Raw genomic sequence first — 115,343 nt, 5'->3', positions numbered from 1 at the left:
TCTCCAGCCGGCCGAATATCCGGGCGATGACCGGCCAGTTCGAAGTGTCGATATCGAACCGGCGGTTGTTCCAGACCTGAGCGTAGAGACAAATATCGGCGAGACCTGGCGTGTCCCCGTGGCAGAAATCGCCGGTCTGATCCTCCGACGACAGTCTCTTTTCAAAGGCATCGAATGTGGTCGCGACCCAATGCGTGAACCACTCTTTCCGGGCGGTTTCATCTGCGCCGAAGCGCTCCGCCAGATAAGCGAGCACCCGGAGATTGTTGAGGGGATGAATTTCGCAGGCGATCATCAACGCAAGGGACCTGACCCGCGCCCGTTCATCCGGGCCGAAGGGCAGGAGCGGAGGTTGCGGATGCGTCTCCTCCAGCCACTCGATGATGGCAAGCGACTGGGTGAGGCATGTGCCGTCCTCCCGCTCCAGCGTCGGGACCAGACCGGCCGGGTTCATCGCCAGATAATCCGGCATGCGCGTATCGCCGCGGCGAAGCACATAAGGCACATAGGCGTAGTCCAGCCCCTTGAGATTGAGCGCGATCCGCAGGCGCGTCGAGGTGGAGGAGCGAAAGAAGTTGTGCAATATCAGGCTCATCGTCACACCCGCGGGCCGATTTCGGTACGGATCTCGCCCAGTCCCTCGATGCTGACGACGCAGACGTCGCCCGGTACCAAGGGCCCGACACCGGCCGGCGTGCCCGTCATGATCAGATCTCCCGGTGCCAGCGCAATGGAACGGGACAGGATCGATATGATTTCCGGCACGGCCCAGATCAGTTCCGAGAGGTCCGCATCCTGCCTGGTTTCGCCGTTTACGGTGAGCCTGATCGCTCCCTTGCCGGGATGGCCAACCTCCGAGACCGGATGGACGGGACCGATCACCGCGGAACGGTCGAAGGCCTTGCCGAAGTCCCAGGGCCGGCCCTTGTCGCGCGCCGCAAGCTGCAGGTCGCGGCGGGTGAGATCGTTGCCGACGGCATAGCCCCACACATGGCCGAGCGCATCCGCTTCGGTGATGTCGCGCCCGCCGGTGCCGATCACCACGACAAGCTCCGCCTCATAGTGAAAGTTCTCGGTCTCCGGCGGATAGGCGACCGTTTCGCCAGAATTCACAACCGCGTCCGCGGGCTTGGTGAAGAAGAAGGGCGGATCACGGTCCGGATCCTTGCCCATCTCGCGTGCATGCGCGGCATAATTGCGCCCCACGCAGAAAATGCGGCGCACCGGCAGGCGGTCGCTCGTGCCGGCGACCGCCACGGCCGAAACAGGCGGGGCAGGGAATACATACGACATTTGTGTCTCCTTGTTGATGAAGCTGTTCGGCGGGGCCAGGCTTGCTAGTTCTTGACACCGGCCGCCATGAGTTGCGTGTCAGTCGCCCGGCTACGCCCGGACAACCAGAGCACTGCCAGGCAGACCATCCCCGCCCCATTGATCCAAAGGGCAGCCCCCTCAAGCATGTCCGGCGGCAGCAGGAGGGCGACGCCCGCCCCGCCGATCAACGCCCGGCGGAGAGGTCCGACCGGGCCATGCAGCCAGCCGACGAAGGCGCTGGAAATGGCATAGACGCCCAGAATGGCCGTCACGACCGCCAGCACGATTTCGAGCGGATCCCCGATCAGCAGCAGGGCAGGCGAGAACACGAAGAGGAACGGCACGATATAGGCCGTCCAGCCGAAGCGCATGGCTTCGAAGGACGTCGCCATCGGCGGCGCCTTGGCGATCGAGGCGGCGAAGAAGGCGCCGATACCGATGGGCGGGGTCACCATGGACATCATGCCCAGGTAGAAGATGAACAGGTGGGCTGCGATCGGCTCGACTCCGGTTTCGATCAGCGACGGGGCAATGAGAACCGCAAGCAGCAGGTAAACGCCCACGGTCGGCATGCCCATGCCGAGCACAAGGCAGACGGCAGCGGCGATCAGGAGCAGCAAGAGCAGGCTGCCCTGGCCGAGATCGACCAGAGCGAAGGTGACCGCAAAACCGAGGCCGGTCACGTTCAGAACGCCGATGATGAAACCGGCGGCGGCGGAGATCATGACGATATCGATGATCGACTGGCCGCTTTCCACCGCAGCTTCCCACAGATCGGCCACGGACATGCGGGTGCTGCCGTAGCCCATCAGGAGCCCGATCAGGAGCGCAGCCCCGCCCCCCAGAGCGCCGCGGTCTCCGCCCGCTGATTGAACCAGAACAGGGCGGCAACGATGGCGGTGAAGGGCAGGGCAAACACCCAGCCGCGCGACATGACACGCCCGACGGGCGGGATCTCCTCGCCCTCGACCGGCCTGATGTCGTGCTTGGCCGCCTGGAGGTCTGCCTGCACGTACAGAGAGACATAATAGAGCAGGGCGGGCACGATGGCGGCAATGACGATCTCCGAGTAGGGCTTTTGCAGGATGTCCGCCATCAGAAACGCGACGGCGCCCATGACAGGCGGCGCGATCTGCCCGCCCGTGGAGGCGACGGCCTCGACCGCGGCCGCGGTGGTCCGGCGGAAGCCGGCATTGATCATCAGCCGGATGGTGACCACGCCGGTGGCGACGATATTCGAAACGACGACACCCGAAATCGAGCCGAACAGGCCCGAGGCGACGATGGAGATCTTGGCCGCGCCGCCCCGCCGGCGCCCCATGGTCGCCAGCGCGATGTCGTTGAAGAAATCGGCCCCGCCCGAGCGCAACAGAATCTGGCCGAACAGAATGAAGGCGACGACCACCGTGGCGGCGACACTCAGGGTAATTCCGAACAGGCCGTTCGGATCGAAGGCAAGGTAGACGGCAAGGCGCGGTGCGGCGACTTCCCGCGTTTGAAGGACCCCCGGCACCAGATGGCCGATCAGTCCGTATCCGGTGATGACAAGGACCACGACGACAAGCGTCATGCCCACCGTCCGGCGCAGCCCCTCCAGCACGAGCAGGAAGAGCAGGCCGCCCGCCGCCAATGCGTGCCACGGCAACATCATGGCGCTGTTGAGCAGGCTGGGGTAGTCCCAGGCCACATAGAGCGACACAAAGAGGCCGATAGCCGCCAGCAGCAGATCGGGGACCGACGGCCGCCCCACGGCGCCTGATTTGATCCTGCGCAGGAGGAACACCAGCGCAAGACTCAGCCCCAGGACCACCGCCAGGAACTGCTCGGTATAGTAGGAATATCCCAGGCGTGATGGCAGGTCCGCAGCCTGCGCCACGGCTGCCAGGGTCAGCATGCCGGCCAAGCCGCGGGTGAGGTATCGCAGCCAATCCGGCGTTGCGGAGTTCTTCGAAGCCCCTGAATACGAGGTTTCATCTGTGTTGACGTCAGTCACGCTCAGCCCTTCCTTCAAGTCCGGCGGGGGAGGGGGCGGCATCGGGGCCGCCCCTTGAAAGGCTACGGTCTATTCGGCGGCCGACAGTTCGACGCCGCGTTCTTCAAAGAAGGCGACAGCGCCGGGATGGTATTCCAGTCCCGGATAGGCGCGATAAGCCGTCTCAAGATCGAGCGCGCGAAGCGGCGGATAGGCTTTGCCTATCGCATCCTTGCTGTCGAAGACCACGGACAGGAGCGATTTGACCTGTTCGTTGGACACATGCGCCCCGGCGACGAGAATGTTGTCCCAGGTGACGAACATCATCGGCTCCTTCACGCCGACGCGCGGCGGTGCCGGGGTCACTTCGGAGAAATAGAAGGCGGGCCGGACCGCCCGTATCTTGGCAAGGGTGTCCTGATTGGCGTCGACGGCCAGGAACCGGACCCCGCCGACCGATGCATCGATTTCGGCGACCTTCGGTCCGCCGACTGCGAAAAAGGCGCTGTCGACGCGTCCCGACGCCATGTCGTCAGACCCGCGGATAAGCTCCGGAACCGGCACCTTGTCGACGTCGTCCCAGGTCAGGCCGCCCGCCGCGAGGATCGCGGTGATATGCGAGCGTGCGATGGGGAAGCCGTCCCAGCCCGCCGGCACGCTCTTGCCGGCAAGGTCGGCAACCTGCTTAAGCCCGGAGTCTTCCTTCACATAAAGGCCGACCGGAAACGGGTTGATACGCGCAATGACGCGGAGGTTGGGCATAGCCGCCTGGTACTCGCCGCTGCCCTCAAGGGCTGAAATCACGTCATTCACATCGTTAAGCGAAAACTCGGCGACCGTGTCGTTGACAGCCTGCATCATCTGGGCGTTGCCGCCATAGGGCTGCACCACCATGCGCAGGCCGCCGTTTTCGCGGGCCTGGCTGGCAATGACCGAGGACATGGTGTTCCATACCGACCCTTGTGGCGGCGTGGCAATGGACAGGACCTGGGCTGATGCAGGGACTGCGGCCGGAGCCGCAATTCCGAGCGCGAGCCCGGCGGTCAGCAGATATTTGGCAAGTCTCATGGTTCCCTCCCGATTAGAGACGTTCCGGTAGCCGGATACTCCGGCGGGATGTCCCGCCGTTGATTTGAAGTATGCGTTTGTAGCTGTGTCAGGCGCCGGCCGTTTGCCCCTTCAGAAGGGCCTGCCGGTCGATCTTGCCCGTTCCCGTCTTGGGTAGATCCTCGACATATTCGACGATGCGCGGATACTTGTAGGGCTGCAGGCGTGACTTGACGTAGGCGCGCAGTTCATCGCTCTGCGCTTCGCCGGCCCGTCCGCCGTCGCGAAGCCGCACAATCGCCCTCAAGGTCATCCGTCGGTCGGCGAGTTCATGCGCGAGGACCGCGCATTCGTGAACGTCCGGATGCTCGTTGAGACAACGCTCTACCTCCAGGGGCCACACCCACTGGCCCGACACCTTGATCAGTTCATCGGCCCGGCCCTGGAAATAATAATGACCATCCGTCTCGATGAAGCGGTCGCCGGTGTAGAGCCAGTCGCCGCGCATGGTGTCGCGGGTCTTTTCCGGCCGGTTCCAGTAGCAGGGTGCCGAGGAATGGCCGCGCACGAACATGACGCCCTCCTCGCCCGGCTGAGCCGGTTTTCCCTCGGGCGTTTCGAGGCGCACTTCATAGCCCGGCACCCGCGCTCCGGCCGAGCCGATCCGGTGGTCGCAGAGGCTGTTGGACAGGTAGATATGCAGCATCTCGGTGGAACCGAGACCTTCCGTCGGCCCGTGTCCGGTCAGGTCCTTCCAGGCGTCGTAGATATCCTGGGACAGGATTTCGGCCGCCGACATGGATTGGCGCAGGGAGCTCAGGTCCCGTTTATCGACCCCTTCCGACCGGGCCAGGGCCGTATAGAGCGTGGGCAGACCGAAGAGCACCGTCGGGCGGTACGTCTCGATCATGTCGAGGACTGCGGCGGGCCGCGGTTGTCCCGGCATCAGCAGCGTGGTCGCGCCAACGGAGAAGGGGAAGGTGATCGCGTTGCCGAAACCGTAGGCGAAGAAGATCTTGGGCACGGAGAAGCAGATGTCTTCGGGGTCAAGTTTCAGGACATGCTCACCGAAGGAGGCTTGCGTATAGGCCATGTCGTGATGCAGGTGAACGATGCCCTTGGGCCGGCCGGTGGAGCCTGAGGAATACATCCAGAATGCCATGTCGTCGGGGCCGGTGTCGGCGCAGGCGAGTTCTTCGGGCTGACCGGCGAGGAAATCGACCGCCGCAACCTGCGCGTTTCCGCCTGCCTCGCCATTGGCGATCACGACTTTCTCGAGCGTCGTGCCGGCCAGGGTTTCCGGCGAGAAACGGCCGGCCAGCGCCGCCTCGCACAAGGCGAGGCGCGCACCGGTGTCCTTCAGAAAGAAATTCAGCACATCCGGCGTCGTCTGCGTGTTGAGAAGCACCGGCACGAAGCCGGCCCGCACGGCGCCGAAAAACGCGGCGGGATAAACCGGCGTGTCATCGAGAAAGAAGGGGATCCGCTCACCCCGTTCACAGCCGGCGGCAAGAAAGGCATTGCCCCATCGCGCCGCCTCGGCCACCAGCTCCTTGTAGGTCAGCGTACCGGCGGGGCCGATCACCGCGGCTTTCTCCGGATTGCGGCCGAGATTGTCCCAGAGGATCGCGGAGCAGTTCGAGTGGGCGGCTTTGGTGAAGCCGATCTCCACGACGCCGGGTGCATCGTCCGACACTGGATCGGCCGGCGTGGCGTCTGCACTCTTTTCGGCCTCATACCGGGCCATGAAGCCCGGAGCGATCCGGCGCAGGCGATCCATGTCGACGCGGCCCGAGCGGGTGATGTAGTCGAACGCGAAGTCCACCGGAGGCAGAGCCATCTTTTCCGCGAAGGTCTCATACCAGGCGGCGGACGTGTTAGCCGCATCGACGATCTTCCTGGCGATGGGCTGGCGTTCCGACTGGTAAGCCGCCAGTGCCTCGTCGACATGTTCATGGGCCGCCAGCGACCGGACAAGGGCGATGGCATCTTCCATCGCAAGCCGCGTTCCCGACCCGATGGAGAAATGCGCAGTATGTGCGGCATCGCCCAGAAGCACGTGCCGGCCGGCGACCCAGTTCCTGCACCACAGGCGCGGGAACTGCCGCCACGTCGACTTGTTGGTGATCAGCGGTGCGCCGTCCAGAACATCGGCGAAAATCTCCCCGCAGACCCGAGCGCTCTCGCTCTCGTCCATTTCGGCGAAACCATAGGCGCCGAAGGTCGCATCGTCGCATTCCACGATGAAGGTGCTGCGACCGGGGGCAAAGCGATAGTGATGCGCATTCAGCGCACCCTTTTGCGTCGTCACGAATGACTGGGTCAGCGTATCGAACGCCCGTTCCGTGCCGAACCAGGCGAAATGATTGCTGAAATGGCTGATTTGCGGTGCAAACCCGGCTTCGAACGTGCGGCGGACCAGGGAGTTGAGCCCGTCCGCGCCGACGATCAGATCCGCCTGGAACTCGTCGAGGGTGGTTGCCGTATGCGAAAAGCGCATTTCCACGCCCAGCGCTTCTGCCCGCTTGCGCAGGATTTCGATGAGCTCCAGGCGGCCGATTGCGGAAAAGCCGACGCCGTCGAGGATGACCTGACCCGCGGGCAGGTTCAGCGTCATGTTGCGCCAGCGCTCCATATGCGGCGTCACGAGATCATGGGTCTCGGGGTCGTCGGCATTCAGAAAATCAAGCGCCTGGTCGGAGAAGACCACACCGAAACCGAAGGTCGCGCCCTTGGGATTCTGTTCCGTGATGCGCACCCGCACATCCGGCAGAAGACGCCGGATGAGGATCGCGGTGTACAGGCCCGCCGGGCCGCCACCCAGAATTTCTATGCGCGAATGTATCGTCATGCCTCCTCCCAAGGTCGCTCGACAACTGTTGCTCCAAATGATAAATACTTTTCCGCTATACGCAATACGTTTTATAGAATGGAAAACTATAAAAATGCATCTCCTTGATTATCCAGTCACTTTCGGCGATTGCGATCCTGCCGGGATCGTGTTTTATCCAAATGTCTATGCGTGGTTCGACCGCACCTTCCACGACTGGTTGCGTCGCTTCGGCGGCCATGAAGCGCTGTGCCGCGAGCTCGGAGCCGTCGGACTGGGGCTGCTGGAAGCCAATGCGCGGTTCCGCCGGCCGATGCGCGACGGCGACATCGTGTCCCTGACGCTTTCCATCGAGTCCTGGGGCCGCAAGGCCCTGCATCTCAGCTATGAGGGGCGCGTCGGCGACAACATGACGGTTGCCGGAACCGAGGTCCGCGGGCTATTCAAACCCAGCGGCGATGGAATGGTCGCGGGGGAGTTGGACGCATTGCGGAAATTGGTGGAAGGCGATGGCTAAGGACGACAAGAGCGACGGGCAGACCGGCGGCATTCAATCGCTCGATGCCGCCTTGCGGCTGCTGAATGCCATGGCCGAGCGGCACAGCCCGGCCTCGTTGTCGGAACTGGCGCGCGAATGCGGCATGCCGCCCAGCAAGGTACACCGTTACCTGTCCTCGTTCCTGCATGCAGGCCTTGTGGTGCAGGCGGGCCGCTCGGGAAAATACGACCTCGGCCCCGGCGCTGTGGCCCTTGGCCTGTCGGCGCTTGCCCGCCACGATTTCGTCAACCGCGCGGCGGACGCCCTGCCGGATCTTTGCGCGGAATCGGGTCTGACCGCGCTGCTGGTTGTATGGGGCAATCTCGGCCCGACGGTGGTTCGCTGGGAACGCGCGGCCTCTCCGACTGTGACGTCGATGGGGTTGGGCACCACGCTGCCCTTGCTGAATTCGGCCTCCGGCCGCACCTTCCTCGCCTGGGCGCCCCCGGCGCCGCTCAAGGCGGTCCGCGACGCGGAACTCCGGCGCATCCGCCAGAACCCGGCATCGGCCGTGGACTTCGAACCGACCAATCGCGGTATCGAGGATATGATCCAGAAGATCCGGAGCCAGGGCTATGCATCGGTGGACGGGCGCTTCATTCCCGGACTGGTTGCGATCGCCGCGCCAATCCGGGACTGGCAGGGCGAAGCGCAGGCGGCGATCACCCTGGTCGGCACAGATCCGGCGGTGGCGCAGCCGGGCTCCGATATCGTCCGGCTCCTGATTGCCTTCTGCAAGGATCTCTCCTTTGACACCATGGCCTGCAACAGGCCCAACCAGTCTTAAGGACGATTGTGCTGCCAGAGCCGTCAAAATACCCGCGTGGCAGAGACTGCCCGCGAACTCACGCGGCGGCCTGATAATCCTTTAGCGCGGTGGCGAGTTGCAGGGCAAATCGAGCGGAGGCAACCGGCAGGGTACGACCCCGCGTCTGGCCGAGGATCAGGTTGCCCGGTGGCATGTCCTTTTCGGAAATCGGCCGGTAGACAAGCGTACCGTCGGCGTAGCCACGCAGTCCGATCGGGATCTGAAATCCGATCAGCTTTTCATGCAACACGTAGTGACGGATCAGTTCGAAACTCTCCGTCTCGACAACCGGGTCGACCCGCCTGCTTCCGCGCCGCGCGGCGAAGTCCATGAGATGGCGAACGCCGTATTTCACTGACGGCGCGACATGCGGCACATCAAGACAGTCGCGGAGGCGGATCTCCCGTTTCCGCCCAAGCGGGTGGTCGGCCGCCATCACCACGTTCACCGACTGCGGGACAACGTGCAGCACTTCGAAATCCACCAGATAGACCGGCTCGAAGACCAGCGCGAGATCGCTTGAATAAGTGGCAAGCTCCTGTTCGGCCTGCGTCCGGTCACGCACGTTGACCGAGAATGTCACGCCCGGATGGTCCGAACGGTAGCGCGCGATCTGTTCAGGCAGGAAATAGGGTAGCAGCGCCTGGGAGCAGGCAATAGACACGTGACCGCGCCTTTCGCCGGTTAGATCGGCAACCTGTCCCTGAACACGGGCGAGGTCGGAGAGCGTCGCCCGGTAGTGATGCAGCAGCAGTTCCCCGGCGGAATTGAGACGTACCCCGTTCGACAGCCTCTCGAACAGCTTGGCCCCGAACTCCTCCTCGAAGCGCTGAATGCGGCGCGTCAGGGCCGAAGCGGTAAGGTTCATGTCCTCCGCGGCCTTGCGCATGGACCCGGCTCGCGCCACGGCCTCGATCAGTTGAAAGGTGTACAAGTGCCTCATCAGGCGTTCCTTTTTCAGGAGCGGTGATTTTTTTGCACCGCTTCGGTGAAATCATAGCAGTTTTCGTTAACGCCAAACAGAAGCAAGCTCGCGTCAGCCACCGAAGCCGGGAGATTGCATAAAGATGACCATCCACAGACGCCAGTTCCTCAAGGCCGGGGCAGCTATTGCCGGCGCGATGCCGTTTGCCCGTGTCCTGCCCGCTCTTGCCGCGAGCGACACGCTCGTCGCGGTCACGGGACAGACCATCAACAGCCTCGATCTTCATCGCACGGGGACAAACCGCGCCAGTTATCAGGTCGCCATCAACTGCTATGACCGGCTGATTACGTTCGGTACCAAGACGCTGCCGGACGGCAGCCTGTCTTTCGACTACTCAAAGCTCGAGCCTGAGCTTGCCGAGAGCTGGAGCGTTTCGGACGACGGGCTGACGATCACCTTCAAGCTCAAGCCGAACGCGATATTCTGGGATGGCAGCAAGGTGACCGCCGAGGACGTGAAATGGTCGTTTGACCGCGCCGTCTCGGTTGGCGGATTTCCGTCGACACAGATGAAGGCCGGTGGTTTGGTGCGGCCTGACCAGTTCACGGCGGTTGACGACGAGACTTTCGTGATCGCGCTCGACCGGCCGTCCAAACTCTCCCTGCCGGACCTTGCGGTTCCGGTACCCTTCATCATCAATTCGAAGGTCGCCAAGGCACAGGCGAGCGCGGAAGATCCTTGGGCGACCGAGTATCTGCATACCACTCCGGCAGGATCAGGCGCCTACAAGGTGGCCCGGTGGGATCCCGGCCAGCAGCTCGTCTACGAGCGCTTCGACGGCTGGACAAGCGGCCCCTTGCCGAAGGTCAGGCGCATCATCCTGCGCGAGGTACCGAGCCCGGCGACCCGCCGCGCACTTATCGAGCGCGGGGATGTCCATGTTTCCTTCGATATCCCGGACAAGGACGCTGCCGAACTGTCCGAAAAGGTGAAGGTCCATTCGACTCCGATCGCCAACACGATCCACGTCGTCGGCCTCAACTACGATTTCGAACCGTTCCAGGATGCCAACGTGCGCAAGGCGGTTGCCTATGCCATCCCCTACAAGGAGATCTTCGAAACGGCCGCCTACGGGCGGGGGGCGCCGCTGTGGGGCGAAACGGAAGAAATCGCCGGCACCGAATGGCCCCGCAAGTCGCCTTATGTCCACGACATGGAGAAGGCGAAGGAACTGCTCGCCGCCTCGGCGTATCCCGACGGCTTCGAGGTGCCGCTGTCGATCAGCACGGATCTCGCCTCCTGGATGGAGCCCACGGCCCTCCTGATTCAGGAAAGCCTAGGCAAACTCGGCATAAAGACGGAAATCGAGAAGATCCCCGGTGCAAACTGGCGTACCGCGGTTCTCGTCGAAAAGCGTCTGCCGCTGCACCTGGAAAATTTCGGCGGTTGGCTCGATACGCCTGACTACTACTTCTTCTGGGCCTATCTGGAGGGCAATCTCTTCAACTCCTCCAACTATCGCAACGAAGAGATCGAGGCTCTGACGGCCGAGACGCTGCACATGGCGCAGGACGACCCGGAATATGCGCCTAAGATCAGGCGCATGTTCGAGATTGCAATGGAGGACATTCCCCGTATTCCGCTCTATCAGCCGGCGCTCAACGTCGCCATAAACGGCGCGGACGGATACGAGTTCTGGTTCCACCGCCAGCTCGACATCCGCACTCTGACCGGCGCGGAGAGCTGACAGCGTGGCCCGGCGGAGCGCGGCCATCGCCGGCCGGATTGCACAGGCAATCCCCGTGGTGATCGGAGTTGTGGTCATCAGCTTCTTGCTGACGCGCGCCCTGCCGGGCGATCCGGCGGTGCAGTTCGCCGGCGCGGCTGCGACGCCGGAATCAATCGAGGAAGTGCGCCGCTCGCTCGGCCTCGACAAGCCCCTGCCGGAGCAATTCGTCATCTATGTCGGACAGCTCCTTGAGGGCGATCTCGGCCGGTCGGTTTCCACCGGCCGCCCGGTCGCCACGGAACTGGCGGCGCGTCTGCCGGCCTCACTCGAACTTACCTTGTCGGCGCTCCTACTCTCCTGCTTGATCGCCGTCCCCCTCGGCGTGCTGGCCGCGACGCGCCCTGGAAGTCTGGTCGACCAGTTCTGCCGCGTTCTCGTCACGGCAGGGGTGTCGCTGCCCACATTCTTCACGGGCATCGTTCTGATCTACGTCTTCTATTACCTTCTCGGCATTGCTCCTTCGCCGCTCGGCCGGCTGGATTTCATCTATGTCGACCCGCCGCACGTCACCGGGTTCTTTCTGATCGACGCGGCATTCGACGCTGACCTGGAGACCTGGCTTGGCGCGCTGAAACAGTTGATCCTTCCCGCAATCACGCTGGCTCTGTTTACACTGGCGCCCATCGCCCGGATGACACGCGCCGCCATGCTCGCCGCACTGTCGGCCGACTATATCCGCACCGCGCGGGCTGCCGGCCTGGCTCCCGCCACAGTGCTCTACGCCTACGCTTTCCGCAACGCGCTGCTACCCGTGGTGACCACGCTCGGCATGGTGTTTTCCTTCGTGCTGGGCGCGAACGTGCTGGTCGAAAAGGTCTTTGCCTGGCCAGGGATCGGCTCCTTCGCCGTCGAAGCGCTGGTCGTTTCCGACTATGCCGCCGTGCAAGGCTTCGTCCTGGCCATGGCGCTGCTTTTCGTTTTCCTCAATCTCCTGATCGACCTGTCCTACTCGGTGATCGATCCGCGCTTTGGAACATCCTCGAAATGAGCGAGACAGCACTGCCACCCGGTTCTGCCTCTCCGGCCGGATCACTATGGAAAAGCCTGGCACACATTGCCTATGTGCTGCGTGAGAACCCGCTGACCGCCGTTTCCTTCGGCATGTTCGCCTTTTTCATAGGCTCGGCGCTCTTTGGTCCGGCTCTCGTTCCCTACGATCCTCTGGAGACGAATGCCGCGGCCGCACTGCAGCCGCCTTCTTTCTCCCATTGGTTCGGCACGGACAACGTGGGGCGGGATGTTTTCTCACGCGTCATCGTGGCAACGCGGCTCGATCTCATCATCTCTGTCTCCGCCGTCGCACTGTCCTTTGTGGTCGGGTCGTTCGCAGGCGCCATCGCCGGTTACCGCGGCGGGTGGACCGATATTCTGCTCAACCGACTGCTCGACACGATCATGGCGTTTCCGCTCTTCGTGCTTGCGATGGGCATCGTCGCAGCTCTGGGCAACTCCGTTGCGAATATCATTTATGCAACGGCGATCATCAACATTCCGTTTTATGCCCGTCTGGTGCGTACCGAGGTCAACATTCGCAGGGAAGCCGGTTTTACCCAGGCCGCGAAGCTCGCCGGAAACTCAGACACTCGCGTGCTCGCCTTTCACATCTTTCCCAATGCGCTGCCGCCGATGATGGTGCAGGTGTCTCTCAATCTTGGCTGGGCGGTCCTGAATGCCGCGGGCCTGTCGTTCATCGGCCTTGGCGTGCGCCCGCCAACGCCGGAATGGGGCATCATGGTGGCCGAAGGCGCCAACTTCATTATTTCCGGCGAATGGTGGCTGGCGCTGTTTCCAGGCCTCTGGCTCATGCTGGCTGTGTTCACGTTCAATCTGATGGGCGACGGTCTGCGCGATATCGTCGATCCGCGCCGGCGCACCTGAAGAGGCCCCCATGCTGTCGATCAAGGACCTAAACATCGCTTTCGGGACACGTCGCGGGATCGTCAATGCCGTTCAAGGCATCAGCGTCGAACTTGCCAACGGCGAACGTCTCGGCATCGTCGGCGAGAGCGGATCGGGAAAGTCTGTCACCGCCTATGCCCTGATGCGGCTGCTGGACAAGGGCGGAAGCATCAAGGCCGGGGAGGCGGTCTATCGCGGCATCGACCTGCGCCGGGTCGCCGAGCGCGACATGCGGGACATTCGCGGCCGCGAGATCTCGATGATCTTTCAGAACCCACGTGCAGCCCTCAACCCGATCCGCAAGGTCGGTCATCAGATCGAGGATGTTCTGCGTCAGCATGGCCGTGCCACCAGACACGATGCACGGGTCAAGGCGATCGAGGCGCTGGAGGCGGTCAAGATCCGCGATCCGGAGGCACGCTATGAAGCCTATCCCTTTGAGCTGTCAGGCGGAATGTGCCAACGCGTCGTCATCGCAATCGCGCTCGCCTGCGACCCCAGGCTCCTGATCGCGGACGAGCCGACAACGGGCCTCGACATCACCACGCAAAAGGCCGTCATGGACCTCGTCGACGGTCTGGTGCGGGCGCGGGCCATGTCTTCGATCCTGATCACCCATGATCTCGGGCTTGCTTCCCAGTATTGCGACCGGATCATCGTCATGAAAGACGGCGTGATCGTGGAGGAGGGAAAGCCCGCTGATCTCTTCGCCGACCCCCAACACGCCTACACGAACAAACTGGTCGATGCGACGCCGAGACGTGGCGCGACGATACGGTCGCTGTTGCCGATAAGCCAGCGCACGCCGCTGGAGAAAAGGACCATCGGCAATTCACCTATGCTCGATGTGATTAACCTCGCCAAGTCGTTCGAGAGCAAATCCGGCCCCGTTCAGGCCGTAAAGGGCGTCAGCTTCACCATTCGCTGCGGCGAGAGCCTCGGTCTGGTAGGCGAGTCGGGCTGCGGCAAGTCCACCACCGCCTCGATGATCGTCCGGCTTCTCGACGCGACATCCGGCGGCATTTTCTACCGGGGCGAGGATCTGGCGAAGCTGCCCTCAGCCGGTTTCGCCCGTCATCCGCTACGCGGCAAGATCCAGATGGTGTTCCAGGACGCGACCGACAGCCTCAATCCACGCCACACGGCCCGCCAGACCATTGCCGAACCGCTGCTCCGGCTGGGCGATCTGCGGGGCGGAAAACTGCGTGACAGGATCGATATGCTCGCAGGTCTGACGGGCCTGCCGCAGCACCTTCTCGACAGGTTTCCACACCAGTTATCCGGCGGGCAAAAAGCCAGGGTCGGGATCGCGCGCGCAATCGCGACCGACCCGGAGCTCCTGGTTCTCGATGAACCGACCGCTGCCCTTGACGTTTCGATCCAGGCGGTCGTGCTCAACCTCCTGGCCGATCTCAGGGCCCGCCTCGGCATGAGTTACCTGTTCGTCAGTCACGATCTCAACGTGGTTCGCCTGCTGTGCGACCGTGTGGTTGTCATGAAAGAGGGAAAGATCGTCGAGACCGGCGGCGTGGATGCGGTCATGGACAGTCCGTGTGACCCTTATACGCGCGAACTTGTCTCGGCGGCACCACAGGCCCCGAACCGCAAACTCAACGCATAACCGGAACAACCAAAGGACACCGCATGATTTCGGAGCTTCCCTTCACGCTCGATTCGCTTCGCCGTGCCTATGCCGAGGGCATCGCGCCGGAGGCGGTCGTAGCAGAGGCATTTCGCCGGCTGCATGCCGCTGACGATCCTGGCATTTTCCTCCATGAAGCAAGGGAAGAGGCTCTGGCGCAGGCAAGGGCGCTCGGCCAGCCGGATGGACGGCCGCTCTGGGGCATACCTTATGTGGCCAAGGACAATATCGACGTGCGCGGCATGCCGACGACGGCCGCCTGCCCGGATTTCGCCTACCTGCCCGAAGAAGACGCCTTCGTTATCAGTCTCCTCAGACGGGCTGGGGCGATCTGCCTCGGCAAGACCAATCTCGACCAATTCGCGACCGGGCTCGTCGGTGTCCGCACGCCTCATCCGGTGCCGCGCAATGCCCTGGACCCTGACATCGTGCCCGGCGGATCGTCTTCCGGATCGGCGGTGGCCGTCGCCAGGGGCATCGTTCCCTTCTCGCTGGGAACGGATACAGCCGGCTCGGGCCGCGTGCCGGCGGCACTCAACAATATCGTCGGCCTGAAACCAACGCTCGGTATGCTGTCGGCATCCGGCGTCGTGCCGGCATGCAGGACGCTCGACACGATCTCCATCTTTGCGCTGACGGTAGCCGACGCATGGAGCGTCTTGGAGACTGTTGCCGAATACGATCCGGCCGACGCCTATGCGCGGCCGCTGCCGCAGCGGCGCCTTTCGCGGCCCGCGCCCGCAGTCCAGGTCGCGGTTCCCGATGAAAGCAGTCTGGAAACCTTCGGCGACAAGCTGCAGGCGGACCACTTCCGCGCAACGGTTACGGATTTGCGAACCCAGGGAGCCGTTGTTCGCGAAATCGACTTCCGTCCGTTCTTCGATGTCGCGGAGATGCTCTACGAGGGTGCCTGGGTTGCCGAAAGGACAGCTGCGGTCGGCGATCGCCTGGTTTCGGCACCTGAAACGCTGCATCCCACGACACGCAAGATCATTGAGGGCGGCCTGAAGCTCTCTGCCGTCGACGCTTTCCGGGGCATCTATCGGCTGCAGGACCTGCGCCGTCGCTGCGAAGAGGCGCTGGCGGGCATTGATCTCCTCTGCGTTCCGACCATCCCGACCTTCGTGTCGCTTGCCGACATTGGCGCCGATCCGGTCGGACCGAATTCCCGCCTCGGCACCTATACCAATTTCGTGAACCTTCTCGACATGTGCGGTATTGCGGTCCCCGCCGGAACGCGCGCCGACGGGCGACCGGGCAGTGTCACGATCCTTGCACGGACCGGCGACGATGCCGCTGCAGCATCGCTGGCAGCATTGCTGGAAACTGGAAGCCTCGGCGCGACCGGCTTGCCCCGTCCGACAGCACCGCAGCCCGAAGTCGAAGCAGGCAGTGGAGAGATCTCGATTGCGGTGTGCGGCGCGCATATGTCGGGCCTTCCCCTGAACCACGAGCTGACATCGCGCGGTGCCCGCTTCGTCAAGGCCTGCCGGACTTCACCGGAATACCGCTTCTTCGCGCTGGCCGGAGAGCCGCCGAAGCGGCCGGGACTTGTCCACGAACCGGGCGCGTCGGGCGCGGCCGTCTCGCTGGAAGTCTGGGCGATGCCGAGCGAACACTTCGGCAGCTTCATGTCAGGTATTCCGGAGCCGCTCTGCATCGGCACTGTCAAGCTCGACGACGGAAGCCGCGTCAACGGCTTCCTTTGCGAAGCTTATGCAGTTGAAGGCGCCACCGAGATTACGCGTTTCGGCTCATGGCGAGACTACCTCTCGTCGTAGCCGAGCAGGCCCGGAGCACCCACGTCGGTCGCCCGTGGAGCGGACAGGAGCAACATGCGGACCCACCATTCCTCATGTTGCCCCCGCGCAACCCGCTTCGACGTCGAAGCGAAGCGCCCGACACGGCATGTCCATTTTCTGCGCCGTACACGTGATGCGCGAGCCCCCGTCGGGATTTTCGATCGACTGGCCGCGCACCACGCCGGCCGGCTCTCTTCCACATCTGCGTCTTGTCGGTTCCGAACACCCCCGCCACATCAGCATCTTGTCGCAGTTCATCGCTTCGGCCATGCGATCGATGCGTATCTCGCCTGCCGAATGCCCGCTGGTCCATTGGAGACCGGTTCGAAGTCATTTTCCCGGACCATGAAAGCTCGTCCCTGCCGTTACGAAAAGCAAGGTGGAGCCGCCGAACACCCGGATTTCCCCGGAACGTCGACGCCCGTGGACAGAGGGGTTGGAGAACGCGGTCGAATAATATTATCAGTAATATTTATTCTGAACTCCTCCCAATCCAGGAGCAGGATGCCGGTCCCGGCGACCTTTCAACCACCCAATAAGCAATCGAGCCGACGCCTTGGGAGATCGCACCGGAGGAAAACTCCGCCCCAGGTGTTTTAGCTAATTTACTGTAATAACTCGATAAAATATCGACGAGGCGAGCAAAAGATTTTTCCGCTTGACGGCATCGGCCTGTGATGTCTTTTTAACGATAAGAAACATAACTAATATTATTAATTGGGAGAAGGCATTGACGGACTCCACTGAACGCGTGAGGGAGGCGAAGGCCGGGCGAATTGCTGCGCTGGACACGCGCAGTGGCGCCCGGTCGGTATCGTTGGCTCTCGCGCTTCTCGGCTTTGGACCACTGCTGATCCTGATTGCACTGATTGCCGGAGCAAGTCTTCTGACCCCCAATTTCCTCAAGCTGGGGAACATCAGCAACATCATGGCTCAGACGTCCGTCATCGCGATCGTCGCGATCGGACAGCATCTCGTCATCCTGACCAGGGGCATCGACCTCTCCGTCGGGGCCAACCTTGCCTTGGCCACCGTGGTCGGCGGACTGGTATTCCGCGTCACGGATTCAACGGTTCTGGTTATGGGGGCGATGTTGCTTTCAGCCGTTACCGTCGGAGCGTTCAATGGTATCGGCTATGTCTACGGGCGTCTTCCTCACGCTTTCATCATCACCCTGGCGACCTTGAGCATCTGTCGGGGGCTCGCTCTTCAGTTTTCGGTAAATCACACGACGATGCGCGGCATGCCCGATGGCATTGTCGCCCTCGGCAGCAGCGAAATCCTGGGCTTGCCCGGTTCCTTCTTCGTGGTGTTGGGCGTTGCGGTGCTGGTGCTGGTCATGACCAAGGGCATGGTCTGGGGGCGGTGGATCTATGCCGTCGGCGGCAAGCCGGAGTCGGCCGTTCAGATGGGAATTCCGGTCAGGCCGGTCCTGGTCTCCACCTACGTCCTGGCCGGCCTGTGTGCCGGTATCGGTGCCATCGTTCTTTCGGCACGCACGCAAGCCAGCTCGCCTCTCTATGGCAATCTTCTGGAACTCGACACGATCGCGGCCGTGATCATCGGCGGCGCGAGTTTCCTGGGAGGGCGCGGCCACCTCGGTCACGCACTCATCGGTGCCGTGATGATTGGCGTTCTTCGCAACGCGCTCAATCTTATGAACGTGAACGTGTTCTTTCAGATGATTGCCATTGGCGCGATCATCCTCCTGGCCGTCGAAGCCGACGTCCTGCGCGGCCACCTGGAAGCGCGGACCCGCGCCCTCCAGGCAACGGGGGCGCGCTGATGACCCCCATGACCAAACGCCCGGTGCTTGCGGTATGCCACGCGGTCAAGCGGTTTGGCGCGGTCCAGGCCCTCAAGGGCGTCGGCCTTGAAGCCTACGCCGGAGAGGTTCTCGCACTCCTCGGCGACAATGGCGCAGGAAAATCGACGCTGATCAAATGCATCAGCGGGGTTCATCAGCTCGACGAGGGGGAGATTCTGATCGACGGAAAACCCGCGGCCCTTCACTCCCCGGCAGCAGCCCGTCAGGCCGGTATCGAAACCGTCTATCAGGACCTTGCGCTGTTCGACAATCTGACGCCGGCGCAGAATTTCTTTTGCGGGCGGGAGATTGCCTACCCCGCGTGGTTGCCTCGCGGCATGCGCTTTCTCAACAAGGCGGCGATGGACAGGGAGGCGGCTGGGATCATTGACCGGCTCAAGGTCAGGCTGCCGAAGCTGGATGCACCGGTCGCCCTGATGTCCGGAGGACAACGCCAGGCGATCGCGGTGGCTCGAGCCACGGTTTTCGCCCGCAAGATCGTCATACTGGATGAACCGACGGCAGCTCTCGGCCTGCGTGAAGCGCGCAAGGTGCTCGATCTCATCCGGCAGCTTCGAGACGAAGGCAACGCCCTGATCCTGATAACGCACAACATGGAACACGTGGTCGAACTGGCCGACCGCGCCGTTGTGCTGCGCCAGGGAAACAAGGTCGGCGAACTCAGGCCAACGCGGCAGAACCAGCAGGAACTGGTCTCCATGATCGTTGGCGCTGAAAGGTAGACCGATGCGCTGTCGGGAGACAGCACATCGGATGGACGATCGCTTTGTCATCTGAGCGATCAAAATCGGGAGGAAATGATGAAACTGAAAGCAGCACTCGCAGGAGCCCTCATTGCCGCGGTTTCGGCCGCTCCGGCCTTGGCGGAGAATATCAAGATCGGATTTATCACCAAGTTTCCGGTCCCTTTCTTTGCCACCATGGAAGACGGCGCAAAAGCCTATGCCGCGGAAAGCGGGGGCCTGGACATCGTCTTCGGTCAGGGGGCTTCGGCGACCGACATCGAGGGCCAAATCGCGTTGATCGAGTCCATGGTGACCCAGGGCGTACAAGGCATCGCCATCACGCCCGTCGACCCTACCGTGGCCACCACGCTCGACAAGGCCATTGCGCAAGTGGTCAAGGTGGTTCTCATGGACAACAGCATTCCCGACTGGGAAGGGCGCACGGCGCTGGCAACCACGAACAACTACGAGGCAGGCAGGACCGCCGGCGGCTATCTGAAGACCGTCCTGAAGGACGGTGACACGCTTGGCATCCTCGAGGGCGTTCCCGGCGTCCCGGCACTGGACGAGCGCGTGGACGGCATGTTGGCGGAATTGTCCGGCGTGAAAGTCGAGATCGTCGGCCGCGGAACGACCAACTGCACCGAAGAGCTCGGGATCAACGTGGCTGAGGACATCCTGACGGCAAACCCAGGTGTTACCGCAATCTACTCGGCATGCGGTCCCGCTGCGGCCGGGGCTGCCCAGGCGATCAAGAACGCAAAACTGGATCACCATGTGATCCTGGTCGGTTTTGACTTCTGCTGCGGCGAGGCCGAAGCTATGGAAGCCGGCATCGAGGATGCGTCGGTCGCCCAGTTTCCCTTCAACATGGCCAAATACGGTGTTGAAGCCCTGGTGAAATCCATCAAAGGTGAGCCGGTCGAAAACCTGATCGATTCCGGTTCGGCCCTGGTCACGAAAGACAATATGAAGGACTTTATGTAGTCGCCCCGCGGGGCCGGACTCGCGCCCGGCCCCGCACCTCGACCGATACAGTCTCTTGAAGCAGTTGGAGTACTAAAATCGTGGACGCGCTCGTTTGCACGCAACCGGGAACTCTGGAATTACAGCACATTCCGCCGCCTGTTCCCGCGGACGGGCAGGTCCTTGTACGTCCGCGCCGCATCGGCATCTGCGGGACCGACTATCATATCTTCGAAGGCAAGCACCCGTTCCTCAACTATCCGAGGGTGATGGGGCATGAACTTGCGGTGGAAGTGGTCGATGCACCCGCGGGTAGTGGCTTCAAGGCGGGCGAAATCTGCGCCGTCAATCCTTACCTGTCCTGCGGATCCTGCATTTCCTGCCGCAATGACAGACCGAACTGCTGCACCAGGCTCTCCGTGCTGGGCGTTCACCAGGACGGGGGCATGACTGAACTCCTGTGCCTGCCGCCGGACAATCTCATCCGTGGCGATGGCCTTTCCGTGGACGCGTGTGCCTCAGTCGAATTCCTGGCGATCGGGGCTCATGCCGTTCGAAGGGCCGGGGTGGCGAAAGGTGAAAGGGTTCTTGTCGTCGGGACGGGACCCATAGGAGTGGGCACGACGATGTTTGCGCGCATTGCCGGCGGCGACGTCTCGGTCCTCGATCTCGACGTGGAGCGAATGAGGACGATCGCGTCGATTACCGGCGGCAAGGCCATTGAAGTCCCGAACGGCACGTCCCCGGCTGATGCTGCCCTGGCTGCAACCGATGGCGAAGGCTTTGACGTCGTTTTCGACGCCACCGGCAACAAACACTCCATGGAAGCAAGCTTCAGCTATGTCGCCCATGGCGGACGGTTGATTTTCGTAGGCGTCCTGGACGCGGAAATCTGTTTTTCGGACCCGGATTTTCACCGCAGGGAAATGACGCTCCTGGCAAGCCGCAACGCAACCGGCGAAGACTTCACACATGTCATGGCCCAGATACGGGGCGGCGCGATTCCGGTCGGCAGTCTGATCAGCCATCGAACAAGCCTGGAGGCATCGGTTGCCGACCTGCCATTGTGGGCCCGGGACAAGGCGGGCCTCATCAAGGCGGTCATATCGATCGACTAGGCCCGGCCCGCCCAACAGATCGGTCCAGCAGGTTTTTTGCCGTCCCGGTTCCTGTTGTGTAAGAAAGTGTTTCCACTTCTTGTCAGCGTGCCGATAACCTGGCGGCGTCCAAGCTGTCCGGCGCGCGGGTCAGTTGCCGGGGGATAAGATGAAAACCGATTCCGTTTTCAAACGGGCCTTCAACGAAACCCTCGACGTCTTGTCAGCATTGGGCAGCGAGGATCTGTTTCCCTCCGAAGTCGTGCTTTCGCAAAGCCTGGGCGTCAGCCGCACCACGGTCCGCAAGGTCCTCTCCGAGTTGGAAAGCCAGGGACTCGTTGTCACGAGCAATCGGCAACGCCGGCTGGTGCGAAGACCGATTGCCAAACCCTTTCCCGAAACCGAAACCCTTTCCACGTCCGCTCACATCGAAAGGCAGTTCATGGAGTGGACGTTGCGGGACAATCTGGGTTCCGGCGCGTCGTTCAACGAACTGGAGCTTGCGCGCCGGTTCGGCGTGGCGACTTCCGCCATCCGCGAATTCCTGAACCGGTTTCAGCATTACGGCCTCATCGAAAAGCGCCCGAACGCGGGCTGGCTGTTCAAGGGATTCACCCCCGAATTCGCACTGGAGCTATTCGAAATCCGCGAAATGTTCGAGTTGCGTTCGGCCTTGGCTTTCGGCGCTCTGCCACGGCAGTCGCCGCTGTGGCGGCAGATCGAGTTGCTGGAAAAGGAGCATACGGATCTCCTTGCCGACATTGCCGAGAAATTCCACGATTTCTCCGATCTCGACAACCGGTTTCACCGGCTTATCAATTCAGCTTCGCCAAACCGGTTCATCGATGACTTTTACGACATCATCAGCCTGATCTTTCACTATCACTATCAGTGGAACAAGAAGGACGAGCGTAGCCGTAACGAAGTCGCGGTCCGCGAACATCTTCGCTATATCCAGGCCCTCAAGAGCCGCAGCGCCGCAAGAATCGAGAAAGCCTGCAGCGCACATCTCGCCTCCGCCAAGCAGACGCTCATCAATGCAACGACACAACAGGAACAGGTGTCGTGACCCTCGTCGCCTTCGATTCACGGACAGGATGCCGGTCTGCGTCCGGAGGTCTGCACGAGGTCATCCATCGAGCCCTCTCTCACCGGAACAGCAATGGCATCTCCTGAATGCCGGTCCATGAGATCCTGCCGTCCTCGTCCGTCCGGATCGTCGGGAAATGGCCGGGAACGATGATGCGGCCGCGACGCAGGACGTCCTGTAGCGATTTCTTGCCGCGTTTTTCCGGATCGAACTCAAGATCGGGAATGCCGGTCGAGGCCTCGCGTGCCGTCTTGAGCGCGTCGGCGGCGAGCACGACGGGTCCTTCGGGGGAGGGAAGCTCCAGCGAGATATGCCCGGGAGCATGACCGGGGGTCGGGAAGGCGGTAACACCGGGCAGAATTTCTTCCTCGCCCGCGGTGAGGCGCAGTTCGCGGCCTTCGAGCAGCATGGGCAGGAGGCGCGGTGTGACCCAGTCGCTCTCGAAGGGCGCCTGGATGTAATCGTATTCGTCGCGGCTGAGGACGACCGGGACTTCAGGAAAAAGATCAAGGTTCAGGACATGGTCGAAATGGCCGTGGGACAGAATTACCAGATCAATGTCTTTCGGGGCCAGGCCGCGGTGCTGCAGGGCATCAAGCAGGAGTTTTCGCGTCACCCCGTGGCCGCAGTCAAAGAGCGCCAGCGTCGCGCCGGACCTGATCAGCACGATCGTGGAGATACCGAAGAAACCACCCTGGAATGCGACGCTCGAGCCTTCCACGAGGATTTCGTATTGCGGGACCACTTTGCTTTCCCTCTTCGGCTGGAGTTGTTTCGACTATGCTCAATATTGGCCCGCTGGCAAGCTTGGGCAGTAACGCGTGAGCACTGTGATCACCAGCACAGGCGCGAAGACGGCTGGCATGGCATACTCACCGCGTTGAACACCATCAAATCGGACAGCTCATGTGTCGATGCATTCCGTGCGCTGCAAAGCCACCGAAGCATCCTGTCCGCCGGAGGTAAGCGCCGTGGGAGACGAAGCAGGAAATCGCCGAAAGGCCAAGGAGCTGGGAGCGCCGGACGCGGAAACGCTTATCGAAACGGTGCCCCACCTTGCGCGACTGCTTTCAAAAGATCAGGTCGCGCAGATTCAGAAGGTACTCGACGCGGCGGTCCTCAACCCGATGTACGAGGACGCCTACAGAAAGGCCATGAAGGCGGCGGTGATTGCGCGCTCCGGCAACCTGGTCTTGCGTGACCGGGCGAAGGAGCGGAAGGCCTACCGGATACTCGACAAACGGATCAGAGTGTCGGCAGGCGACGGGTATATCCGCGTCGATCACAACAAGATGCTGACTGCCGATGCCCTGGTTCCGCGCACCAATAATCCTGATGAAGCCGACTATCTCGTGAAAGTGCGCGAAATCCTCAATTCCAAGGGAGTATGGTTGCGGTTGAGCCAGCCGTGGTCGGCGCAGGGACCCGATCCCACCAGGTGGGAGTTCTGGTTCTCCCTCGGCCGCGACGGCGATACGATCGAGACCGACGACGCGATCATCGACCGGGAGGAATTGCTTGATACGACCATGCTGGGCGCCGGCTACTATCGTGCCGTGCTCACCGGACATGTCCAAACGAAGTTCAAGCGCGCCTTTGAGCGCTTCGACACCCAGTACGACAACGGCTGGGCGCTGCACACGCAGATCATGCGCAACCGCCATAGCGCCGCACCCGGTGTCGCAAGGGTGGCGGACTGGATGGGCGGAACCAGTTTCCCCGATTTTTCAATCTGGGAGCGCCCTCACAAGTTGAGAATGAAGGCGTGGGAAGCGAATGCCGGTGGCGACGTCAAAAAGGCACAGGTCTATCTGCTGGTCGCCGCGCACCTTGTTGAGCACAATGCGCGCCTGCTTTCAGACCACGTCAGCAAGACAATCGGCGGTGCCGAAACGGCGGTTTCGATCCTGAGGGTGGCCGAGACCGCCGGGCAAGTGGCCGAGGCCGTGTTGGTCGTCGTTGGCGTCGGCGCCGGAATGAAGGCACTGCGCGCGGCTGGAAGCAAGGCGATAAGCCAGGAGGCCAGGCACGAGGCGGGAGAACAGCTCGTGCGCGAATACGCCAGGAAGGAAGGTATTTCGCAAGCCGAGCTCAAGATGATCCGCTATGTTCCGCAACCTAAGGGAACCGTACTCGGGAATATCAAAGGCGGTCACAGTGCCGGACACGGCACCGGGCTTCACAAGTGGCCGTGACTGCTCTCGTATCGGCAGATCGGCAGGCACTGGGCTCCACGACAACGGGGCCAGAAGTCGTTCAGTCCGCGCGCCACAGATCTGCAGGTGCAAGAGGCGGCCGGCCCAGAACGAAATCTGCCGCTTTCTCGCCAATCAGAAGCGCGGCCGCATTGGTGTTGGCCGCGAGCATCTCGGGGATTACCGAACAGTCGGCAACCCGCAAGGCGTCAATCCCGTGGACCCTGAGCTGCGGGTCGACGACGCTGGACGGGTGATCTCCCGGCCCCATCCGGCACGTCCCGATGGGATGATAGGTGGTGTTTCCCGTCTCGCGGGCATGGTCAAGCAACGCCGCATCATCATCCACCGCCGGGCCGGGCCAGTGTTCTTCCTCGACGAAGCGCGCGAAGGCAGGCTGCCTTGCGATCCGCCGCGCGAGACGCATCGCACAGACGATGGATCTCCGGTCGTCCTCTTCACCAAGGTAGTTCGGGAAAAACTCCGGTTTGACGCGGACGTCCGGCGACAATGCGCGCACATGTCCGCGGCTCTTCGGGCGTTGCTGCCAACACGCCATCGTCGCACCGGGAAATCTGTCCAGCCCGGACCAGATGCCGGACGGATAGCTCGCCGGCGTAAAGGATACCTGGATGTCGCCAAAGGGTTGCCAGGATTGCGATTTCCAGAAGCAGTAGACGAGGGTCGGAGAAAGCGTGAGCGCTCCCCGCCGGAACGCTGCATAGCGCAAGAGCTCGGCAACAAGAGGCAGGCCTCTCGTTCGCTGGTTGACGCTTGTCGCGCCGCGTATCTTGAGGACGATCCGTGCAGCATAGTGGTCGCTGAGGTTCTCGCCGACACCAGGCAGCGCATGCACGGCAGGCACTCCGAGTTTCGCGAGAAGATCGGGAGATCCGATACCCGAGATCTGCAGGAGTTGGGGCGTTGCAATCGCTCCGGCGCTGAGGATGACCTCCTTGCGCGCACGTATCGTATGTTCGACCCCGTCGCGGATGAAGACGGCCCCGACAGCCCGGCGCCCTTCGAAGAGGAGCCGCGTGACCAGTGCGCCCGTCAGCACTTCGGTATTGCCGCGCCGCATGGCCGGATAGAGGAAAGCACGTGCCGGACTGACCCGTCGACCGCGATGAATCGAACGCTGGACGTAGGAAATTCCGTCCTGCTCTTCACCGTTGTAATCGGCGTTGCGCGGTATGCCGAGCGTCTCGGCGGCATCCATGAAGGCCTCGGCCAGCGGGTCGGGCTCGTCCATGGCGGTAATGGTGAACGGACCCTCCCGGCCGCGATAGAGTTCGCTGCCGATGCCTATGCAGGTCTCATTCCTGCGGAAGTAGGGCAGGACGTCAGCATAGCTCCAGCCCGGATTTCCCATCGCAGCCCAATTGTCGAAGTCGCTCCGGTGCCCGCGCGTGTAGACATGGCCGTTGATGGATCCCGAACCCCCGAGCGTTTTTCCGCGGGACTGGATCAATTCACGTCCCGCCGTCCCCCAGTGCGGAAGGGTCGGATACATCCAGTTGATCTTCGGATTGCCGAGGGCATAGACAACCGCCGCAGGAACGTGGATCGACGGGTGCCGGTCGCTCGGTCCGGCCTCCAGAACGCATATCGTTCCCGGGTACTGTTCCGAAAGGCGGCCGGCCACCACCGATCCGGCAGAGCCCGCTCCGATGATGAGATAGTCGAAGACCCGCGGCGTGATCACAGACGGATCCCGACGTTCTTGGTCTGAACGTAGCCCAACAGGGCCTCCTGGCCTTTTTCGCGTCCATAGCCCGAACGTTTCATCCCCCCGAAGGGCGTCTCGACGCCACCGGCCCACCATTCGTTGACGTAAACCTGTCCGGCAACGAGACGATCGGCGGTCCAGTGTGCCAGTCGCAGGTCGCGGGTGTAGACGCCCGCGGCCAGCCCGTAGTCGGTGCCGTTGGCGATGGCAATCGCCTCTTCCGGCGAATCGAACGGCAAGACCACGAGAACAGGGCCGAAGAATTCTTCCTGAGCGATCCGCATGTCGGGTCGGACGCCGGTGAAAATCGTCGGGCTCATGAAGTGTCCCGGAAGCCCGGGAACGCGGCTCCCGCCCAGCAGAAGGGTCGCCCCTTCCTCGACACCCGCACGGCACAGGCTCTCGACCTTTTCCAGCTGCCGCGCGGAGATAAGCGGGCCCATGTCGCAGCCATCAATTCCCGGCCCGACGGAGCGCTTTGTGGCCAGACCGGCGATCTTGTCCATCAGCTCGTCATGGATCGAGCGGTGAACGATAAGCCGGGAACCCGCGGAACAGATCTGGCCGGAATGGTGGAAGATGCCACGGACTGCGCTGGCGGCCGTCCGGTCAAGATCGGCGTCGGCATGAACAATGCCGCCGGATTTGCCGCCCAGTTCCATGATGCAGGGGATTATCCGCTCCGCGGCGGAGCGAAGGATGCTCTTTCCGGTTTCGACCGAACCGGTGAAGACGATGTGGTCGACGTCGTCGTGGGCCGCCAACGCCGCACCTGCATCATGTCCATAGCCGCAGATGATGTTTACGGCACCGCTGGGGACCCCGGCGCGCTCGCAGGCTTCGGCGAACAGAAACAGGCTGAGCGGCGAATCCTCGGGCGATTTCAAAACGACGGTGTTTCCCGTCACAATGGCGCAGGCCACCGACCGCGCGCCGACGGGCAGCGGCCCGTTCCAGGGCACGATTTGGGCCGAGACGCCGTAAGGCACATGCAGCGTATAGTCGAGAAGACCGTCGCCAAGCGGGATCTGACGGCCCTCAAGTTTGTCAGCCATGCCGCCGTAGTATCTCAGGTATCGCTGGGTCAGTGCGACTTCAGCCCTGCCCGCCGCCAGCGTCTTGCCATTGTCGAAACACTCGAGGGTGGCGATTTCGTCGGCGAGGTGTTCAAGCTGGTCCGCCACTTCGAGCATCAAATCGCCCCGATGGTTCGGGCGCATGTCCTTTAGAGTTCGGCTCTCAAAACACCGGCGCGCAGCTGCAACGGCCTTGTCCACATCCGCAGGCAGCGCTCTGGCAACTTCGGCGATCGGTTCCCCGGTCGCCGGATCGCTCACCGTGATGCGGCTGCCATCGGCGCCGTCCACCCAGTTCCCGTCGATGAAGTTCTGCCAGTAGGGGCGGATTTCCCGTGTCATAGCTGCCTCGCCTTGATGCCCCCGCAATGTTCATGGTCCGGAGGACAGCAATCGGGGTATCAGGCGCGCGCGCCGTGTGGCGAATGTCTTTTGCCAATAGGTCCATGCCGCATTTGCATGTCTTGCCCACGCGAATGGCACCTGATGCTTCCTGTGCATCGCGCTAGTCGCACCTGGCATTGGCCGGCTGTGCATCGTCGCGACTAACTTGCGGCAACCAAGTGCACAGGAAGTTCAAGACATGCAAGACCCTTCCCAGCCGCGAATTGCGATCCTAGGCCTGATGCTGGAAAGCAATAGATTCGCCCCCGTAACTACGGAAGAGGATTTCCTGAACCGGGTCTTTCTGGCCGGTGACGAGATCATCGAGGACTTGCACAGCAACGATCCCGGAATCCCGACCGAAATTCGCGGCTTTGCCTGGCAGATGGACCACAGCGGAGGGTGGACCCCGGTTCCCATCCTGGTCGGTCTGGTCGAGGCGGGCGGGCCTTTGGACCACAGGTTCTTCGAAACGACATTGAAGGAAATGCGCGACCGGCTCGAGGCCGCAGGACCGCTGGACGGGGTCTACATCTCGAACCATGGCGCGATGATCACTACGGAATCGGACGACCCCGATGGCGAGATCTTCGCAATGGTCCGGTCCATCGTCGGGGCCGAGGTTCCGGTCGTCGCCACGCTCGATCTTCATGGAAACGTTTCTGAAGAGATGGTTCGTTCGGTCGATGCGATTGTTTCCTATCAGACCAATCCGCATGTCGACATGCTGGCGCGCGGCAAGGACGCCGCGGTCATTCTCCATGACCTGCTTCGCGGAATGAAACCGGATGTCGCCTTCATCCGGCTCCCCGTGTCACCACCGACCGTCACGCTGCTGACCGAACGCGGCCCCTATGCCGATATCGTCACCTATGGCCAGGGGTTTCTGGATGACGACATTATCAATGTGTCGATCCTGGGCGGATTTGCCTATTCCGATACTGCAAAGAACGGGTTGGCGATCATAGTGACTGCGCGGAGTGCCAATGGCACCGCCCAGGACGTGGCTAGAAAAATTGCGGAAATGGCATGGTCTCAGCACAAGCGGTTCGTCCCGGCGCTGACCTCGCTCGAAGAGGCAGTCAACCGTGTGCTCGAAGTGGCGCGCGACCCGGATCTTCCAGCCGTTGCCCTGGCGGACGTTTCCGACAATCCCGGCGGTGGCGGCAACGGCAACACAATGTGGATCCTCGAGGCTCTGCATGCCGCCAAAGCAACGGGCGTGATTGTCGGTGTCATCAATGACCCGGCTCTGGCCACAGAGGCCGCCGAACTCGGGGAGGGCGCGCGCTTCACGGCGATCTTCAATCGGATCCAGCCGGATCTCGTTCTCAAGAAGGTTCGTAGCCGAAGCACGTGTCCTGTGCATTCGCGATGGCGATTGCGTCGGGCGCAGGGGATTTTACGCAGGCCGCCGGATGAACCTCGGAAGATCGGTCCTGCTGGACTTGGGTGGAATCCAGGTTGTCGTGATCTCGATCCGGAACCAGTGCGCTGATCCGATCTTCTTCGAAATGATGGGAATCGACATCGGGGCGGCGCGGGCCGCCGTCGTCAAGTCCCGCGGACATTTTCGAGCCGGATTTGACGAGTTCTACGGTCCCGATCAGGTCATCGAAGTGGATGTCCCCGGCCTGACCTCTCCAATCCTGAACCGGTTCGATTTCAGGAACTTCCGCCGTCCGATCTTTCCTCTGGATGCAGAGGTGGAATGGCACGTGCCCGAAGACCTGTGACGGAATGCCGGTGCACGGTTTTCACCGCACTTGAAGATGTGCGGTCAGGTCGCCCGGGCACTGAACAATAGAATCACTGACCAAAAGTGAGCTCCAGAGAAAGGAAAGTAAGACATGAAACGGATGTTGAAAGGTGCGATTTCAGTTGTCGCGTTCGCGGCCACACTGGCCGCCGGCAGCGCGGTCGCCGCAGAAAAGATCAAGTTCGGCATGAATGCGCCCCAGGGCGACAATCCGGAGTGGAATGCACTCCTCGCTTTCAAGAACCACGTCGAATACAAGACCGAAGGTGCAATCACTGTCGACCTGTTCCCGAGTGCTCAGCTTGGAGCAGAGCGTGCCTGCGCCGAGCAGGTTCAGCAGGGTGCGGTCGAGGTCTGCCTCGTTGACACCGGCGCACTTGCCGGCTTCTACGAGGATATCCAGGTCCTGTCGATCCCCTACCTGTTCAAGTCTTCGGTGCATGCCTGGTCGGTCTTCGACAGCCCGTTCTTCGGTGAACTGGCCGAAGACATGCGAAAGGAGACCGGAATCCGCGTCATGTCCTGGGGTGAGAACGGGTTCCGCGACTTTACGAACAACGTTCATCCGATCCGGACGCCCGAAGATCTGAAGGGCCTCAAGATGCGTGTCATGGAAAGTCCGGTCTTTATCCGGTTTGTCGAGTCCTTTGGTGCCGCGGCGACACCGATGCCGGGTTCCGAGATCATCATGGCCGCGAAACAGGGTGTTATCGACGGGCAGGAAAACCCGGCACAGGTCAACTATGACTACAATCTGATGGATGTGCAGAAATACATGTCCACCGACGAGCATATCCTCGGCGTGCATGCCTACATCATCAGTGACACCTTCTTTGAGGGTCTGACCGACGACCAGAAAGCCATCGTTCTCGAAGCCGCAACGCTGGCGGCACGGGTCGAGAACACGCAAAAACTGGCCGGCGCGAAGAAGTACATCGACCTCATCCGCGAGAAGGGCGTCGAAGTGCACATGACGACAATGGCCGAAAAGGATGCGTTCGCCGCTGTCTCGCAGGAGCCCGTGCTGGAGTACCTGCGCGAACAGGTGGGCGCGGAACTCGTCCAGAGCCTTCTTGAAACGGCGAAAGAGCATGAGGCCGCGCTCTACGGCCGTTGATCAGGCGCCGGCGGGTACCCCGAATGGGACTCTTGTTCAGTATGACACGACGGTCCCAATCCTGTGCCAACAGCCGCCCCGAACTCTCCTCGGGGCGGCCAGCCCAAATTGAACGGTTGCCGCGCATTCGAAACCAGCAGGATGATAAATGAAACCGTTTCTGTTTCGCTTCGGCATGAGCTTGATGCATGGCGTGGAGATCATCTCTGCTCTGTTGCTGCTGGCCGTGATCGCGATGAATCTTTCGCAGGTCTTCTTCCGCTATGTCCTCGTCGATCCGCTGTCCTGGACCGAGGAGACGATGCGCTACGCCACGACATGGATGGTCATGCTGGCTGGGAGCGCGGCGCTCCTGCGCAACGAACACATGGCGATCGATCTGCTTGGCGCCCGTGCGCCTGAAAGGTTGAAACGGCTTCGCAGACTGCTGGTCCTAAGCTGCATCGCAGCCTTCTGCGTGCTGCTGATGTGGGAGGGTATTCCTGCCGCAATCAAGAATTTCCGCCAAGTCTCGCCATCGGTGCGGGTCCCGATGACCTTCCCCTATCTCGCCATCCCGGTGGGAGCGGCACTCATGTTCATAAAGTCGATCATCCTGATACTCCTGCCGGAGAGCCTGACGGACGAAATCGAGACCAAGGATCCCCTCGCATGATCGCAATGTCCATCGCTTTCGTTCTGCTGCTGATCGCCGGTGTTCCGATCGTATTTGCCCTGGGTATCTCAGGGGCATTCGGCCTGTGGGCTCTCGACCTTGACCTGGTGACCGTACCGACGCGGCTGTTCACCGGCATGGACAATTTCGTTCTTCTTGCGGCGCCATTCTACATCCTTGCAGGCGAGATCATGAACCGGGGCGGGATCACGACACGCCTGATCCGGCTGGCCGGTCTCCTGACGCGCGGCGTGCCGGGAGCAACAGCCTATGCAAACGTGTCGTCCTCGGTGTTGTTTGCCGGCATTTCCGGGGCTGCCGTGGCCGACACCGCGGCCCTGGGGCAAATCTTCATCAAGGGCATGCCGGAAGAAGGCTACAGCAAGCATTACGCCGCGGCGGTAACGATCGCCTCGTCGATCATTGGGCCGATCATTCCGCCATCGGTCATCATGATCATCTACGCCGCGGTGACCCGGCAATCCGTAATCGATCTTTTTGTCGCAGGCATCGTTCCCGGGTTGCTGATGGCGGGCTCGATGGCGGCCGTGATCCGGTTCCAGGCACGCGGCGGACGGTTGCCGAAGTCCGACACGCGAATTGAACCGGGCGAACTGGGGACCCTGGTTCGGGACGGGCTGCTGGTTATGGGACTTCCGGCCCTCATCGTGCTGGGAACGCTTCTGGGCATATTTACAGCGACCGAGGCCGGAGGCGTCGCGGTTCTTTATGCGCTGCTTATCTCGGTCTTCGTCTTCCGAAGCATCGATCTTGCAAGTTTCTGGAGCGCCCTGAAGCGCAGTGCCCGGATCACCGCCACGATTTACCTGATCATAGCGGCGGCGACGGTGATGTCCTATGTGCTGACGGTCGGCGGCATCGCGACGTGGGTCAATGCATTCGCCCAGTTCTTCCAGGGCAACCCGACACTCTTCCTGCTGGCGCTGATGGCAATCCTGCTCGTCGTGGGAACCTTCCTCGAACCAGGTGCGGCGATCGTGCTGCTGGTTCCCATGCTCATGCCGGTGACCGCGGGAATGGCGATCGATCCGCTTCAGCTGGCCATGGTCATCATCCTGACGTTGACGCTCGGCCTGATCACGCCGCCCGTTGGCGTCTGTCTCTTCGTCGCTTGCCGGATCGCGGATAGTCCGGTCACTCCGATCGTGCGGGCGGTTCTGCCGTTTCTTTTCGCAGAGATCTGCGTGGTCGTCCTGCTGATCCTGTTCCCCGACCTCTCGTCGTTTCTGCCGACGCTTCTGCGTTAGGGTATGGCCCCATAAAATTGAAGGAGCCACTCGTTATGGATGGTTTGCCCGCGCCAATCTTCCCGGGCACGCAGCACGGCAAGATTGGCAACGACGAGATCCTGGACCGCAACGCTCGAGCTTGGCCGGTACAGGCCCCGCATCAGCCCCAATCCGAATCCTCGTCCGTTTCGATCAGCGACCAGAACTCTTCCGATGTCAGCGGCAGCGGATCCTTCGACCGGATGAGTCGTATGTCGATGGGGATGAACCATTTTTCGTCACCCGCCAGCACGAGTGACCCTTCGGCCAGATCGGTCTGAATGTGGCTTTCGGGCAGCCAGGCCGTTCCGCGTCCTTCGGAACTCATCGGCTTGAGTACTGCTGCCATGTGAGAAACGAACACCCGATTGAGGTGCACCGGCTCACCCATATTTGCAATCAACTGTTCGACGACCTGGCCGATTGCGGACGTTTCGGAGTAGGCCAGGTAGTGCACCGGTTCGTCTTCCGTGCCTGGAAGGCGGTCGATCGGCTGGCCCGACGAGTCGGGAAGCGTCACCGGGACGAGCCTGTCCCGCAGCACCACCTTGCCGACGAAATTGTCGGAAGAAAGGTTCATAGGGATCGCCGAATGGGTGTAGCTGAGGACGAAATGACAATCGCCGCGCAGAAGCATCTGGATGCACTCCTTGAACTGCACGGTATCGAGGCGCGTGTTGAAGGTGTGGCTCTTCGTCTCGATCTTGCGCAACCAACCGGGAAAGAAGTTCAGCGACAGGCTGTGGGTTGCTGAGAACCGGATGGTGTGGAGCGAGGCATCTCCAATTCTGCGTGAATCTTCGCGCCCCTGGTAAAGACGGCGAAGCACGTCTTCCGCGACCTGACGAAACCGCTCCCCCGAAGGCGTGAGTGAGATCGGCTGCGTCGCCCGATTGAACAACTGCGCCCCCACCCATTCCTCCAGGCTCTTGATCCGCCGGCTGAAGGCAGGCTGCGTCGTGTAGCGCGCCTCAGCCGATCGCGAAAAATTGCGGGTATCGACCAGGCTCAGGAAGTCTTCCAGCCAACGGCTTTCCATGGGACTTTGTTCTTTCTCTGTGTTTGGCCGGCTACGCCATCCCGTCCACCAGACGTCGCTCAATGCGTAGGGCATCGGCCAATGATAGCGCTGTCATGATAGCGCTGTCATTTTTTGTCAACGAATTTTTTCACGAACCGAAAAAGCTTAGCCAGTTCAGCTTCTTGATGGGCCTGTCGCCAGCCTCTGAAGACCGGCATGGCGTTCACAATCGACGGAAGGGACGCCTGCAGTGCCTGTGCGGTGCCATTTCCGCAAGGGTTCCACCGGCACCACAAACGGGCGCGCCGCCCTTTCACCGTCCCGAAGCCGAATGTTGCGTGCAGTTGCGTGCAGTAAATACAGCCGCATCGGACTTGAGGGCAGGGGTGGGAACCTGTCAGACTGAAGCCCATCCGCCATTTTCAGGAAACCGTGGACCGCTGCCTGTACGCGGCGCCGGCCGATTGTCCGGGTCATGCTTCCCGCATAGACTGTCTTGATGGGGCGCATTCTGGAAACCGAACTCTATCCGCCGGTCAAGGCTTTCCTCATCGGGCAGGGCTACGACGTGAAGGCCGAGGTGGGGGCCGCAGACCTAGTCGCCTGCCGCGGCGACGCCGACCCGGTGATCGTCGAATTGAAAACCGGGTTCTCCTTAAGCCTTTTCCACCAGGCCATCGCGCGTCAATCGATGACCGATGCGGTCTATGTTGCGGTGGCACGGGGGACCGGGCGGCGTTTTCAGCAAGCGCTCAAGAGCAACCTCATGCTCGCCCGGCGGCTAGGTCTTGGAGTGATCACCGTCAGGTTGTCCGATGGCTTCGTCGAGATTCATCTCGACCCCGCGCCCTACGCACCGCGCAAGTCCAAGCTGCGCAGGGACCGGCTGCTGAAAGAATTCTCGCGCCGCGTCGGCGACCCGAACGTGGGCGGCTCGACACGCGTCTCCCTGGTAACTGCCTATCGCCAGGATGCCATCCGCTGTGCCGAGCATCTGGAGGCCAACGGTCCCAGCCGCGGGGCGGATGTGGCGAAAGCCACCGGTGTCGGCCGCGCAACGCGAATGATGACCGACGATCATTACGGGTGGTTCGAACGCGTGGCGCGCGGGGTCTATGCCTTGAGCCCCAAGGGCCGCGAGTCCCTAAAATGCCGCGTGGAAGACACCGACCGGATTTGAGCCTTTGAGGGTTCAACTGAACGGCGTGGAAGCCTGTCTACCCGACGGTTTGAGAGCGAGCGGTCGAACGTGCAGACGGCCGAAATCCTTCCGAAGGGGAACAACATGGCCCGGAAATATCCGGCGCAACGCTTCTCGCGTTCAGCCTTCTTGTTCCGGCACCGCGTGCACAGGGGCGGTGCCGGTCCTGAGTGAAGAACAACAGTCGAATTCTCGACGGGAGCTCAAAGACCGTTCGCGCGGGCAATGAAATCTGTCAGATGGGGCACATAGTCGTCATCGCCGCTGCCGCCATTGGTGATGCCAAAGGCGTAGGAATTCTTCACGGCGCTCGACATGGCCGTGACGAACTGGACGTCGTTTGCCATGGACTCCACGTACTTCATGTCCTTGTAGGCATTCGACAAGGTGAACTTGTGTGCCGCGCGGTTCCCCTCGAGGGCATACCCCATGAAGGTCTGGTAGAAGCCGCAATCCATTCGGCTGCCGCGGACCACGCTGTCAAAAGTTTCGACGGAGATGCCGACCTTGCGCGAAAGTGCCAGTGCCTCTGCGTAAAGAGCGCCATAGCCGAGTGACAGGAAGTTGTTGAGCAACTTCATGCGATGACCATCACCCAGCTTGCCGAGGTGAACGATTTTGGCGGTGCAGGCTGAAAGCACCGGTTCAACACGGGCAAAAACGTCCTCACTGCAACCAATCATCGCGTGCAGGGCGCCTGCCTCGGCTTCTTTCGGCGTACCGCCCAGGGGAGCATCGGCATAGCCCACGCCAAGCGGTGCCAGTTCGGCGGCAATACGCTCGGTCGATGAAGGATTGGCGGTTGAGCAGTCAACGATGATCGTCCCGGCAGTGAGTGCCGGTTTCATTTCTGTGACCACCGACTCGATCGCGTCGGAATCAGTGAGGCAGATGAAGATCATGGTCGAGGTGGCGGCCAGCTCGGCGAGCGTGCCTGCCTCCGAAGCTCCGCGTGACACCAGGTCATCGACCGGAGTACGGTTACGGTGAGCGATCGTGGTGAGCTTATAGCCCATTTCGACGATATTCTTCGCCATGCCGTGACCCATCAGTCCGACACCTACGAAGCCGACTTTTTCGGATTTTATGGAGTCTGAATTCATATCTGGCATTCCCTTTTCGGTTGAGCGCTGGATCAGTCCAGCGCGAAGTCCTTGTGAAGCGCGAGATCCCCGGAACTGAACCGGTCTCTGGCGAAGTTGCGCTGGTGCCAATAGGGATAGATGAAGGGAATTTCGCTCACGGCATGCAGGCGTTGGCGCTCTTCGTCTGTCAGCTTCAGATCAACGGCAGCAAAATTGTCGCGAAACTGCGCCTCGTTGCGGCCGCCGATCACCAGTGAGCTGATGGCAGGACGCCCAAGCAGCCACGCCAGAGCGACCTGCGCCGCCGAGACGCCACGCTCGCTACCGATCTCTACCAGCACATCGACGATCCGCCAGAGCTTGTCTTCGTCGCGGATCGGCGGCTCGCTCCAGCCGGCGAACTGACGGCTTCCCTCGGGTGCCTTCTGGCCGCGGCGGTGCTTGCCGGAGAGCAGGCCTGCGGCAAGCGGGCTCCAGACGAGCACGCCGAGCCCCTGATCGACGGAAATCGGCAACAGCTCGTACTCGGCTTCGCGGGCCTCGAGCGTGTAATGGATCTGCTGGGTGACGAAGCGCGGCCGGCGGTCCCGGTCGGCGATGGCGAGCGACTTCATCACATGCCAGCCGGAGTAGTTGGAGCAGCCGGTGTAACGGACCTTGCCCTGGGTCACCAGCGTGTCGAGCGCCGCCATCATTTCTTCCAGCGGGGTAGCACCGTCCCACTCGTGCATATAGTAGATGTCGATATAGTCGGTCCGCAGGCGTTTCAGGCTGCGCTCGCATTCGCGGATCAGGTGATGCCGCGAGACGCCCTCGTCGTTCGGGCCGCTGCCGATGCGCATCCGCGCCTTGGTCGAAATCAGAACGTCTTCGCGGCGGCCGGCAAGCACTTCGCCAAGGATCTCTTCCGAGCGTCCCAGCGAGTACATATTCGAGGTGTCAAACAGATTGACGCCATTGTCGATACACAGGTCCACCAGACGCCGGGCCTCCTCGACGCCCTGGTTTCCGACCATCGCAAAGTCCCCCTGACCGCCGAAGGTGAAGGTGCCCATGGTGAGGACTGAAACCTTCAGACCTGAATTGCCGAGATACCTGTATTCCATATTCTTCTCCCTGAAAGTCGATTGCTTTCCCGTCAGCGCGTCAGCGCATCCCGGATATGGCGGATTCCGAGCTTCGGACTTGTAAGCACGGGGCAAGTGATGCCGGCGCCCGACGGGCCCTCGATTGCGCGGGCCATGGAGGCCTGCGCCAGGACGATGACATCGACGTCGGCGGCCAGTTCCGCAATCGCTGCGGCGACGGCCGCGTCATGTCCAGCCACATCCCCGGCCGCAAGCAGGTCGAAGGCACCCTCACAGACCCGACTTACGGTCTCCTGCCCGGTCCGCCCGTTGCGGGCAGATACGGCGTCGATCAGCGCAGTGGTCGGATTCAGAGTGGTAGCCAGGGTCGCCAATACGCCGATCCGCGTTCCCCGCGCCACGGCGTCCTCGGCCACACCCTGGTCGATCCGAAACAACGGTACCGGACAAAACGGTCGCGCCGCCTCGACGGCCGCTCCCAGCGATGAACAGGTGACAACGATTGCATCGGCACCCCCGTCCACAGCTGACCAGACATATCCCACAAGGCGTCGTTTCGTATCGTGAGACAGAACGCCTTCGCGGATCGTGTTCTTCAGAAGGCTTTCGTCGAGAATGTTGAACTGGGTCCAGTCCGGCATCTCGGTCGCCAACAAGGCATCGAGGGTCGCAATGAGCCCGGGTACGGTGTGAATCAAGGCGATGCGGCGCGAGTGTCCTGGCGAGGGCACGTTCATATGTCCTTTTCCTGTGTGCAGAAGGCGGCAAGCCGACCGGCTTTCATTTCAGATCCAATCGGTTTGACGCTCCAAAATGGCAGCGCTGTCATAAGAGCAGATCTGTACATTCACGCAACCGAAAATTTGCGGTTCCAAACGCATGCGCTCGCCAGTACGTCGCAGCGTGCAAGATAAGCTTTTGAACTCATTATAGTTTCATAGTTGCGAAAAAAATTAATTGACAAAAGAAAAAATGACAGCGCTATCATGACAGCGCTGTCACTCATTTGGATCACCCCGATCCGGTGGTCAGGTGAAGGCGATCGCGCGGCCGGTCCGTGACGGTTTTGGCGGCGGCATTCGGCGAACGATGTCGAGTGCAATTTCAGGGAGCAAGGACAAGCATCATGGCCAATAGCGAAGCGGCACAGGCGACGCCGCAAAGAAGTTTCATGTCAAGCATCGCGCAGCTTCACCACGTGCGGGAGGTCAACGTGCTGGTAGCGCTTTTGCTGGTGGGCGCGCTCATCAGCCTCGCCTCGCCGTACTTTCTGACCACCAACAATCTCATGGGCGTCTTCCGCGCCTTCTCGCTCACCGCAATCATGTCAATCGGCATGGTCATGGTGATCATCACCGGCGGTATCGACCTTTCGGTCGGCTCGGCGATGGGGCTGAGCTCTCTGGTCACCGCGCTCGCCTTTGAAGCCGGACTGTCCATGGCCGCCAGCATTTCCGCCGGACTTGGAGTCGGTCTTGTTTTCGGGTTGTCGAACGGTCTCCTGATCACCGCAATCGGCCTGCCGCCATTCATCGCCACACTGGGCACGCTCTCGATCGGACGCGGACTCATGTACATGATCACGCATGGTGTGCCGGTTACGCCCGATACCCCGGAACTCTTCTCGTTTCTTGGCCAGGGCTATATCGGTCCCGTGCCTGTTCCGGTCGTCCTGATGACACTGCTGATGGTCGTCTTCGCGGTGATCATGGGACGAACCCGGTTCGGCCGCCATGTCTATGCAACCGGCGGCAATGAGCAGGCAGCGCGCCTTTCCGGCGTAAAGACCGACCGGGTGAAGCTGTCGGTTTACGTCCTGTCGTCCGTCATCGCTTCCATCGCCGGCATCATCGGCTTCTCACGCTACCTCTCAGCCGAACCCGCTTCGGGTTTTGGATCCGAACTGGACGTGATTGCGGCGGCCGCGATCGGTGGCGCCAGCCTCTCCGGCGGGGCCGGCAGTGTGGCCGGAGCCGTTATCGGAGCAGCGCTCGTGGGCGTCATCGCCAATGGCGTGGTGCTGCTCAACGTCAACACCTACGCGCAGCAGGCCATTACCGGGGGCGTCATTCTGATAGCCGTCAGTATCGACGTGCTGCGCAACAGATACTCGGGAGGAAACGCCTAGCTCACACACGTTCCGGAACAAACGAATACCTGAATTTCGACAATGAGTTAACACTCAAGTCGAGCGCAATACGGAGGAGTATCTCATGCGCAATCTAGTGAAATTCGCCCATGCCACGGCGTTTACCGTCGCAATGCTCTGGGCCGGCGCCGCTTCGGCCGCAGACAATAGCAACCTTACTGTTGCAGTGGTTCCGAAAGTCGCCGTGCCGTTCTTTGACGACTGCAATGCCGGCGCCCAGGGGGCTGCTGAGGCGCTTGGCGTGAACTACCAGTGGGTGGTGCCTCAGAACACCCAGGGTGCGACCCAGGTGAAGATCATCGAGGACCTGATCGCCCGTCATGTTGACGGCATCGCGATCTCGGTGAACGAGCCGAAGTCCGTGGAAGGTGTCATCAAGCAGGCAGTGGATGCCGGCATCGCCGTGCTGACCTTCGACAGCGACAGCGCCAACTCGGCGCGCAGCATGTACATCGGCACGATCAACGAACAGGCGGGCGTGACGATGGGCAACTCGATGGCCGAGGCGATCGGCGGGTCGGGCAAGGTGGCAATCGTCACCGGTCAGCTCGGTGCCTCGAACCTGAATGAACGCATCACCGGCGTAAAGAAAGCGCTCGAGGCCTATCCGGACATCGAGATCGTCGCCATGGAAGGGACTGAGGACGACCTCGCTCGCGCGGTGTCGGTCACTGAAGCCCTGCTGCGCGCCAACCCGGATCTCGCTGGCATTTTCGGCATCAGCCAGGTCGGTGGCCCGGCTGTGGCAAAGGTGCTCGAGCAGCGCGAGTTCAACGAAATGGCCGGAAAGCTGAAGGTGTTTGCCTTTGACGATCTGCCCGACACCATCCGTGGCGTCCAGGCAGGCTACATCACCGGCATCATGGTTCAGCGTCCGGTGACCATGGGCCGACTGTCGGTGGAGCACCTCGTTGCCCAGATCAACGGCGAGGAGCCGAACCCGCAGAACGTCGACACCGGCGTAACCGTGGTGAACGCTGACAATCTCGACAGCTACACGAAGTAAGCGACTGAAGCGAAGGCGGTAACCTGCGGGATACTGCCTTCGTTGCCCTGCGGTTCAAAAAGCGAAAAGTTGTCATGCCCCTGTTTCTTGAAATGGACGCCATCTCCAAGACGTTTCCCGGCGTGAAAGCCCTTGACCGGGTGGATCTTGCACTGCGCCTCGGCGAGGTGCACGTGCTTGCCGGCGAAAACGGTGCCGGCAAGAGCACACTGATGAAGATCATGACCGGCGTCCTGCGCGCGGACCCTGGCGGCAGTATCCGCATCGACGGCAACGAAGTGGTCATTCGCGATCCGGTCCACGCGCGTGCGCTCGGCATCAGCATCATCTATCAGGAGCTCGCGGTGGTCGACAATCTGACCGTTGCCGAGAACATCTTCCTGGCACGCGAGCCCAAGAACCGCATGGGCATGATCGATCGGCGCAAGATGAACGCCGATGCGCGCAAAGTGCTGGATGAGCTCGAAATGGATATCAGTCCTACGACGCGGGTGGGACGGCTCAGCATCGGCCAGAAGCAGATGGTCGAGATCGCCCGCGCGATTTCCTATGACTGCCGCCTGATCATCATGGACGAACCCACCGCGTCGCTCAGCCACCACGAAGCGGCGACCCTGGCGCGGATCGTAAAGAACCTGGTGGCTCAAAATATCGGCATTGTCTACATCTCGCATCGTCTTGACGAAATCTTCGAGATCGGCGACCGCGTCACGGTCCTTCGCGATGGCGTCACGGTCGACAGCGCCCCGATCGGCGAGATGAACCGCGAGCGGCTGGTTCGCAAGATGGTCGACCGCGACCTCGAACAGTTGTTCGGCCACCATCTCAGCCACGCAAGCGACGAGGTGCTGCTTTCGGCCCGCGGCCTCACCTTGAAAAAACATCGGAGCCAGGGGGCCCCGGTCCGTGACGTGAGCTTCGACCTGCACCAGGGCGAGGTACTGGGCTTCTTCGGCCTCGTCGGCTCCGGCCGTACCGAGGTGATGGAAATGATCTTCGGAAGCCGAGAGTACGAAGGTTCGATATCCATCGATGGTCGCCCGGTAAACATTCACGCTCCCTCCGCAGCGATTGAGCAGGGGATCGGCTTCGTCACCGAAGACCGCCAGGGCCAGGGACTGGTACTCGGCATGTCGGTGCGGGAAAATTTCAGTCTCACCCACCTCGCTGAATACTGTCGGTTCGACTTCGTCAACCGTTCCAGGGAAAGCGCGCGCTGCAGGGAATTCATCCGCGCGCTCGGCATCAAGACCCCAAGCCCGGAACAGAAGATCCAAAACCTGTCCGGCGGCAACCAGCAGAAAGTTGTCATCGCGAAATGGGTCGCGCGAAAGCCACGCATCCTGATCGTGGACGAGCCGACACGCGGCATCGACATCGGTGCGAAGGCCGAGGTGCATGCTCTGCTCAACAGACTGGCATCGGAGGGGATGTCGATCATCATCGTCTCGTCCGATCTGCCGGAGATCCTCGCGATCAGCGACCGGATCATCGTGCTCAAGGATGGCTGCGTGAATGGCGAGCTCAGTCGCGACCAGGCAAACGAACAAACGGTGATGCTGGCGGCGACGGCCTGACCCCTTCTTCACAGAAAACCGAACACATTGACCGAAAAACGGAGAAATGAATGACCAAACGGATCATGTTCACAGGCGGCAGCGGCAAGGCCGGCAAGCATGTGGTGCAATACCTTCTGGATAACGGCTATCAGGTCCTGAACCTCGACACCAAGCCACTCGACAACCCGAAGGTTCGCACGCTGATCACCGACATCACGGACTCGGGCCAGGTCTTCAACGCATTGTCGAGCTATATGGGTCTGCACGAGTTCGATCCGTCGCTGCGGCCGCAGCCGGTCGACGCGGTGGTCCACTTCGCGGCTGTGCCGCGGATCCTGATCACACCCGACAACGAAGTGTACCGGATCAATACGATGGGTACCTACAACGTGATCGAGGCCGCCGCGAAGCTCGGCATCAAAAAGGTGATCATCGCCTCGAGCGAGACAACCTATGGCCTCGTCTTCGCCAACGAACCGCGGGCACCGGTGCACTTTCCTCTGGAAGAGGATTATCCGGTGGATCCGATGGACAGTTATGCGCTCTCGAAGATCTGCAACGAGGCCACCGCAAAGGCCTTCGCGCTGCGCTTCGGCATCGACGTCTATGCGCTGCGTATCGGCAACGTCATCGAGCCGCATGAATACGATCTGTTCCCCGGCTGGTTCGCAGACCCCGGTTTCCGCAAGCGGATTACCTGGAGTTACATCGACGCGCGGGACCTCGGCCAGATCACCAGGCTCGCGGTGGAGAAGGACGGCCTCGGATTCCAGATCTTCAACGCCGCCAACGACCACACGTCTTCGGACTTGCCCACGCGCGACTTGATAGACCGCTTCTACCCGCAAACGCCGGTGACGCGAGAGCTCGGCGAATTCGAAACTCTGCTGTCAAACCGCAAGGCTAAAGAAGTCCTCGGATTCAAAGAGGAACACAACTGGCGGCAATACGTGCAAACCAGCTGACAGCGCCCCTCGACCACATGAACAGTCTCCCGGCCGCAGGATGGTCGGGAGGCACTCCCAAGACGCTGACGAAGTCATCTTACACAGTGAAAACATATGTGCGAAAAGACAGATATGGCGCCGTCTGCAGCAGCTGGCGGAAAAACATAGTGGAAGAGCGGGGAGTGATGACAGCGAAACAACGTCTGCCCGACCGGAAGAGTAAGGTCACGGTGAGAGAGGTGGCACTGCGCGCCAATGTGAGCGAATCCACCGTCTCGAGGATCCTGCGCAACAAGGGACCGATCGCGGACGACACTCGTGAGAAGGTCATGGAGGTCGTGCGGGCGATGGGATACGTGCCAAACCGCATCGCAGGATCGCTCGCCTCGTTGAACAGCAATCTCGTCGGGGTCATCATACCGTCGCTGTCCAACATCGTATTTCCCGAGGTCCTGCAAGGCATCCACGCGGGGCTCGAAGCCACCGACAACATGCAGGCGGTCATATCCATCAGCAACTACGACGTTGAGCTGGAGGAAAACGTAATCCGCGGTCTCCTGGCCTGGAAACCCGCAGCGGTGCTGACCACCGGTTTCGAACATTCGGATGCCACCCGGCGCATGCTTGAGCTCAGCGACGTGCGGGTTGTCGAAATGATGGACATCGATTCCGATCCGATCGACATCGCGGTGGGCATGTCGCATCGAAGTGCCGGATACGCAACAGGGCGCCACTTGGTTGAAAAGGGCTGGCGGCGGTTCGGCTACGTCGGCCACAACCTGGACAACGACCGGCGGGCCCGGTTGCGCTTCGAGGGGCTTCGTTCCGCACTTTTTGAAGCGGGTCTCGACATCGCAGCCAGAGCCGTTGCCGGAAGCGCAAGTTCAGTCGGCGCAGGCAAACAGATGACCGCTCAGCTCCTGGACGGCGACACTCCGGTCGACGTGATCGTCTATTCCAACGACGACATGGCGGTGGGCGGCGTGTTTCATTGCCAATCCGCGGGGATTTCGATCCCCGGAGACGTCGCGGTGTTCGGGTTCAACGGTCTCGACATCGGTTTCCAAATGCCGCAACCGCTTTCGACCATTCGCTCAAACCGCTTCCTGATTGGAAAAACCGCGATCGAGGCAATGCTGACAGAACCGGCGGGAACGAAAATCGATACCGGCTTCGAAATTTTCGAAGGTGGGACGGCGTAACAAACGTGCAGAAACAGTAAAGGACACATTCGACATGACGCATCCGGCAATCCAGAGCGGCAACGTGGCAGTGGTCACCGGCGGCGCCTCGGGCATCGGGCTGGCGATTTCGCGCAGGCTCGGGCGCGAAGGCCTCAAGGTCTGCATCGCCGACCTGCCCGGGCAGGACCTCGATGCGGCTGTCGAAGCTGTTCGCGCGGCCGGGGCGCCGGAGGCGCTCGCCATGCCGACCGATGTGGCGGACCCGGAGGCGCTGAAAGCGCTGGAACGGCGGGTGACAAGCGAAGTCGGTCCCGTCAGTGTGCTCGTCAACAATGCCGGCATCCAGCCCGGCAGCTCGATCTTCGATGCCGAGAACAACTGGCAACGCATTATCAGCGTGAACATGTGGGGGATCATCCGCGGGTCGCAAATCTTCGCGCCCGGCATGATCGCCACAGGCAGGCCCGGCTTGATCATCAACACCGGTTCAAAGCAGGGGATCACGACACCTCCCGGCGACCCGGCCTACAATGTGTCCAAATCCGCCGTGAAGACTTTCACGGAAGCGCTGCAACACGAATTGCGCAACACCGAGGGCTGCATGACCGAAGCGCGGTTGCTGATCCCCGGCTTCGTCTTCACGCCGCTGACCGCGAACGGACGTACCGAGAAACCCGCAGGCGCCTGGACGCCGGACCAGACTGCCGACTTCCTCTTTGACGCACTCGGCCGGGACGATTTCTACATTCTTTGTCCCGACAACGAGGTCGACCGGGCAACCGATGAAAAGCGGATTGCCTGGGCGGCCGGCGACATAACACAGAACCGCCCACCCTTGTCACGCTGGCATCCCGATTACGGTGCCGCCTTCAAGGCTTTCCTCGAACAGGAAGCGGATTGATCGCACGCCGGGCACGGTATCGACACACCCGGATGCAGCAGGGGTGCCGCTGGTTGGGGAACCAGCGTCGCGCCGGACGCGCCTCTTACAGGAACCGTGCGTTTCCATGACGCGATCCCCATCGGAGCATTCGGAAAGCGCCAACATTTGCCTCGCGCGAATACTCCATGGGGTGGCAGGCCCGTTAGCAGGCGTGGACAAAAGCCATTGAGCCTTTTTACGGACGACTAGAGGTCAAGAGAGATGAACAACGAAACAATAACGGTCGTCGGCCTCGGATCGATGGGCTTCGGCATGGCGCAGTCGCTCCTGCGGGCCGGATACACAGTGCATTGTGTCGACATCGATCCCGCCAGGGCCGAGGCTCTCACCCGCGATGGCGGTCTGGCCACGCCGCTCGGCGATGCGGTGGCCGATAGCGATATCGTGGTACTGGTTGTGCTGAATGCGAAGCAGATCGAAACGGTGCTGTTCGGCCCGCAGGGTTGTGCCGACGCCATGCGCCGCGGCTCGGTGATCGTCGCTTGTGCCACCGTCCCACCCGCGTTTGCACGTGAAATGGAAGAACGTGTCAATTCGCTTGGCCTTCTGTATCTCGACGCGCCAATCTCGGGAGGTGCCGTGCGCGCCGCCCGCGGAGAACTCTCGATCATGGCTTCCGGTGCGCAGGATGCGTTCGACCGCGCGGCCCCGGCCCTCGATGCGATGGCCGCCAACCTGTTCGACCTCGGACGTGAGGCAGGCATGGGCAGCGCAATGAAGGCCGTGAACCAGTTGCTCGCAGGCATCCACATTGCGGCGACCGGCGAGGCCCTGGCCTTCGCCGCGAGCCAGAAGCTCCCCCTGTCCCGGGTGGTCGAGGTGATATCGCAATCCGCCGGCACGAGCTGGATGTTCGAGAACCGTGCGCCGCATGTCGTCGAGGCGGATTACAAGCCGCGCTCGGCGGTCAATATCTGGCTCAAGGATCTTGGTATCGTCACCGGGATCGCCGAGACGGCCGGGTTGCCATTGCCGGTGACCGAGAGCGCGCTTGCCCAGTTCAGCGCCGCTGTGGAAGCCGGTGACGGACAGGCGGACGATGCGGCGGTGGTCAAGGTCTACGCCCGCGCTGCCGGGCTCAAGCTCCCCGGAGAAGCATGATGCTGCTGGGATGTATCGGTGACGATTTCACCGGGTCGAGCGACCTGGCCAACACGTTGGCAAAAGCCAACATGAGCACGGTGCAATATGTGGGCGTGCCGAACCGGTCTGCCGCACCTCACGTCGAGGCCGGCGTGGTGGCATTGAAATCGCGCTCCATCCCGCCGGCCGAGGCCGTGGCTCAGTCGCTCGCCGCGCTCGACTGGCTGCGGGCGCAAGGGTGCCGTCAATTCCTGTTCAAGTATTGCTCGACATTCGATTCAACGCCTGAAGGCAATATCGGGCCGGTGGCGGAGGCGCTGGCCGAGGCCCTCGGCGCACGTGAGGTCCTCGTCTGCCCTGCATTTCCCACGGCCGGGCGGACGATTTACCAGGGGCACCTCTTCGTCCATGACAAGCTGCTCAACGAAAGCGGCATGGAACACCACCCGCTCACCCCGATGACCGATCCCGATCTTCGCCGTTGGCTGGGGCTGCAGACGACGGGTCCCGTGGGGCACGTGCCGGCGCGAGTCGTCCGTGCAGGGCCCGATGCGATCCGGGCGCGGATGCGGAGCGAAGACGCGGCAGGCCGGCGGCTTCTTGTGGCCGATGCGGTCGACGACGCTGACCTGGTTGCACTCGGCCGGGCCGCCGACGGACTCGCGCTCGTCACCGGCGGTTCCGGTATCGCGATGGGCCTGCCCGAGAACTTCCGTCTGCAAGGCCTGCTATCGGCCGCCAGCCGCGACTGGGCAGGGCAGGGGGAGCCGCTGCGGCCCTTTCAGGCTCCTGCTCAACGCCCACACGCGGGCAAGTGAACCGTCATCGCCAGAGCAACCCGGCATTCGAAGTGACCGCCGAGGCGCTGATGTCCGGCGAGACCTCGCCTGAGCAAGCGGCCGGCTGGGCGCTCTCCCAGGCTGGCCTGCCCCTCATCTATTCCTCGGCAGAACCGGAAGTCGTGCAATTGGCGCAGGAGCGCTACGGAAAGGATGAGATTGCTGCCGCCTTCGAGAATTTCTTTGCCGAGACCGCGCGTCTGCTGGTGGCAGGCGGCGTGACGCGGCTGATCGCGGCAGGCGGCGAGACCTCCGGCGCGGTTGTCGAGGCACTGGCCCCGCACGAACTGGCAATTGGCCCGGAAATCGACCCGGGCGTGCCCGTCCTGCGCGCCGCGCCCGACCTGGTGCTGGCTCTCAAATCCGGCAATTTCGGCGCGGAGGACTTCTTTTCCAAGGCGGCCAGACTCATGGAGCATGGTGCGTGACTAGCGAAACGAGGCTGCGCGAGGAAATTTGCTCATGGGCCGCTTCGATGTTCGAGCGTGGCCTCACCGGCGGAGCGTCCGGAAACATTTCGGTGCGCACTGAAGACGGCGGATTGCTTGTCACTCCCACGGGCTCGAGCTTCGGCCGGCTCGACCCGGCGCGGCTCTCGAGATTCGATACGGACGGCCGCCTCGTGAGCGGCGACAAACCGACTAAGGAAATGCCGTTGCACTCGGCCTTCTACGAAACGCGCAGGAGTGCGGGCGCGGTGGTGCACCTGCACTCCACCCATGCCGTCGCGCTGTCGATGTTGCCTGAAACCGATCCCGACAACATGCTGCCGCCCCTCACAGCCTATTCGATCATGCGCCTCGGCAAGGTGAAGCTCCTGCCGTTCTTCGTACCGGGTGACCCCGGGATGGGCGAGGCAGTGCGCGGGCTCGGCGGGCGACGTTCTGCAGTCGTACTCGCCAATCACGGCCCGGTGGTGGCCGCGAAAGATCTTGAGGCCGCCGTCTATGCGATGGAAGAACTGGAAGAAACCGCGAAGCTGGCACTTATCCTGCGTGGTGCAGGGGCAATCGGGCTGACGCCGCAACAGATTTCTGCTGTGGTCACCAAATTCGAAGTGGACTGGGAATGAACTTTTCGGCCAATCTTGGTTTTCTGTTCACCGAACTCGCCCTGCCGGACCGGATCCGCGCTGCAAAAGCTGCGGGTTTTTCCGCCGTGGAATGTCATTTTCCGTACAGCACGCCTCCCGCGGAGATTTCGGCAGCACTTCGGGAGACCGAGCTGTCGATGCTGGGGCTCAACACCGTGCCAGGTGACGTTCTCGCCGGCGACTTCGGACTCGCCGCCGTCCCGGGGCGCGAGCAGGACGCGCGCGATGCGATCGATATGGCGGTGAGGTACGGCGCGGCAATTGGCGCCGGCAACGTGCATGTGATGGCCGGCAAGACCGACGCAGGTGCGCAGGCGGACACGACCTACCGAGCCAACCTGAAATATGCCTGCGATGTTGCTGCGACCGCCGGGCTCAACATACTGATAGAGCCTATAAATCATCGCGACGTGCCCGGTTACCACATTTCGCGCGTCGAGCAGGCGGCGGACCTGATCGGCGCCCTCGCCCTGCCCAATCTTCGCCTGATGTTCGACTGCTACCACACCCAGATCATGCAAGGTGACCTTACCGAGAGGCTGCGTCGGCATATGGATGTGATCGGGCACATTCAGATCGCGGCCGTCCCCGACCGGGGAGAACCGGATGATGGCGAGGTTCATTACCCCAACCTCATCGCGGCAATCCGCGAAATGGGCTTCACTGGTCCCATCGGCGCCGAATACAAACCCCGCGGAAGAACCACCGAAGAAGGGTTGGGCTGGCTCTCAGCATACGATGAGGTGAACGCTCAATCGCCATCGACTGCCGCAGCCTGAAAGCTGCGGGTTATGCCCCGGTCGCCGACCGGTCTTTCAGGTCGGTTGCTCGTCCGTCGTGGCCCGATTGCCAGCGGGGATGTCCACGACCGAGGTGTCGATGTCCATCATCAAGCCATCTGGATATTGTCCATGACGGGATTTGACATCACCAGCAACCGATTGTCTTTTTGACGCCGAAGACATCCCTGGTTGATGTAACATGGCATCCGTAAGAGCAGGCATAACGGGCATTCGCGGCGGCGTCGGGCCGATGTCGGTTGTCCGGACATTGCAGATGCCTGTTCACGGATGCCGCGCATAAGAGATTGGAACCAAAAGCAAAAGCCCACAAGGCTGCGACCCTCCTCTCCGCCATCGGCTGAACGTGCTTGCGGTCTCCCGGACCGATCAAGCCTTCGCTAGCTCAGGGGCGAAAAGGCAGCGGGAAGCAGGAAGCGGCTTTCCTGGTGTACGAGGAAAGGCAGGATCTTCGGCACGAAGGCCTGCCACTCCGGATCGGCGCCGAGCTTTGCCCGCTGCGCGGTGCGGTGGCCGAAATCCTCGTACGCCCAGATGAACACGACCGAATTCAAGACGCCGCTCTCCGTCGTCCAGCAGCCGACAAGCTTCGCGTATCTGGTGATTATGGCGAGCCCTTCGGCCTCGTAGATTTTCAGGAACTCTCCGGCGCGGCCCGCCGTGACCTGGTATACGCGATGCTCGTAGATCATGTTGCACTCTTTCGTCTGGATGTGTCTGCCGTCAGGGACCTTGCCCCGGCTCCGACAATGCCTCGAGAAAATTAATTCGTCAATTGACGACAAAAATCGACCCGGTTTATCACTTGCGGGCAATTCGTGGTATCAAACCTTGGTGAATCGGAACGTCAGGAAATCGGGGAGAGGTCATCTTGAAGGCTAAATCTACCAGCTTGCGGGGAAGCCCGCCTCAGGAGCAGAAGGCGCGCCAGTCCAAGGCAAAGGTCAAGCGCATGCCCTACGCCGAGCGGCGCGCCCAGATCCTGGAAAAGGCGACCGAGCTTTTTGCAGAGTACGGCCTGACGGCGCAGACCCGTGCGCTGGCGGCCGAGTGCGGGATCTCGCAACGCCTTCTGTACAGGTTCTTCCCCACCAAGGAGGATCTCCTTCAGGAAGTCTACGATACGGCGATCGTGGGCCCCTTCCAGGCAAGATGGTTTGCTGATCTGAGCGACCGCAACCGCCCGATGCATGACCGGCTCAACAAGTTCTACAACGATTATCTTGATGACGTCCTGGACCGGCGCTGGCTGCGGCTGTTCCTGTATTCCTCCCTCGCCGAAGCCGGCATGGCACCCGATTACATCTCCTCGATCATCACCAAACTCACGGAAACGATCGTCGCGGAGACCGCCCGCGAGCGCGGCAAGAGGCTGGATATCGATCCCGAGGCCGTGCACGAAATTGGCTGGACCATTCACGGCGCCGTCTCCCACTATGCGATCCGCCGGCACATCTATGACGCAAGCCAGGTCATCCCCCAGGACATGGTTGTGGCCATGCATGTCAGCGTCTTCCTGAATGGTTTCGACGCGATCGTCTCCCAGTTCGAGCAATCCTGAAACCCGTTCAGTGCACAACTTTCTGGGGAGACGATCGGCCGTGCAGACATGACCACGGGCCGGTTCCCCGATGACAGGATCGCTCTGATCAACCCACATCGCCGCGCGAGGTTGCCTGCCGCACTGGCAAACGGTCGGGCGTCCTGAGCCTGGCCCGTCCCCAGTCTCCGGCACCGCGCGGAGGGCCCGGCTCACCGGGCCGAAAGTCCGTTTGACCATAATAAAACGGCCCCCGCGACGCGATTACACTCCATCGAAAAATCCCCAAGGACGGAATCCTGAGCAATGAGAACCATTTATTCAAATATTCGAATGCGACAAAGTCGTCAGTTGACGACAAACGAAACCGCTGCTACGTATTTGTTGCCCGGAGAGGGGAAGATCCCCGCAAGTCCGCGGCGATCATGCGCCGGGAGGGTGCGTGCAAGGGAGAAGGCAAATGAAGTACGGTTTAGGTCGCAGCCTCGGCAGGCGCGAATTTCTGAAGACCACGGCAATGGCGGGTGCGGCGGCAATGGCAATGCCGGGCATGAGAGCGCTGGCCGCTGGTGACACCATCAACCTGCAGACGTGGTCGGCTGCCGTCGACCTGGTCAAGAGCCACCTGGCCGCTTTCGAGCAGTCGACCGGCATGACCGTCGAATACGCGAACTCGCCCTGGGCGCAGTATCGTGACGCCATGGTCACCAAATTCGTCGGCGCCGCGCCGATGGACGTCATGTGGGTTTCCGATGCCTGGTTGCCCGAATGGGCCGAGGCAGGCTGGATTTCTCCGGTCGATGAATTCGACGCCCTGATGAAATACAACAGCGACGCAGAACAATTCTGCACGGACTCCATGACCTATGACGGCCGGCAGTACGGCCTGACCTACTACACGGATTTCATGGGGTTCCTCTACGATGCCGACAAGCTGGCGGAAGCCGGTTTTTCCGCACCGCCGTCCAGTTGGGACGAGGTCGTGGAACAGTCGCTCGTCATGAAGGAAAAAGGCATCTCCGACTTTCCGGTGATGCTGGCGATGGCCAAGGAGAGCTGGCTGATCGAATTCATGTCGGCGATGGTGTTCTCGCAGGGCGGGCGCTTCACCGACGACCAGGGCAACGCGGTCATGCAGGACGAGAAGCACGGTGCGGTCAAGGCGCTGCAATGGGTCGTCGATGCGGTCCACAAGCACAAGATCGTCTCCGGCGGCTGCCTGGAAACCGGTGAGCTTTCGGGCCTCAAGGCGTTCGCATCCGGCAACCACGCCTTTGCGCTGCTGCCGAAATACCGGCTGGCCATGCTCAACGACCCGGAGCAGTCGCAGATCGCAGGGCGCGTCAAGCAGGCGCTGATGCCCATGGGCACCGACGGCTCCCATGCCACCGTGGGCTGGATGCGTTTCCACGGCATGTCGTCACAGGCCGCTGCCGACAAGTCCCGCGCCGAGAATGCCGCGAAACTGATCGAGTGGTTCGGCGGAAAGGCGGACGGCGAGTACACATTCCAGAAGTACCTGTTCCTCGATCTCGGATCGGGATTCGGCGTCAAGTCGCTCTTCCAGGATCCCGAGATCCAGGCGGCCTACAACAGATACGCCGACGTGGAGATCATCCAGCAGCAACAGGCACTCGCGCAGAAGAAAGACGTGATCACGCCCTGGTTCGGCGACTGGAACGAAACCAACGGATCAGCCTGGCAGTCGGCGATCCTTGGCAATGCGTCGACTGTGGACGCATTAAAGATGGCCGGCGAAGAATGGGATGATCTGAAGTCGCAGGCCTGAATACCCATCAGGTGCCCGGGCCTCCCATTCTGTTTGGGCACCATTAACTCGAAGTGAAGCGCGGCTTTAATCCGCATCCCGGATTTGTTCCCCGGGCTGCGCTTCCATTTTTCACGAAATCCGGGCATCCGATTCTACGTCGGTACAGTCGTGGCCCGTGAGCTGATCTCCAATGGCGGGGCATCGGAGTGAGGGAAGGTCCGGCAGGATGACAACCAACAGTGCTGATACGATCGCGATGGGCCTGCGGCGCCATTTCAACTATGAAGAACGCGTCGCCTTGCTGTTCATCGCCCCGGTCATGGCGGTGCTCGGCCTTGTCGCCGTCTTCCCGATCGTCAATTCCTTTTATCTCAGCTTCTTCCGGATCAAACTGACCCGGCCGAACCGCACGCCCTTCGTCTGGTTCGACAACTATATCGAGCTGTTCAGCGACCAGCTGTTCTGGACCGCTGTCCTGCGCACGGTAAGCTTCACCTTGATGTCGGTTACCGCCATCACGGTGGTTGCGCTTCTGGTTGCACTGCTGCTGAACCAGGATTTCCGCGGTCGGCGGATCGTCAGCACGGTTCTGCTGATCCCGTGGGCGATCCCCTATGTTGCCGATGCCTTGATGTGGAAATGGATCTACGATTCCGGCTATGGCGCGCTGAACGGCCTGCTTTATCAGCTCGATTTCATCGACAAATACATGATCTGGCTCGGCGACCAGGACAAAACCCTGCCGCTGATCGCCAATGCGTTCGTCTGGAAAGAGATCCCGCTCGCCACGATCCTGCTGCTGGTGTCGCTGAAGTCGATCCCGCAGGATCTCTATCAGGCGGCCCGGGTCGACGGCGCCCCGCTGATGCAGCGCTTTTTCCACGTGACGTTGCCGTCCATGCGCGGCGGGTTCATGCTCGTCATCATCTACGAGACGATGATCGCCATCCGCCATTTCGACCTGTTCTTCATCCTTACGGAAGGCGGACCGGGAACCGCGTCGCACGTCCTGTCATGGGAAATCTACGTCGAAACGTTCCGCAACCTGTCCTTCGGTTCGGGCGCGGCGATGTCCTACCTGCTGGCGCTGGTCACGTTCGCGCTTGCCTTCTTCATCATCCGCACCCTGGGCAGGAGACTCTGATATGGAAACGGCTCAACAGATCTCTTCCTACAAGCCTGCCTCCGGCACGATCAACTACAAGCGGCGGTCGATGATGTTCCGCTGGATCCAACGGGGTGTGATCCTGCTCGGGTCCCTTGCCGTGCTGCTGGTGGTCCTCATGCCCGTCGCCTGGCTCGTTTCTTCCTCGCTCCAGACGGAGGCCGAGATCGTATCCGTGCCGCCGCACTGGATTCCCGAAGAACCGACGCTGCGAAACTTCAAGGCGATCTTCAGCGCCGGCAGCGAGGAACCGATCACCTATGAGACCCGCAGCACGCAGGACACCTCCTCCGGCAACTACATTCCCTCCACGGCGCGCAATCTCCTGCCGGCAATGTGGAACAGCTTTGTCGTCGCGGTTCTCGTGGTGATCCTCAATCTCATCGTCGGAATTCCGGCGGCCTACGCAATGGCGAAGATCCGGTTCCGGGGGCGCAACGGCTCGGTCTATTTCATCCTGACGACCCGTGTCATTCCCGACATCGCGCTGGTCGTGCCGTTCTTCCTCGTGATCAAGAATCTCGGACTGCTCGACAACATCGCCTCGTTGGTCATCACCTATCTGGCGATCACGGTTCCCTTCACGGTGTTCATACTGATCCAGTATTTCGAAGGGCTTCCGGACGAACTGGACAAGGCGGCACGGGTCGACGGTTGCTCGCGTTTCCAGACGCTGACGAAGGTGTTCGTTCCGCTTTCGCTTCCGTCGCTGGTGGCGGTGATCCTGTTCGCCTTCCTGACGAGCTGGAACGAGTTTCTGCTGGCGCTGATGTTCACCCAGACCGCCCAGTCGCAGACGCTGCCGATCGTCCTGGCGTCCTTCACGTCGGACTTCACGATCAGCTTCTCGTTCATCAACGCAGCCGGCCTGCTGGCAATCGTACCGCCGGTCATCGTCGCCATCATTTTCGAACGCTACATCGTCTCCGGCCTGACGGCCGGTGCGGTCAAAGGCTAACAGGGAGTTCCGGGCGTGGCACGCATCCTCTTCAAGAACGTATCGAAGCGCTACCCGAACGGTTTCGTCGCGCTCGAGAATCTCAACCTTGAGATCAAGGACAAGGAGTTCGTGGTTCTGCTCGGCCCTTCGGGCTGCGGCAAGTCGACGACGCTCAACATGATTGCCGGCCTGGAGGAGATTACGGACGGCGATCTCTATTTCGACGCCGACAACGTCAACTTCACGCCGCCGCATCATCGTGACGTGGCGATGGTGTTCCAGAGCTATGCACTCTACCCGCACAAGACCGTTTACGAGAACATCGCCTTCGGGCTCATGATGCGCAAGCACCCGAAGCACGACATCGACCGCAGGGTGCGCGATGCCGCACAGCGGCTGGAGATCACGCATCTGCTGGAGCGCCGGCCAAGCCAGCTTTCCGGTGGCCAGCGCCAGCGCGTTGCACTGGGCCGCGCCATGGTCCGTCAGCCAGCGGTCTTCCTCATGGACGAGCCGCTTTCGAACCTCGACGCCGCTCTGCGTATCTCGATGCGTGCCGAGATCAAGGAACTGCATCGCGCGATGCAGACCACCTTCGTCTACGTGACGCACGATCAGGCGGAAGCGCTGACACTTGCCGACAGGATCGTGGTGATGCGCGACGGCGTCGTGCAGCAGATCGGCACACCGGACGAGATCTACGAGCATCCGGCCAACATGTTCGTCGCCTCCTTCCTCGGAAATCCGCCGATCAACTATCTCACCGGCGCGCTTGAATCCGAGGGCGACAAAATTTTCTTCCGCCGCGGCGAAACGCGACTGGAATTCGCGACGGAACGTGCCCGGGCGCTGAGAGACTTCAACGGACGCGAGGTGAGACTGGGTATCCGCGCTGAAGACGTCGATGAGCGTGCCGAAGCCACGCCCGGCGAAGTGATTGCCGGCACCGTGACCTCGGTGCTGCCGGTCGGGTCCGACCAGTTCCTCGGCATGGAAGTCGAAGGCGAGGAACTGTTCTTCCGCGTCAACAAGGACCTGCGCCACAATTACGGAGACCAGATCAAGCTGTCGGCCAACACCGCGCGGCTGCACGTCTTCGACACCAGCACCGAGACGAGCCTGTTCGGGTAACATCATGAAGCCAGCTTCGTTCGACTATCATCGGCCCCAAACGGTAGAGGACGCGCTCGGTCTCCTTGCGCGTTTCGGCGAGACGGCCAAACCGATCGCCGGAGGGCAGAGCCTCGGGCCGATGCTGAACATGCGGCTGGCGCGGCCCCGGCACCTGGTCGATCTCAACGATCTGGTCGAACTCGATTTCGTCCGCGTCGTGGACGGGGTCCTGGAACTTGGCGCCATGACGCGGCACCAACGCGTGGCGACATCGGCGGAGGTGCGGCGCGCCCATCCGCTGCTCGCGGCCGCGGCGGCAACAATCGGCCATTATCCGATCCGTCAGCGCGGCACGCTCGGCGGAAGCCTGGTACATGCCGACCCGGCTGCCCAGATGCCACTCATCGCGGTGCTCGCCAATGCCCGGATCGTGATCGGAGGGGTTGGCGGAATGCGCGAGATCGCAGCGTGCGACTTCTTTCAATCGGTGATGACCGTCGACCTGCGGGCCGGCGAAATCGTCACCTCCGTCAGGTTTCCGGTGTTGGCGCCGAATGCGGGTTGGGGATTCCGGCTCTTCAGCCGCAGGCACGGCGACTTCGCCATGGTCGCGGTCGCCGCAACGCTCGCCCTCGCCGACGACGGCAGGGTTGCGGATCTCAAGGTTGCAGTCGGCGGCGTCGCATCCGTTCCCTTCCGGATCGACCTCGACGCGTCCGTCTTTGCGGGCGCGACGCCGACTGCATCCTGGATCGAGGAGATTTCGGCTCACGTCGCTGAAAGGATCGCGCCGGAGGACAACGCGCTTGTTCCGGCCGAGTACCGGCGGGAACTGACCGAAGCGCTGGTGCGGGACGGGATCAAGGACGCTCTCAGGAATACACAGGTGGAAGCCGCATGAGCGACAAGCGCACCATTACACTGACGGTCAATGGCACGACGCGGGAGGCGGATGTCGAGCCGCGCCGTTTGCTGTCCGACGTCCTGCGCGAGGATCTGGGTCTGACGGGCACGCATGTCGGCTGCGAACACGGCGTTTGCGGCGCCTGCACGGTGCTGATCGACGACAAGCCGGCACGTGCCTGCCTGACTTATGCCGTGCAGATGGAAGGCCACGAAATCACGACCATCGAGGCGGTCGGCGAGGAGACGCTGAGCCCCCTGCAGCAGGCGCTGCACGAGGAGCATGGCTTGCAGTGCGGCTTCTGCACCCCCGGGATCGTGATGACGTTCGAAGCCTTTCTGCGCGAGATGCCGGACCCGAGCGAGGCGCAGGTGCGCGACGTTCTTTCGGGCAACCTTTGCCGCTGTACGGGCTACCAGAACATCGTTGTCGCCGTGCTGAAGGCTGCCGCGGTAATGCGGGAGAAGCGGCCATGACAGCCCGCTCCCAGTTCAACTATATCGGCAAGCCGCTTGCGCGGAAGGAAGACCGGCGGCTGGTTACCGGCCATGGCCGTTATCTCGACGACATCGTCGTGCCGGGCGCCTTGCACGCCTGCTTCGTGCGCTCGCCCCACGCTCATGCGAAGATCCTCGGGATTTCCGTGGAGGCGGCGCACGAAGTGCCAGGTGTGGTCGGTGTTTTCACAGGCAAGGACCTGGCCCAATGGACGAACAGACTGCGCCAGGCGCCGCGGATCGAGGGGCTTCAGCCGACGGAAATCGAGACCTTGCCGACCGACAAGGTCCGTTTCCACGGCGACCCGGTCGCGGTTGTCGTCGCCAGTGACCGCTATGTCGCCGAGGATGCGGCCGAACTGGTTGAGGTCGACTACGAGATGCTGGCGCCTGTCGCCTCGCTCGAGGCGGCTCTTGCCCCGGGCGCAGCGCTTGTCGACGATGCGCTGCCGTCCAACCTCGTCTCGCACCAGAGCTTTTCGGCCGGGAACGTCGAAGCACGGCGCAAGGAAGCCCACGCCGTCGTCGAGGCGACATTCTACCAGCACCGCCAAACGCATGTGCCGATGGAAACCCGCGGCTGCGCGGCGGTCTGGGATCAGGGCCGCGAACACCTGACTTTCCACATCGGCAACCAGGTGCCGCATCCGCTGCGGAGCGCCTTGGCCGGGCGGCTGGGACTGTCCGAGAGCCAGGTCACGGTTATCTCGCCGGATGTCGGCGGAGGTTTCGGACAGAAGATCGCGCTCTACCGCGAGGAACTCACGGTCGCCGCACTGGCCCGTCATCTGAAGCAGCCGCTGCGCTGGCGCGAGGACCGTTCGGAGAACCTGATGGCGGCAAGCCACGCGCGCGAAAATCTTTGCCATACGCGCACCTCCGTCGCCGCCGACGGACGCATTCTGGGGATCGAACTGGAGATCTTCGAGGATTTCGGCGCCTACTGCTTCTATCCGGCAAACTACATGTCGCGCGTCGTCGCGATGATCCTGACCGGGCCGTACCGGATCGCCGATTATACGTTCGAAGTAAAGGTCGCGCTGACCAACAAATGCGGCAACGGCCCGATGCGCGCTCCCATGGCCATAACCAGTTGGGTGATGGACGGTACGATCGACGCCATCGCCCGCCAGCTCGAACTCGATCCCCTGAAGGTGCGGCGGGTGAACATGTTGCGTACCGCCGACCTGCCATACCGCATGGCAACCGGCGAGACGCTCGAGGACATCACGCCTGCCGAGACGCTCGAAAGCGCCGTTGCCAGCATCGGTTATGACGCCTTTCACGAGCGCCAGCGCGCACTGCGCGAAGAAGGCCGCTACATCGGCCTCGGGCTTTGCACCGTCGTGGAATCGACGACTTACGGCTCCGCCTTCTACAAGACCACCGGTATTGCCGGGTCGGGCCACGAGGCCGCCTGGGTGCGTATCGAGCCGAGCGGGGTCATCAATGCCTCCGTCGGTCTCGGCGGAAGCGGACAGGGCTACGAGACCGCGCTGTCGCAGACAGTGGCGGAGGGCCTCGGTGTCGATCCCTCGATGGTGAGGATCCTGACCGGCAATACCGATGTCGCCCCCTACGGCATGGGAAGCCGGGGCGCACGCGGCGGCACGGCTGGTGGCGGCGCGCTCTATCTCTGCGCACAGAAGGCGGCAGAACAGGTGCTGCGGATCGCCGCCCACCGGCTTGGCCTCAATTCGGCGCAGGAACTGCGGCTGCTCGACGGCCAAGTCGAGCGGCGGATCAACAATGAGTGGACCGGGACGGGCCTCTTTCTGACCGACATCGCGCGGACGGCCTATCTCGATCCGACCAACCTGCCGGAAGGAGTGGCGCCGGGGCTCGATTTCTCGCTCACCTACGATCCGCCACCGATGACCTATTCCAATTCCACGCATGCCTGCGAGGTGGAAGTGGATACCCGAACCGGCCGGCTGACCATCTTGCGCTACGTCGTGTCGGAAGATTGCGGAACCGTCATCAATCCGATCGTGGTGCGCGGCCAGCAGCAGGGTGCCATCGCGATGGGGCTCAGCGGATCGCTGTTCGAACAGGTCGTCTACGACGAAAACGGCCAGAACCTCTCGGCGACCTTCGCCGACTATCTCGTGGCGACCGCCTGCGAATTGCCGGAAGTCGAGATCCTGCACAATCACACCCCCAACAAACGCACGCCGGCCGGCATCAAGGGAATGGCGGAAGGCGGTGTCATGGGAGCGATCGGCGCGGTCTCCAACGCTGTCAACGACGCGCTTGCGCCGTTCGGCGTGGCGGCAACGCACCAGCCGCTTTCACCACAATATCTGCGCTCGCTGTTGCGCGGCCGCGCCGACCGAAACCGGCAGGAAGGACAGGACTGAAATGAACGCGACGGATGAACGGAAGAAGGTGGGCTTCATCGGGCTGGGGATCATGGGCCGCAGCATGGCGGGACACATTCTGGAAGGCGGTCATGAACTTCATGTCTACAACCGCACCAGGGCGAAGGCCGGAAAACTCGTCGGGCGCGGCGCCATCTGGCACGACAGCGCCGGCGACGTCGCGGCCGCGTGCGATGTCGTGATCACGATCGTCGGGTATCCGAAGGATGTCGAAGAGACCTATCTGGGAGCGGGCGGGATCATAGAACGCGCAAGAGCGGGAACGATCCTGATCGACATGACGACCTCCAGTCCCACGCTGGCGGTCACCATCGCCGAGAAGGCGGCCGGGAAAGGCCTTTCGGCAATGGATGCGCCGGTTTCCGGCGGCGAAGGCGGGGCCAGAGCCGGCACGCTTTCGATCATGGTCGGCGGGGAGGAAGGCGCCTTCAACGCGGCGTTGCCGTTGTTCAGGCTGATGGGCGAGACCATTGCCCACCAGGGCGGACCGGGTGCCGGTCAGCACACCAAGATGAGCAACCAGATCGCAATCGCGGCAACCATGCTGGCAGTCAGCGAAAGCCTTTCCTATGCCAGGGCGGCAGGCCTTGATGCAAAGCACGTCCTGTCGTCGATCGGAACGGGCGCCGCCTCGAGCTTCCTGCTCAACGGTCTCGGGCCGAAGATGCTCGACGGTGATTATGCGCCCGGGTTCTACGTGCACCACTTCCTCAAGGACATGTCGATCGCGATCACCGAGGCGGAGCGCATGAAGCTTGACCTGCCGGCGCTGGCACTCGCCAAGCGGCTCTATGAAAAGCTGGTGGCCGACGGTTACGGCGAAGAAGGCACACAGGCGATCTTCAGGGCCTACGGCAACTGATATCCCAGGACAGGAATAACGGCATGGAGTTCACTGGCGAACACGTCATTCCCGCACCCGTCGACAAGGTGTGGGCCGGGCTGAACGATCCCGAAGTGCTGCGTCGGAGCATCCCCGGGTGCACGGAGATGCTGCGGACCGGCGAAAACGAATTCACGGCCTCCGTGGCCGCGCGGGTGGGGCCGGTTACCGCGACCTTCAAGGGCAAGGTGGAATTGACCGACATCGACCCGCCCCGCGGCTACACGCTGTCCGGCCGTGGCCAGGGGGGACCGGCGGGATTTGCCAAGGGATCGGCGAGGATCCTCCTGGCGGACGAGGGAGACGGTACGCGGCTCAGCTACACCGCCGATGTCGATATCGGCGGCAAGTTGGCCAGTGTCGGCGGCCGCCTGATCCAGGGCGTCGCCAGAAAGAATGCCGACGACTTCTTTTCCGCCTTTTCCGATGTCGTCACCGGCAAGGCTCCGAGGCCGGAAGCCCAGGCCGCAGGCGTGGCGGCACCGGCCGGAGCGCTTGCCGGAGCGGGCACGGTTGCGGGTGGGCATATCCCGCTGATCGACCGGGTGGCGTGGCTGATCGTCGGCATCGCGCTCGGCATTGCCGGTTCCATTCTGCTGGGAGGTATCCGATGACCATCGCCGAAGACATCAAGGCCCTGGAGCCGCGCCTCATCGAATGGCGACACGATCTTCACATCCATCCCGAGACGGCATTCGAGGAACATCGAACGGCTGCGTTCGTGGCGCGCGAATTGCGTGCGGCCGGCCTGGAAGTGCATGAGGGCATCGGCCGGACCGGCGTCGTCGGTATCCTGCGCAACGGCGACGGGCCGTCCGTGGGGCTGCGGGCCGACATGGACGCACTGGACATCGAGGAGACGACCGGTCTTGCCTATGCATCGAAGATACCGGGAAAAATGCACGCCTGCGGCCATGACGGGCATACCACCATGCTCCTGGGAGCAGCGCTGCAGATGGCGTCCGATCCGCCGCGCGGCACCGTGGTCTTCATCTTCCAGCCTGCGGAGGAGAACGAGGGCGGTGCGCGCGTGATGGTGGAAGACGGGCTGTTCGAACGGTTTCCCGTCGATTCCGTCTTCGGGATGCACAACTGGCCCGGACTGCCAGTCGGTCGCTTTGCGGTCCATACCGGCCCGATGATGGCGGCCCTGGACACTTTCGAACTCAGGATCACAGGCAAGGGATCCCATGCGGGCATGCCGCACCAGGGGATCGACCCGATCCTCGTCGCCGGCCAGATTCAGACCGCATGGCAGGCGATCATCAGCCGGACTCTCAACCCGGCCGACGCGGCGGTGATCAGCATCACCCAGATCCGCGCCGGAGATACCTGGAACATCATACCCGAGACGGTCCTGATCCGGGGAACGGTGCGCTCGCTCGCGCCCGAGGTGCGCGACCGGCTGGAAGCGGAGATGCAGCACCGGGCGAGGCTCGTCGCGGAGACCTTCGGCGCAAGCGCCGAACTCGATTATCAGCGCCGTTACCCGGCCACCATCAACGCGCCGCTGGAAACCGACATGGCCCGCGCCGCGGCGGAAACCGTCGCCGGTCCGCAAACTGTTGTCCAGGACATGCCGGCAAGCATGGGCGCGGAGGATTTCTCCTTCATGCTCCAGGAAAAGCCGGGCGCCTATATCTGGATCGGCAACGGCACCATGGAAGGCGGCCGCAACCTGCACAATCCCAACTACGACTTCAACGACGAGGCGCTCACAACGGGCGTGCAGTTCTGGGTCGAAATTGCGCGGCGTGCCCTGGCGAGAAACAGTCCCGCCGAACGCCTGTCATAGGCGCTCCGCTGCTGAGTTTCACCGAGAACTGATGGAGTGAATGCCCAAGCGCTGGCAAGCTTCGTTCCTATGGAGCGGCACGAAGCCAGGTCATGCCGGCCGTCGAGCATCGAGGCAGAAGTCGCCAGCCGGAAATGAGCTGGTAAGTTCAATCGCCAACTTAAGAAGCAAACATAGCGCTCTGCCAAGCTACCTAATTCAGCGAATTCATAACTAAGAATATTATCGGTCCGGAGCCGCCGCCGTTTGCGCTCTGTCAATGTTCGCCGGGTCGCCCCATGCGATATTTGTGGCACCGGGCCGAGTTGTTTCGTTGCCCGTCAAGAGAACGGGCTGCGGCCCGAGTGGAGATTGGACATGACGGTTGATCGCGCGGTTATGATGTTCGCAGGGGCCATGGTCCTCGTGTCGCTGGCACTCGGCTATTACGTCTCCGCCTATTGGTATCTGCTCAATGCCTTTGTCGGGCTGAACATGCTCCAGGCATCGGTTACGGGCTTTTGTCCTGCGGCGATGATCTTCAAGAAACTCGGCGTAAAGCCGGGCGTCGCCTTCCAATAGAACACGGGCGGATTTTATGACGAGGACTGCTGTGTTGCAGGCCATGCTGATGCTTGGCCTCTTTCTGGGGGCCGGGTCGGTCTCCATCGCGGAAGAATTCATTGCCCGTGCGATTACCGTCCCGGAAACCAAAGCCGTGTTCGCGCAGGTGCGAAGCCGGACGATCGTGCCCGCCAGGGCGCGGATTGGCGGCACGATCCAGGACGTACGGGTCCAGGAAGGCGACGGCGTGAAGACCGGACAGATTGTCGCCGTGGTCGTCGACGAGAAGATCGCCCTCGAACTGGAAGCCGCCGAGGCGGGCCTGAAAGCACTTCAGTCGCAACTGGTGAATGCGCGTACGGAACTGGAGCGCGTTGAACAGCTCGTGAACCGCGGCTCCGCCACGCAGAGCCGGCTCGATCAGGTGAAAACGCAATTCGATGTCGTCACCAGCCAGATCGTCGGTGCACAGGCAGAAATGGCCGCCATCGAACAGCGCGCCAGCGAAGGCGATGTCCTGGCTCCCGACAATGGCCGCGTCCTCACGGTTCCCGTGACCAAGGGCTCGGTCATCTTGCCCGGCGAGGAAGTCGCCAGGATAGCGAGCGGCCAATACTTCCTCCGGCTGGCGATTCCGGAACGCCATTCTGCGCAGCTCCGTGAAGGGGCAAGCGTGGCGGTCGGCTCACGTGGCATGAACCCGATGGCGGAAGACGATTCCGAAGACCGGGTCGGGAAGATCGTGAAGATCTATCCGGAAATCAAGCAGGGCCGTGTCACGGCAGATGTCGAAGTCGAAGGTCTTGGCGACTATTTCGTGAACGAGCGTACGCTTGTTCGGGTTCCGGTGGGGGAACGATCGGTGGTGGCCGTTCCGGCCAATGCCATCGCGACGCGCCATGGTGTCGACTATGTCCGCCTGGTTACCCGGGACGGCGAACAGGATGTTGCAGTAATACTGGGCCGCAAGATCGACAAGGCGGAACCTGGTCTCGTCGAGGTCCTTTCCGGCCTGCGTGACGGTGATCGGGTGTTGCTGCCATGAACCTCGGTATCGCTGGTCGGCTGACGCGCGCGTCCATTGCCTCGCCCCTCACGCCACTCTTTCTCTTCGCCTCTATCGCATTGGGTCTGATCGCGCTGGTCATGCTGCCGCGCGAGGAGGAACCGCAGATATCCGTGCCGATGGTCGATATCCTGATCGAGGCAAACGGATTGACGGCGGAAGACGCGGTCAAGCTGGTGACGGAGCCGGTGGAAACGATCATCAAGGCGATTGATGGCGTCGAGCATGTCTATTCCCAAACGCAGGACGACCGGGTTCTGGCGACAGCCCGGTTTATGGTCGGGACAAGCGCGGATACCGCGATCCTGAGAGTGCACGAAAAGATCCGGGCCAATATGGACCGGATTCCGGTGGGCATTCCGGAGCCGCTGATCGTCGGGCGCGGCATCGATGACGTTGCGATCGTCGTCGTCACGCTGACGCCGAACCCGGATGCCGCCGGAAACTGGACGGCAAACGGTCTGACGAGGCTTGCCCGCGAACTCCAGGTGGAACTCGCCAAGCTTCCCGACATCGGCCTGACATACATCGTCGGAGAACAGCCTGAGGCGGTGCGCATCGAACCCGATCCGGAGAAGCTTTCGCTGCACGGGATTACCTTGCAGCAACTTGTGGCGAAAATCGAAGGGGCGAACAAGTCGTTCCAGGCCGGTCATGTCCGTGAGATGCGCGAACAGCTCAGTCTCGTCGCCGGGGGAACGCTCCAGTCAGCCGCCGAAATCGGCAATCTGCTATTGACCGCGCGGGACGGACGGCCGGTTTACGTTCGCGACGTCGCCAGCATCGGTCTCGCTACAAGTTCGGCCGAGCACCGGGTAACGAACGTCCGGCGAATTGATCAGGAGCTGCAGCGCACGCCCGCCGTCTCCCTTGCCATCGCTAAGCGGCCGGGAACCAATGCGGTGGTCATCGCCGACACGATCATCGAACGGCTTCATGAGGTGCAGGGGGAAATCTTCCCCGGCGATGTGCAGATGGAAATCACCCGCAACTACGGGGAGTCTGCGAACGAAAAGGCGAATGAGCTCCTTTTCCACCTGGGGCTTGCGACCGTCTCGATCGTTATCCTGATCGTGCTTGCGATCGGCTGGCGGGAAGGGCTCGTGACGATGGTCGTGATCCCGACGACCATATTGCTCACGCTCTTCGCGTCCTACCTCATGGGCTACACGATCAATCGGGTCAGCCTGTTTGCACTGATTTTCTCCATCGGCATCCTTGTCGACGATGCGATCGTCGTGATCGAGAATATCGCTCGGCACTGGGCCATGAAGGACGGAAGGTCCCGGACCGGGGCTGCGGTCGAGGCGGTTGCGGAAGTCGGAAATCCGACGATCGTCGCCACCTTGACGGTGGTGGTCGCCCTTTTGCCGATGATGTTCGTTTCCGGCCTGATGGGCCCCTATATGGCGCCGATCCCGGCAAACGCCTCGGCGGCGATGCTGTTTTCGTTTTTCGTCGCCGTCATGCTGACGCCGTGGCTGATGACGAAGTTCGCAGGTCAGGGGGAGGCGGCCACGCGCCGCATCCGGCTCACGGCGGGCCGCTCGGGCGCGTCTACGCGGTCGTCGCACGCCCCCTTATCAGGACCCGGCTCCGGTCCTGGGTGTTCCTCATCCTGGTCGGCATTGCGACCGTTGGTTCTCTCGCGCTGTTCTACACCATGCATGTGACAGTGAAGCTGTTGCCCTTCGACAACAAGGCGGAGCTGCAGGTCGTTGCCGATCTGCCGGAAGGGTCATCGGTCGAAGAGACGGATCGACTGCTTCAGGCCATTGTTACCCGTGCAGCGGAAGTGCCGGAAACCCATTCGTTCCAGACTTATGCAGGAACGGCGTCACCTTTCAATTTCAATGGCCTGGTCCGGCACTATTACCTGCGCATGTCGCCTGAACAGGGCGATGTCCAGATCAACCTGAGCGAAAAGGGCGAGCGGGAGCGGACAAGCCATGAGGTGGCTGTCGATATCCGCAATCGCCTCCAGTCACTCGACCTGCCTGCCGGAACCACGCTCAAGGTCGTCGAACCTCCGCCGGGGCCTCCTGTCCTGGCGACGCTGCTTGCCGAAATCTACGGCCCTGACGCCGACACCCGGCGGGCCGTGGCGGCCAAGGTGCGTGAGGCCTTCGAGGACGTGCCGTTCATCGTCGACGTCGACGATTCCTTCGGCAGCCCGGCCAGCCGGCTCCGGATCGCAATCGATCAGGACAATCTTGAATATCATCGGGTCGAGCAAAACGACGTATTCGACACGATCCGGCGCCTCTATGGCGGAACCACAGTCGGTTATTCGCACCGGGGCGGCGGCCGCTATCCGATCCCGATCCGGGTCAGTCTGGGCAAGAGCGAGAAGGTTATCGACGCAGGCATCCTTTCAACGCCCGTTCCCGCCAATGCGCTGCCTGGCGAACGCGGCATCGTTGAACTGGGAGACGTGGTGTCGGTAACCCAGGAAAGGGCCTCCTTCCCGATTTTCCGCCACAACGGACGCACCGCGGAAATGGTGACGGGGGAGCTCGCAGGCGCGTTCGAGGCACCGGTCTACGGAATGATAGCCGTTGCCAGGGCCATCGAAACGGCGGACTGGGGCGATGTGGCAAAGCCTGAAATCTCTCTGCACGGCCAGCCGGTGGACGAGTCCCATCCGACCCTGTTGTGGGACGGCGAGTGGGAAGTGACCTGGGTGACGTTCCGGGATATGGGAGGGGCGTTCGCAGTGGCGATCCTGGGGATCTACATTCTGGTCGTCGCCCAGTTCGGCTCGTTCAAGTTGCCGCTCGTCATCCTGACGCCCATCCCGCTTACCTTCATCGGCATCATGATCGGGCACTGGCTGTTTTCGGCACCCTTTACGGCAACATCAATGATCGGCTTCATTGCGCTTGCGGGTATCATCGTGCGCAATTCAATCCTGCTGGTCGACTTCATCCAGCATTCCCGTTCGGCCGAACGGAACTTGCTGGAGGTGCTGCTGGAGTCCGGGTCCATCCGCTTCAAGCCGATCCTGCTCACCGCGCTTGCGGCGATGATCGGCGCCGCCGTAATCCTCGCCGATCCGATATTCCAGGGGCTTGCGATCTCGCTGCTCTTCGGCCTTGCCTCGTCCACCATCCTGACGGTCCTCGTCATCCCTGCGATCTACATGGCGTTGAGGGGTGGGCAGGGCAGGGACAGCGAGGCGCAGGAACCCTCGCATTGAAAAGAATGGCCGCGAAGGCGCGGCCACAGGATAACGTATCAATCACGCAATGGACTTGCCGACCTTTGCAGCTTCCACGAGATGGTCACCAACCGGAATTATTCGTTCCGGTGTTGCCGAAACCGGTCAATTTTCCGGTGCAGAAAAAGGCTGTTGCGCAGACTGGCTTTGCCCACCTTAGGGCCGAACGATCGTGTAACCGTCAGCGTCCAGTTCCATCAGTGTGACGACACCCGCCGGAACAATCTCGACATTGTCGAGCAGCGCAATGTCCTTGCCTTCCTTCTTTTCCATCGCTTCAAGGGTGTTGTTGCACGCCTCGAACGACACGTTGGGCATGCTCTGGGCGAAGGATTTCATGCGTTCGGCGACCGGTGAAGTGTCTGATCTCAACATGTGAAGTCCCGCATTGAAGGCGACTATCTTAATTTCGATCTCCTCGGCCATATCCGTGTAGTGGCGCGAAACATTGGCGGCGACGTTGAGAACGGTATTCATCTTCTGCGGGTCGTTGTCGCTGATCTGAAGGGCGAGTTTATGGATACTTTCCTGAGCAACGGCGGCCTGGACAAGCATAAGCATTGCCGAGGCGGCGACCATCACACTGACTGGTATTTTCATCATTTCCTCCCTTTAACGGCGCCGCGTTCGCTTTGCGGCCAAATGCGGCCGATCCGGTTTCAACCGGATCGACCCGCGAAATGATGTCAGTCGACCCCGCCAACTCCCGCAGCCTCATCATCGCCGACGGTCCCGGGCGTCACATCGAGAATGCGGGCCCGCATCGTTATGGTGACCGGGTCCGCCTTACAGTCGGTCATGCAGGGCTCGCCTTTGCGGGCATAGTGCGCCTCTTCGGCCCGGTCGTCGGCGATGAAGTTCTCTTCGTTGGGAAGGCGATGGTCGAGGAAGTTTTCATTGGAAAGCTCGAACTCCTCGTCCTCCACGATATAGTTCAGATAGAGAAGATATGCGGTGAGGGCATAGACGTCGTCGTCCGAAAGAGACCGTGCATTGCCATAGGGCATTGCCCGGCGGACATAGTCGTAGACGGTCGAAAGATACGGCCAGTAGGAGCCGATGGTCTTTTCCGGACGCTCGTCCGTCAGCGTGTCTTCGCCGCCTGCCAGAACCGGCCAGCGGCCGACGCCTTCGCCGAAATCCCCGTGGCACACTGCGCAATTGTCGGCGAAGAGCACCTCGCCCTCGGCGACCGTGCCGGAGCCGACCGGGAGCCCCTTGCCGTCCGGCCTGACGTCGATATCCCAGGCGGCGACCTCCTCCGGCGTTGCTTCACGGCCAAGACCGAGAACACCGCCTTCGCGGGTTGCCGAAACAGGAGCGGGACTTGCGCTCGCCAATTCGGTTTCCGTAGCTTCTTCAGCAGCGGCGCCCTGGTCCTGCGCTTCAGGCGCACTACCGGAGAAGGTGGCCAGATAGGCGATCACATTCTCAAGGTCTTCCTGTTTGCGCAGGCCGGCGAAGGCCATTTTCGTGCCTTTGATCATGTCCCGCGGCTTTTCGAGATAGGTCGTGAGCGATGCCTCATCCCATACCAGTCCGGCTTTGCCGGCATCGATCATCGGCTTGGAGTATTTGAAATCCTCGCCTGTGCCGGCAGTCCGGCCCAGTATGTCGTTCAGATGCGGGCCAACCTTGTTCTGAGCGCCTTCGCCCACGGCATGACAGGCAGCGCATTTCTTGAAGACCTTTTCACCCTTTGCCGCATCGCCGGCGTGAGCAGCACTCAGCAGCGGCACCGCGGTCAGGGCTATGCCCAGGCTCAGGCTTTTAAGAAACTTCGACATTTTCCGCTGTCCCGTCTGCTTTGACATGCCAGGTCTGGATCCCGTTGTTGTGGTAGATGGAATTCTCTCCCCGTTCGGCCCGCAACTCATTCTTGGTCGGCTGGTAGAAGCCGTGCTCATCCATCGCGCGGGACTGGAGCAGAAGATCCGATCCGTCCCAGTCGATATCGAGATAGAACCGGTGCATGGCCTTCGGCAGGCTTGGCCCGTCCAACCGCGCGGTCGTCCAGTTGCGGCCGCCATCAAGCGAGACGTCGACACGCGAAATACGGCCGTTGCCGGACCATGCGATTCCCGAGATAACCAGCGGACCCTTGCCGTGAGGCACCGGTGCCTGAGGACTGGGGCTCGTGATGACGGACTTCGGGTCCATGACCCAGGTGAAGCGGCGTGCCTTGCCGTTTTCGAGAAGGTCGGTGTACTTGGACGTTTCTTCGCGTTGGTGCCAGGGCTGGTCGCCGACCTCGATGCGGCGCAGCCACTTGACCCACATGTTGCCTTCCCAGCCCGGCACGACCAGGCGCAGCGGGTAGCCCTGCTCGGGCCGCAGCGCCTCTCCATTCATCTTGAAGGCGACCAGGCAATCGTCCAGCGCCTTCTCCATCGGAATGGACCGGGTCATGGCCGAGGAATCGGCGCCTTCCGGCATCACCCACTTGGCGTTGGTCTTGATGCCGGCCTCTTCCAGGATCAGCTTCAAGGGAACACCGGTATACATCACGCAGTGAACCATGCCGTGGGTATACTGGCAGCCGTTGAGCTGTGATCCGCGCCACTCCATGCCGGAATTGGCGGCACATTCCAGGAAGTAGATCCGGTTCTCGCGCGGAAAGCGCTTCAGGTCTTCCATGGTGAAGACGAGCGGCGTGTCGACCAGCCCGTTGATCATCAGCCGATGGGCGGCAGGGTCGATCTCGGCGATACCGCCGTGATGGCGCTCGAAGCAGAGGCCGTTCGGCGTGAGAATACCGTCGAGTTCGTGGAGCGGCGTGAAGTTGACCGAACTTTCGGTCGAAGCGGTCAGCCACTCAACATCCCTGCGCACCACATGGGCTTCGAATTCCGACGGCGTGCCATATGGGCGGGCTTGCACGCCGTCGCCGAGATACCGGTTCCACTCCTGTATCTCGGTAATCAGCGGGTCGCCGCCCGCGCGCGCTGAGCCCACGGCGCCTGCGGTAAGTCCTGTTGCCAGACCTGCCTTCAGCAGCGACCTGCGCGACAGGTTGGGTATCGGGGAAGTGGTCTTGTCACTCATGAATGATCCTCATGCTCAAGACATCAGCCGGCAAGTGTCACGGACTGGTTGTCCGGCAATCTGACGACTGGGTTTTTGGAAATATGGCTTTCGACGACGTCCCAGATCGGCGGCCCTTCAGTCTCTTCGTTGACCGAGGCCCAGCCGGCGACGACGTAGTCTCTTGCCGGATCGATTGCTTCGTCCGAAGACAGCAGCGTCATGTTCGTGATGCGCTCACCGATCTCCTTGTCCGGATCGATCGTGTAGCCCATGCCGCCGACACGGACCATGTCGCCGCCCTGCTGGTAATAGGGATCCTTGTTGAAGAGGTTGTCGGCAACGTCTTCCAGGATGTCCTTCAGCATCTGACCGCTCATCGTGGACCGGTAGGCTGCCGGGTAGGTCATGGCGCAGGCGTTGTGCACGTCTTCGAAGGTGATCTCCTGTCCCGGGAGAAGGCTGGTGCCCCACCGGAAACCGGGCGAGAGTGCTATCTGAGCGTCCCGTTCTTCCAGGAGGGCCTGACAGATCAGGTCATCGAACGTGCCGTTGAAATTGCCCCGCCGGTAAAGAAGGTTCTCGGTCTTGCCGAGAACGCGGGACAGATCCTGTTCGTAGGGCGCACGCACCTGATCGATCAGCGCGGCCATCTCCCCATCCGGCGTGATGACGTCGGAGAAGATCGGAATGAGCCGGTAGGCGTAACCGGCGAGTTTGCCGTCCCTGATGTCGAGATCGAGCCGTGAAACGAACTTGCCGTTCGAGCCGGAAGCAATCACCAGCGTATCGTTTACGATCACCGGCTCGGGCAATGCGTCGTGGGTGTGTCCTGTCAGGATGACGTCGATGCCGTCGACGCGGGAGGCGAGCTTGCGGTCGACATCGAAGCCGTTGTGCGACAGCAGCACGACGAGATCGGCACCTTCCTCCCGCGCTTCCTCGACGTGCTTGGCGACGTCTTCCTCGCGGATGCCGAAGGACCAGCCCGGCATCATCCAGCGGGGATTGGCAATCGGCGTGTAGGGAAAGGCCTGGCCGATGACCGCCACCTTTGCGCCGCCGCGCTCGAACATCTTCCAGGCTTCGAACGCCGGCTCGTCCCATTCATTGTCATAGATGTTCGATCCGAGGAACGCGAAGGGCAGGGACTCGATGAGTTCCTGTACGCGGTCCGTGCCATAGGTGAATTCCCAATGGCCGGTCATTGCGTCGGGCTTGAGCGCGTTCATCACCGTGACCATGTCCTGGCCGAGGGTCATGTTGGACGTATAGCTGCCCTGCCAGGTGTCGCCGCCATCAAGAAGCAGCACATTGTCGTCACCGCGCTCGGCACGAATGCGCTTTATGACGGTGGCCACCCGGTCCATGCCGCCCATCTTGCCGTAGCTGCCAGCCAGCGCGCCGAAGTCTTCGCTGGTGAGAGCGTAGGCATCCGGTGAACCTGGTTCGATGTTGTAGAGTTTAAGGAAATCGGCACCGGTGACATGGGGCGGTTTGCCCGCAACATCGCCAATCCCCAGATTGATGGAGGGTTCGCGGAAATAGATCGGTTTGAGCTGGGCGTGGATATCGGTGATGTGCACGAGGGTCAGTTGCCCCTTCGCTTCCATCTGCAGAAGCTGATCCTCGCTCAGCGCCTGTTGCGCCAGCAGCCGGGACCACGAACCAGCCATTCCCGAGCCGAGCAGGGCGCTGGTAGCCGTTGCCGCCATCAGGAATTCACGTCTTGAGAACATTCCTTGCCTCCGATAGGCAGCCAGCCTGCGCTGGCCGTGTGCACGAATTTATGCTTGGCGCCCGGAAATTCCGGGCACCTCGATCATCCAATCCGGATGAATGATTTATGATGCCGCGAGACGGCGGAGGAGCCGGCGCGGGCTGCAGCCGCGCCGGCCACTGGCGGCCGCCTATTGGCGAACCGCCGGCGTTTCGACATCCAGGCCGGTACCGCGCCAGGTCACGTAGACCTCCAGAGCCATGAGATCGTCGGAAAAGGCCGCCGGGAATGCGCCCCTGGTGTCACGGATACAGCCGCGGAAGCGATTGTGCAGCGACACCATTGCGCTCTGTTTCAGACGATAGGTCGGGAAACCGTTGACATTGCCCTGGCTGAGGTGGTCGGCACGGATATAGGTGCCGTTGTAGTCCTCGTGACAGGTCGCGCAGGCAAGGTTCAGCTGGCCCGTGCGGGTGTAATAGAGCTCCTTGCCCTTCTCCCACCAGGCCTTCATGTCGCCTTCGCTCAAGTCAACCTCGATCGGCGTGCCGAGGGACTGATGCTTGATGAAGGTGGTCAGGGACTTCTGGTCCGTATCATCGAACTTGTAGGGTTCGGCACCCATATTGGCTTCGCGGCAGGCGTTGATCTGCAGCTCGATATTGTACGGCTTGCCCGCATCGGCGTTCCATTTCGGGTAGTTTGCACCGAGCCCTTTCAGGAATTCCTCGCCGTCGCCGTGGCACGAAGCGCAGGATTTGCCGGCATCACCTTCAACGGTGTTCCAGATTTCCTCGCCGCGCTCCACATAGAGCATCCCCGGGTTCTGGAAGCTGTCGGCCTCCAGGGCACGGGTCTCCTCGGTTCGGTAGTGCCAGCCGGAAATCAGCTCGTCCAGCGGATGCCCTTCCGGGGCCGCCGTGCGTGTCGTGATTTCCAGTTCGCCGTCAATGACGAGTTTGTCATCCGACGGCCCGCCGGCAAATGCTGCACCTTGAGCGCCGAGCACAATGGCGACGCCTGCTGCTATAGAAAGTCTCATGGATCTGGCCAAATCGTCTCCTCCCGACTTGTCGCGGCTGGGAAAGATTGCGGTCTATTCGACCGCGATCTTGTTCTCCGTCTCGTAAACGCTTCCGTCGTCATCGACCCAGGTGAACTTGAAGGTGCCGCTTTCTTCGACCTTCGCGTTGAACTCCAGGTAGGGGTTCGCCGAAACCGCCGGGTCCATGTCGCAGGTAAAAACGACCTGCCCGTCGAATTCACAGGTGAACTTGTTGATGATCTGGCGCGGAACGAGGTTGCCTTCCTTGTCCTTGCGCTGGCCGGACTCCATCGGATGGCTGATGAGCGTCTTGATGGTGATGACTTCACCCTTGGATGCCTTCTTGGGCACTTTCACGCGGGGTTTTGGATCTGCCATGAACTTGTACCTTTATATTCCTGCTGTCTCGCCTGTGGCTGTGCCGGCAAGTCAGCTGCCGGATTTGCTGTTCGCGTGGCTGCAAATGCGCTTCAGCCGCCGCAGCCGCCGATGGTGACCTTGACTTCCTTGCGGTCGATGTAGGTCGACCCGTCATTCATTTTCGCGACGGCAATCACGTCCTGGGTTTTTGCCAGTCGAATCCGCGTCTTGGCCTCAGCGACACCGCTCATCGCGGTGAAGTGAAAGGTCGCGACCAGCGGGTTGGGGTTGCCATCCGCCAGAATGAGCACGGACTCCACGTAATTGTCGGCGGTCATCGGACTGTCGACCGAAACGCCGACCGGGACCGTATTGCCGTTCTCGGCGATTTCCGGCGTGTCGAGGGAAACCGTTCCCTCAGCCGGCGTCGCGCCGCCCGTGAATTCCTTGATGGCGGCGTCGGTCTTGTCGGTGGCTGCGAATGAAAGCCCTGGCGCAAAGGCCACGAAGGCTGCGGCACCTGCGGACAGGCCGAACACCTGGCGTCGTGTAAAAGTCATCTCTTGCTTCCTCGCTTCCGAGATCAGTCTTCCTTCAGCGTCGTGAGGTAGGCGACCACGTCTTCCACCTCCTGAGCGCTCAGAATGGTTTTGCCGGCGTGTTCCTCGTCGACGTTGACGCCGACGTTCAGTGTGTAGAAACCCGGCATGATGGTCTGTTCGCCGAACACGTCCTTGCTGTTCACCACGATGGCGCGCAGTTCCGCTTCGCTCCAGCGGTCACCGGCACCGTCCAGGACAGGCCCCACTTCTCCGTGAAACAGTTCCGAATCCAGATCGGCGTTGACGTGGCAGGCGAGGCAGTTGCCCCGTTTCCGGTCGGCGAAGGCCTCACGGCCGGCAACAGGGTCTCCCGCTGCTCCGGTGAGCGACTGCGTCAGTTGCATGTCTTCGATGGCTACGCTGTCCGGGGCTATCGTTTCCGCGGTTGCCGCGGAAGCGGCCATGGCGGCCAAACCAGCCAGGACGGCCGGAAGGCTCGTTAATCTCGCGCCCTTTCTCATTGTGTCGGCTTTCCTCCTCAGTGCAAACGGCGAGCTCTTATCCGGCTTTCCGTTTCATCGGCAGTCCGGTTTCGGTCTGCCTGTCCCTCTCATATTAAAATATATGATTTTTTGAATGTGTTTTGCAATAAGCTTTTTGCCTGAACGCGGATTTGGATCCCCCTGCGGGAAATCCTACTCGGCGTCGAGGCGGCCCTTTTCCCGTAACTCATTGATAATGCGAGCATGATACTTCTGGAAATGCTCGTCGCTTTCGTAGCCTTTTTCTCGCACCCAGCGGAACATGTTGAGGAAAGTCCATTTGCCGAATGCCCCGGGCATGGTCGCAACCGCCGCTTCGGAGACCGTTCCGCCGCCGGGATTCGTTTCAGGCAGGAAGACAATCGTCGGGGTGAAGACATAGCCCCATTTGCGGGCCGCCGTCTTCTCGGTCAACTCGTCGCCATCGAGATCGATCACCTCTTCGTCGCCGAACATATTGTACTGAACGACGATGAAATTCTCTTTGATGTAGTCGGAGACCTCGGGATCGGAGAGAATCTTTTCATGCATCTGCCGGCAATAGATGCAGCCGCGCTGTTCGAAGACGATCGCCAGCCGTTTGCCCTCGTCCTCGGCGGTCTGGATGTCCTCGGCAATGTCGCGGAAAGTCACCGTGAACCAGGGTTGCTTGTGCAGGCCATCGTCGCCGAGCGTGACCGCCCTGGCCGAAATGGAACAGGCGGTCAGCAGGCCGAGACCGAGAACGAGACTTTTCCAGATACGCATGTTTGGTCCTCCCAGGGACAGTCAGCCGATTTGCGAAAAAACCGGGAAAGATTCGAGAAGCCAGAAGGCGATCGCCGACATCTGGCCGGTGATGAAGAGCAGGCCCGTCAGCACAAGAAAGCCGCCCATCACCTTTTCCACGATGCCCATGTGCTTGCGGAACCGGCCAGAAAGCTGCAGGAACCGTCCGGCAAAGGCGGCAGCCAGGATGAACGGCAAGCCGATGCCGAGAGCGTAGACCGCCAGCAACCCCGCGCCGTACCATGTCGTGTCCGAAGAACCGGCAACGAACAAAATGGCTGCCAGAACCGGGCCGACGCACGGCGTCCAGCCAAAGGCAAAGGCCAGGCCCATGAGAAACGCGCCGGCAAGTCCGGCAGGCTTACTCTCCACATGAATGCGTGCTTCCCGGAACAACAGGCCGATCCGGAAAACGCCGAGAAAGTGCAGTCCCATGACGATGATGATCGCGCCGGCGACATAGGAAAGAATGTCGTAGTAGCGTGCGATCGACTGGCCGATTACGCTTGCCGTTGCGCCGAGGGCGACAAAGACGACCGTGAACCCGAGGACAAAGGCGATGGCTGCGGCAATGATTCGCCGCCCGCTTCCCGTGGTTTCCGCCGTACCCTTGAGTTCGTCGACACTGACTCCGGCGAGATAACAAAGGTATGGCGGCACGATTGGCAACACGCAGGGCGACACGAAGGACAGAAGTCCGGCCAGAAAGGCTGCGCCCAGTGATACGTCGAGCATCCATTTACTCCCGGTGAAATGCGAACGAATGCTTTTATATATTCAAAAGTTTCTATATATTGCAATCACAGAAATTCCGGAGTGCTCCGATGCCCCTCACTTTGCGCTTCAGCCTGCTTGCCGCAGTCCTGTTCGCTGCCGTTCACCATTCACCGCCAACCGTTGCGGCCGAGCTCATCATGCTGGAGCAACCCGGCTGCGTCTGGTGCAAGCGCTGGAACGAGGAAATCGGCGTGGCCTATGCGAAAACCGCAGAAGGCCGGCAAGCGCCCCTTCGGCGGATCGACATCACGGATCGATGGCCGGACGATTTGTCGGCCGTTGCGAGGGGACGCCTGACGCCCACCTTCATTCTGGTTGAAGACGGCATCGAAATCGACCGCCTGCGCGGCTATCCGGGTGAACACTTCTTCTGGCCGCTGCTGACGCAGATGCTCGATAAGCTGCCTCCACAGGGGCGAACAGGGACAGGAAGCCAATGATTACAGCCTATTCGCCAGGGCATGGGACCAAGCAAGTTGATCCTACCGGCGACTTCGGGCATGTATCAGTTTGATGGGATCCACCAATCCGCTGCCTCAGATGCAGCTGACGGACACGCGAGTTGTTCATGCACCTGCCGGTGATTGACAAAGACATGGACAAAAAGGACCTCGACCTGCTGATGGAGCAGGCGAGAAAGGCCAGTGATCTGTTGAAGGCACTGTCCCACGAAGTACGCCTCGTGATCCTGTGCCTGTTGTCGGAAGGCGAAAAGTCCGTTTCCGAGCTCGAAGAAATCCTGACCATGCCGCAGGCCGCGGTGTCCCAGCAATTGGCAAGGCTCCGCCTGGAAGGTCTGGTGAAGTCCCGCCGCGACGGCCGCATGATCTATTACAGTCTCGCAAGCGACGAAGTGAGCTCGATTATTGCGAACCTCTATGACCTGTTCTGCAGGGACATCCGGTCCAAGGACACGTAGACCCGCAACAAGTACTGCGGCGCAGCAACGACTTTGTTTGCTGCCTGGGGTGCCGGCTGCTACGTTCGGATCAGATCGCCTCGCAGCGATTTTTGGGGAGACGCTTCAGCAAGCCCCATGAGAGCACAACGGCAACACGAAGATGATCACACTTGCCCCTGAGATGCTGGCACTGCTTCTGGGCGTGCTTGCAGGGATTGTATTGGGCTTTGTCGCCCGGGCAACTCATTTCTGTACACTGTCGGCGCTGGAACGCCACTGGTACGCCGGTGACAGCGACGGCCTGCGCATCTGGGTCCTGGCCTCGATATCGGCGCTTGTCGGCACGCAGCTTCTGGCCGCTTTTGGCCTTGCCGATATTCAAGCATCCTTTTACCTGTCATCTGCTTTTCCCTGGACCGGTGCCATTGTCGGGGGCCTTATGTTCGGGGTCGGGATGGCTCTTGTGGGGACCTGCGGCTTCGGCGCGGTGTTGCGCCTTGGCGGCGGCAGCCTGAGGGCACTGATGGTGCTGACCGTGATCGGCCTTTCGGCGCTTGCCGCCCAACGGGGGATCGTCGGCATTCTCCGCGTTCCACTGGTCGACAATCTGGCGATCTCATTCGAGACGGCGGGCAGCCAGTCGATCGGCGACATCCTGTCCGCCTGGTCCGGTTTGCGGCTCCAGGAAGCGGTGGCCGTGGCAGTCGCACTTGCCGGCCTCGCATGGATCTTCAAATCAGCCTCCTTCCGGCGCCAGCATACCAAGATCGGCGCAGCCGTCGTCATAGGCGCGGTGATTTCGTTCGGCTGGTGGGCGACCACATTTGCCGCGGCACGGTCCTTTTATCCCGTGCAGATCGAAGCCGGATCCTTTGTGGTTCCGGTTGGCGACACGATCATGCAATTGATCACCTATACCGGGACCTGGCCCGACTATGGCGTCGGTCTGATCGCCGGCACGCTGGCCGGCGCCGTCATTGCGGCTCTTTGGAAGCGGGACATCCGCTGGGAAGCCTGTGACGATGCCAGGGAACTTGGTCGCCATATCCTGGGGGGAACCCTGATGGGAATCGGCGGTGTCTTTGCCATGGGCTGCACGGTGGGGCAGGGGATAACCGCCTTTTCGACGCTCGCTGTCTCCGCACCGGTCGTCATGCTGTCCATGGCTCTCGGCGCCAGGCTTGGGCTCGCCTGGCTGATGGAAGGGTCTGTCCTGGGGCTTTTCCGTTCGCACCATACCGCCGCCGAGTAGTCAGAGCGCGCTGAACCGGTAGCCGGAGCCGGTCTTTTCAACACGTCCGCTGCCCGGATGAGGGAAATGATACCCGATTATCTTCGACTGATCCCGCGCAAGCCGGTCCAGCAGCATCTTGCGCGTCGCGATTCCCTGGTCCCGGTCCTGGTCCGTTCCTGATGCCCAGTCCGGTCTTTCGAAGGAAATCACGGCATTTGAGATCGCATCGCCGATGACGAAAACACTCTCGGAACCGGCATGGATCGCATAGGACATATGGCCCGGCGTATGTCCGCGCGTGTCGACCGCTTCGACACCGGGCAGCACCTCCTGACCGGGCGCGATCATGGCGACCTGCTCTTCAATCGCCGCAAAACGGGCCTGCGCGCCCACCACAAAGCTTTTCCGCTCGTCCGGCGTGCCGGCCAGGGTATCGTCCGCGCGCCAATAGTCCCATTCCGCCTGAGGCACCCAGACAACGGCTTGCGGATACAGCGGATCATCGAACTCGTCGAGCATACCCCAGAGATGATCCGGATGGCCGTGCGTGAGAACCACATCGGTGATGTCCGCCGGATCGATACCTGCTTCCTCGAGCCGCGACAGAAGCTCTCCGGCGGTCGACTGGAAATTGCTTCCCGACCCGACATCAAACAGTGCCAGCCGATCGCCGGTGCGCAGCAGGGTGACATTGCAGTCCGGCATCAGGGCATTGGTCGCAAGCCCGTGCGGCGTCAACACTTCGGCGATTTCGTCCGCGCTCTGTTCCGGCAGGGCAAAGTTCATCGGCAGAGTCAGGTGTCCGTCCGAAAACACCGTGATCTCGTGATCCCCAATTGCAAGGCTCGTCTGTGCCGATGCCCTGCGCACGGGCCCGACGAGGCTCGTCGCGGTCAGGGCCAGCCCGCCCACCAACACATCCCGTCTCGATACTCCGGAAAATCCCGATCTTTTCATGATTCCTCTCCACATATGCAAACTTTTGAATTTATCTATGTGTCCTTGAGAAAGGTCAATGAGCAATCGTGCGGACCAACGCAAAGCTGCCTGGGTAGAGGCCGTGAGAAGGGGAGCTTGATGGATCTGGAGTATCTTCTGGACAGGATGCCGGAAGCATGGCTTCTGACGTTCGGCGGGCTGACTGTCGGTGTGCTGTTTGGTGCGTTCGCGCAGCAGAGCCGGTTTTGCCTGAGGGCGGCTGTCCTGGAATTCTCGCGGGGTTCTCCGGCCGACCGCCTGCCGGTCTGGCTGCTTGCATTCGCTTCGGCTCTTGTCGGCACACAGCTCCTTATTCATTTCGGTGAAGTGCAGGCGGGCGAGGCGCGTCAGCTTGCATCTCCGCAAAGCCTTTCGGGCGCTGTGCTCGGCGGACTGATGTTCGGAGCGGGGATGATCTTTGCGCGCGGCTGTGCCAGCCGTCTGCTGGTTCTTTCCGCAACAGGGAACCTGCGCGCATTGCTCTCAGGTCTCGTCTTCGCCGTTGTGGCGCAGGCCAGCCTGCGGGGTATCCTGCGGCCGGCCAGGGAATGGCTTGCCGGCCTGTGGACCACGAGCGACATCGGCGGCAATGACCTGACGGTTCAATTCGGCCTGACCTTCAACTTGACCATCGCCTTTGCCTGTCTATGGCTGTTCGCCGGATTGGTCTTTGCATGGCGGGCCCGGTTGAAAATCCGGCAGCTGACGGCCGCGGCAGGTGCCGGCCTTGCCATCGCGCTGGCCTGGTGGTTCACCTCGTCCATGGCACGGCAGGCGTTCGATCCGGTGCAGGTCGAAGGCGTCACCTTCACCGGTCCTTCAGCCGACACGCTGATGCTGATCCTGTCGCCACCCGGAGATATGCTGGGCTACGATATCGGCCTGGTGCCCGGTGTTTTTATCGGCTCGTTTGTGGCCGCGTTTTTCAGCCGTGAACTCGTGTTGCAGGGATTTGAGAACGGCAGTTCCATGACGCGTTATCTTGTCGGCGCGACACTCATGGGATTCGGCGGCATGCTGGCGGGCGGATGCGCCGTCGGCGCCGGGGTCACCGGCGCCTCCGTCTTTGCACTGACCGCATGGATCACTCTCAGCAGCATTTGGCTGTCGGCGGCAATCACCGACCGATTCTTGCGGTTTTGATGCCAGTGCGTTCAATTTAATCACCAGACCCGGCCAGAAGGCAAACCATTAGCGGCCGTCAGGCCGTCTCGATGGCCTCAGGCAGCCCGGACGTGGGCCAGGAACCTATCGACTTCATCGCGCAGATGGCCTGATTGAACGGACAGATCATCGGCCAGATTCAGAAGCTCGGCACTCGCCTGTCCGGTCTCTGCTGCGGCCTGCGAGACGCCGGAGATGTTCCGGGTCACTTCGCTGGTTCCGCTGGCGGCCTGGTGGATGTTCCGGGCGATCTCTCCGGTGGCGGCTTCCTGCTCCTGCACCGCCGAGGCGATGGCACTGGAAACCTGTTCCAGGGTCATGATCGTTGTTCCGATCGCCTGTGTCGAGGTAGCGGTGTCTTCAGTCGCCAACTGGATGCTCTTGACCTGCTTTTCGATTTCTTCGGTCGCCTTGCTGGTCTGTGCGGCAAGTTCCTTCACTTCCGCGGCAACAACGGCAAAGCCTTTTCCAGCCTCTCCGGCGCGCGCCGCTTCGATGGTGGCGTTGAGTGCCAGAAGATTTGTCTGGTCCGCGATCTCGTTGATGATCGACAGAACTTCGCCGATTTTTTCCGACGCATCGGCCAGGACGGAGACCCGCTTGCTGGTTTCGGCGACCTTGTCGACGGCGTCGCGGGCCGCGGTTGCAGACTCGGTGACCTGACGGTTGATATCGCGAACGGAACTCGTCAGCTCTTCGGCAGCCCCCGATACGGTCTGAACGTTCATGGACGTCTGTTCGGCAGCAGCCGCAACCGCGCTGGATTGCTGCGATGTTTCCTCCGAACTGGAGGAAAGACCCTTGGCGGCGCTGTTGATCCGGGTCGCCGTGGCGGCGACGTTCTTCACGACGCCGCCGACCGCGGCTTCGAACGCAGCCGCCATCTGATCGCGGATTTCCCGCTCGTGCAGCTTGCTCCGTTCCTGTTGGACGGCATGCTCTTCTTCAAGACGGATTTTCTCGATCGCCTGGTCCTTGAAGACCTGAACGGCACGCGCCATCCGGCCGATCTCGTCCCGCAGGTCGGTGGCGGGGATTTCGACTGCCGTGTCATTGTCGGCCAGGCGCTGCATGGCGCGTTCCATGCTGAGCACGGGACGGGTTATCGACCGGGCCACGGTCAGCGATATGACTGCCGTCGTGACAAGAAGTGCCGCCAGAATGAAGACAAGGCCGTAGAACGTCCTGGACGAGGATGCTTTCCCCTCGGACGCCCAGGCGACAATCTGGCTTGCCAGACTGTCTTCAATGGTCTTCAGGGCCTCAATTCGCGCCGTGCTGTCGTTGAACCACTGTGTCGCGGATGCCGACGAGAGATCGGCACCGAAGGGGGCGCCGTAAGCCAGACCGCGAAGTTTTTGCACGGCGCTTTCCGCAGGGCCTGCTTCCAACTCCTTCAGCAAGTCGATGCTCTCGCCGGTTGCGAGGCGCCGGAATGTTTCCAGATGAACCTTCTGCGCGGCTCCCAGGCTGAGGAACTGCTGATACGTGGCGTCATCGAATTGACCCGCCCCGAAACCGACAGCTCCCATGGCACGTTCGATGCCCGACTTCTCCTTGGCCTGAACAAGAGCCGAATAGGCCAGCATGGGCCGCAAACTCGAACCCCGCTCTATGACGGTAACGGTGCCGTCGATGATCGCGGCAAGATCCGAAATGACACCCGTGTAATAGGCCGCCGTTTCAGGAACGGTCATCGACAGACGGTCGACATCTTTGCGAACACTATCCAGTTTCCGCAAGGCGGAGGCCGCTCGTTCGAATGGCTCGGTGAACTCGGGGATCGCCAGGCGCCCGGTCGGGCCGGAAAGACCCGTTCGGTAAACGTCAAGCCGTTGATCGGCATCGATGCGGGCTTGCCTGACTGTTTCAGCGAACAACCGGCCCTTGGAGCCTATGAAACCCGCCGACAGGCCCCGCTCGACCTGAAGCGCATGAACCAAGTTCGAGACGAGTGGCGCAAGGGATGACACTTCCAGGATGAACGTACGTTCCTCCAGTTCCTTTCCGGTCGACCTCAGATCGTTCACACCGATACCAATGATGACGAAAAGGGGCAGGAGACAGAGAACAGCTATCCGCTGTCCTACCGAAAGAAAATTCAAGAAACGCATGTTCCCTCCGGGGCATTCATGGTGGCGCATAAAAAATTCCCAAGTAAAATCAGCAGCTATTCGTGCTTTTACGTGCTATCTAGCGGCTGATTAATTTTTGGTTTACCCATAAATTTACGGAGAGGAAGTTTTCGTTATCCGGATAGAACTTTCGCATTTTGGCGCCGAGACACGCTCCGCTCACACAAACCCGTCATGAACGAGACGGCTCAAAGGTCTTGTCCGGAGGGCCGCTGCAGCCACTAACAGATCTTCCGAGGAGGCCTATTTATGGCTTCCCCGTTTTGCAGTGATGGAAGGTGACACACCAAAGGTTTCTCTGTACTGCGCCGAGAACCGGCCCATGTGGCTGAAGCCCCATTTGAGCGCAACCTCTTGGATCGTCAGAGTGTTTTCGTTATTCGAGAGCTCCGAGTGTACCGCTTGCAACCGGATTTGCCGCAGGTAGGCAAGGGGCGTTGTGTCGCGAAACTGCTTGAAGCCCATTTGCAGCGCCCGTGTGCTGGCACCTGCGGCGCGGGAGATGTCCGTCAGCGTGATGGGCAAATGCATGTTGGCGTGCATGAAGTCGATGGCTCTCTTGACATGACGCGGCACCACACCGGGCGATCGTTGCCGGCCATAGTCGCCTGCCCGGTGATCAACTTCTTCGAACAGGAAACGGACAATCGCCTCGCTGAGGAGCAAGGCCGCTTTTTCGGACCTTGCCAGCAGCCGTTCTCCGATCATGCCCTGGGCGACGCCTCTGCAGAGAGAGGCCAGCATCTGGCCATGCCTGGTGTCGAGATCCAGCAACGGCATGAATTCGAACTGCTTGAGCATCAGGTCCGGAAACATATCCCGCAGGCAGTCGTTCACAATTTCGGGACTGATGCCGATGAATGTAGATGCAGCCGGCAGGTTTGCCCGGGCGTCGGGCAGTACGGTTGTGCGGTTTATGTCACCCCATGGGGCGACAAGGACGGTTCCCCGTGTATTGGTGACCTTCTTGCCCCTGACAGTGACTTCCGCCGCTCCCGCGCCGCAGAAGCGGAGGATCAGGGAACCATTCGGCGCGCGGGGCGCGTACGTAAATGAGCCGCCATAGCGTGCTTGAAGCAGGTTGATACCAGCGCCCATCACGAGTTCGGTACGCCATTCGAATGGTTTCCGGCACGTGGGCGGTTCGACTTCGAGAGCTCGGGCGGGTGTTATGTGTGTGAGCATCTCATCGAACCCCGTCCCGGCAGTGCGCGGCCGCGCAAACAGGGGATCTTCGAGTTCAAGCGCAGGTTCCGACAATTCAACATCCCTATTTCTTGTTGTTCTAATGTTGCTGTACTTCGCCTGGGGTGCGTACCTCAGAAATGTGGGCACGTGTAAATCTGCGATCGGGCGAGAGGCCGCCGGCGGCCTGCCGCCCTGTTCCCAGGCTCGAACAGACCTATATCCAAAAAATCGATGTGGAAATTGCCAGGCAAGTAACTTAGCGGCACCACGTCACTGTTTCTGCGCAAAGTGGATATACCGACTATCAGACGTGTCAGCCGTCGCTACACACAACCCGCACTGCCGCTGGCCGCCGGTCTTGAGCGGGCTCACCGAACGCCATCAACTTCCGCGATCCGCGGCGTGAATCGCCACGCAGGATCTCGAAGCCGAGTTTACAGAGTTCGCAAAAGCCGTCTTTGCTTCGGGACGATTTGTCCATTCCGGACGCCGGCAGTTTCAGCTGAGTGTCTGAAGAACGCTGTTTGCAGCTCAGAGAGACTTTTCACTGACGACAGGGCCTCATGCTGCGTACTCTTTGCAAGAGTCACGAATTGCGAGCGAGCAGCCGAGCTCAATCCGCCGGACCGGTTGGCCGGTTCTGTTATTCCGGTACTGATGTTCCAGTTCGTCGAGAGCCGCCGGACCGATATGCAGAAGTGGCGCATGAACCGTCGAAAGGGGCGGGCGCGTCAGTTCTCCGGCGACCGCATCGTCGAACCCCAGAATCGACAAGTCGCCGGGTACGGAATAACCGGATTTCGCCAAAGCACGCATGGCGGCAAGCGCCACGTTGTCGGCGAGACAGAAAAGGGCGCTTAGGCCCTGGAAGCGGCCGGAGGCGATCAGTCCTAAAATCTCCTGCTCTGCCAGTGCGGGATTGAAACCGGAAAGGCAAAAGACATCTGTCCCGGCACCGGCCTGCTCCATGGCTTCGCGGTAACCGTCCTCGCGCTGACGGATGGTATAGCGCCCCTTCCAGGTCAGAAGCCCGATCCGCCGGTGACCAAGGCCGAGCAGGTAATCGGTCCCCAGCCGAGCGCCATACCGGTTGCCGATCCCCACGGACGGGATATGCATCGACGGGTCCTGGCCTGCCAGCAGCACAGTCGGCTTGCGCAGCCTGGCGACTTCCTTCAGAACTTGCGGGTTCTCGTCGAAAAAGACGACGATACCGTCGCATTGCATTTTCCTCAGTTCGACAGGGACCGTCTTCGGATCCAGTTTGTCGCCTTCGGAAACTATGGGCTGCAGGGCAATTCCGCGTTCGGCGGCCGCCTTGCGCAATCCGTCGAATATGGTCCAGGAAACGTAATTCGTGTCCGATGGCGCAAGCAGGGCCTCCGGGACGGCCACGGCCAGGGACCGCAGGGCTCCCTGCATGCCTTTCCGTGCCCTGTCGTCCAGATAGCCGACCTCGCGCGCCACATCGAAGACGCGTGCGCGGACTGCGTCCGAGATCTTTGCAGTACCGTTGAGGACACGGCTGACGGTCGACGGCGATACGCCTGTTTTTTCGGCGATCGTCTTGAGGCTCATCGGTTATTCGACCCCGCTCAATGCCGCGCCTCGATGACCGAGGGGCCGGTACGCCCCCTGGTCCCATCGAATTTGCGGATGGATCGTCATGTGCCGGAATGGTTGGGGGGCGTTTCTGTGAAACAGTCCGCCGTCGAAATCGAGGAGATGCTCACCGGCCTGCAGGCGGCAGCGGCCCGCGTCGAAGGACGGGGCGAGCGATCCTGCCTTTTCCTTGAAGACGTCGAACGAACCGTCCAGCGACTGCGCACCGGCGATCACCAGCCAGCCGGCCTGCCGCGTGTTCACCCGCCACTCGGAACCGGCGTACAGACCGGTCTTCTGGCAGGTCGGCGGCGTGCTCGCCCACAAGGCCGCGTAGCCCTCACCCTTGCGCGCGAAGATCCATCCGGTGCCGTCGGCTTCGACTTCATAGAGGATCTCGTGAGGAACCATGGCGTGGGTAAAGCCGATCGGGTGCCCCTGCCGGTCAAGATCGAAGATCATCATGGCCATGTTGCCTGCCTGGGCGACGCGCGGCACGACGGCTGAACCGGCCCACAGGGACGGACGCGATCCACCCCAGGGCTTGAGATCGCCCGGATGGTTCACCCAGAGCCGCGCAAAGGGATCGGCCGCCAGCATAAGGTCCACAACATGCTGCTGGTGCCCGGCGGCACCGGTCTTGTGGTCGGCAACAGAGGAGAGGAGGGAGGCGTCCGATTTCCAGAGGGACAACCTGGCATTGGCACCAAGGCCCTGGACGTAACCAGCCTCGAGACTGCTGCCCGCAGGCACATTCAAAACCGGCTCCAGATGGTCCGGCAGCACGTAGCGCGAGACGGCCAGCAGCGACGCGGCGCGTTCGAAGCCCTGCACGAAAGGACCTCCAAAGGCGACGGCGGCCAGCGCGCCCAGTTCGGTAGCCGGCCCGGCGAACAGCTCCTTTTCATAGACACGCCCCTGGGAACCGCATGGCGTTCCGCCGAGCGTATGTAAGGCCACCATCGAGAAAATGGCGTCGCATTGACGGTGGGCCCTGTCGGCGATCTCCGGATCGGCAGCCATGTCGACAAGCGTCAGGAGACCAAGGAAGTCGATGGGATAATACGCGGCCGAGTTCCATTCGGCATAACCGTGCTCTTCCGCGGAGGCAAACCAGCGCCGCAGCCGTTCGGCGCCCAGCCGGGCCTGCTCTGCGCCGGTCCGCTGCGAATTCAGGAAGACGTCATTCGGGAAGAGGGTTCCGGCGATATACTGGGCAACATGGAAACACAAAACATGGTTCTCCGACCAGAACCACATGACGTCGTTGCCGGGCTCGTCGAGCCAGTAGCGGAAGCCGAGGATGGCACGTTTCAGACGGGAGCGGACATCGCCCGGAAGCCTGTCCCTGTGATCCCGCCAGATGCGAAGCATGACGATCATGAAGAAGTCGGCGCAGTCATGCCGGTTTTCTATTGCCTGGAAGGCCGGTTCCATCAGCGGCACCGCTTCCGTGACCCGCCCTTCGGCAAGAAGGACCAGCGCCCTCGACGGCGTCACGGCCCCAGCGGCGGCAATCAACCTGCGCGCCTCGGCACGGCGGTCGTCAAGTGTGGCGCCGCGGATCCACGCAGGATCGGGAAACACCGTGGCCCCGAGCCCGCGGGAAATCTCGATGCCGTCCGCTTCTGTCGTCAGATTCAGTCCGATGCAGCCGGAATGGAGCTCCGCGGTATCGATCAGCAGTTCGGCCTTGCCGGCTTGCGTTATCGTCGCTTTTCCTTCCCCGGTTGCAGGGTCGGCCAGGACGTTCATCGTGGCCGAGCGCAGATCCGCCGGACGCAACCGCACCGTGACCGGTTCGTCCGGAACGGCGTCGGCGACAAGGTGCAAGCCGCCTTGCCGGTAATACATGCGGTCCGTGCGCAGGCTGTTCATCACGGCCCGGGCGCGATCCACTTTCTCGCCTGCACCGCGAACGGAAAGCCCGCTTCCTTCGACCAGGGTCAACCGGAAAAAGCAGTATGTGTCCCGCTCATGCAGGTCTTCCAGGCGCACGGTCAGCTTTGTCGTGCCGCTGTCGAGCGGCAGTTCAAAACGTTTCCGGTGTGCCGCGTTGCGCTCGAAAGGCTCGAAACACAGAACCTCTTTCTCTGCGGCCCAGATCCGCAGGGAGCCGCAGGTTTCCGCCTCCAATACGGCGGTGACGGGGGCCTCGGCCTCGATCTCGCATTGCGCCCACCTGGAAATGAGGTCCGCGGTGAAACGGAATGTCGAGAAATCCACACGACGGTCCTCTCCGCCGGCATGAAGACTGGTCAGGGGCGGACAATCCCGAAGGTCAATTCGCCGTCCCGGCAACATCTCCCGCAAGGCCTCGCGGCAAGGCAGATCGCCCGTATCGACCCAGCCATTGATGAATTCGTAAGTCACCGTGTCGGGCATCGGCCGCGGCTTCCCCGGGAAAGGGGTGATCTCCGGCTCCGACAGCCGCCAATCCGTGAGGCTGTCGCCAGGGCGGAGCGTCTTGCGCGATCTCGTAATTTCTGTTTGTGCAATTTCTTGCATAACCGACCTTCGCTTTGCTTTTCTGGCGCAGCTATACGATGTTTGGCGAACGATATTCAAGGGCTTTTGCTTGATATTGAGCGCCAAAGATTGTTTCCTGAGAAGGCTATTTGAATGCAATTTCTTGCATAAACAGTGTGCAGGCGCAGGTGGTTCCAGTCGTACGACCGGCAACGCAACAGGGTAGGATACCGATCAAACACTTGAGCCAGCTCGTCATGAGCGGACTTCAGCCGACTCCTGAGCAGTCCTTCGAGCATCTCGCCTCGGATTTAGCCGGGGCCGGTCAGCAAGACCCAGAACAAACCAGGTGTTCCTCCCACACCCAACTGGCCACCTCCCATGAGGTGGCCATTTTCTTGAAGTCCATTTGACGGGATTGTCTTCCGGGACAATTGCCGGGATCAAAGCCGAAACGCGCTACGCCACTGGCCCCGGATCCTCGACACGGCGCGGAACCGCCTTCCATGACCTCCAGACAAACCGTAGATCGTTTCACGTTGTATTCGTCTACCTTTGGTGACTTGATCCTAGACCTTAGGTAGAACTCAAGCGTATACCATAATTAACGAACGGTTAAACTTCGATCGTGATTTTAATAGTATTAAGTATATACGTGGGAATATATTGAGTTAGCTCCGCTTTTCTGCGATTTCCCTGCACCTCATTCAATTCAATCGAGGGCTCAAAGGATGATCGTTGCGGGATCGAAGGATGTCGAAAAGGATGGCGAGTGGAGCGATATTCTCAGCTGGCCGATCATTCCCCTTCATTCCATCGTCCTGCCCGACGGAAATGTTCTCTCCTTCGGAACCGACGAAAAGGGCATGCAGGGCGGTCAGTTCATCTATGACCTCTGGGACCCGGTCGCCAACGTGCACAGGGTTCTGCCGAATACCACGGGCACCAACATCTTCTGCTCGAACATGGCGATCGATCCAAAGACCGGCAACGTCATCATCATGGGTGGGGATGCTAACGGAACAAGCAAGGCGCTGGCGGGCCTCGATGATGTCGTTGTCTTCGATTACCGCACTCAGACCATCCGCGAGGCCGAACAGGGCGATATGGCCCAGGCCCGGTGGTATGGCACGGAACTCACGCTGCCGAACGGCGATATTCTTGTCCTCGGCGGACGGGATGAGAATTACCGGGGCGCGACGATCCCCGAAGTCTACAATGCCGAAACCGGCTTCCGGCAGCTGACCGGCGCGGAGATGCCCGATCTGATCGGTGCCGGATCCAGTCTCGACGGCTCGTGGTGGTATCCTCACGCCTGGGTGGACTCGTCCGGCGACGTCATCGTCATCGAGGCACATGGCAACGCCATCTACCGCCTGACGACCGATGGCGCCGGATCGGCCGAAAAGATCGGCCAGCTGCCCTTCGATGCCTACAAGCTCAATTCCTCGATCATGTTCGACCAGGACAAGGTCATGATCCTGGGCGATGACGGCGGCATCTGGGTGGGTGACCTGTCGCAAGACGTTCCCCAGTTCACGCGCACGGCGGACATTGAAAACGCCCGCACGAATGCCGGCCTGACAATCCTGCCCGATGGCCGCGTTGCCATCACCGGCGGATCCGGCGGCGGCGACCAGGGCAACGACATCAACCAGGCCGTCTACAGTGTCGCCATCTGGGATCCGCAGACCAACGACGTCGTCCAGCAGGCCGATGAGGCCCTGGCGCGGCTCTACCACTCCTCGGCGCTGATCCTTCCCGACGGCACGGTGTTTTCCGGCGGCGGCGGCGCACCCGGCCCGCTGACGAACCTCAACGCCGAAGTCTTCGCCCCGGCCTATCTCTACGGTCCTGACGGTGAACTGGCGGAACGGCCGGAGATCCTGGAAGCGCCGAAAAACATCGACAGCGGAGCGACGTTCCGCATCCGGGTGGACGACGCCTCGGCGATGGAATTCGTCAGTGCCACCAAGTCCGGCGCAATGACCCATGCGCGCAACAGTGACGGCCGGTTCCTGAAGCTCGATTTTGAGGTGGTTGACGCAAACACCATCGAAGTGAACACCCCCGGCGCGAATGTCATGGTGCCCGGTCTCTGGATGCTGACGACCGTTGACGGACAAGGGGTTCCCTCCACCGCCAGCCTGATGGGCGTCGACATGGCGCCGCTCGTCGATACGCCTGCGCTGGAAGCGTCGACGCCGGTCTACAATATTGAAAACGAACAGATCGACGGTGCGTTTCAGCTGACGGTCGAGGCCCGCTACGACGACCTGGATGCCGGCGCCTATCAGCGCGTCTTCGACTTCGGCAATGGCGCGGGAAAGGACAATATCTGGCTCGGCCAGCTCGGAACGACCGGCGATATGGCGTTCGAAATCATCCGCGAGGGCAAGAAGCACCGCATTACCGTCGCCGATGCTATCACCGAGGGTGAAATCGCCACCTGGAAGGTCAGTGTCGATGCAAACGGCCTCATGCAGCTCTACAAGAACGGCGCGTTGATTGCCGAGGGTCAGGGCATCGTGCCGGCCGATGTGGAGCGCATCAATAATTTTGTCGGAAGCTCGAACTGGGCGGCCGACAGCTGGCTGCGCGGAATGGTGCGCAACCTTGCGATCGACAATGATACCGGGATTCACGATATCGAAGACGAGCAGATCGACGGCCCATTCGAGCTGACGGTCGAGGCCCGCTTTGACGATCTGGATGCCGGCGCCTATCAGCGTGTCGTCGACTTCGGCAACGGCGCGGGCAAGGACAATATCTGGCTCGGCCAGTTTGGAACGACCGGCGATATGGCGTTCGAAATCATCCGCGAGGGCAAGAAGCATCGGATCACCGCCGCCGACGCGATCACCGAAGGCGAAGCCGCCACCTGGAAGGTCAGCGTCGATGCGGACGGACTGATGCAGCTCTACAAGAACGGCACGCTGGTTGCCGAAGGGCAGGGTGTCGTGCCCGCCGATGTCGAGCGGAGCCGCAACCTGGTTGGCAGCTCCAACTGGGCGGGGGACGCGGACCTGCGCGGCATGGTGCGCAACCTGGTCATCGACAATAAAGCCACCCTCGAGGTCGGCACCGTCGAAGACGAGCAGATCGACGGTCCGTTCGAGCTGACGGTCGAGGCCCGCTACGACGACCTGGATGCCGGTGCCTATCAGCGCGTCTTCGACTTCGGCAATGGCGCGGGAAAGGACAATATCTGGCTCGGCCAGGACGGTAAATCCGATGATATGGCCTTCGAAATCATTCGGGACGGCACCAAGCATCGGATCACTGCTGCCGACGCGATCACCGAGGGCGAAGCCGCAACCTGGAAGGTCAGTGTCAATGCGGACGGACTGATGCAGCTCTACAAGAACGGTACGCTGGTTGCCGAAGGGCAGGGCGTCGTACCGGCCGATGTGACGCGCGACAGCAACCTCGTCGGCAGGTCCAACTGGGCAGCGGATGCGGAGTTGCGCGGCATGGTGCGCAATGTCGCTATCACCAACATCGAGGCGCCGGCCGTAAACATTATCGAGACCGGAGATAACGGGGGCTATTTCACCGGAACCACGGACAACGACGAGTTCCGCGGCGGAGCCGGCACGGATACTTTCCATGGCGGTGGGGGCGACGACACCTACGATGGTGCCGGCGGCTACAATCAGGTGGATTTCGACGGCTACCGGGAGGACTACCGGATCACCCGCAACGCAGACGGCACGGTAAGCTTCGAACACCCGGTCCACGGCACCGACCTTCTGAAGAACATCGACGGCATCTGGTTCAGGGACGAGGCCAAGTGGTACGCGCTTGAGGATCTCGCTCGGGAGCCGATCCCGGCAGGTATCAACATTGTCGACGCCGGAGACAGCGGCGGCTATTTCAACGGCACGCGGGGCGATGACGACTTCCGCGGCGGGGAGGGCATCGACATCTTCCGTGGCGGCGAAGGCGACGACGTCTATGACGGTGCCGGCGGCAGCTACAACCAGGTGGATCTCGACGGTGCCCGGCACGACTACACGATCAGCCGCAACGACGACGGCACGGTGAGTTTCGAACATCCGGCCCACGGCACGGATCTCATGAAGAACATCGACGGTGTGTGGTTTGCCGGCGAAGCCAGGTGGTACGCCATGGATGACCTGGCGCCGTCGCCGGTCCCTGACGGCGTCAACGTCATCGAGGCCGGTGACAATGGCGGCTATTTCGAAGGAACCGCCGGTAACGACGAGTTCCGCGGCGGAGCCGGTGTCGATGTCTTCCACGGCGGTGCGGGCGATGACGTCTATGACGGCGGCGGCGCCTACAATCAGGTGAACCTCGACGGCAACCGCGCGGACTATGCGTTCACCGCCAATGCGGACGGCACGCTCACCGCCTCGCACGTGGAATACGGTCAGGATGTCCTGAAGGACATCGACGGCGTCTGGTTCGGCGGCGATGATCAGTGGGTGGCGAGCGACGATCTGGCGGGCGCCGCCTGATCCGGGGCACGGAACCCTGAGGTTGAGCAGCGCGCCCCATCTCCACCTAAGGAATGTCAATTCCGCTGAAAATAGAGTGGCTTAACCCCGGTTTAACGGGGGAAATGCCACTGTGGTTCACCGATAATTCCTGGAGCTCCGACATTGCAGAAGAAGCCGGCGGGTGCTGGGCAGAGTATCACGCTACAACATCTTGCCGGTTTTCTTCGTCGGAACGGGGCGGCGCACGTCCGCGCGCTGTTTCTCTATTCCGTTCTCGTCAACGTGACGTTGCTCGCACCCTCGTTCCACATGATGCAGGTCTATGACCGGGTCCTGACATCCGGGTCCGGCGGAACACTGGTGGCGATCACGGCCATCGTCCTCTTCGCCCTTTGCGTCTACGCAGTAGGTGAAACCGTTCGGGGGCGTGTGGCGCAAAGGCTGTCGGCCGTCTATGCGATCGGGGTGTCGCGCAAGCTCTTTGCGCGCCTCGGACAGCCCGCCGCCATGGACCGGTCCGCCGCCTATATCCGCGATTTTGCGATGGCGCGCCAGTTTCTCTCTTCCCGGGGGTTCGTCTCGTTTTTCGATCTTCCATTCGTGCCGTTTTACCTCGCCCTGCTTCTCTTCGTGCATCCGTCGATCTGCCTGTTGACGGTGGCGGGTCTGGGCGCCATGGCGGCGGCCGGATATTTCAATTTCAAATGGACCGAGGCCAGCCGCGAGCATAGCCGTGCCATGGACAACGAGGCGGCGGGCTTCGCGCAAAGCGTCTATTCCAGAAGCACGGAAGTTCGGGCTTTCGGCATGGTGCCGCATCTTCTGACCGCCTGGGGGCGGAAAATGGCCGAAGTGCTCGTCGCCGGCGAGGAGGCCGCGACGGTTTCCTCCACGCTTTACGCCGCAAGCCGCGCCATCCGCCAGGCGATCCAGGTGATCACCATGGCGTGGGGCGCCTGGCTCGTTCTCGGCGGCAACATGTCGGGCGGCATGATCTTCCTTGCCTCGATGATCTCCGGCCGTGCCCTGGCGCCGCTCGAGCAGATCATCGGCGGCTGGGAGAATATCCTGAGGTCGCTCGAGGCCTTCAACAACATCGAGGACCTGACGGGACCGGACAAGGGCCTGCAAAGGCGGCCGGACCTGCCGCAGCCAGAAGGACATTTGCGTGCGCGCAATCTGGTCTTCAGCGGCCTTGGCGGCAGGCCCGTCCTTGCCGGAGCTTCGCTCGACGTACGGCCCGGAGAAGTGGTGTTGCTGGAGGGTGCGCCGGGGGCGGGCAAATCGGTTCTGATGTCCATCCTCGCCGGCGCAAGGTCGCCGGAGGCGGGAGAGCTGTTGCTGGACGGTGCTCTACGCGATCGCTGGCCCCAGGGCCAGTGGGGACAGGTGATCGGGTATTGCGGCGAGGAGACGGGGCTGCTGTCGGGCACCATCGCACAGAATATCAGCCGGTTCGACCCGGCCGCCGAACTTGACGAGGTCTACCGCGTCACCAAGGCGCTCGGTGTGCATGAACTGGTGCTGAAGCTGCCGCAGGGCTATCAGACCGTGATTTCCAATTCGTTCGATCTGCTGCCCGCCGGCGGCCGCAAGCAGATCGCACTCGCCCGCGCGTTCTACGGCCGGCCGAGGGTGCTGCTGCTCGATCAGCCTGCGCTGTTCCTCGATCAGAAATCCGAAGGCGCCCTGCTCAACATGCTGGCGGACGCGAAGCGCGAGCAGGCGGCCATCATCCTCGTCAACCGGTCCCCAATGCTGTCCCGCATCGTTGACCGGGCCGTGACGATCGAAAACGGCCGGATCGTTGCCTCGGCTCTGCCGGAGACTGCGAGGCCTCGCAGGACGACCCATCCGGCACGCTTTGCCGTTCCGGCCGGGGTAACGAAATCCGGGGCCGCCTGATGACGTTCCATGCCGGCACTGATGCGGACCCGTTCGAAAATGTCGAGATCGCGCCTGGAAAGGTGACGGGAAAGGCAGGCAGGCTGGTACTTGCGGGACTGGCCGTCTTCGTCCTGTGGGCGGTTCTCGTGCCGCTCGGTTCCGCGGTCATCGCGCCAGCCTCGCTCGTCTCCAGCGCCCGCAATCACAAGCTCCAGCACCTCAGTGGCGGTGTGGTGATCGCGGTTCACGCCCGTGAAGGCGACCTGGTCGAAAAAGGCAGCCCGATCCTGACGCTCGATCCGGCAACGGACCAGGCCCGGCTGACGAAACTGCGCGCCCGCTACGCCGAACTGAACGCCCTGCGGACGCGCCTCGAAGCGCAAAAAACACATGCTGACGAGGGGAGCACGTCCCAGGCCACCCCCGGCCTGGTCCTGCGCGGCAGCGGCGGCAGTGCCTTGCCTATCCTGGCCGGCGGCGGCCTGCCGATCGAGCAGAAACTGAATTCCGAGCAATTGCGGCAGCTCACAAAGGGTCGGCAGGCGATCGCAGCCGAACTGCGCGGCCTCCAGGAACGCCTCACCGGCCAGCGCCGCCGCCTGTCGATGCTGAACAATCAGACCGGCAACGCCGAACAGCAGAATCGCGATCCTGAGCGAAAAGCTTGCCAAGGGAAAGTCCCTCGCCGACATGGGCTACATGGCTCAGCAGCAGGTCTGGGATCTGGAACTGCGGCTTCTGGAAGCCCGGAGCGACCTGTCGAACCTCAAGGCCGAAGTGGCCGCCACGGAAAGCGGTATCGGCGAAACCCAGGCGGAGATGGACGGCGTCAGGCTGCTCGACGGGCGCGAGACTTCGAGGGAACTGACAGAGGTTCTGGCGGAAATCGAGCAGATAAGCGATGAACTGACCGCTGCGGAGCAGGCCCGCACTCAGACCGCCCTGCGCGCGCCCGTGCGCGGCTATCTCGTCCATCTTTCCACGGCAACGGTCGGCGGCGTCGTGGGCCCGGCGGAAGCCATCGGCGAGATCGTCCCGGCCGATGCCCCACTGGAAGCCAGAGCAGAGGTTCCCCTTGACAAGATCACCGGTGTATTCCCGGGCCAGCAAGCGGACATCAAGATCAGCGCCCTCAACCCGCGCCTCTACGACGCGCTCCCGGCCTGGATCACCTATGTCGCCGCCGATGCGAGCCGCAACGAGGCGACCGGCGAACGGTTCTTCGAAGTCCGCGCGCTTCTGGACGAAAACGCGTTGCGTCAAACGGGCCTGTCGCTGCAGCCGGGCATGAACGGGGAGATCTACATCAAGGGCGAAGCGCGCACCTTCGCGACGTATCTGCTGCAGCCGTTTCTGGATGGATTGGGGCGGAGTTTTCGCGAGGTGAATTGAGGTAGCGGGCGGAGGCCGCCTTTGCGTGTTGGTCTTCAGTTGCTCCTGGATACTTCATGCGCCGGCGCTCGTGATCTCCGCCGCGAGCCGATCCACGAATGCGTCGACACGGGCCGCGCGGACGGCGCGGGGGTTCAGCAGTGCCACGATATCGGCATCGGGCAGGGACCAGTCGGGCAGGACCCGGATCAGCCGGCCGTCCTGCAAGTCCTGAGAGACGCTCCATTCGGATCGCTCCACGATGCCGTAGCCGTCGAGCGCCCATGCCCTGACTACCTCGCCGTCATTGCAGGCATAGACGGGATGGACGCGCAGGCTCGTCTCGCCGCCGTCCGGGCCGGTCAGCGGCCAGAGCGTAGCGTCGGCCCTGTCCTCGCGCACCACGCCCACCCGATGGCCCGCAATCTCCCCGGGGTCCCGAGGCAATCCGAAGCGCGCGGCATAACTCGGCGCCGCCACCAGGTATCGGCGGTTCGGCGCCAGCTTGCGCTGCGTGATCCTCAGGTCGGGCAATCGTCCAACATGGATCATCACGTCCCAGGGTCCGGCCCGCATGGCTCCCAGCGGGTCTTCGCTGAGGACGAGCGAAGGGCGAAGCTCGGGGTTCTCGCCGGCGAAACGCGAAAGGATCGGCGCCACGCGGAGCCGCCCGAAACCGAAGGGAGCGATAACCTGCAGCGGTCCCTCGATCCGTCCCGCACGTGCGGCCATCTCATCCGCCAGCGTCTCCAGTTCGCCGAGAATGCCACTGGCCCGTTCGATAAGGTACGCCCCTTCCGCGGTGAGGCGTAGCGGACCGCGCCCGCGTTCGATCAGCCGCAGGTGCAGCCGGTCCTCGATCTGGGCCAGCCGTTGCGAAACCGCCGGGGGAGTGACGTTCAGGCTGCGCGCCGCGGCGGCGAGACTTGGCGCGGAGGACAGCGCCGTCAGGAAGCGAAGGTCAGCGATATCGATCATTAAGCTTCAACTTAATACGAGATTCGTTTCGCGTGAATATACTCTAAATCACGTGGTTGGTATGAAGTGGTCATTCAAACGAAAGGATCGCCCGATGCCGTCCGGCCAGACCAGCCTTCAAGACCTGCAGACACCCGCTCTCCTGCTTGACGAAGCCAGGATGACGCGCAACATCGAACGACTGGCGGAGCGGGCAAAGACACTCGGCGTCACGTTGAGGCCGCATCTGAAGACCGCAAAGTCCGTAGAGATCGCGCGGCGCCTGACCGGGGGCGAGGCCAGGCCGATCACCGTTTCCACCCTGGCCGAAGCCGAGGCGTTCCATGCCGCCGGCCACACGGACATCCTCTATGCCGTAGGGATCGCCCCGCAAAAGCTGGCGCGCGTGCAGGCGCTGCGCGAGCAGGGGTGCGACCTAGTGGTGATCCTCGACAGCCCCGCCCAGGCGCAGGCGGTCGCCGAGGCGGGCGTACCGGCGCTGATCGAGATCGATAGCGACGGCCACCGCGGCGGCCTTCTTCCGGACGACCCGGCGCTGGTCGAGATCGGGCGCGTCCTGCATGCCGGCGACAATCTGCGCGGCGTGATGACCCATGCGGGCGAAAGCTACATGGTACGCGGCAACGCCGCCCATGCCGACTTCGCCGAACGTGAACGCAGCGCGGCCGTCAGGGCGGCAGACGCGCTGCGGGATGCGGGGCTGCCCTGCCCGGTGGTCAGCGTCGGATCGACGCCGACCGCCCATGCCGCGCGCGATCTGTCGGGCGTCACCGAACTGCGCGCCGGCGTCTACATGTTCTTCGACCTCGTGATGGCGGGTATCGACGTCTGCGGCATGGACGACATAGCCCTCACGGTCCTGACCACGGTCATCGGGCACCAGCCGGCCAAGGGCTGGGTGATGATCGATGCTGGCTGGATGGCGATGTCACGCGACCGGGGCACGGCGGCCCAGGATGTGGATCTGGGCTACGGCGTCGTCTGCGATGCGGAGGGGCGGGTGATGCGCGACCTGATCGTCAGCACGGCCAATCAGGAACACGGGATCGTCTCGTTGCGCCCCGGCGCGGCCGGCCCAATGCCGGACCTACCTCTGGGAACGCATCTGCGCATCCTGCCCAACCACGCCTGCGCAACCGCCGCGCAACATGATCGATACAATGTGCTGCCTGCCAACGGCGGACCCATGAACACCTGGCACCGCTTCGGCGGCTGGTAAGGAGACAGCGATGATCCTGATTACCGAGACGCAGTCCTCCGGGCTCGTCACCCCAGAACTCGCCTTCAATGCGGTGCGGCAGGCCTTCATTGCGGCCGTCGACCCCGCCGCAGCGAGCTTTCCGGTGGTCATCGCCCATGCCAGCGATCCGCAGAACCGGTTCACGATCAAATCGGCCGCCGGGGCGGAACTCGCGGGGCTCAAGGTCGGGGCCTATTTCCCAAGCAACGATGCTCGCGGCCTGCCGCGCCACGCCTCGACGATCTTGCTGATCGACCAGGCATCGGGACGGATCGGCGCGTTGGTGGAGGGGTCGGTCGTCAACTGCTACCGCACGGCCGCGGCGGATGCCGTGGCGACCGACGCCCTGGCACGTCCGGAGGCCGAGGTCCTGGCGCTGTTCGGGACCGGCCATCAGGCCGCATACGAGGCCGAGGCGATCGCCCGCATCCGAGCCCTTTCCCGCGTGCTGGTGGTCGGCCGAGACCCCTCCCGTGCCGCGGCGTTCGTCGAGAAGCTGCGCGCCAGTGGCCTGCCCGCCGACACCGCCGAGCCCGAAGCCGCCGTCCGCGCCGCCGATATCGTCGTCACGGCGACCACGTCCACGGCGCCCCTGTTCGACGCAGATTGGGTGCGGCCGGGCACGCACGTTTCCTCCATGGGGTCGGATTCGCAGGGCAAGCAGGAGCTGCCGCCAAGCCTCTTCCCCCGCGCACGGCTCTTCTGCGATCTGCCGGACCAATCCGCCAATATCGGCGAGTTCCAGCACGCGCAGCCCGGCACGACCCTTACCGCCATCGGCGCGGTGCTGTCGGGAGCCGCCTCCGGCCGGCAGAACGGGGACGAGATCACCGTCTTCGACAGCTCGGGCATTTCCCTTCAGGATCTCCACATGGCAAGAGCCATCATCGATGCTGCCGGCGGAAATTCCGTCGCCGCAAATTGAGCGCGGTCTGCGCCCGCGTCACAGGCGCCGTTTACGCACTTCATGGGCGGCGCGTCCCAGCCGCTGGACCGCAAGTTCGATGAACCTTTCATCGAACCGGCTGAGCAGGCCGAATACGGACAGGGTGAGGATGATTTCATTGTCCTCGGACATCACCGGAACGGCAACGGCGCCGATGTCCGGCTCGTTCTCCCCCCGGTTGAGCGCGAAACCCTGGTCGCGGATCCTCTCCAGTTCTGCCTCGAACGCATCACGGTCAACAATCGTCCGGCTGCTCATTTCCGTCAGGCGATAGATCCCGAGGCGTGCATCGCGCTCGGGTCGGGACAGGCTGGCGAGCCAGAGCTTTCCCTGGGCGGAGCAATGCAGCAGGAAGATCGTGCCGACCTTGATCTCGACACTGATCGGCCGGTTTGACCGCGCAACGGCCATGCAGATCGGGCCACCCCGGGTCAGCCGGCTTGCCATGACGGCTTCACTCAGATCATGGCTCGCGCTTGCGATGATCGGCCGGACGACCTCCGACAAGGGATTTGTCTCCTGCTCCACGCGCCCGAGTTCCTCGATGCGCGGACCGAGGCAGTAGATGCCGCGCCTGTAGGACACCAGCGCCCCCACCGCTGCGAGCGTCGTCAGCAGCCTGTGCGCTGTCGCAAGGTTCATGTCCAGCTCGGCAACGACCGTGCGCGCGGATATCTCCGCCCGCTCCGGCGTAATCAGTGCCAATATGTCGAAACCCTTGACGATCGAATTGTTGCGGGGAGTGGCCATCCGTGCCGGTTTCCTTTTTCAGCGGCTCGCCTCTTCCTTGATGCCTGTCCCGGCAGAAATCCCGGCACGGCGCTCTCTTGCACAGTCTATCTCATATATTGAGATTCAAATATATCATATTGACATCAATTGATCAGGAAACATACCGTTGCAGGGAGCGTTGCCGGTGGTCACGGGATCAGGTGCGCGGCTCCGCAAAAGCGCGGACAACATGTCGAGGTGAGCCGTGTCGAAGGATCAGGTCGAAAGCATCACCGCGGGCGGAGCAATCTTCGGCAAGCTGAAGGCCCTCGGCGTAGACTACGTTTTTGCCAATTCGGGCACCGACTTCCCGCCCATCATCGAGGGCCTCATCGAAGCGCGGCGCGAGAAGATCGATTTGCCCGTACCGGTGACATGCCCACATGAAGGCGCGGCCGTCGCAATGGCCCATGGGTACTATCAGATTTCCGGTCGCATGCAGTCGGTCATGCTGCATACGAATGTCGGTCTCGCAAATGGCGCGATCGGGGCGATCAACGCCTCCTGCGACCATGTTCCGGTGATGCTGCTTTCCGGCCGTACCCCGGTCACGGAAAAGGGCAGGTTCGGTGCCCGCACCGTGCCGATCGGCTGGGGCCAGGAGATGTTCGACCAGGCAGCGCTGGTTCGCGAGGCGTGCAAGTGGGACTACGAGTTGCGCTTTCCAGAGCAAGTGGCCGAGTTGTTCGACCGGGCCTGGGCGATCGCGAACTCCACGCCCAAGGGACCGGTCTATCTCAGCCTGCCGCGCGAGGTGCTGTGCGAACGGACACCGCCGAAGGGACTGGATACGCCTTCCTCGATGGCCCCGGTCGTCACGGCGCCGGAGCCGCAATCCCTTGCCCGCGCCGCTGACCTGCTGGCGGCGGCGAAGTCGCCGCTCATCATCAGCCAGCGCGGCACCGGATCCCGTGGGACGTTCGAGGCCTTCGGCCGGTTCGTCGACGACTGGGCCCTGCCGGTCAGTCACTACTGGGCGAACCAGCTCTCGCTCCCGCTCGCTCATCCGATGCAGATCGGCGAACAGCCGGAAGAGCTGCTGGCCGAGGCCGATGTTGTGCTGGTGGTCAATTCGCTGGCGCCGTGGTGGCCGGACAAGGTCAGCCTGCGGGACGACGTCAAGGTTATCCATCTGGGTCCCGACCCGCTGTTCACCCGCACGCCCGTTCGCAACTTCAACGCCGACGTGACCCTCGCAGGGGAGACGGCGCAGGCTCTGGGGATGCTCATGGCGGCGATGGAGAAGCTGCCCCGCGATGCGCAGGCCATCGCCGCCCGTCGTGCCCGGATCGCCTCGCTGGCCGAGACGAACCGCAAGGCCGTCATCGCCGAGGCCGAGAAGGGCGCCGGCGGCCCGATGAGCAAGGAATGGGTCAGCCTGTGCGTCGGCCGCGCCATCAAGGGCAGGAAGGCGACGATCTTCCATGAACTCGGCCTGCCGCTCGGCCCGCTGGATCTCGAGGATCACAACAGCTTCTTCAAGGAGCCCCATTCCGGCGGCCTCGGCTGGGGCCTGCCTGCGGCGCTCGGGGCTCAGCTGGCGGAACGCGACCGGCTGGTTTTTGCCACGATGGGCGATGGCAGCTACATGTTCGCCAATCCGACCGCGTGCCATATGATCGCCGAGGCGATGGAACTGCCGGTCATCACCCTGGTGCTCAACAATGAAGAATGGGGTGCGGTGCGGACATCCGTCGCCGGGCTCTACAAGGGAGGGCTCACCTCGACATCGAACGACGTGCCCATGACGCGCCTGCAGCCGAGCCCGGATTTCACCAGGACGGCTGAGGCCAGCCGGGCCTACACGGAAACCGTGACCACCGGCGACGCGCTGCCCTCAGCACTGGAACGTGCAATTCGCGTGGCGACGGAAGACAAGCGGCAAGTGCTTCTCAATATCCTGATCGCCCCGACCGGATCGCACTGACGAGGCTCGACGTGCTTGTGCCCGCACCGGCAATGGAACCACCCGTCTGACCGAGAGGCGGCGCGCCCATGGCCTCAGCGATACTTGCGCGCCAGGGCGCGCATGGCACCGGCGAAGGTCGTCACGTCTATTCCCACGCCGAGGAAATTCGCGCCGGCCTTTCGGCAATCGTCGATATAGTCCGGATCGGTCGAAAGCACGCCTGCGATCTTGCCGGCCGCGCGGATGCGCTGAAGGGCGCCGACTACGGCCTCCTTGACTTCCGCCTCGTTCGGTTTGCCGATATGCCCCATGTCGGCGGCAAGGTCCGAGGGACCGATGAACACGCCATCGACACCGTCGACGGCCAGTATATCGTCAAGCGCATGGAGACCGGCGCGGTTTTCCACCTGGACCAGCAGGCAAAGCTCGCCGCCCGCCGACGTCAGGTAATCGGGAATGGCGGCAAAGCGGGATGCCCGTGCCAGGGCGGCGCCGACACCGCGGAAACCGATCGGCGGATACTGCATTGCCCGGAAGGTCCGATCGGCCTGTGCGGCAGTTTCCACCATCGGGACGAGCAGGGTCTGGGCGCCGATGTCGAGGACCTGCTTGATCTTGACCGGGTCGTCGTCGGGAAGGCGGACAACCGGGGAGGGGCCCTTGCCCTCGATCGCCGCCAGCTGTGCCGACAGCGACCGCAGGTCGTTCGGCGCATGCTCACCATCGATCAGCAGCCAATCGAATTCGGCGGTAGCGGAAATCTCCGCCAGGTAGGGATCCGCCAGTCCGATCCAGCAACCGATGCAGGTTTCGCCGGATTGAAGGCGTTTCTTGAGGGTGTTTTCCGGCGCGGGCATGAAAATCCTATCCAAAAGTCACTTTGACGGAGCCGAACGGCCCGAAATCGGCCTCGAACTCAGCTCCGGCCGGCGCTTCGACCGGCCTGACGAAGGAGCCGGACAGCACGATCTCGCCGGCGGCAATGCCAGCACCATAGCGCGCAAGGCGGCGCACCAGCCACAAGATTCCTGCCACCGGATCGTCCAGCACGCCGGCTCCCAGACCGGTTTCCTCGACCACGCCGTTCCGCTTGACGATCGCACCGACCCGGCGCAGATCGAATGCATCGACGGCGTGACGCTGCGCACCGAGCACGATGCCGGCGTTGGCCGCGTTGTCGGAGACCGTGTCGGTGATCAGGCGGGCCTTGCCGGTAACCGGATCCGCGCGCTGGATGCGGGTGTCGAGAATCTCGATCGACGGGGCGACATGTTCTGTTGCCGCAACAACGTCGTCACGGGTCACCTGTTCGCCCTTCAGCGGCTGCTTCATGATGAAGGCAATCTCCGCCTCGATACGCGGCTGAATGAAGCGCCCGGCGGGAATGGTGGTGCCGTCGGCAAACAGCATGTCGTCGAGGAGGACGCCGGAATCCGGTGTTTCGATATTCAGTGCCTGCTGCATGGCGCGCGACGTGAGGCCGATTTTCCAGCCGATGCCCTTGCGGCCTTCGGCTTTCTTGCGCGCGATGAGCGCCGCTTGCACCGCGTAGGCATCGTCGAGCGTCATGCCCGGATGGGCAAGACTGAGCAGGCCGCATTGCTCGCCGGCCTTTTCCGCCTTCAGCAGTTTCGCCGCAGCGTCCTCGATAGCATCCGGTGTCATTCGTCAACCACTCCATTGCGCAGCACGCCAATGCCCTGCGCCGCCACTTCGACAGTATCGCCTGGAATGAGATATCGGGGCGGATCGAAGCGTGCGCCGGCACCGGTTGGCGTGCCGGTGACGATTATGTCGCCGGGAACCAGTGTCGTGAAGGTCGATATATAGGCGATTTGCCGGGCCACGGGAAAGAGCATGCGGCCGGTGCGGTCGTCCTGGCGCAGCTCGCCGTTGACCCGGGTCTGCAGCTGAATATCGGCAATCTGGTCCGGTCCGCGATACGGGACAAGCCAGGGCCCCATGGCCCCCGAACCATCCCAGTTCTTGCCCTGTGTGACATTAAACTTCGCGTGCCGCACCCAGTCCCGCAACGTCCCCTCGTTGCACAGCGTCAGCGCCGCGATGTGGGAGAGGGCGCTGCGTTCCGCAATGCGGCGGCCGCCTTTGCCGATGACGATGGCGATCTCGCCCTCGTAGTCGAGTTGCGGCGTTTCCGGCGGACGGGTCAGAGGCGTCTCATGGCCCACGAAGGACCGCGGAAACCGGATGAACAGGCTCATGTTGGGCGGGGCTTCCTGCCCGTCCTTGTACTCGGCGTTGCGATCGGGGAAGTTCACGCCGACGCAGATGATTTTCTCCGGATCGGGAATAGGTATCTCCCAACGGAATGCCCCGTTCTTATGGGTCGGGGAACGTCCTTCGGCGGCCGCCAGCACAGTCCCGAGCGCATCGGCCTCGATCACCTGGCGCAATGTCTTCCACTGCGGGAAGTCGGGCGACAGCGCGATCACGCCATCGTCCGCGACCGCGCCCCAGAGCATTTGGCCGTCAGAAGAGAAAGTTGCCAGTTTCATGCGGATTGACCCATCTGAATGTATTTCGGAACCCTGCGGAATGTCATGGGGCGACGATCGGCTGCGCCTTGAGCTTGCTTTCCCTCAGCTCCGCACCATCGAAGACGCTGCCTTCCTCAAACCAGCTGCGCGGGGCGGGGGCGCCCCACAGGGTCTGGCGTTGCGGATCCTTCAAATCCCATTTGATCGGTTCGAGATCGGGATCGCAGGTCTGGTAGTCGGAGCAATAGATTTCGGTCCGGTGCCCGTCCCTGTCGCGGATGTAGAGAAAGAAGGCGTTGGAGATACCGTGGCGGCCCGGCCCCCGCTCGATATTGGTGACATAGCCGGTCGTCGACATCAGGTCGAGAAGGTCGATGACGCTGAGCGGCGTCGGCACCCAGAAGGCGGTGTGATGCAGGCGCGGGCCGGTGCCGTTGGTGAAGGCCACGTCATGCACGCCGCCCTTGCGGTGCATCCAGGCGGCCCAGGTGCGCCCGGTTTCCTCGTCCGCCGTGTATTCGGTGACGCGGAAGCCCATTTCGCCATAGAATTCGACCGACGCATCCACATCGGGCGAAAACATGTTGAAATGGTCGATGCGCAGCGGTCTTACGCCGCGATAGAGTTTGTATTTCTGATGGATCGGCGGCAGGCGGTCCATCTTCGAGTAGAACTCGAGCGGCACGCCGAAGAGGTCCGTCGTGCGCAGCACGCGGCCCATGAACGGACGCTCGATCCATTCCACGCCGCGTCCCTTTGCCTGGAACCATTCGGCCGCCTTGTCCAGATCCTGTTCGTCCCAGACCTTGAAGCCGAGCACACCGACGCTGGCCCTGGGCGCCTTCCTGAGGATGACGCAGTGATGCCCCCGCTCCTCCATGGCGCGCAGGTAGATCGAGGAAGACTCCTCATGCGTCACCTGCAGACCCAGCGTATCGACGTAGAAGGCACGGGCCCAATCGAGATCGGTGACCGACAGCTCGACATGGCTCAGCCTGACGATGTTGAAAGGCGGGTAGAGATTGGGTGCGGGTATCGGCATGGTTTCCTCCCTCCGGCGTCTGGTCACCGGGAAATCCTATCGGTGTGTTCTGATGCGCCCATCGCCCCCTCAGGCGCCGAGACGCGTCATCTTGTGCTGGCCCGTCGCGAAGGCGATATTCTTCTGTTCCATGTAGAATTCGAAGGACCAGTCACCGCCGTCACGGCCGATGCCCGATGCCTTCATGCCGCCGAACGGCGTCGGCAGGTGGCGGACATTCTCCGAATTCACCCAGATCATCCCGGCCTCCAGCGCATCGGAGAAGCGCAGGGTCCGCGTCAGGTCGTTGGTCCAAAGATAGCCGGTCAGCCCGTAATCGACATCATTGGCGATCGCCAGCGCCTCGACTTCGTCCTTGAAGGTGATGGAGGTCAGAAACGGTCCGAACACTTCCTCCTGCGCGATCCGCATGGCGGAATTCGCACCCGTGAACAAGGTCGGCTCGACAAACCAGCCCTTGTTGCCGATCCGCGCGCCGCCGGCCGCCAGCGTCGCGCCGTCCTGCCTGCCGGCATCCACGTATGAGAGCACCTTGTCGAAGTGGGTCTTGTCGATCAAGGGTCCGATTTCGGTCGCCGGGTCGAGCGGGTGGCCGACCTTGAGCTTGCCGATGCGCTCGACAAGTCTTGCATGGAATTCCTCCGCGATCGTCTCCTGAACGAGAAGGCGCGAAGAGGACGTGCAGCGCTCGCCGTTCAGCGAGTAGATCATGAAGATGACCGCATCGAGCGCCCGCTCGAGGTCCGCGTCGTCGAAGACGACGACCGGGTTCTTGCCGCCAAGCTCGAAATGGACGCGTTTCAGCGTGTCCGCCCCCTGTTTCATGATCATGGAGCCGGTGCGGCTTTCGCCGACGAAGGCGATCGCCTTGATGTCCCTGTGTTCCGTCAGGGCCTTGCCGGCGGTCTCGCCGAGGCCGTTGACGAGGTTCCAGACCCCGTCCGGCAGGCCCGCGTCATGGGCGATTTCGGCAAGAATGCGCGCTGTCAGCGGCGAAAACTCCGCCGGCTTGTGCACGACCGTGCATCCGGCCGCAAGCGCCGGGGCGATCTTCCAGGTGGACAGCATGAACGGCGTGTTCCACGGCGTGATCACGCCGACGGAGCCAATGGGCGCGCGCGAGGTCACGTTGAGATGGTGCGGTGAGGGCAGGGACTTTCCGTCCCGCGCGGAGGGAGCCAGATCGGCAAAGAAACGGAAGTTCTCCGCGCCTCTGAGGGCCGCCTTCGACATGAAACGGTAGGCCTGACCGGTGTCCCAGCATTCGCAGATCGCGATTTCCTCGGCACGCTCGACAATCGCATCGGCGATGTCGTGCAGGATCTTCTTGCGCTTCGCGCCGTCGATTGCCGCCCAGGCAGGGAAGGCTTCCCTGGCCGCCCTGGCGGCGGCGTCGATATCGTCCTTGTCGCCCATCGCCACGCCAGCAATCGGGCTTTCATCGACAGGCGAGACGGTCTGGAACGTCTCGCCGGAGGCGGCAGGAACGCTCTGCCCGCCGATGAGGTTCATGATGCCGGTCTGCCGGAAACGCGCGAGATGCGTCTCGAGTTTTTCCAGGTGGCTGTTCAGGTCGGTCATGAGGCGTCTCCGGCAAGATGGTCGCGAATGGAACTGTCTTTGGGGCTGAGGTCCGGATCGATGTCGCGCATCTCCATCGAAAGCATGAAGGAAGAGGACTTCATCACCTGGTCGCAATAGCTGCGCGCGGCGGCAAAGATGCGCTCCGTCGCCGCCTTGCGCACTTCAAGCGTGCGTCCGCCCCGCAGCCGCACGGATATGTCCAGAAAGGCGTGATCAGGGTTGCCATCGGCGATCACCCAGTGGGTGCAGGCGGTCGCGCGAACGCGAATGCCGGCCAGCGGGAAAACCCCGGTCTCGACGGCGGCATCGCGTAGCACGGCAAGCAGGCCGGGAATATCCAGGCGCTCTTCGAGATTGGCTGAGTAGTCGATCTGGAAATGCGGCACGTCGGCTCCTCCAATTAATTGCTTTATTAAGTAATATCGATTGCTTTGTCAAGCAATTTACGGCAAGGGAGTATCCTTGGCGATATTGGAAGGATGCGCATGATGGAGAAAACACTCTCAAGGTCGGAAAGCGCCGCGAAGCGGTTCGGGCCGACGTCCCGGTCCCTGCCGATTGCGCTTTTGCGCACACGGGAGGCGATCATGGCCCCGATCCGGGAGATGCTTCAGGAAAGCGGCATTTCCGAACAGCAGTGGCGGATCCTGCGCGTCGTGGATGAAGCCGGCGAAATCGAGCAGACGGCGATCGCACAGGGGGCCTGTCTCCAACTGCCGAGCCTGACACGCATCCTGCGCTCGATGGAGGCGGACGGCTTCATCAGCCGCAGGAACGACGAGGCCGACCGCCGGCGCACGCTGGTCAGCGTCACCGAAAACGGCCGGTCCCTGATCGCCGATCACCAGCCCCGCAATGCCGAGATCTTCAAGCGGCTGGAAGCGGAATTCGGCCGCGAGAAGCTCGAGCAGCTTCTCGATCTGCTGGAAGACCTGCAGAAGGTACGGTTCTGACCGGATAAAGTACCTGGCGCGCCGTCGTCACGACACCGAGGCGAATCCGGCCTCTAGCGCGTTCAGTATGGTGTCCACGTGCGCCTCTGAGAGCACGAGCGGCGGCGACAGGATGACGTTGTTGCCGGAAACGCGCACCATCGCTCCGTTTTCGTAGGTCGTGCGATGCACGTCGCCGATCGTCTTCTTGTCGATGGGGGCCTTGGTCTCGCGGTCGGCAACGAGTTCCAGCGCGCACATCAGGCCGTGGCCGCCGCGAACGTCGCCGATGACGGCATGTTTGTGCTTCAACGCTTCCAGCCCCCGGAACAACTGCTCGCCGCGGGCGGCGGCATTGTCCTTGACCTGAAGCCGTTCGGTTTCCGCCAGGCAGGCGATGGCGGCGGCGGCGCCGACCGGGTGACCTGAATAGGTATAGCCCGACCCGATGGAGCCCTTGCCGGTTTCGTCCTTTTCGAACACCTCGCCGACGCCGTCGGAGATCATCACCGCGCCAAAGGGAAAATAGCCGTTGGTGATGGCCTTGGCGCAGCACAGGAGATCCGGCTTGACGCCCCAGTGCCGCGAGCCCGACCAGCTGCCGGTGCGCCCGAAGGCGGTGATCACTTCATCCGCGATGAGGAGGATGCCGTATTTCGAACAGATCTCGCGCACGCCGGGCATGAAGCTCTCGTGCGGCGGGATGACGCCGCCGGCCCCCAGGATCGGCTCCATGATGAACGCTGCGATGGTGCCGGGATCCTGAAACCTGATTTCGTCCTCCAGCGCGGCAAGACACAGCTGGGCCAGCCGCGCGGGATCCGTTTCATTGAACGGGTTGCGGTAGGTATAGGGCGCGAGGATGTGATAGCAGCCGGGCATGAGCGGTTCATAGGCGGATCTGAAATTCGCATTGCCGTTGACCGACGCACCCAGCGTGTGGGTGCCGTGATAGCCCTTTTTCAGGCTCAGAAACTTGATCCTGCCGGCTTCGCCGCGCAGCTTGTGATACTGGCGCGCCAGGCGCAGCGCGATTTCGACGCTGTCGGAGCCGCCGGACGTGAAGAACGCCCGGGAGAGCCCGTCCGGCTCGAAAAAATCCCGCAGCATCGTGCTGAGCTCGATCACCGCATCATTGGTCGTGCCGCGAAAGATGGAATAATAGGGCAGCTTGTCGAGCTGTTCTGCGATGGCCTGCTTCACCGGGGCGCAGGAATAGCCGAGATTGACGTTCCAGAGACCCCCGACCGCATCGACCGACTTGTGGCCGTCGATGTCGACGATCTCGACACCCTCGCCGCCGACGATGATCTGCGGCGGGTTCGCCAGGCTGTCCGCCGGATGAGCCATCGGATGCCACAGGTGGCGGGCGTTGTGTTCCTTCAGGAAGTTTGAATCGTGCATTGCGAACCTCGAATGGACTTCTCTGTGTCTGAAATGTTTTTGCCGGATCCTCCCGGCGGTCATAATTCCGGGTAGGATCCACCCAGTGACCGGGTTGCCGACCGCGCGGCGGCGGTCAGGGCCGTTGCGATCGTGCGAAGGCGTTCTTCGTGCGCGCGCACCGCGGGAACCGCCACCGACAGGGCGCCGATGACTTCGCTGGTCTCATCGAAGATCGGCGCGGCCTGGGAGGTGACCTCGCCGTCGAACGCCCTGTCGGAGTAGCTGAAACCCGAATGCCGGACCTCCTCGATGCGCATGGACAATGTGTCCGGATCGACAATCGTGTTCGCTGTGAAGGCCTGGAGGTCGGCCGACAGGATCTGCTTGCGGAGCTTCGGGCCGGCAAAGGCGAGAACGGCAAGACCCGATGACGTGGCATGAAGCGGCAGAAGCTCGGCTTCATCGAAATGCACCTGGACGCCATGGGCGAGCGGGTCGGCGTGAAAGACCGGAGACAGCACGTTCCCCTGCAGAAGCGAGGCGTGGGCGAGCTCGCCCGTTTGCTCGGCAAGTCCGGTGACGATGGGCCGGAGGATACGCCGCACCGGATTGCTCGCTTCCCGTACGCCGGTCAGCCGAAGGATCGCGGGGCCGAGCCGGTAGGCGCGGCTTGCCGGGTGCTGTTCCAGGAAGCCGTTCTTCTCCAGCTCGACCAGGTGGCGGTGAACGGTCGCCTTGTCCCGGCCGGTCAGCCGCACGAACTCGCTTAGCCCGATTTCCGGTCGCTTTCGCGAGAAATAGTTCAGCATTTCAAGGGCTTTTGAGATCGTACCCATCGTGCAGCCTGTATTTCCTCCGCTCGGAATTGGTTTCATCTGTAACCAGCTTGACGGAATTCCAAGGGATGTGCAAGAATAATTGATACCAGTGGTTCATATAATAAACCGACCTTCCAGCAGGAGAACCCCGGAATGAAAAAACTCTCAGTGGCAACAACAGCTGTTCTCGCCGCCTTCGGCCTGCCGGCAACAGCGGCGGCCGAGTATCCTGAAAAACCGGTTGAATTCGTCGTGCCGTTTCCTCCGGGCGATCTGGAGGACATCCTGACCCGGATGATCGCGGACGAATTCCAGGCGACCTACGGCGTCCCGGCAGCGGTGGTGAACAAGCCGGGCGGCGGCGGCGGACCGTTTCCGGGCGCGGCGGAAGTCGCCGGCGCCGCACCTGATGGCTACACCATCGGCTCTTTCGTGATCGATATTCCCGTCGTCGGCCCGGAGGTCGGGATTCCGTCGCTCAATCCCAATCCGTTCGAGCCAGTCGGCATCTTCCTGACCTACCCGTTCGTGATCGCCGCCTCCAAGGATGCGCCCTATGCATCGATCGAGGAACTGGCGGCCCATGCCAAGGACAACGATGTCGCCCTCGGTCATTTCGGATCGTTTCTGATCCCCACCCAGGTCACCTTCGCCTTGGCCAAGAAACGCGGTTTCGACTATGCAAGCGAAGCCGCCTTCGACGCGCTGGACTGCAATACGCTGGCCTCGGGCGATGCGGATGTCATCAATACGACCTTGCAGCTTATCCTGCCGTGCCTTGATCAGGTGACCGTCCTGGCTTCGATCGGTTCAGAGCGGATCGATCTGACACCGGATACGCCGACCGTGGGCGAACTGGAGCCCGAGCTCGATGTGTCTCTCTGGAACGGTCTGTTCGTCCACAAGGATACCCCGGCCGACGTTCGCGAGAAGATCGCGGCAGTGGCGGCCAAGGCCATGGCGTCCGAAAAGGCAAAGAAGCTTTCAGCGGAAACCGGAGCGTCGGTCTACTGGCTCGGAGCGGATGAGGCACAGGCCCGGATCGAGAACGACACCAAGACGCTCGGGACCGTTTCCGGCCTGATCGGCAACTGACCGGATTGCACCCGCGTGAACGCGCGGGTGCCCTTCCTTTTCGGGGATCTCATGAACCGCATCAAGAATCTCCAGGATCTGTTCAAGCGTTACCGCCGGCCCGGCGACCTTGTCTTTGCGGTGTCATTCTTCGTTCTTTCCCTGTTTCTGCTGGTCAACCTGCCCGCACAGACCGCCTGGGTGGAACGGACAAGCCTCTTCGCACAGCCGGCATTCTGGCCCGCGGTCGCCATCGGCGTCATGATCGTGTTCAGCGCCCTCCATCTCCTGGGCGCTGTTGTATCGGAGCGGATCCCCGGCCGCCTGGCGGAGGTGCTTTACTGGGCGCGTTCGCTCGAGTTCGCCATCTGGTTCATGGCCTATGTCGCCATCGTGCCGCTGCTCGGCTACCTGCCGTCGACGGCTCTGTTCTGCGCCAGCCTTGCCTACCGCATGGGTTATCGCAGCCTGCGCTGGATGGGGATTTCCGTCCTGTTCGCGGTTGCGGTGGCCCTTCTTTTCAAATCCTTCCTGCAGGTCAAGCTGCCGGTCGGTCTTCTGTACGAGTGGCTTCCCGTTGGGATACGCAGCTTCGTCATGACCTATTTCTGAGCAGGGACCGATGGACACTCTACTTTCAGGACTGTTTCTGCTTGCCCGTCTCGATGTCTGCGTCGCTCTGCTGATCGGCTCCGTGGGAGGCGTCATCATCGGCGCCATTCCGGGGGTGGGGCCGGCGGTCGCCATCGCCATCCTGCTGCCGGCCACCTTCGCCATGGAACCCCTGGTCGGCTTGACGATGCTGCTCGGCATCTACGGGTCCTCCATGTTCGGGGGCGCCCTGCCGGCGATCCTCATCAACACACCGGGCACCGCCGTCAATGCGCTGACGACCTATGACGGGCATCCGATGACCCGGAACGGCCAGGCCTTGCGGGCTCTCGGGCTGGCCTACGGGGCCTCCTTCATGGGCGGCATCATCTCCATCGTCGCGCTGATCCTGCTGTCGCCGGTTCTGGCAAAGATCGCGCCGATGTTCGGCAGCCGGGAGATCTTCCTTGCCGCCATGCTGGGCATCCTGCTGGTCGTCATCGCCCATCGCGGCCAGACCTTCGCGGCCGGCATGCTCGCGGGGCTCGGAATTTTCCTCGGCACCATCGGCCTTGAGCCGGTGAAATACACCCAGCGGTTCACCTTCGGTCAGGAGTGGCTGACCTCCGGCATCGACCTGATCGTCGTGGTGCTCGGCCTATTTGCGATCAGCCAGGCCTTCATCCTGCTGAACGACCCGGAATCCGCCCCCGACGCCCGGCGTATCGAAGGCCGGATGTTCAAGGCCATGTGCGAGGTTTTCCGCTTCAAGCGTATCGCCTCCGCCGGCGCCGGCTTCGGCGTGCTGATGGGCATGATACCGGGCGTCGGCGAGTTCACGGCCCAGTTCCTGTCCTACACCTATGCGCAGAAGACCTCCAAGACCCCGGAGATGTTCGGAAAAGGCTCGCCGGAGGGCCTGGTCGCCTCTGAAGCCGCCAACAATGCCGTTCCCGCCGCGGCCATGATCCCGCTTCTGGCTCTCGGCATTCCCGGCGAGGCATTGACCGCAATGATGCTGTCGGTGTTCTACGTGCACAATGTCATACCCGGGCCTGGCCTCTTTCAGAACAAGCTCGACTTTGTCTATGCGCTCTATATCGCGATGATCCTGCTGAACGTGATCGTCGTGGTGTTCGTGCTGTTCTCGTCCAACCTGTTGGTGCGGATCATCCGCATCCCGACGCGCTTCCTCGGTATCATGGTGCTGACCCTGAGTTTCGTCGGCGTCTATTCGCTCCGCAATTCGGCGACGGACTGCGCCATTTCCGCCGGTTTCGGCATCCTTGGCCTGATCCTCAAGCGACAGAACCTGCCGATCGTGCCGATCATCCTGGGCATGGTCCTCGGCGGCATCATGGAGGTGAAACTCCGCTCCGCCATGGCGCGTGTGACAACGCCGCTCGATTTCGTCGACCGGCCGATCTCGGCCCTGATCGCCACGGCGATTGTCCTGCTGATCGTCTTCCACTTCTGGGGCGTGTGGAAAGAGCGCCGCCTGAAAGAGCCGGAATTCTCCCACGATCACGATGTTCACGATTCACAGATGAGGTGACCGCCATGTTCGATCCAGTCCGCGTCGAGGCGCTTCGCCGCGCACCGGTTGCGCCCGGCAGCCATGTCATCGACGGCGAGCGCCGTCAGGCATCCGGCGGCGGCGCGATGGATGTGATTTCCCCCATCGACGGCAGCATCCTGACGACCATCCCCAGGGGCACGAGAGAAGATGCCGAAATCGCGATCGGGGCCGCGCGGCGGGCGTTCGACGACGGCCGCTGGTCGGAGCTCGCACCGGCGGAGCGAAAGAAGATCCTCCTGAAATGGGCCGAGCTGATCGATGCCAACGCGCTGGAGCTTGCCGTTCTGGGAGTGCGCGACAACGGCACCGAGATCGGCATGGCGCTCAAGGCCGAGCCGGGCTCCGCGGCGGCCACGATCCGCTTCTACGCCGAGGCCGTCGACAAGATCGGCGGCGAGATCGCACCGACGGGGCCGGGCAACCTGGGTCTCGTCCACCGGGAGCCGGCGGGCGTCGTCGGCGCGATCGTTCCCTGGAATTTCCCGCTGATGATCGGCGCCTGGAAACTCGGGCCGGCTCTCGCCGCCGGCTGTACGGTCGTCCTGAAGCCCGCCGAAACGGCATCTCTCACGCTCATCCGGATCGCGGAACTGGCACTCGAGGCCGGGCTGCCGGCCGGGGTTCTCAACGTGGTGACCGGGGAAGGCGCGGTTGTCGGGGAGGCCATAGCGCGGTCGATGGATGTCGACGTGCTGGTTTTCACCGGTTCGGCCGCGACCGGACGGCGGCTGCTGGAAGCATCGGCGCAATCGAACCTGAAGCGCGTCTATCTGGAGCTTGGCGGCAAGTCCCCCAATATCGTCTTTGCGGACACGCCGAACCTGGACGAGGCCGTCAAGGTGTCCGCAAATGGCATCTTCCGCAATTCCGGGCAGGTCTGCGTCGCCGGGTCCCGGCTGCTGGTGGAACGCTGTCTGCATGATGCCTTTGTCGAAAAGCTTGCCGAACACGCGCAAGACCTGAGGGTCGGCGATCCACTCGATCCGGCAACGGCCGCCGGCGCGGTCAACTCGCAGCGCCAGTTGGAACAGAACCTCGCCTTTGTCGAGGAGGCCCGCGCCCGGGGGCGCAGGATCGTCACCGGCGGCGATCGCATCCTTCAGGAAACGGGCGGCTACTACATGGCCCCGACCATCGTCACCGGGGTCGGCCCCGACGACCGTCTCGCCCGTGAAGAAGTCTTCGGCCCGGTGCTCGCCGTGCTGCCCTTCGACACGGAGGACGAGGCGGTCGCGATTGCAAACGGCACCGATTACGGGCTCGCCGCGGCCGTATGGACGGCGGATCTTTCGCGCGCCCACCGCATGGTGCGGCGGATCAGAGCCGGGGTCGTCCATGTCAATACCTATGGCGGGGCCGACCTGACCGTGCCGCTCGGGGGCGTGAAACAGTCGGGGAACGGCCACGACAAATCGCTGCATGCTTTTGAAAAATACCTCAACCTCAAGACGGCGTGGATCAAGCTGTGATGTCTGCGGGAGGAGAGCAGGGGAACATGTCTGACCGGACCATTCTGGTGGTGGGAACGTATGATACCAAGGACGATGAGCTGAATTACATCTGCAACGTCATAAGAAGTCAGGGCGGCGGCGTGCTCACCATGGATGTGAGCGTCCTCGGCGATCCGACGAAACCGACCGACATTTCCAAACACGACGTCGCCGCGGAAGGCGGACACACCATTCGCGAGGCCATCGACGGCGAGGACGAGAATCTTGCCATGCAGATCATGGCAAAGGGAGCGGCCGGCATGGCGGCACGTCTTCACCGCGAAGGCCGGTTCGACGGGGTGCTCGTCCTCGGCGGCACGATGGGAACCGATCTTGCGCTCGATGTCTGTTCGGCGCTGCCCCTGGGCGTGCCGAAATACATCGTCTCGACGGTTGCCTTCTCGCCTCTCATTCCGCCGGAGCGCCTTCCCGCGGATATCCAGATGATCCTGTGGGCGGGCGGCCTCTATGGCCTCAATTCCGTCTGCAAAGCCTCGCTCAGTCAGGCTGCCGGAGCGGTGCTCGGCGCCGCGCGGGCCGTGGAGAAACCGCAGCTCGGCCGGCCGCTCATCGGGATGACGTCCTTCGGCAAGACAGTCCTGCGCTACATGGTTGCCCTCAAACCGGCGCTCGAAGCGCGCGGCTACGAAGTCGCGGTCTTCCATGCGACCGGCATGGGTGGACGGGCATTCGAAAGCCTCGCGGCGGAGCGCGCCTTTGCCGCCGTCATGGATTTCGCGCCCCAGGAAGTCGGCAACCATCTGATGGGATCGGCAATCAGCGCCGGAGCGGACCGGATGACCAATGCCGGCCGGGCAGGCGTGCCCCAGATCGTCGCGCCGGGCTGCTACGACCTGGTGGATTTCGTCGGCTGGCAGGATCCGCCGCCCAGGGTTGCGGGTCAGGAGGTCCATGCCCACAACCGCCTGCTTTCCTCCGTCATGATGACCCCTGACCAGCGGCGCGGGATGGCTCGGGAAATGTGCGGCAAGCTCGCCCTGGCAACCGCTCCGGTCACGCTGCTCCTGCCGACGAAGGGCTGCAACGAGTGGGACCGGGAGGGCGGGCCGCTCAGAAGCGCGGAAGGGCTCGCGGCATTTGTCGAGGAAATCAGGGCATCCTGTCCGTCCAATGTCAGCCTCGTGGAAATCGACTGCCATATCAACGACGCCGCCTTTGCGGAGGCCGCGCTCAAGATCCTGGACGACTGGATTTCGTCCGGCAGCGTGAGGCCCGGAGTGATCCATGCATGACGCATTGATCCTCGATTTCGGCGGTGTGATATCGCGAACGCTCTTTGAAACCCATGACCTTTCGGAAAAAGCGCTCGGCCTTGCCCCCGGAACGCTGACCTGGCGCGGCCCCTTCAATCCGGCCAGTGATGCGCCCTGGCGCGCAATGCAGGCGGGCGACATGAGCGAGCGCGACTATTGGGCGCTGAGAATGCGCGAAACCGGCGAACTTGTCGGCGAGGCCTGGACGCAATTTCCGCAGTTCGTCGGCCGTGTCCGCGGCGCCGACCCGGCCGCGGTGATCCGGCCCGAAGCGCTCGAGGCCATTGAACACGTCAAGACCGCCGGCAGGAAACTTGCGATCCTGTCAAATGAGCTCGACCTGTTCTACGGTTCGGATTTCCGGGAAAAGCTTCCGTTTCTCCAAAGCTTCGACGCCATCGTGGACGCGACCTACACAGGAATTCTCAAACCAGATCCGAGAGCCTATTCAGGCGTCGCCGAAGCGCTGAACCTTGCTCCTCAATCGTGCGTCTTCGTCGACGATCAGATGAAGAATATCCGGGGCGCCGAGCGAGATCGAGATGACGACGGTGCATTTCGACGTGACGGCGCCGGGCGAAAGCTATGCTCTCGCACTTCGTCTGATGGGCCTGGACGGCTGCAACTAAGGCGCGAACGGAGCCGTTTTCTTCGGACTGCCCGCCCGCTCAGCCGCCGCCCAGTATCCGCGCTATGTCGGTGTCCGGGCGGCGGCTCCGGTCAAGTTCGAGCCCGTTTTCGATATGTTCGAGATGATGCCTGATCCTCT

The 115,343-nt window shown here is 62.1% G+C and carries 99 protein-coding genes and 4 pseudogenes (2 of these 103 running past the window's edge); 61 read left to right on the top strand and 42 right to left on the bottom strand.

Going from position 1 to position 115,343, the window contains the following annotated elements:
* From maiA to ON753_RS01980, 7 genes and pseudogenes are all read right to left on the bottom strand, one after another.
* Nucleotides 1-595: the 5' portion of a maleylacetoacetate isomerase gene (gene maiA / locus ON753_RS02010; RefSeq protein ID WP_265960880.1), read on the bottom strand. 53 nt of this gene lie to the left of the window's left edge; only the first 595 of its 648 coding nucleotides appear in the window; its start codon is at nucleotides 593-595; its stop codon lies off the left edge, out of view.
* Nucleotides 596-597: 2 nt separating this feature from the next.
* On the bottom strand, nucleotides 598-1,293 hold the full coding sequence (locus tag ON753_RS02005; RefSeq protein ID WP_265960879.1) for a fumarylacetoacetate hydrolase family protein: 696 nt from the start codon (nucleotides 1,291-1,293) through the stop codon (nucleotides 598-600).
* Between the two features lie 44 nt (nucleotides 1,294-1,337).
* Nucleotides 1,338-2,123 carry a TRAP transporter large permease subunit gene (locus tag ON753_RS02000; RefSeq protein WP_265960878.1) on the bottom strand — a complete coding sequence of 262 codons (786 nt, stop codon included), beginning with the start codon at nucleotides 2,121-2,123 and terminating at the stop codon, nucleotides 1,338-1,340.
* Nucleotides 2,124-2,134: 11 nt separating this feature from the next.
* Nucleotides 2,135-3,307 carry a TRAP transporter permease gene (locus ON753_RS01995; RefSeq protein WP_265960877.1) on the bottom strand — a complete coding sequence of 391 codons (1,173 nt, stop codon included), beginning with the start codon at nucleotides 3,305-3,307 and terminating at the stop codon, nucleotides 2,135-2,137.
* Nucleotides 3,308-3,376: 69 nt separating this feature from the next.
* Entirely contained in the window at nucleotides 3,377-4,354 is a 978-nt protein-coding gene (locus ON753_RS01990; protein ID WP_265960876.1) for a TAXI family TRAP transporter solute-binding subunit, read from the bottom strand.
* A gap of 88 nt (nucleotides 4,355-4,442) precedes the next feature.
* Nucleotides 4,443-6,080 (bottom strand): benzoate-CoA ligase family protein, encoded by a 1,638-nt coding sequence (locus tag ON753_RS01985; RefSeq protein WP_323054665.1) that lies wholly within the window; start codon nucleotides 6,078-6,080, stop codon nucleotides 4,443-4,445.
* Between the two features lie 147 nt (nucleotides 6,081-6,227).
* A pseudogene (locus ON753_RS01980) lies at nucleotides 6,228-7,184 on the bottom strand (FAD-dependent monooxygenase); the annotation flags it as partial.
* A 94-nt stretch (nucleotides 7,185-7,278) separates the two neighbouring features.
* On the opposite strand from ON753_RS01980, the gene ON753_RS01975 reads away from it, so the two are divergent.
* Both ON753_RS01975 and ON753_RS01970 read left to right on the top strand, forming a co-directional pair.
* Complete coding sequence (locus tag ON753_RS01975; RefSeq protein WP_265960875.1) at nucleotides 7,279-7,680, top strand: acyl-CoA thioesterase; 402 nt, start codon at nucleotides 7,279-7,281, stop codon at nucleotides 7,678-7,680.
* The gene (locus ON753_RS01970) at nucleotides 7,673-8,488 is read left to right on the top strand and encodes an IclR family transcriptional regulator (protein ID WP_265960874.1); all 816 of its coding nucleotides are present in this window, start codon (nucleotides 7,673-7,675) and stop codon (nucleotides 8,486-8,488) included. Before ON753_RS01975 ends, ON753_RS01970 begins: the two co-directional genes overlap by 8 nt.
* 58 nt (nucleotides 8,489-8,546) lie before the next feature.
* On the opposite strand, the gene ON753_RS01965 is transcribed toward ON753_RS01970, so the two are convergent.
* Nucleotides 8,547-9,452 carry a LysR family transcriptional regulator gene (locus ON753_RS01965; protein WP_265960873.1) on the bottom strand — a complete coding sequence of 302 codons (906 nt, stop codon included), beginning with the start codon at nucleotides 9,450-9,452 and terminating at the stop codon, nucleotides 8,547-8,549.
* A 124-nt stretch (nucleotides 9,453-9,576) separates the two neighbouring features.
* On the opposite strand from ON753_RS01965, the gene ON753_RS01960 reads away from it, so the two are divergent.
* The 10 genes from ON753_RS01960 to ON753_RS01915 all read left to right on the top strand — a co-directional run bounded on the left by ON753_RS01960 (nucleotide 9,577) and on the right by ON753_RS01915 (nucleotide 22,251).
* Nucleotides 9,577-11,181 carry an ABC transporter substrate-binding protein gene (locus ON753_RS01960; protein WP_265960872.1) on the top strand — a complete coding sequence of 535 codons (1,605 nt, stop codon included), beginning with the start codon at nucleotides 9,577-9,579 and terminating at the stop codon, nucleotides 11,179-11,181.
* Nucleotides 11,182-11,185: 4 nt separating this feature from the next.
* Nucleotides 11,186-12,211 (top strand): ABC transporter permease, encoded by a 1,026-nt coding sequence (locus ON753_RS01955; RefSeq protein WP_265960871.1) that lies wholly within the window; start codon nucleotides 11,186-11,188, stop codon nucleotides 12,209-12,211.
* Complete coding sequence (locus ON753_RS01950; RefSeq protein ID WP_265960870.1) at nucleotides 12,208-13,101, top strand: ABC transporter permease; 894 nt, start codon at nucleotides 12,208-12,210, stop codon at nucleotides 13,099-13,101. Before ON753_RS01955 ends, ON753_RS01950 begins: the two co-directional genes overlap by 4 nt.
* A gap of 10 nt (nucleotides 13,102-13,111) precedes the next feature.
* Nucleotides 13,112-14,743, top strand: a complete 1,632-nt coding sequence (locus ON753_RS01945) for a dipeptide ABC transporter ATP-binding protein (protein WP_265960869.1) — start codon at nucleotides 13,112-13,114, stop codon at nucleotides 14,741-14,743.
* Nucleotides 14,744-14,766: 23 nt separating this feature from the next.
* Nucleotides 14,767-16,545 carry an allophanate hydrolase gene (gene atzF / locus ON753_RS01940; protein ID WP_265960868.1) on the top strand — a complete coding sequence of 593 codons (1,779 nt, stop codon included), beginning with the start codon at nucleotides 14,767-14,769 and terminating at the stop codon, nucleotides 16,543-16,545.
* 838 nt (nucleotides 16,546-17,383) lie between these two features.
* Nucleotides 17,384-18,352 carry an ABC transporter permease gene (locus tag ON753_RS01935; protein WP_323054664.1) on the top strand — a complete coding sequence of 323 codons (969 nt, stop codon included), beginning with the start codon at nucleotides 17,384-17,386 and terminating at the stop codon, nucleotides 18,350-18,352.
* Nucleotides 18,352-19,116 carry an ATP-binding cassette domain-containing protein gene (locus ON753_RS01930; RefSeq protein ID WP_323054656.1) on the top strand — a complete coding sequence of 255 codons (765 nt, stop codon included), beginning with the start codon at nucleotides 18,352-18,354 and terminating at the stop codon, nucleotides 19,114-19,116. Before ON753_RS01935 ends, ON753_RS01930 begins: the two co-directional genes overlap by 1 nt.
* Before the next feature lie 78 nt (nucleotides 19,117-19,194).
* The gene (locus ON753_RS01925) at nucleotides 19,195-20,106 is read left to right on the top strand and encodes a sugar ABC transporter substrate-binding protein (RefSeq protein ID WP_265960865.1); all 912 of its coding nucleotides are present in this window, start codon (nucleotides 19,195-19,197) and stop codon (nucleotides 20,104-20,106) included.
* Between the two features lie 80 nt (nucleotides 20,107-20,186).
* Nucleotides 20,187-21,203, top strand: coding sequence for a zinc-binding alcohol dehydrogenase family protein (locus ON753_RS01920; RefSeq protein WP_265960864.1), 1,017 nt, complete (start codon nucleotides 20,187-20,189; stop codon nucleotides 21,201-21,203).
* Nucleotides 21,204-21,351: 148 nt separating this feature from the next.
* Nucleotides 21,352-22,251 (top strand): GntR family transcriptional regulator, encoded by a 900-nt coding sequence (locus tag ON753_RS01915; protein WP_265960863.1) that lies wholly within the window; start codon nucleotides 21,352-21,354, stop codon nucleotides 22,249-22,251.
* 79 nt (nucleotides 22,252-22,330) lie between these two features.
* Here the strand turns inward: ON753_RS01915 and ON753_RS01910 are convergent, their stop codons facing one another.
* A complete protein-coding gene (locus ON753_RS01910) occupies nucleotides 22,331-23,017 on the bottom strand; it encodes an MBL fold metallo-hydrolase (RefSeq protein ID WP_265960862.1) in 687 nt (228 codons plus the stop codon).
* A gap of 226 nt (nucleotides 23,018-23,243) precedes the next feature.
* On the opposite strand from ON753_RS01910, the gene ON753_RS01905 reads away from it, so the two are divergent.
* Complete coding sequence (locus ON753_RS01905) at nucleotides 23,244-24,467, top strand: hypothetical protein (RefSeq protein WP_265960861.1); 1,224 nt, start codon at nucleotides 23,244-23,246, stop codon at nucleotides 24,465-24,467.
* Nucleotides 24,468-24,528: 61 nt separating this feature from the next.
* Here ON753_RS01905 and ON753_RS01900 read toward each other — a convergent pair whose 3' ends face one another.
* A complete protein-coding gene (locus tag ON753_RS01900) occupies nucleotides 24,529-26,172 on the bottom strand; it encodes a GMC family oxidoreductase (protein ID WP_265960860.1) in 1,644 nt (547 codons plus the stop codon).
* On the bottom strand, nucleotides 26,169-27,614 hold the full coding sequence (locus ON753_RS01895) for an aldehyde dehydrogenase family protein (RefSeq protein WP_265960859.1): 1,446 nt from the start codon (nucleotides 27,612-27,614) through the stop codon (nucleotides 26,169-26,171). Before ON753_RS01895 ends, ON753_RS01900 begins: the two co-directional genes overlap by 4 nt.
* Nucleotides 27,615-27,855: 241 nt before the next feature.
* On the opposite strand from ON753_RS01895, the pseudogene ON753_RS01890 reads away from it, so the two are divergent.
* From ON753_RS01890 to ON753_RS01870, 5 genes and pseudogenes are all read left to right on the top strand, one after another.
* Nucleotides 27,856-28,941: pseudogene (locus ON753_RS01890) on the top strand (M81 family metallopeptidase); the annotation flags it as partial.
* Entirely contained in the window at nucleotides 28,898-29,392 is a 495-nt protein-coding gene (locus ON753_RS01885; RefSeq protein ID WP_265960858.1) for an MlrC C-terminal domain-containing protein, read from the top strand. The pseudogene ON753_RS01890 and the gene ON753_RS01885, both read left to right, overlap by 44 nt.
* A 114-nt stretch (nucleotides 29,393-29,506) precedes the next feature.
* Nucleotides 29,507-30,532: a DctP family TRAP transporter solute-binding subunit gene (locus ON753_RS01880; RefSeq protein ID WP_265960857.1), complete on the top strand. Its 1,026-nt coding sequence runs from the start codon at nucleotides 29,507-29,509 to the stop codon at nucleotides 30,530-30,532.
* A gap of 148 nt (nucleotides 30,533-30,680) precedes the next feature.
* Nucleotides 30,681-31,187 carry a TRAP transporter small permease gene (locus ON753_RS01875; RefSeq protein ID WP_265960856.1) on the top strand — a complete coding sequence of 169 codons (507 nt, stop codon included), beginning with the start codon at nucleotides 30,681-30,683 and terminating at the stop codon, nucleotides 31,185-31,187.
* Nucleotides 31,184-32,455 (top strand): TRAP transporter large permease, encoded by a 1,272-nt coding sequence (locus ON753_RS01870; protein ID WP_265960855.1) that lies wholly within the window; start codon nucleotides 31,184-31,186, stop codon nucleotides 32,453-32,455. The genes ON753_RS01875 and ON753_RS01870 overlap by 4 nt, the downstream gene beginning before the upstream one ends.
* A 142-nt stretch (nucleotides 32,456-32,597) precedes the next feature.
* Here ON753_RS01870 and ON753_RS01865 read toward each other — a convergent pair whose 3' ends face one another.
* Nucleotides 32,598-33,578 carry a LysR family transcriptional regulator gene (locus ON753_RS01865; RefSeq protein ID WP_265960854.1) on the bottom strand — a complete coding sequence of 327 codons (981 nt, stop codon included), beginning with the start codon at nucleotides 33,576-33,578 and terminating at the stop codon, nucleotides 32,598-32,600.
* 418 nt (nucleotides 33,579-33,996) lie between these two features.
* On the opposite strand from ON753_RS01865, the gene ON753_RS01860 reads away from it, so the two are divergent.
* Nucleotides 33,997-34,677 carry a DUF2161 domain-containing phosphodiesterase gene (locus ON753_RS01860; RefSeq protein ID WP_265960852.1) on the top strand — a complete coding sequence of 227 codons (681 nt, stop codon included), beginning with the start codon at nucleotides 33,997-33,999 and terminating at the stop codon, nucleotides 34,675-34,677.
* A gap of 224 nt (nucleotides 34,678-34,901) precedes the next feature.
* Here the strand turns inward: ON753_RS01860 and ON753_RS01855 are convergent, their stop codons facing one another.
* Genes ON753_RS01855 through ON753_RS01845 form a run of 3 tightly spaced genes read right to left on the bottom strand, consistent with a single transcriptional unit; the run spans nucleotide 34,902 to nucleotide 37,608 of the window.
* On the bottom strand, nucleotides 34,902-35,810 hold the full coding sequence (locus tag ON753_RS01855) for an NAD(P)-dependent oxidoreductase (protein WP_323054655.1): 909 nt from the start codon (nucleotides 35,808-35,810) through the stop codon (nucleotides 34,902-34,904).
* A 23-nt stretch (nucleotides 35,811-35,833) separates the two neighbouring features.
* A complete protein-coding gene (locus tag ON753_RS01850) occupies nucleotides 35,834-36,889 on the bottom strand; it encodes an aldo/keto reductase (protein WP_265960851.1) in 1,056 nt (351 codons plus the stop codon).
* A gap of 32 nt (nucleotides 36,890-36,921) precedes the next feature.
* On the bottom strand, nucleotides 36,922-37,608 hold the full coding sequence (locus tag ON753_RS01845) for an aspartate/glutamate racemase family protein (RefSeq protein WP_265960850.1): 687 nt from the start codon (nucleotides 37,606-37,608) through the stop codon (nucleotides 36,922-36,924).
* A gap of 389 nt (nucleotides 37,609-37,997) precedes the next feature.
* On the opposite strand from ON753_RS01845, the gene ON753_RS01840 reads away from it, so the two are divergent.
* The 11 genes from ON753_RS01840 to ON753_RS01795 all read left to right on the top strand — a co-directional run bounded on the left by ON753_RS01840 (nucleotide 37,998) and on the right by ON753_RS01795 (nucleotide 48,453).
* Nucleotides 37,998-38,999 carry an ABC transporter permease gene (locus ON753_RS01840; protein WP_265960849.1) on the top strand — a complete coding sequence of 334 codons (1,002 nt, stop codon included), beginning with the start codon at nucleotides 37,998-38,000 and terminating at the stop codon, nucleotides 38,997-38,999.
* 85 nt (nucleotides 39,000-39,084) lie between these two features.
* Complete coding sequence (locus tag ON753_RS01835) at nucleotides 39,085-40,026, top strand: sugar-binding protein (RefSeq protein ID WP_265960848.1); 942 nt, start codon at nucleotides 39,085-39,087, stop codon at nucleotides 40,024-40,026.
* A gap of 74 nt (nucleotides 40,027-40,100) precedes the next feature.
* Nucleotides 40,101-41,603, top strand: coding sequence for a sugar ABC transporter ATP-binding protein (locus ON753_RS01830; protein WP_265960847.1), 1,503 nt, complete (start codon nucleotides 40,101-40,103; stop codon nucleotides 41,601-41,603).
* 50 nt (nucleotides 41,604-41,653) lie between these two features.
* Entirely contained in the window at nucleotides 41,654-42,550 is an 897-nt protein-coding gene (locus ON753_RS01825) for an NAD-dependent epimerase/dehydratase family protein (protein ID WP_265960846.1), read from the top strand.
* Nucleotides 42,551-42,717: 167 nt separating this feature from the next.
* Nucleotides 42,718-43,734 (top strand): LacI family DNA-binding transcriptional regulator, encoded by a 1,017-nt coding sequence (locus tag ON753_RS01820; protein WP_265960845.1) that lies wholly within the window; start codon nucleotides 42,718-42,720, stop codon nucleotides 43,732-43,734.
* A 34-nt stretch (nucleotides 43,735-43,768) separates the two neighbouring features.
* Entirely contained in the window at nucleotides 43,769-44,617 is an 849-nt protein-coding gene (locus ON753_RS01815; protein WP_265960844.1) for an SDR family NAD(P)-dependent oxidoreductase, read from the top strand.
* A 243-nt stretch (nucleotides 44,618-44,860) separates the two neighbouring features.
* A complete protein-coding gene (gene ltnD / locus ON753_RS01810; RefSeq protein WP_265960843.1) occupies nucleotides 44,861-45,760 on the top strand; it encodes an L-threonate dehydrogenase in 900 nt (299 codons plus the stop codon).
* Nucleotides 45,757-46,560 carry a 3-oxo-tetronate kinase gene (otnK, locus tag ON753_RS26650; RefSeq protein WP_323054654.1) on the top strand — a complete coding sequence of 268 codons (804 nt, stop codon included), beginning with the start codon at nucleotides 45,757-45,759 and terminating at the stop codon, nucleotides 46,558-46,560. The genes ltnD and otnK overlap by 4 nt, the downstream gene beginning before the upstream one ends.
* Nucleotides 46,557-47,009 (top strand): nucleotide-binding domain containing protein, encoded by a 453-nt coding sequence (locus ON753_RS26645; protein ID WP_323054653.1) that lies wholly within the window; start codon nucleotides 46,557-46,559, stop codon nucleotides 47,007-47,009. The genes otnK and ON753_RS26645 overlap by 4 nt, the downstream gene beginning before the upstream one ends.
* A complete protein-coding gene (gene otnC, locus ON753_RS01800; protein WP_265960842.1) occupies nucleotides 47,006-47,653 on the top strand; it encodes a 3-oxo-tetronate 4-phosphate decarboxylase in 648 nt (215 codons plus the stop codon). Before ON753_RS26645 ends, otnC begins: the two co-directional genes overlap by 4 nt.
* Nucleotides 47,650-48,453 (top strand): hydroxypyruvate isomerase family protein, encoded by an 804-nt coding sequence (locus ON753_RS01795; protein ID WP_265960841.1) that lies wholly within the window; start codon nucleotides 47,650-47,652, stop codon nucleotides 48,451-48,453. Before otnC ends, ON753_RS01795 begins: the two co-directional genes overlap by 4 nt.
* 401 nt (nucleotides 48,454-48,854) lie before the next feature.
* Here ON753_RS01795 and ON753_RS01790 read toward each other — a convergent pair whose 3' ends face one another.
* Nucleotides 48,855-49,166 carry an NIPSNAP family protein gene (locus ON753_RS01790; RefSeq protein WP_265960840.1) on the bottom strand — a complete coding sequence of 104 codons (312 nt, stop codon included), beginning with the start codon at nucleotides 49,164-49,166 and terminating at the stop codon, nucleotides 48,855-48,857.
* 179 nt (nucleotides 49,167-49,345) lie between these two features.
* Here ON753_RS01790 and ON753_RS01785 point away from each other — a divergent pair, with 179 nt between their 5' ends.
* From ON753_RS01785 to ON753_RS01720, 14 genes and pseudogenes are all read left to right on the top strand, one after another.
* Nucleotides 49,346-50,035 carry a TetR/AcrR family transcriptional regulator gene (locus ON753_RS01785; RefSeq protein ID WP_265960839.1) on the top strand — a complete coding sequence of 230 codons (690 nt, stop codon included), beginning with the start codon at nucleotides 49,346-49,348 and terminating at the stop codon, nucleotides 50,033-50,035.
* A gap of 439 nt (nucleotides 50,036-50,474) precedes the next feature.
* Nucleotides 50,475-51,803 carry an extracellular solute-binding protein gene (locus tag ON753_RS01780; protein ID WP_265960838.1) on the top strand — a complete coding sequence of 443 codons (1,329 nt, stop codon included), beginning with the start codon at nucleotides 50,475-50,477 and terminating at the stop codon, nucleotides 51,801-51,803.
* Between the two features lie 208 nt (nucleotides 51,804-52,011).
* On the top strand, nucleotides 52,012-52,929 hold the full coding sequence (locus tag ON753_RS01775; RefSeq protein WP_265960837.1) for a carbohydrate ABC transporter permease: 918 nt from the start codon (nucleotides 52,012-52,014) through the stop codon (nucleotides 52,927-52,929).
* 1 nt (nucleotide 52,930) lies between these two features.
* The gene (locus tag ON753_RS01770; RefSeq protein WP_265960836.1) at nucleotides 52,931-53,908 is read left to right on the top strand and encodes a carbohydrate ABC transporter permease; all 978 of its coding nucleotides are present in this window, start codon (nucleotides 52,931-52,933) and stop codon (nucleotides 53,906-53,908) included.
* A gap of 15 nt (nucleotides 53,909-53,923) precedes the next feature.
* Nucleotides 53,924-55,021, top strand: coding sequence for an ABC transporter ATP-binding protein (locus tag ON753_RS01765; protein ID WP_265960835.1), 1,098 nt, complete (start codon nucleotides 53,924-53,926; stop codon nucleotides 55,019-55,021).
* A gap of 4 nt (nucleotides 55,022-55,025) precedes the next feature.
* The gene (locus ON753_RS01760) at nucleotides 55,026-55,904 is read left to right on the top strand and encodes an FAD binding domain-containing protein (RefSeq protein ID WP_265960834.1); all 879 of its coding nucleotides are present in this window, start codon (nucleotides 55,026-55,028) and stop codon (nucleotides 55,902-55,904) included.
* On the top strand, nucleotides 55,901-56,383 hold the full coding sequence (locus tag ON753_RS01755; RefSeq protein WP_265960833.1) for a (2Fe-2S)-binding protein: 483 nt from the start codon (nucleotides 55,901-55,903) through the stop codon (nucleotides 56,381-56,383). The genes ON753_RS01760 and ON753_RS01755 overlap by 4 nt, the downstream gene beginning before the upstream one ends.
* Nucleotides 56,380-58,764 (top strand): xanthine dehydrogenase family protein molybdopterin-binding subunit, encoded by a 2,385-nt coding sequence (locus ON753_RS01750; protein ID WP_265960832.1) that lies wholly within the window; start codon nucleotides 56,380-56,382, stop codon nucleotides 58,762-58,764. The genes ON753_RS01755 and ON753_RS01750 overlap by 4 nt, the downstream gene beginning before the upstream one ends.
* 1 nt (nucleotide 58,765) lies before the next feature.
* Nucleotides 58,766-59,647, top strand: a complete 882-nt coding sequence (locus ON753_RS01745) for an NAD(P)-dependent oxidoreductase (RefSeq protein WP_265960831.1) — start codon at nucleotides 58,766-58,768, stop codon at nucleotides 59,645-59,647.
* A 23-nt stretch (nucleotides 59,648-59,670) separates the two neighbouring features.
* Nucleotides 59,671-60,282 (top strand): CoxG family protein, encoded by a 612-nt coding sequence (locus ON753_RS01740; protein ID WP_265960830.1) that lies wholly within the window; start codon nucleotides 59,671-59,673, stop codon nucleotides 60,280-60,282.
* Nucleotides 60,279-61,463, top strand: coding sequence for a M20 aminoacylase family protein (locus tag ON753_RS01735; protein ID WP_265960829.1), 1,185 nt, complete (start codon nucleotides 60,279-60,281; stop codon nucleotides 61,461-61,463). Before ON753_RS01740 ends, ON753_RS01735 begins: the two co-directional genes overlap by 4 nt.
* 357 nt (nucleotides 61,464-61,820) lie before the next feature.
* The gene (locus ON753_RS01730; protein WP_265960828.1) at nucleotides 61,821-62,024 is read left to right on the top strand and encodes a YgaP family membrane protein; all 204 of its coding nucleotides are present in this window, start codon (nucleotides 61,821-61,823) and stop codon (nucleotides 62,022-62,024) included.
* A gap of 16 nt (nucleotides 62,025-62,040) precedes the next feature.
* A complete protein-coding gene (locus ON753_RS01725; RefSeq protein WP_265960827.1) occupies nucleotides 62,041-63,051 on the top strand; it encodes an efflux RND transporter periplasmic adaptor subunit in 1,011 nt (336 codons plus the stop codon).
* Nucleotides 63,048-66,271, top strand: a pseudogene (locus ON753_RS01720) (efflux RND transporter permease subunit). The gene ON753_RS01725 and the pseudogene ON753_RS01720 overlap by 4 nt, the downstream one beginning before the upstream one ends.
* Before the next feature lie 177 nt (nucleotides 66,272-66,448).
* Here ON753_RS01720 and ON753_RS01715 read toward each other — a convergent pair.
* From ON753_RS01715 to ON753_RS01670, 10 genes are all read right to left on the bottom strand, one after another.
* A complete protein-coding gene (locus ON753_RS01715) occupies nucleotides 66,449-66,895 on the bottom strand; it encodes a DsrE family protein (protein ID WP_377047300.1) in 447 nt (148 codons plus the stop codon).
* An 83-nt stretch (nucleotides 66,896-66,978) separates the two neighbouring features.
* On the bottom strand, nucleotides 66,979-68,079 hold the full coding sequence (locus ON753_RS01710; protein WP_265960826.1) for a c-type cytochrome: 1,101 nt from the start codon (nucleotides 68,077-68,079) through the stop codon (nucleotides 66,979-66,981).
* On the bottom strand, nucleotides 68,063-69,337 hold the full coding sequence (gene soxC, locus ON753_RS01705) for a sulfite dehydrogenase (protein WP_265960825.1): 1,275 nt from the start codon (nucleotides 69,335-69,337) through the stop codon (nucleotides 68,063-68,065). The genes ON753_RS01710 and soxC overlap by 17 nt, the downstream gene beginning before the upstream one ends.
* Nucleotides 69,338-69,360: 23 nt before the next feature.
* A complete protein-coding gene (soxB, locus tag ON753_RS01700) occupies nucleotides 69,361-71,055 on the bottom strand; it encodes a thiosulfohydrolase SoxB (RefSeq protein WP_265960824.1) in 1,695 nt (564 codons plus the stop codon).
* A gap of 171 nt (nucleotides 71,056-71,226) precedes the next feature.
* The gene (gene soxA / locus ON753_RS01695) at nucleotides 71,227-72,078 is read right to left on the bottom strand and encodes a sulfur oxidation c-type cytochrome SoxA (RefSeq protein WP_265960822.1); all 852 of its coding nucleotides are present in this window, start codon (nucleotides 72,076-72,078) and stop codon (nucleotides 71,227-71,229) included.
* 54 nt (nucleotides 72,079-72,132) lie between these two features.
* Nucleotides 72,133-72,459, bottom strand: a complete 327-nt coding sequence (gene soxZ, locus ON753_RS01690; RefSeq protein ID WP_265960821.1) for a thiosulfate oxidation carrier complex protein SoxZ — start codon at nucleotides 72,457-72,459, stop codon at nucleotides 72,133-72,135.
* 92 nt (nucleotides 72,460-72,551) lie between these two features.
* The gene (gene soxY / locus ON753_RS01685; RefSeq protein ID WP_265960820.1) at nucleotides 72,552-73,001 is read right to left on the bottom strand and encodes a thiosulfate oxidation carrier protein SoxY; all 450 of its coding nucleotides are present in this window, start codon (nucleotides 72,999-73,001) and stop codon (nucleotides 72,552-72,554) included.
* A gap of 23 nt (nucleotides 73,002-73,024) precedes the next feature.
* Nucleotides 73,025-73,447, bottom strand: coding sequence for a sulfur oxidation c-type cytochrome SoxX (gene soxX / locus ON753_RS01680; RefSeq protein ID WP_265960819.1), 423 nt, complete (start codon nucleotides 73,445-73,447; stop codon nucleotides 73,025-73,027).
* Between the two features lie 231 nt (nucleotides 73,448-73,678).
* Nucleotides 73,679-74,272: a thioredoxin family protein gene (locus ON753_RS01675; protein ID WP_265960818.1), complete on the bottom strand. Its 594-nt coding sequence runs from the start codon at nucleotides 74,270-74,272 to the stop codon at nucleotides 73,679-73,681.
* A 21-nt stretch (nucleotides 74,273-74,293) separates the two neighbouring features.
* On the bottom strand, nucleotides 74,294-75,028 hold the full coding sequence (locus ON753_RS01670) for a cytochrome c biogenesis CcdA family protein (RefSeq protein WP_265960817.1): 735 nt from the start codon (nucleotides 75,026-75,028) through the stop codon (nucleotides 74,294-74,296).
* 89 nt (nucleotides 75,029-75,117) lie between these two features.
* Between ON753_RS01670 and ON753_RS01665 the strand changes: the two genes are divergently transcribed.
* The 3 genes from ON753_RS01665 to ON753_RS01655 all read left to right on the top strand — a co-directional run bounded on the left by ON753_RS01665 (nucleotide 75,118) and on the right by ON753_RS01655 (nucleotide 77,223).
* The gene (locus ON753_RS01665) at nucleotides 75,118-75,510 is read left to right on the top strand and encodes a transcriptional regulator (RefSeq protein ID WP_265960816.1); all 393 of its coding nucleotides are present in this window, start codon (nucleotides 75,118-75,120) and stop codon (nucleotides 75,508-75,510) included.
* A 128-nt stretch (nucleotides 75,511-75,638) separates the two neighbouring features.
* Nucleotides 75,639-75,989, top strand: a complete 351-nt coding sequence (locus ON753_RS01660; RefSeq protein WP_265960815.1) for an ArsR/SmtB family transcription factor — start codon at nucleotides 75,639-75,641, stop codon at nucleotides 75,987-75,989.
* A gap of 142 nt (nucleotides 75,990-76,131) precedes the next feature.
* The gene (locus ON753_RS01655; protein WP_265960814.1) at nucleotides 76,132-77,223 is read left to right on the top strand and encodes a YeeE/YedE family protein; all 1,092 of its coding nucleotides are present in this window, start codon (nucleotides 76,132-76,134) and stop codon (nucleotides 77,221-77,223) included.
* Here the strand turns inward: ON753_RS01655 and ON753_RS01650 are convergent, their stop codons facing one another.
* Nucleotides 77,224-78,162, bottom strand: a complete 939-nt coding sequence (locus ON753_RS01650; RefSeq protein ID WP_265960813.1) for an MBL fold metallo-hydrolase — start codon at nucleotides 78,160-78,162, stop codon at nucleotides 77,224-77,226.
* Between the two features lie 120 nt (nucleotides 78,163-78,282).
* On the opposite strand from ON753_RS01650, the gene ON753_RS01645 reads away from it, so the two are divergent.
* Nucleotides 78,283-79,326 (top strand): YeeE/YedE family protein, encoded by a 1,044-nt coding sequence (locus tag ON753_RS01645; RefSeq protein ID WP_265960812.1) that lies wholly within the window; start codon nucleotides 78,283-78,285, stop codon nucleotides 79,324-79,326.
* A 77-nt stretch (nucleotides 79,327-79,403) separates the two neighbouring features.
* Here ON753_RS01645 and ON753_RS01640 read toward each other — a convergent pair whose 3' ends face one another.
* The 4 genes from ON753_RS01640 to ON753_RS01625 form a co-directional block, all read right to left on the bottom strand.
* Complete coding sequence (locus ON753_RS01640; RefSeq protein WP_265960811.1) at nucleotides 79,404-81,461, bottom strand: methyl-accepting chemotaxis protein; 2,058 nt, start codon at nucleotides 81,459-81,461, stop codon at nucleotides 79,404-79,406.
* 264 nt (nucleotides 81,462-81,725) lie between these two features.
* Complete coding sequence (locus ON753_RS01635; protein ID WP_265960810.1) at nucleotides 81,726-82,580, bottom strand: helix-turn-helix transcriptional regulator; 855 nt, start codon at nucleotides 82,578-82,580, stop codon at nucleotides 81,726-81,728.
* Between the two features lie 651 nt (nucleotides 82,581-83,231).
* The gene (locus ON753_RS01630; RefSeq protein WP_265960809.1) at nucleotides 83,232-84,248 is read right to left on the bottom strand and encodes a LacI family DNA-binding transcriptional regulator; all 1,017 of its coding nucleotides are present in this window, start codon (nucleotides 84,246-84,248) and stop codon (nucleotides 83,232-83,234) included.
* Between the two features lie 3 nt (nucleotides 84,249-84,251).
* Nucleotides 84,252-86,657 carry a hypothetical protein gene (locus tag ON753_RS01625; RefSeq protein WP_265960808.1) on the bottom strand — a complete coding sequence of 802 codons (2,406 nt, stop codon included), beginning with the start codon at nucleotides 86,655-86,657 and terminating at the stop codon, nucleotides 84,252-84,254.
* Nucleotides 86,658-87,472: 815 nt separating this feature from the next.
* On the opposite strand from ON753_RS01625, the gene ON753_RS01620 reads away from it, so the two are divergent.
* The 3 genes from ON753_RS01620 to ON753_RS01610 all read left to right on the top strand — a co-directional run bounded on the left by ON753_RS01620 (nucleotide 87,473) and on the right by ON753_RS01610 (nucleotide 94,483).
* Nucleotides 87,473-91,222: a LamG-like jellyroll fold domain-containing protein gene (locus ON753_RS01620; protein ID WP_265960807.1), complete on the top strand. Its 3,750-nt coding sequence runs from the start codon at nucleotides 87,473-87,475 to the stop codon at nucleotides 91,220-91,222.
* A 144-nt stretch (nucleotides 91,223-91,366) separates the two neighbouring features.
* Entirely contained in the window at nucleotides 91,367-93,109 is a 1,743-nt protein-coding gene (locus tag ON753_RS01615; RefSeq protein ID WP_265960806.1) for an ATP-binding cassette domain-containing protein, read from the top strand.
* 597 nt (nucleotides 93,110-93,706) lie between these two features.
* Nucleotides 93,707-94,483, top strand: coding sequence for a beta-barrel domain-containing protein (locus ON753_RS01610; protein WP_470424745.1), 777 nt, complete (start codon nucleotides 93,707-93,709; stop codon nucleotides 94,481-94,483).
* Nucleotides 94,484-94,537: 54 nt separating this feature from the next.
* On the opposite strand, the gene ON753_RS01605 is transcribed toward ON753_RS01610, so the two are convergent.
* Nucleotides 94,538-95,440 (bottom strand): LysR family transcriptional regulator, encoded by a 903-nt coding sequence (locus tag ON753_RS01605; RefSeq protein ID WP_265960804.1) that lies wholly within the window; start codon nucleotides 95,438-95,440, stop codon nucleotides 94,538-94,540.
* Between the two features lie 94 nt (nucleotides 95,441-95,534).
* Between ON753_RS01605 and ON753_RS01600 the strand changes: the two genes are divergently transcribed.
* Together ON753_RS01600 and ON753_RS01595 are read left to right on the top strand one after the other, a co-directional pair.
* Nucleotides 95,535-96,659: a DSD1 family PLP-dependent enzyme gene (locus tag ON753_RS01600; RefSeq protein WP_265960803.1), complete on the top strand. Its 1,125-nt coding sequence runs from the start codon at nucleotides 95,535-95,537 to the stop codon at nucleotides 96,657-96,659.
* 10 nt (nucleotides 96,660-96,669) lie between these two features.
* The gene (locus ON753_RS01595; RefSeq protein WP_265960802.1) at nucleotides 96,670-97,605 is read left to right on the top strand and encodes an ornithine cyclodeaminase family protein; all 936 of its coding nucleotides are present in this window, start codon (nucleotides 96,670-96,672) and stop codon (nucleotides 97,603-97,605) included.
* Between the two features lie 18 nt (nucleotides 97,606-97,623).
* On the opposite strand, the gene ON753_RS01590 is transcribed toward ON753_RS01595, so the two are convergent.
* Entirely contained in the window at nucleotides 97,624-98,376 is a 753-nt protein-coding gene (locus ON753_RS01590) for an IclR family transcriptional regulator (RefSeq protein ID WP_265960801.1), read from the bottom strand.
* A gap of 226 nt (nucleotides 98,377-98,602) precedes the next feature.
* Here ON753_RS01590 and ON753_RS01585 point away from each other — a divergent pair, with 226 nt between their 5' ends.
* Entirely contained in the window at nucleotides 98,603-100,324 is a 1,722-nt protein-coding gene (locus ON753_RS01585) for a thiamine pyrophosphate-requiring protein (protein WP_265960800.1), read from the top strand.
* 74 nt (nucleotides 100,325-100,398) lie between these two features.
* Here ON753_RS01585 and ON753_RS01580 read toward each other — a convergent pair whose 3' ends face one another.
* The 6 genes from ON753_RS01580 to ON753_RS01555 form a co-directional block, all read right to left on the bottom strand.
* The gene (locus tag ON753_RS01580) at nucleotides 100,399-101,163 is read right to left on the bottom strand and encodes an HpcH/HpaI aldolase/citrate lyase family protein (protein ID WP_265960799.1); all 765 of its coding nucleotides are present in this window, start codon (nucleotides 101,161-101,163) and stop codon (nucleotides 100,399-100,401) included.
* A 7-nt stretch (nucleotides 101,164-101,170) separates the two neighbouring features.
* The gene (hpaH, locus tag ON753_RS01575; protein ID WP_265960798.1) at nucleotides 101,171-101,971 is read right to left on the bottom strand and encodes a 2-oxo-hept-4-ene-1,7-dioate hydratase; all 801 of its coding nucleotides are present in this window, start codon (nucleotides 101,969-101,971) and stop codon (nucleotides 101,171-101,173) included.
* Entirely contained in the window at nucleotides 101,968-102,822 is an 855-nt protein-coding gene (locus tag ON753_RS01570; RefSeq protein ID WP_265960797.1) for a fumarylacetoacetate hydrolase family protein, read from the bottom strand. The genes hpaH and ON753_RS01570 overlap by 4 nt, the downstream gene beginning before the upstream one ends.
* A 43-nt stretch (nucleotides 102,823-102,865) precedes the next feature.
* A complete protein-coding gene (gene hpaD / locus ON753_RS01565) occupies nucleotides 102,866-103,846 on the bottom strand; it encodes a 3,4-dihydroxyphenylacetate 2,3-dioxygenase (protein ID WP_265960796.1) in 981 nt (326 codons plus the stop codon).
* A gap of 69 nt (nucleotides 103,847-103,915) precedes the next feature.
* Nucleotides 103,916-105,427 carry a 5-carboxymethyl-2-hydroxymuconate semialdehyde dehydrogenase gene (hpaE, locus tag ON753_RS01560; RefSeq protein WP_265960795.1) on the bottom strand — a complete coding sequence of 504 codons (1,512 nt, stop codon included), beginning with the start codon at nucleotides 105,425-105,427 and terminating at the stop codon, nucleotides 103,916-103,918.
* A complete protein-coding gene (locus ON753_RS01555) occupies nucleotides 105,424-105,816 on the bottom strand; it encodes a 5-carboxymethyl-2-hydroxymuconate Delta-isomerase (RefSeq protein WP_265960794.1) in 393 nt (130 codons plus the stop codon). The genes hpaE and ON753_RS01555 overlap by 4 nt, the downstream gene beginning before the upstream one ends.
* A 99-nt stretch (nucleotides 105,817-105,915) precedes the next feature.
* On the opposite strand from ON753_RS01555, the gene hpaR reads away from it, so the two are divergent.
* Complete coding sequence (gene hpaR / locus ON753_RS01550) at nucleotides 105,916-106,383, top strand: homoprotocatechuate degradation operon regulator HpaR (RefSeq protein ID WP_265960793.1); 468 nt, start codon at nucleotides 105,916-105,918, stop codon at nucleotides 106,381-106,383.
* Nucleotides 106,384-106,410: 27 nt separating this feature from the next.
* Here hpaR and ON753_RS01545 read toward each other — a convergent pair whose 3' ends face one another.
* On the bottom strand, nucleotides 106,411-107,766 hold the full coding sequence (locus ON753_RS01545; RefSeq protein WP_265960792.1) for an aminotransferase class III-fold pyridoxal phosphate-dependent enzyme: 1,356 nt from the start codon (nucleotides 107,764-107,766) through the stop codon (nucleotides 106,411-106,413).
* Between the two features lie 59 nt (nucleotides 107,767-107,825).
* Nucleotides 107,826-108,584 (bottom strand): IclR family transcriptional regulator, encoded by a 759-nt coding sequence (locus ON753_RS01540; protein ID WP_265960791.1) that lies wholly within the window; start codon nucleotides 108,582-108,584, stop codon nucleotides 107,826-107,828.
* Nucleotides 108,585-108,719: 135 nt separating this feature from the next.
* Here ON753_RS01540 and ON753_RS01535 point away from each other — a divergent pair, with 135 nt between their 5' ends.
* From ON753_RS01535 to ON753_RS01510, 6 genes and pseudogenes are all read left to right on the top strand, one after another.
* Nucleotides 108,720-109,661 carry a tripartite tricarboxylate transporter substrate-binding protein gene (locus tag ON753_RS01535; RefSeq protein WP_265960790.1) on the top strand — a complete coding sequence of 314 codons (942 nt, stop codon included), beginning with the start codon at nucleotides 108,720-108,722 and terminating at the stop codon, nucleotides 109,659-109,661.
* Between the two features lie 51 nt (nucleotides 109,662-109,712).
* Nucleotides 109,713-110,252, top strand: coding sequence for a tripartite tricarboxylate transporter TctB family protein (locus ON753_RS01530; protein WP_265960789.1), 540 nt, complete (start codon nucleotides 109,713-109,715; stop codon nucleotides 110,250-110,252).
* A 10-nt stretch (nucleotides 110,253-110,262) separates the two neighbouring features.
* On the top strand, nucleotides 110,263-111,786 hold the full coding sequence (locus tag ON753_RS01525; protein ID WP_265960788.1) for a tripartite tricarboxylate transporter permease: 1,524 nt from the start codon (nucleotides 110,263-110,265) through the stop codon (nucleotides 111,784-111,786).
* Between the two features lie 5 nt (nucleotides 111,787-111,791).
* Nucleotides 111,792-113,279, top strand: a complete 1,488-nt coding sequence (locus tag ON753_RS01520; RefSeq protein ID WP_265960787.1) for an aldehyde dehydrogenase — start codon at nucleotides 111,792-111,794, stop codon at nucleotides 113,277-113,279.
* Nucleotides 113,280-113,305: 26 nt separating this feature from the next.
* Nucleotides 113,306-114,553 (top strand): Tm-1-like ATP-binding domain-containing protein, encoded by a 1,248-nt coding sequence (locus tag ON753_RS01515; protein WP_265960786.1) that lies wholly within the window; start codon nucleotides 113,306-113,308, stop codon nucleotides 114,551-114,553.
* Nucleotides 114,546-115,203: pseudogene (locus ON753_RS01510) on the top strand (HAD family hydrolase). Before ON753_RS01515 ends, ON753_RS01510 begins: the two are co-directional and overlap by 8 nt.
* Nucleotides 115,204-115,242: 39 nt before the next feature.
* Here ON753_RS01510 and ON753_RS01505 read toward each other — a convergent pair.
* Nucleotides 115,243-115,343, bottom strand: partial view of a GntR family transcriptional regulator gene (locus tag ON753_RS01505; RefSeq protein WP_265960785.1) — the 3' portion only. The gene runs 622 nt beyond the window's last position; 101 of the gene's 723 nt are visible here — the last part of the coding sequence; the start codon falls outside the window, past its right edge; the stop codon is at nucleotides 115,243-115,245.

The sequence above is a fragment of the Roseibium salinum genome, from assembly GCF_026240905.1.
Taxonomy (GTDB): Bacteria; Pseudomonadota; Alphaproteobacteria; order Rhizobiales; family Stappiaceae; genus Roseibium; species Roseibium salinum.
Note: the sequence above shows the minus strand (reverse complement) of the source record. Positions and strands in the feature narration are given on the sequence as shown.

Coding starts and splice junctions, on each gene's coding strand:
- ON753_RS02005 (WP_265960879.1), bottom strand. CDS start 1,293: ATGTCGTATGTATTCCCTGCCCCGCCTGTTTCGGCCGTGGCGGTCGCC.
- ON753_RS02000 (WP_265960878.1), bottom strand. CDS start 2,123: ATGGGCTACGGCAGCACCCGCATGTCCGTGGCCGATCTGTGGGAAGCT.
- ON753_RS01990 (WP_265960876.1), bottom strand. CDS start 4,354: ATGAGACTTGCCAAATATCTGCTGACCGCCGGGCTCGCGCTCGGAATT.
- ON753_RS01985 (WP_323054665.1), bottom strand. CDS start 6,080: ATGGCCCGGTATGAGGCCGAAAAGAGTGCAGACGCCACGCCGGCCGAT.
- ON753_RS01975 (WP_265960875.1), top strand. CDS start 7,279: ATGCATCTCCTTGATTATCCAGTCACTTTCGGCGATTGCGATCCTGCC.
- ON753_RS01970 (WP_265960874.1), top strand. CDS start 7,673: ATGGCTAAGGACGACAAGAGCGACGGGCAGACCGGCGGCATTCAATCG.
- ON753_RS01965 (WP_265960873.1), bottom strand. CDS start 9,452: ATGAGGCACTTGTACACCTTTCAACTGATCGAGGCCGTGGCGCGAGCC.
- ON753_RS01960 (WP_265960872.1), top strand. CDS start 9,577: ATGACCATCCACAGACGCCAGTTCCTCAAGGCCGGGGCAGCTATTGCC.
- ON753_RS01950 (WP_265960870.1), top strand. CDS start 12,208: ATGAGCGAGACAGCACTGCCACCCGGTTCTGCCTCTCCGGCCGGATCA.
- ON753_RS01945 (WP_265960869.1), top strand. CDS start 13,112: ATGCTGTCGATCAAGGACCTAAACATCGCTTTCGGGACACGTCGCGGG.
- atzF (WP_265960868.1), top strand. CDS start 14,767: ATGATTTCGGAGCTTCCCTTCACGCTCGATTCGCTTCGCCGTGCCTAT.
- ON753_RS01930 (WP_323054656.1), top strand. CDS start 18,352: ATGACCCCCATGACCAAACGCCCGGTGCTTGCGGTATGCCACGCGGTC.
- ON753_RS01925 (WP_265960865.1), top strand. CDS start 19,195: ATGAAACTGAAAGCAGCACTCGCAGGAGCCCTCATTGCCGCGGTTTCG.
- ON753_RS01915 (WP_265960863.1), top strand. CDS start 21,352: ATGAAAACCGATTCCGTTTTCAAACGGGCCTTCAACGAAACCCTCGAC.
- ON753_RS01895 (WP_265960859.1), bottom strand. CDS start 27,614: ATGACACGGGAAATCCGCCCCTACTGGCAGAACTTCATCGACGGGAAC.
- ON753_RS01885 (WP_265960858.1), top strand. CDS start 28,898: ATGACCCGGCTCTGGCCACAGAGGCCGCCGAACTCGGGGAGGGCGCGC.
- ON753_RS01880 (WP_265960857.1), top strand. CDS start 29,507: ATGAAACGGATGTTGAAAGGTGCGATTTCAGTTGTCGCGTTCGCGGCC.
- ON753_RS01875 (WP_265960856.1), top strand. CDS start 30,681: ATGAAACCGTTTCTGTTTCGCTTCGGCATGAGCTTGATGCATGGCGTG.
- ON753_RS01870 (WP_265960855.1), top strand. CDS start 31,184: ATGATCGCAATGTCCATCGCTTTCGTTCTGCTGCTGATCGCCGGTGTT.
- ON753_RS01860 (WP_265960852.1), top strand. CDS start 33,997: ATGGGGCGCATTCTGGAAACCGAACTCTATCCGCCGGTCAAGGCTTTC.
- ON753_RS01855 (WP_323054655.1), bottom strand. CDS start 35,810: ATGCCAGATATGAATTCAGACTCCATAAAATCCGAAAAAGTCGGCTTC.
- ON753_RS01850 (WP_265960851.1), bottom strand. CDS start 36,889: ATGGAATACAGGTATCTCGGCAATTCAGGTCTGAAGGTTTCAGTCCTC.
- ON753_RS01845 (WP_265960850.1), bottom strand. CDS start 37,608: ATGAACGTGCCCTCGCCAGGACACTCGCGCCGCATCGCCTTGATTCAC.
- ON753_RS01840 (WP_265960849.1), top strand. CDS start 37,998: ATGGCCAATAGCGAAGCGGCACAGGCGACGCCGCAAAGAAGTTTCATG.
- ON753_RS01835 (WP_265960848.1), top strand. CDS start 39,085: ATGCGCAATCTAGTGAAATTCGCCCATGCCACGGCGTTTACCGTCGCA.
- ON753_RS01830 (WP_265960847.1), top strand. CDS start 40,101: ATGCCCCTGTTTCTTGAAATGGACGCCATCTCCAAGACGTTTCCCGGC.
- ON753_RS01825 (WP_265960846.1), top strand. CDS start 41,654: ATGACCAAACGGATCATGTTCACAGGCGGCAGCGGCAAGGCCGGCAAG.
- ON753_RS01820 (WP_265960845.1), top strand. CDS start 42,718: ATGACAGCGAAACAACGTCTGCCCGACCGGAAGAGTAAGGTCACGGTG.
- ON753_RS01815 (WP_265960844.1), top strand. CDS start 43,769: ATGACGCATCCGGCAATCCAGAGCGGCAACGTGGCAGTGGTCACCGGC.
- ltnD (WP_265960843.1), top strand. CDS start 44,861: ATGAACAACGAAACAATAACGGTCGTCGGCCTCGGATCGATGGGCTTC.
- otnK (WP_323054654.1), top strand. CDS start 45,757: ATGATGCTGCTGGGATGTATCGGTGACGATTTCACCGGGTCGAGCGAC.
- ON753_RS01795 (WP_265960841.1), top strand. CDS start 47,650: ATGAACTTTTCGGCCAATCTTGGTTTTCTGTTCACCGAACTCGCCCTG.
- ON753_RS01790 (WP_265960840.1), bottom strand. CDS start 49,166: ATGATCTACGAGCATCGCGTATACCAGGTCACGGCGGGCCGCGCCGGA.
- ON753_RS01780 (WP_265960838.1), top strand. CDS start 50,475: ATGAAGTACGGTTTAGGTCGCAGCCTCGGCAGGCGCGAATTTCTGAAG.
- ON753_RS01775 (WP_265960837.1), top strand. CDS start 52,012: ATGACAACCAACAGTGCTGATACGATCGCGATGGGCCTGCGGCGCCAT.
- ON753_RS01770 (WP_265960836.1), top strand. CDS start 52,931: ATGGAAACGGCTCAACAGATCTCTTCCTACAAGCCTGCCTCCGGCACG.
- ON753_RS01760 (WP_265960834.1), top strand. CDS start 55,026: ATGAAGCCAGCTTCGTTCGACTATCATCGGCCCCAAACGGTAGAGGAC.
- ON753_RS01755 (WP_265960833.1), top strand. CDS start 55,901: ATGAGCGACAAGCGCACCATTACACTGACGGTCAATGGCACGACGCGG.
- ON753_RS01750 (WP_265960832.1), top strand. CDS start 56,380: ATGACAGCCCGCTCCCAGTTCAACTATATCGGCAAGCCGCTTGCGCGG.
- ON753_RS01745 (WP_265960831.1), top strand. CDS start 58,766: ATGAACGCGACGGATGAACGGAAGAAGGTGGGCTTCATCGGGCTGGGG.
- ON753_RS01740 (WP_265960830.1), top strand. CDS start 59,671: ATGGAGTTCACTGGCGAACACGTCATTCCCGCACCCGTCGACAAGGTG.
- ON753_RS01735 (WP_265960829.1), top strand. CDS start 60,279: ATGACCATCGCCGAAGACATCAAGGCCCTGGAGCCGCGCCTCATCGAA.
- ON753_RS01730 (WP_265960828.1), top strand. CDS start 61,821: ATGACGGTTGATCGCGCGGTTATGATGTTCGCAGGGGCCATGGTCCTC.
- ON753_RS01725 (WP_265960827.1), top strand. CDS start 62,041: ATGACGAGGACTGCTGTGTTGCAGGCCATGCTGATGCTTGGCCTCTTT.
- ON753_RS01715 (WP_377047300.1), bottom strand. CDS start 66,895: ATGATGAAAATACCAGTCAGTGTGATGGTCGCCGCCTCGGCAATGCTT.
- ON753_RS01710 (WP_265960826.1), bottom strand. CDS start 68,079: ATGTCGAAGTTTCTTAAAAGCCTGAGCCTGGGCATAGCCCTGACCGCG.
- soxC (WP_265960825.1), bottom strand. CDS start 69,337: ATGAGTGACAAGACCACTTCCCCGATACCCAACCTGTCGCGCAGGTCG.
- soxB (WP_265960824.1), bottom strand. CDS start 71,055: ATGTTCTCAAGACGTGAATTCCTGATGGCGGCAACGGCTACCAGCGCC.
- soxA (WP_265960822.1), bottom strand. CDS start 72,078: ATGAGACTTTCTATAGCAGCAGGCGTCGCCATTGTGCTCGGCGCTCAA.
- soxZ (WP_265960821.1), bottom strand. CDS start 72,459: ATGGCAGATCCAAAACCCCGCGTGAAAGTGCCCAAGAAGGCATCCAAG.
- soxY (WP_265960820.1), bottom strand. CDS start 73,001: ATGACTTTTACACGACGCCAGGTGTTCGGCCTGTCCGCAGGTGCCGCA.
- soxX (WP_265960819.1), bottom strand. CDS start 73,447: ATGGCCGCTTCCGCGGCAACCGCGGAAACGATAGCCCCGGACAGCGTA.
- ON753_RS01675 (WP_265960818.1), bottom strand. CDS start 74,272: ATGCGTATCTGGAAAAGTCTCGTTCTCGGTCTCGGCCTGCTGACCGCC.
- ON753_RS01670 (WP_265960817.1), bottom strand. CDS start 75,028: ATGCTCGACGTATCACTGGGCGCAGCCTTTCTGGCCGGACTTCTGTCC.
- ON753_RS01665 (WP_265960816.1), top strand. CDS start 75,118: ATGCCCCTCACTTTGCGCTTCAGCCTGCTTGCCGCAGTCCTGTTCGCT.
- ON753_RS01660 (WP_265960815.1), top strand. CDS start 75,639: ATGCACCTGCCGGTGATTGACAAAGACATGGACAAAAAGGACCTCGAC.
- ON753_RS01655 (WP_265960814.1), top strand. CDS start 76,132: ATGATCACACTTGCCCCTGAGATGCTGGCACTGCTTCTGGGCGTGCTT.
- ON753_RS01650 (WP_265960813.1), bottom strand. CDS start 78,162: ATGAAAAGATCGGGATTTTCCGGAGTATCGAGACGGGATGTGTTGGTG.
- ON753_RS01645 (WP_265960812.1), top strand. CDS start 78,283: ATGGATCTGGAGTATCTTCTGGACAGGATGCCGGAAGCATGGCTTCTG.
- ON753_RS01640 (WP_265960811.1), bottom strand. CDS start 81,461: ATGCGTTTCTTGAATTTTCTTTCGGTAGGACAGCGGATAGCTGTTCTC.
- ON753_RS01635 (WP_265960810.1), bottom strand. CDS start 82,580: ATGGGCGCTGGTATCAACCTGCTTCAAGCACGCTATGGCGGCTCATTT.
- ON753_RS01630 (WP_265960809.1), bottom strand. CDS start 84,248: ATGAGCCTCAAGACGATCGCCGAAAAAACAGGCGTATCGCCGTCGACC.
- ON753_RS01625 (WP_265960808.1), bottom strand. CDS start 86,657: ATGCCCGACACGGTGACTTACGAATTCATCAATGGCTGGGTCGATACG.
- ON753_RS01620 (WP_265960807.1), top strand. CDS start 87,473: ATGATCGTTGCGGGATCGAAGGATGTCGAAAAGGATGGCGAGTGGAGC.
- ON753_RS01605 (WP_265960804.1), bottom strand. CDS start 95,440: ATGATCGATATCGCTGACCTTCGCTTCCTGACGGCGCTGTCCTCCGCG.
- ON753_RS01600 (WP_265960803.1), top strand. CDS start 95,535: ATGCCGTCCGGCCAGACCAGCCTTCAAGACCTGCAGACACCCGCTCTC.
- ON753_RS01595 (WP_265960802.1), top strand. CDS start 96,670: ATGATCCTGATTACCGAGACGCAGTCCTCCGGGCTCGTCACCCCAGAA.
- ON753_RS01590 (WP_265960801.1), bottom strand. CDS start 98,376: ATGGCCACTCCCCGCAACAATTCGATCGTCAAGGGTTTCGACATATTG.
- ON753_RS01580 (WP_265960799.1), bottom strand. CDS start 101,163: ATGCCCGCGCCGGAAAACACCCTCAAGAAACGCCTTCAATCCGGCGAA.
- hpaH (WP_265960798.1), bottom strand. CDS start 101,971: ATGACACCGGATGCTATCGAGGACGCTGCGGCGAAACTGCTGAAGGCG.
- ON753_RS01570 (WP_265960797.1), bottom strand. CDS start 102,822: ATGAAACTGGCAACTTTCTCTTCTGACGGCCAAATGCTCTGGGGCGCG.
- hpaD (WP_265960796.1), bottom strand. CDS start 103,846: ATGCCGATACCCGCACCCAATCTCTACCCGCCTTTCAACATCGTCAGG.
- hpaE (WP_265960795.1), bottom strand. CDS start 105,427: ATGACCGACCTGAACAGCCACCTGGAAAAACTCGAGACGCATCTCGCG.
- hpaR (WP_265960793.1), top strand. CDS start 105,916: ATGATGGAGAAAACACTCTCAAGGTCGGAAAGCGCCGCGAAGCGGTTC.
- ON753_RS01545 (WP_265960792.1), bottom strand. CDS start 107,766: ATGCACGATTCAAACTTCCTGAAGGAACACAACGCCCGCCACCTGTGG.
- ON753_RS01540 (WP_265960791.1), bottom strand. CDS start 108,584: ATGGGTACGATCTCAAAAGCCCTTGAAATGCTGAACTATTTCTCGCGA.
- ON753_RS01535 (WP_265960790.1), top strand. CDS start 108,720: ATGAAAAAACTCTCAGTGGCAACAACAGCTGTTCTCGCCGCCTTCGGC.
- ON753_RS01530 (WP_265960789.1), top strand. CDS start 109,713: ATGAACCGCATCAAGAATCTCCAGGATCTGTTCAAGCGTTACCGCCGG.
- ON753_RS01525 (WP_265960788.1), top strand. CDS start 110,263: ATGGACACTCTACTTTCAGGACTGTTTCTGCTTGCCCGTCTCGATGTC.
- ON753_RS01520 (WP_265960787.1), top strand. CDS start 111,792: ATGTTCGATCCAGTCCGCGTCGAGGCGCTTCGCCGCGCACCGGTTGCG.
- ON753_RS01515 (WP_265960786.1), top strand. CDS start 113,306: ATGTCTGACCGGACCATTCTGGTGGTGGGAACGTATGATACCAAGGAC.